The organism is Bhargavaea cecembensis (assembly GCF_000826125.2).
Lineage (GTDB): Bacteria > Bacillota > Bacilli > Bacillales_A > Planococcaceae > Bhargavaea > Bhargavaea cecembensis_B.
Map to the genome: position 1 here is coordinate 1 of NZ_LN651372.1, position 112,557 is coordinate 112,557.

Here is a 112,557-nt window from a genome sequence, read left to right on the forward strand (position 1 = left end):
CTCGACTTGCATGTATTAGGCACGCCGCCAGCGTTCGTCCTGAGCCAGGATCAAACTCTCCATAAGATCAGCGCGCGATCTGCTTCGCATGCCGTCGTCAGCTTCGCTCGTTCACATCCTCATGTACACGATGTACACTCCGGTGTTCACTCGCTCGCTTCCTCGGCCTGTTCGCATCTCGCACACTGACGAAGAGTATGAGTAAGCTCATACTTTGTTGCTGGCATATCTGCTTGATATGTCCGAATCATGTGTTCCGTTCACCCGACGGGGTCGGGATCCAAGAACGAATTTATCAGCGTTTTGCTGTTCAGTTTTCAAGGTTCAGTTTGTATCAATGGAGCGGGTGAAGGGAATCGAACCCTCATCATCAGCTTGGAAGGCTGAGGTTTTACCACTAAACTACACCCGCGTGAGTGGCGCGCCCGGCAGAAGTCGAATCCACAACCTTCTGATCCGTAGTCAGACGCTCTATCCAATTGAGCTACGGGCGCACATCTTATTAAGATAAATGGTGCGGTAGAGAGGACTTGAACCTCCACGGGATTTAACTCCCACTAGGCCCTCAACCTAGCGCGTCTGCCATTCCGCCACTACCGCGTATTAAAGTGAATCAGGTTTAAAGCTTTTCGTTCTCGCCTCAGCGACAAGATTCATTATACAACCTTGCTCGGTTAAAGTCAACCGCTTTTTTAACTTAATTTCAACCGCTTTTATAAAGTGGTGAGCCATGCAGGGCTCGAACCTGCGACCCTCTGATTAAAAGTCAGATGCTCTACCAACTGAGCTAATGGCTCGCAATCACTTTCCTCGCCTTCAACGGCTTCGGAAAATAAATGGCGGTCCCGACGGGAATCGAACCCGCGATCTCCTGCGTGACAGGCAGGCATGTTAACCGCTACACCACGGGACCTTTATATAAGCCGGGGAGTTCCGGACGACCGGCTGGCCGTCCGTCCCCTGTGATGACCCCTACGGGATTCGAACCCGTGTTACCGCCGTGAAAGGGCGGTGTCTTAACCGCTTGACCAAGGGGCCATATGAGATGGTGCGGTAGAGAGGACTTGAACCTCCACGGGATTTAACTCCCACTAGGCCCTCAACCTAGCGCGTCTGCCATTCCGCCACTACCGCGTGTTTTTGTCGTGTATCTCTTGTCGACTTGTCCTATTATAGGGGGTATCGCAAGACTCGTCAACACTTTCCGCGAAGTTTTTTTAAGAAAATCAAAAACCCTTGTGCCGCAACGGTTTCAGCCGCTCCGCACAAGGGTTTCCATACTGGTCTCAGCTTCTCTTCTCTACGATTTTGCCGTGGCATCTTCCGCAGCGGTAGCGGGACGTGTCCATGCGGATCTTCCGTGTGAACACCGCTCCGCAGTCGGTGCAGCGGTACTCGTGCCGGGTCTTCCGGCTTGCAGGTTCCCGGATCTGCGAGCAATGTCTCGGCGCACCGGTCGCTTCCAGCAGTTCGCGGAAGTCGCGGTCCCGGTGCCGGTAGCCTTTCCCTTCGAGGTGGAGGTGATAATGGCAAAGTTCGTGCTTGATGATGCCGATCACTTCATCAAGGCCATGCTTCCGGTAGGCCTCCGGATTGATCTCGATATCGTGGTCGCTCAGCCGGTAACGGCCTCCGGTCGTCCGGAGACGGGGATTGAAATAGACTTTGTGACGGAATGGCCGTCCGAACGACTCGGCCGAGATCTGCTCGGTGAGTTGCTGGAGTTCCCGGTCATCCACGCTCTCCGCTCTCCCTCTTGTCCATCGTAAGCGAAAGCCGCTTGGATGGCCGGTCGTATTCCTCGACTTGCACCTTCACGCGGTCACCCGGTTTCAGTGCCTTCGTGCTTCCCTTTGCCATTTTGGAATTATGCAAGAGGCCGGGACGCTCCGCACCGACATCGATGAACGCACCGAAATCACGGATATTCTCCACAGTCCCCTCCAGTTCCATGCCCGGCTTCAGGGCGGCGGTTGTCCGGGCGCGGCCTTCCCGTTCAAGCCGGCGCGCTTCCCCTTTGCGGGCTTTCTCTTCCTGATCTTTTTCGGACAGCATCGACAGGGAAATCCGTTCTTTTTTCGGATCGGCCTCTTCCACCCGCACGGTGACGATGTCTCCGGGAGCGACGACATCGAGCGGATGGCGGACGGCTTTCAGGCTGAGCCTGGATTTATGGACGAGCCCGTCCTGACCGACGCCGATATCGACGAACGCTCCGAAGTCGACGACATTCCGGACGGTCCCTTCCATTTTCATGCCGGGCTTCAGGTCCTTGATCGTCAGAACTTCCTTCCTTAGAAGCGGCTGGGGGAATTCATCCCTCGGGTCCCGGTTCGGCCGGATCAAGGTGCTGATGATGTCGCGGACGGTCACTTCTCCCGCTCCGGTCCGCACGGAAACTTCGTCCGGATCCAGCCGGCCGAGAAGATCCGCAGCCCTTTCCGTACCGAGTTCCTCCCTGGCGACGCCGGCCAATGCGAGGATCGACTCCGCCAGTTTGTAGCTCTCCGGGTGTACGCCGGTCATATCAAGCGGATTCTCCGCACCGGGCACCCGCAGGAATCCGACCGCCTGCTCATATGTCTTTGCGCCGAGGCGCGGGATCTTCTTCAGCTGGGTTCTCGAAGTGAAGCGGCCGAGTTCGTCCCTGGCCGCCACGATATTGTCCGCCACCGCCCTCGTCAGTCCGGATACGTGCTGCAGGAGGGAAGGCGATGCGGTATTCACATCAACGCCGACCCGGTTGACCGCCGTCTCAACCACGAAGTCGAGCTGACCGGCCAGATTTTTCTGCGACACGTCGTGCTGGTACTGGCCGACCCCGACTGATTTTGGATCGATCTTCACCAGTTCGGAAAGCGGATCCTGGAGGCGCCTTGCGATCGAGACGGCACTCCGCTGCTCGACCTGGAGGTCCGGGAACTCCCTCCTCGCCTCTTCGGAAGCGGAATAGACACTTGCCCCCGCCTCATTGACGATGACGTACGATGCGGGTGCGTCCGATTCCTTCAGGCAATCCGCGATGAACTGCTCCGTCTCCCGCGAAGCCGTGCCGTTGCCGATCGCAATGACCGCCACCGGATATTTCCGGAGCAGTTCAAGCACCTTTCGTTTTGCCGCCTCCCTTTCCTTCTGCGGCGGATGCGGATAGATGACGCCGAGTTCCAGCATGCGGCCCGCTTCATCGACGACCGCGAGCTTGCAGCCGGTCCGGTAGGCCGGATCGACGCCGAGGACCGTCTTCCCTCTCATCGGCGGCTGGAGGAGAAGGCGCTTCAGGTTCTCCGAGAAGATCCGGATCGCCTGCTCCTCGGCCTGTTCGGTGAGCTCTCCGCGGATCTCCCGTTCAAGCGACGGAAGCAGCAGCCGCTTCCATGCATCGGCCGCCGCTTCGCGGACAGGGCCGGCAAGCGGCGAGGATGGGCGGCGCACGTACTTCTGCTCAAGCGCCGTCACGACCGGCCCTTCCTCCGCCTTGACGGCGACTTTCAGAACGCCTTCCTTCTCCCCGCGGTTGGCGGCGAGCACCCTATGCGGCTTGATCGTCTTCAGCGGTTCCTCATAGTCGTAGTACATTTCGAAAACGCTTTTCGGATCCTCTGCGCCTTTCTTGATCGATGTGACGAACATGCCCGTCCTCCGGATCATCCGCCGGACGGTCTCCCGCACGCCGGCATCATCCGATATGCGCTCGGCGATGATGTCCTTGGCCCCGTCGAGCGCCGTCTGCACATCCGGCACGTCGCGCTCCGGATCCACAAAGAGCCCGGCCGCTTTTTCGGGGGATTGTCCCCCGCCTTCGAGAAGAAGATCCGCGAGCGGCTCGAGCCCTTTCTCCTTCGCGATGCCGGCACGGGTCTTGCGTTTTTTCTGGAACGGCCGGTAGAGATCCTCCACCCGCTGAAGAACGTCGGCGTTCCGGATCGCCTTTTCGAGTTCGGCGTCCAGCTTGCCCTGTTCCCCGATCAGCCGGATGACTTCCTCTTTCCGCTCGTCCAGCCCGACCAGATACCGGTGTGCGTCTTCCACCGCCTTGATCTGCACCTCATCAAGAGAGCCGGTCGCTTCTTTCCGGTACCGGGCGATGAACGGCACCGTCTTCCCTTCTGCGAGAAGAGAGATGACCGCCTTCGCCTGGGCGGTCCGCACGCCTGCCCGCTGCGCCGCGCGTGCGGCCAATTGATCCTGTTCCATCCGCCTCACCCTTTCAAACGTTCAATTCTCGACTTCACTTTAACATAAATTCAGACGGTCCCTTGCCCGAAAATAAAAAAATCGCCCCGTCATGGACGGAGCAGGCTGCCTGCAATATAGGTGGCATCATCACCGTGCTCGATCGTGTCGAGCACTTGTTTATATAGATCGTAAGGGCCTGCGCTCTTCTGCATGAACGCCTTCGGGCTCCGGATGTCGACGCCGTCCGAGTGAAGGATGAACAAGTCGCCGTGACCGTATTCGTATTCCTGCGTCCGGAGCTTCACCGGCCGCCCGGACAGATAGCCCATGACCGGCAGCGGATAGATCATCTTGCCGTCCGATTGCCGGTACAGGTAAAACCGGACATTCCCGACGCAACTGTACTGGATGGTCGAAGATTTGAAATCCGCCTTGATGATGGCCACGGCCGCCCCTCGTTTCTGGTGCATATGCATATTGCACCGGTTGAGCAGCTGGTCGATGGATTCATCGTGGTGGGCGGCCAGGATCTCCGGCACGATCGCCGCTGATTCCCTGGCGACCGGACCGTTGCCGAGCCCGTCTGCAATGGCGCACAGGAAGTAATCATCGTTGACGAAAGTATAATACATGTCTCCTGATTCGTGGTTGCCCTGCTTGGCCTCCTCGTAAATATAGGCCTCGACACGATCATCCTTTACGGTCATCAAGTCGTATCACCGCCTGCAGCCGCAATCGCTTCCTGGAGTTTCTTGATGGCTTTGCGCTGGAGACGCGAAACGTGCATCTGCGAAATGCCGAGCCGCTCCCCCGCTTCCTTCTGGCTTAACTGTTCGATATATGTATACTGGATGATCTGCTTTTCCCGCTCGGAAAGGACTTGCAGCGCATCTGCGACGATCATGCGCTGGTCCGTCATTTCATAGCCGTCATCCATGCCTCCGATAATATCGAACAGTGTGACCGTGCTGCCGTCCGAATCCGCTTCGAGCGAATGGTCCATCGACAGCGCCTGATAGCTTCGTCCCATTTCCATCGCTTCCAGTACATCATCTTCGCCGACTTCGAGATGGTCTGCGATCTCCTGGACTTTCGGGGAGCGTTGCAGTTCGTTCGTCAGTTCCTCGACCGCGGCCTTGATCTTCGGGCCCAGTTCCTTGATGCGACGGGGAACATGGACCGCCCATGTCTTGTCGCGGAGGAACCGTTTGATCTCTCCGATGATGGTCGGAACGGCGAACGCCTCGAACGAGCGGCCGTACTCGGGATCATAGCGCCGGATCGCGCCGAGAAGGCCGAGCATGCCGACCTGGACGATGTCTTCATGATAGGACTTCCCGTTTGAATATTTCCGGGCGAGCGACTGGACGAGCCGTTCATAATGGAGCACCAGATTCGTCTGGGCCTCGTCATCTCCGCTCTCCTGGTAAGCCTTGATCCAGTCAAGCACCTTTTCTTTTGAACCGGAATCAGGAGGAGACTGTTTCGACATCCTTTTCCACCTGCTCTCCGCCAAGATATTTGGTCATGAAGACGGTGACGCCTTCGTCGTGGTGGATTTTGATCTCGTCCATCAAGGTCTCGATCAGGTACAGGCCGAGTCCCCCTTCCCGGAGGAACGTGCCCTCTTCATGATCATGATAAGGACCGACGCTTTTCTTCGTCTCTTCAAAATTGAAGCTCTGCCCATGGTCGGCAACCATGATTTCGATCTTATCCCCATAGAGTGCACATCCAACGACGACCTCGCCCTCTTCCCCGTCCTTGTAGGCGTGCTGGACGGCATTCGTGATCGCCTCGCTCGAAGCGATCTTCATGTCTTCGATATCATCGTAAGTGAAGCCGAGCCGGCTTGCCAGGCCGGAGATCGTCAGGCGGGCAACCCCTACGTACTGGGGTTTCGCCGGGACCCGGAGCTCCACATAATCATACGGTTGCATCATCTGACCCACCTTCATTATCTTTCTGTGTTTCGATATCCATGACTTCGTTCAATCCCGTGATATCGAACAGCCGCTTCAGGCGCTGAGACAGGCCGGTGATCTTCACATGGCCGCCGTTTTCCTTCACCTGTTTGAAGAAGCCGACGAAAACGCCGAGCCCCGTGCTGTCCATATATTCCACGTCCGACAGATCGATCTCCGCACGGAGCCCCGCCTGGCCGGTATATTCCGCCAGTTTCTCGCGGAGTTCGGGTGCCGTGAATGCATCGATCTCTCCGACAACTTTAAAGTGCTGAACACTGTTCTCTTCGCGCAAATCGACTTGTAGATTCATTTCCACACCTCGTTGTAAGTAGTCTCTTTAAATAAATACATCGCAACATAAGAGATATACCCGCCTTTCGGCCCACTAAACATTGCGCTTATTTTTTCTTCAGGATCACCAGGGAAAAATCATCCTGGAGCCGGAAGCCCTGCATCCGGTCGAGCTCGGAAAAGACATGCTCGGCCATTTCCTGCGCGGGCTTGTCTTTCACACTGCCGATGAGATCGAGAATCGTCTCCTTTTCGACGAAGCCCTCGGGTGTCCGGGCTTCCGTCACACCGTCGGTCATGATGGCGATGAAATCGCCGTCTTCGATCCGGACGGACCCTTCCTCATATTCGGCATCCGCCGAAACGCCGAGGAGCAGCCCCTTCGCATCCAGCTCGAAGAAGGCATCCTCCGAAGCCCTATACAGCAGAGCCGGCTCGTGACCTGCGGATGCATATGAGAACAGTGACTGCTCCGCGTTGTAGTTGCCGTAGAACATCGTGACGAACATCGAATCATTGACGCTTTTTTCGACGATCCGGTTGATGACGGACAGGACGCCGGATGGCCCGTTGTCGCTCTGCTGCAGGCTGTCCATGCCGAATTTGACCATGGACATGCAAAGGGCTGCAGGAATGCCCTTGCCCATCACGTCTGCAACGGCCACGCCCGCCTCGTCCACTTCATTGCTGACAAAGTAGATATAGTCGCCGCTCATCGTCCGGGAAGGGACGGTGACGTAGCCGATGTCCAGCCCCTCGATCGACGGGATCTTCGTTTTCAGCAAGGTCTCCTGCACATTGGAGGCGAGTTCCATCTCCACCTGCATCTCTTCCTGCTTCTTGACGAGGCTCTGGTGTTCTTTCAGGGCGAGGCCATAGCGAATCATCATCTCGATCAGAAAATCAAACGAGTGCCATACTTTGGAAGGGAGACCTGGGAGCACTTCCTTCAATGCCGTCTTATGTATGCTGATGACTTCTTCGGGAGAGATGTCTTTTTCGATGAGTCCCCTGCTGAACGTTTCCCCGAGGTAGAGGTTCTGCTCGGATTGGTTCTCGATATATTGCCTCAAAATATCTTTGTACTCTCGCTCCATATCCCGGGGCATTTGACGTTACTCCTCCTATCTGAGCCACTTGACCGCAGTGATCGTCGTGCCTTTCTCTTTTTCCGTATCGATCCTGAAATCGTCCATCAGCCGCTTGACGCCGGGCATGCCCGCGCCGAGTCCCCCGGAAGTCGAGTAGCCGTCCTCCATGACTTTTCGGACATCCGGAATGCCGGGCCCGTCATCGGAAGCGATGATGGCGATTCCGAAAGTGCCTTTTTCATTGAGCCGTTCGATTTCGATTTTTCCTGTGCCTGCGTACAGATAAATATTCCTTGCCAATTCACTGATTGCCGTCGTGATGCGGGCCTGGTCGACGGTCCCGAAGCCGATTTTCTTCGCTTCGTTCCGGCCCAGCTGCCGCGCTGCGACAATGTCCCATTCTGTGTGGATATCCACTGAAGACCGGTAAGCCATCGTCAGGCCTCCAATTCTTGTTGAAGTTTGTCCATTCCGTTCTCAAGGTCAAGCGCCGTCATGACATTTTCAAGACGGATGCCGAGCTCGATGAGTGTAATGGCGACCGCCGGCTGAATGCCGGTGATGACGACTCTCGCGCCCATGAGTCCGGACATGCTGATAACGTCCCCGAGCACCTTTGCGATAAAAGAGTCGATAAAGTCGATCGGCGTCAGGTCGATGACGACCCCTTTTGCCGAAGTATCATGCATCTTTTTCAGCAGATCTTCCTGGAACTGGAGGGCGGTCTGATCATCGAGCTCCCACTGGATCGAAACGATCAGGACGTCATTCAGTTTGAGTATCGGTATCCGCATATTCATTACTCGTCCACCTCCACGATTTTTCTGTTCGTCAGTGCCAGGGCCTCCTGCATGCCGCGCTGAAGCGTGCTGGTCGTCGTGAATTCATTGAGATCGATGCCGAGTGCAACAATCGTCTGGGCGATTTCCGGCCGGATGCCGACAAGCATGCAGCGCGCCCCGACGAGCCGGACCGCATCCGCGGCCTGGATGATGTGATGGGCGACCATCGTGTCGACGACCGGAACGCCCGTGATGTCCAGCAGCACGACCTCGGACCGGTGCCGGACGACCCCTTCCAGCAGATTTTCCATGATGAGCTTCGCCCGTTCGGTGTCGATCGTGCCGACGAGCGGCATGACACTCACTTTGTCGACGACCGGAATGAGCGACGCCGACAGTTCCTGCAGGGCGATCTTCTGGAGGGAAATCGTCCGTTCCCAAGTGCTCGAATAGGCCTCGACAACCTCCTCCCGCAACGGGCGGATCCACCCGTTCAGGACCTCGAAATATTCGGCGACGTTGCCGTCATTGATGACCTCCGCTTCCCAAAGCATTTGGTATACGGTGTCAGAGAAGTTTTCGATCGCCTTCATGACGAGCGTGATCGACCAGCCGAGCCGGACGATCCGCTCGGAGAATTCATGCAGCTTCGTTTCGTATTTCTGCCCGTCCTCGGTCAGATTGGAGACGATGAGGCCTGCAAATTCACGGCTTGTCCGTTCGACCACTTCTTCCGGCATGATCTGGAAAAACCGGTCACCGTGATCGTCCTTCATCCGTTGTTTCCACCGTTCAATGATTTCGTCGAGATGTGTTTCGACAAACTCTGGCACTTTTCTCTGCATGGGCTCGAGAGCCTCCTTCTCTGATAATAAACAGTAAATAAAAAGTCTATTACTCCTATTGTATCGAAAAACAGATGGAAGCACACGCGATAAGTGCACTCTAAGGCGGAGCGGGCCGGTCAGCCCCGACAGGCATAAGTCCGGTGCGCAGCGAAGCCTGCTTCGCGGAGCGGCGGAACTTATGACCCCGAGGGGCTGGCCCGCGCAGCCGGATGACTCTAAGGCGGAGGGCGTCGGTCAGGGGCGACAAGCATAAGACGGGCTGCGGCGTGAAGCCCGCTTCTTATACTGTGCAGTCCCCGCTCAATTTATCAACTCCTTGCAGAATGAAGAAAATGCCGCCGGCTGAAAAGCCGGACGGCATCCTGTTTATGTATGCTCAAAGTTTCACCAGGCCGAGACTCACTTCCAGCGCCTGTTCCACCTGCGCCATCAGCTCGTCGTCCAAATGCGTGATTTTGTCGGTGAGGCGGGATTTGTCGATCGTCCGCACTTGCTCAAGCAAGATGACGGAATCCCGGTCAAAGCCGTGCTTCTCCGCATCGATCTCCACATGGGTCGGCAGTTTCGCCTTCTGTATCTGCGCCGTAATGGCTGCGATGATCACCGTCGGGCTGAACCGGTTGCCGATGTCGTTCTGAATGACCAGGACGGGCCTTGTGCCGCCCTGTTCAGAACCGACCACCGGTGACAAGTCTGCAAAGAATACGTCCCCGCGTTTTATGGCCAAAGTTTCATCCTCCGCTTACGAGTCGCTCCAATGTGTGCTCCGCTTCGTATTCCGCGTACAAACATTCGGTTGCAATGGAAAGATTGATATGCGACATCTCCACGTAGCCCTTCATCATGGCTTCCCGTATTAGATTTGATTGATCGTCTTCCGTGCGGCGGGTTGTCGAAAGATAAACAAACCCGTCGCTGTCCGCCTTGACTTCCGCGGCGGTCTCAGCAATCCCGCGGAGCATCTGCCCCGGAATCTTCACGATGACTTCCTCATGATCTCTATTTCTCACAGCAAACACCTCCGACGCAGCCGTCCCTTTGTATGTGTCCTGTCCATCATACCATCGGACAGGCACATTGAAAAGACACGAAGGGAACCATTTTGACAAAGTTCCCCCGAAAAGGACGGGACCGTGTCGGAATCTGTCGGAATGCCGTTGTTTGTTATCTTTCCCAATCGCGATCGCGATAAACCCTCGGAATCCGTTTTGACAGGGTGACGAGGACTTCATACGGAATCGTCCCGAGCCGGCGGGCCCATTCATCCGCCGTGATTTCCTCATGTCCCTGGCGGCCGATGAGCACGGCCGGCTCTCCCGGCTCCATCGCGCGGGGCAGCCGGACCATGCATTGGTCCATGCAGATCCGGCCGACGATCGGCACCCGCTCCCCGCCGATGAGAACGTCCTGCCCGCCGAGTCCGCGCAGCAGACCATCCGCATAGCCGATCGGGAGCGTCCCGATCCACTCGTCGTCGGTCGCCGTGTACGTCGCCCCGTAGCTGACCGTGTCGCCGCGGCGGATCTTTTTCACGTGGGTGAGCCGGCTCTCGAGCATGAGTGCCGGTTTCAGCGCGAACGGCATGTTGCGGCCGACATGTTCCGAAGCCGGAACCCCGTACATGGAAATGCCGAGCCGGACCGCATCGAACCGGCAATCCGGATGCATATAGGAAGCCGCGCTGTTCGCCGCGTGCACGAGGCGCGGCCGCTCCGGCAGCATTCCGACCATACCCGCGAACCTTTCCTTCTGCCGCATCTGAAGCCCGGTTTCCGCTTCGTCCGCAGCCGCAAAATGGGTGAACACCCCGTCCATGACGAAGCCCGCTTTCCGGGCGGTGCGCCATGCGCCGAGCAGCTCCTCCTGTGAGCGCACGCCGATCCGGCCCATGCCGGTATCGACTTTCAAGTGCACCTTGAGCGGCGCGGACAGATCTTGCCCAAGCCCGGCCGCCGCTTCCATCCAGCGCAACGAGTCCGCCGTCAGGATGATGTTCCGCTCCGCCGCCACTTTCACGAACGCAAGGGGGGCGGCGCCAAGAAGCAGGATCTCCGCTTCCAGGCCCGCCTCCCTCAGCTCCACCGCTTCTTCCGGCGTGGCGACCGCCAGCATCGTTGCACCTGCACCGAGCGCCGCCTCCGCCGTCCGGACAGCTCCGTGTCCGTAGCCGTCCGCCTTCACGACTGCAATCAGTTCCGTCTCCGGACCGATCCAGTCTTTCGTCTTCCGCACGTTATGCCGGACGGCCTCCAGGTCGATCACCGCCCGGGTCGGCCGTCCCCACTCCATTTGTTCCATGTGGCACCGCTCTCCTCCCGTTGTCGGTTCCATTATCCGCCTGCCGGGAGAATGGCGTCAATATGCGGTTCCTTATTTTTGCTCGGACTGGATGAGCGAAGTGGCGACTTCCACCATCTCCTCACGCGTCAGGCCGTTCGAAGCGAGGAAATACGAGACGCCGGCCTGTTCCCAGCTGACCGAGTTGTCGGTGATCGCGCCGATCGTGAACCCGAGATCTGCCGGATCGCCTTCGGCAAACACCGGCACGACCGTCTCGGCCGGAGCCGCCGCCTTTTCCTGGACGAGGATGAATTCCTTCTCGCCTCCGAACGTCAGATAAACGCGCTTGTCGTCTCCCTTGCCGACGACTTCCTCTTCAAGCAGGTCGACGCCTTCCCATTTGAGAACCGGATAGGATGTCCGGAATTCCTCTCCGTCCATTTCGGCGCCGGCCTCTTCATCTCCTTCTTCATCCGCGGATTCCTCGGTCGACGATTCTCCGTCTTTCTCTTCGCCGGATTCTTCGTCTTCCGCTTCTTCGCCGTCGTCATCCGCTGCGGCTGCGCCCGCATCCTTACCCGGCTTTTCTTTCGGCGGAGCCGCGTGCTTTTCCGCCGCATAGTCTGCCGCATCCCGCTCCGTGCCGAGCGATATTTTCTTGAAGCTGATCTTGATCTGCTCTTCCTTGTTTTCATCAAGCACCGATACTTTCACCGGCAGGAGCGACTTCTTGTCGATGTGGATGCGCTGGTACGGCAGCATCTTCCGGTGGTTGTTCCGTGTGGCCGTCTCAAACACATACTCCTTCTCTTCTTCCTTCATCGTCGCCTTTTTGTCGGCCCGGATATCTTCCGCAAGCGCGCCGATGAGATAAGCCTGGCTGTTCTTCTCCGGCCAGTCGCTCTGGAATTTGTACGTCTTGCCGACCGCCGGCGTGACGACAAACACTCCCTCTTTGTTGCGGAGGATCATCTGGGCCTCTTCCGATCCGTCCTGCGTGACGCTCACCCGGTAGTAGTCCGGCTTTGTGTGCCACACTTCCACGTCGTACAGACGCGGCTCCTGGCCTGTCCGGATTTCCATGACCGCCGTGAGTTCGTATCCTTTTGCATCCGTCCATTTGCCGCTCAGCTTTTTCATGACGTCTTCCTTCGACTGTGCGCCGCACGCCGATACGAGCAATGCGAGCACGATGAGCATCCCCGCCAATATCCGGCTCCGCAAATCCTTCACCCTTTCTCATTTCGCTCCTGTGGAACATCCTATGAGAAAAGGGTCCGGTTTATTCGGACAGGACCGGCGGCGGTGAGCACAGGATCACCTGCGCCGCCGCATAAGCTTTCGTATGGGTGATCGAGACGAAACCGTCCGCCGGCTCCCCTTTGAAATGAAGCACCGGCCGCCCCGCCGCATCCGGCAGAACCGAAATGTCGGTGAACGCGCACCTTGCGCCGATTCCCGTGCCGGCCGCCTTCGCGAACGCCTCCTTCGCCGAGAACCGCCCGGCGAGGAACTCCGTCCGCCTTTCTTCATTTAATGAATGATAGCGGTCCAGCTCCGGTTTCGTCAGGATCCGCTCCCGGAAACGGCCGCTCCGCCCGTCCAGCCGGCGGATGCGCTCCATTTCCACAATGTCCAGCCCGATTCCCGTGATCATCCGGTCTTCCTCCTTTCTGAGCCGCGCCAAACGCGGTATACTGGTTTTATATATTGAGGTGAAAAAATGTTTATCAGAAGAGAAAGCTTTTCCGAATACATCCGGTCCTACCCGGTCGTGTCCGCGCTGATCGCGATCAACCTGATCGTCTTCATCATCACGCTCATCCCCGGCATCGGCGATCTCGTCATGTATATGGGCATGGGCATCAACAGCCAGATCGCGGCCGGCGACTGGTGGCGCTTCATCACGCCGATGTTCCTGCACGCGGGCTTCATGCATGTGCTGTTCAACATGTTCGCCCTCTTCCTGTTCGGCCCGGAACTCGAGCGGCTTGCCGGAAAGGTCCGCTTCCTGAACCTGTTCTTCCTCGCCGGCCTGTTCGGCAACGTCGCGTCCTACTTCCTGCATGACGGATCCTACGCCTACGTCGGGGCGAGCGGCGCCATCTACGGCATCTTCGGCGCATTCGGCGCACTCGTCTATTATACGAAAAACGCCTTCCCGCAGCTGCGCGGGATCATCATGCCGATCATCATCATCTCCATCATCATGACGTTCCTGACGCCGAACATCAACATCACCGCCCACATCACCGGCCTCATCGTCGGCTTTATCGTGGGCCTCAGCTACTTCAACCCGAAACGCATCACCAGCTGGCGGAAAACCCGCCGCTGAATGAGACCGTCCCGCCGCTGCGGGACGGTTTTTTGCGGGGACGGGGGCGAGTGAGGAGAGTTTCGGGTTGAGTGAGGAGAGTTGGCGTCCGAGTGAGGAGAGTTTGGCCGCGAGTGAGGAGAGTCGGGTTCAAAGAGGGCAGCCGAATGCGAGTGACGCAAGTTGGCCTCCGAGTGACGCAAGTTCGGCCTCGAGTGACGCAAGTTTCCCGGCCCTGCTTACCCATCGATTGAATTCAGGATCCGCTTGATTGTCTCCAGATGCAGCGCTTCGTGATAAAGAGAAAATAACAGCGTTTCACACGCAGTCCGAAACGTGACGCCCATCCGATTGGTGAACGGCTCCGGCAACGATTCATCCAGCCTTCCCCTCCGGCTTTCCGGGATTTGCTCCGGCTGCCCGAGAAGGACCGCCCGGATTTCCTCCATGCCCGGAGGGTCGCCCGCCCAGCCGGCCGGACTCGTCCCGGCGGCAAAGCATTCCCTGAATGCAGCCGGAAGACCCGCGTCCTCCCCCATCACCTCATACACGAGCCGGCCCTGAATGAAAGCAATATGACCGAAGTTCCAGCGGATGCTGTTGTTGAAGCCGGGCGGCACCCGGTCCACCAGCGATCCCGGAACGGATTCCAGTTTCTTCAATGTCAGGCCGCGCACAGTCTCCATATGCCGGAATATCAAATCCTCCATCCCGATCCTGCCCCTTTCTCGTGACCAATAAAGGCCTCCCGGTCTCCCGGAAGGCCCGATTCCTGTTTTGTTTCTCCCCTGCAGCCGAAAATTCCTGCCCGATCAATAAGGCTGGATCCAGCCGAAGTCCTGCATGTACAGACATACGGAAAACAGGACGAGCACCGCCGTCAATAAAACCGGCGTCCGCATCACCCATGCCGATAGCCGTTTCCTGAACACGACGGCCAGTCCGCCGAGCAGGGCAAAGAGGATCAGCTCCGGGAACGCGAGGAACACCGTCACATCCCCCATCAGAACGAACACTTCCAGCAGGACGGCGTAACCGGCAAGCCGAAGTTGATCGGCGTGGAGCCGAATCCGCAGCAGCAACTCTCTCCATCCGCCTTTATTCATGGGCGGCTCCCCCGTTCTCCGGGACCGCTTCCCGGCCCTTCCGGTGTTGCGGGTCATACCAGTCCATCAGGCGCTCCGCATCCGCGCGGTCGATATGCCGGACAGGTGCGACCGAGGCACCCGTCCCCGACTTGAACGAAACATTCACGGTGGCGACGTCTTTCCGTTTCTGGAAAACGGTCTGGCGCTCTTCCATCGACTGAACCCGCCTGCGGAACACGTAGACGGTGTGAAGAACAAAATCGCGCCAGCGCACCGTCAGCTGCCTGCCGGAAATCGCCCAGCCGGCCGAACGGTGCTGCCACATTCCGAGCAGAATCGCGGCCGGCACGAGCAGGAGCGACAGCAGGCCGTACGGGAACAGGAACCAGGAGGCCAGGCCGATGACCGGGACCATCCAGAAGAAATCAATCCGGTAAAAATACGGCCGGGACCGCTCCGGCGTCTTGGCGAGCTCCGCATCGAGCTCAAGTTCAGGGAACAGTTCGCCGAGCAGCGCATGCACGCTCTCTTGCTTCACGAGCGGGAACAGGCTGATGACCGCACCGGATTCTTCCCCGCCGCCCGCGCTGTGCACTTTGACGGAGCGGTAGCCGAACAGTTTCTGGAATGGGTTCTCGCTCACCCGCACCGCCTGGATCCGCTTGAGCGGGACGGTCATGCGTTTTTTCTCGAGCAGCCCGCGGGAAATGAACAGATCGTCGCCGTCGAATGCGACCTGGAACCCGTAGAACGACAGGAATGTCCAGACGACCGAAATCACCCAGCCGACGAGCATTACCGCCAGCACAACGAGCGCAACGAGGAACACGCCGAACTTCACGAACGCGGCCAGCTCATCAAAGATCAGCTCATACGGCAGGATATCCGAGAACTGCGACAGCAACACCGCCATCCCGGAAAAGATCAGCCCGATCCGGCCCGAGATCGCGGACAGGAACACGATATCCCGGTTCCCCATCCGGAAGACGGTCCGCGCCGGCGCTTCTTCTTCAGCCGGAAGTTCCGGCATCGCGGCTCTCTCTTCCGTCCCGGCGGGGGCATCCCCGTCCGCCGGCATCCGTTTCATCCGTTTCGCTTCGGCGATTTCCAGGCTCACCCGGTCCGCTTCCGCCCGGGTGACCGCCGTCAGCTCCGCCTCCGCCTGGTCCTTCCCGGAACCGCCCGCCGTCTCGACCTTCACCTTTACGAGGCCGAACGGCCGGTGGAAAATGCCCTCGGTGTAATCCAGGCTCTGGATCCGCTCAAACGGAATGTACCGCTTCTTCTTTACAAACAAACCATGCTCGATCCGCAGTTCGCCGTCCTCGAACCAATAGACGAACCGCTTCCACTTGACCAGCCCCGCCACCGCGGTGAAGACGATGAACAGGCCGAAGATGAAAATCGAAATGTTATCGAGCCAGAAGTTCCCCGTTTTCTCGCGGCCGAGCCCGTTGGCGACAACAATGACGAGCAGCGGGAGGATCGCTTCCTTCAGCGTCTTCACGAGCTCGATGACGGCGGTGATCGGGTGCAGTCGGTGGCGCTCCTCAGACATCATCTTCCGCCACCCTCGCCAGCCCGGAAATCCGGTTCCTCAGATCATCGGCCTCCTCCATCTGGAGCGCCGGAATCTCATGGGTCGTCGCCGCCGTCGACACCGTGATCCCTGCAAGCCCGTACTTCCGCAGAATCGGCCCCTGGCTCGTATCCACATGCTGCACCCGCACCATCGGAACAAGTGTCCTCTTCACGATAAACAGGCCGTGCTGCAACTCAATCTCCGTCTCCCGCACCTCATAGCGCCAGCGCTGCCAGCGGATCTTCGGAAACAGCCCGATCAGCAAATATCCCATCAAGACCGGGACAGCTGCCGAAACGATATAAATCCAGACAGGCCCGTCAAATATGTATGCCAGCACACTCGCCGCTATCGCCGGAACGAGGACCATCAGCGTATAAAAGACCCCGTGGATCCTCCACACCGTCAGCCCCTTCCCGGAAATCCGGTTGGCCGGTTCTCTTCTCATCCCGCTCACCCCTTCTTCTCTCTTCCTATTGTATACGGAACGGGAGGGGAAGGGTTTCAAACTTGATACTTCAATTTCAGGAGCTATAGAACAGGTCTGCCCTTCATTCCAGCAGGCTGATCAGATCGGTCAGCCTGCGGATCTCATATGTCGGCTGAACTCCTGAATGGTTTTCCTTGGCGTCCGGATTGAACCAGCATGTGTCGATTCCATAATTGATCCCGCCCTGGATATCAGAAGTCAAAGAATCCCCCACCATCAGAACCTTTGTTTTATCTGTAATCTGCAGCTTGGAGAACGCATAATCGAAAATGCCCCTTTCAGGCTTTTGACATCCCGCCTCTTCGGAAGTGATGATCTGTTCAAATGTATTACAGAGGGGCGAACCCCCGATCCTCGACTTCTGCACATCATTGAAGCCGTTCGTAATGACGGCCATCCGGCAGCCGGCAAGATGCTCACATATCTCCACGGCCCCGTCGACAAGAGATATTTCCTTGCCCAAATACCCAAGATAACGGGCATTGAACAAGTCCGCCTCAATCTCCAGTTGTTGAGCAAGGAACAGCCTCCTGAATCTTTCCGCACCCAGTTCCGGCAATGAAGTAAGCCCCTGCTCGAGATCTCTCCACAGTTCTTTGCTGATCTCTTTGTATTGGTCTGCATAATCCGCAGCGCCCGTCGGCAAGCCAAATTCATCAAATGCCAGTTGCAGCGCACTTTTCTCCGACTTGCCGAAGTCAAACAGAGTATCATCCACATCAAATAAAATCATTTCGTATTTCATGGCTGCCTCCATTACACATATTCAAAAAACACACTCTCTCAGGCTACCATTGAGCAGCATGAAAAAGAACCCGGAACGCCTCTTTGGCATTCCGGGTTCTGCTCATTCATTTCTTATCGGTTGCGGGAACGGTTGCCGCTGCCGCTCGGGCGGCGTCCGTCGCGTCGGCGGTTGCTGTCGCGGTTGTAGCCGCCGCTGCGATTGCCGCCGCTGCGTCCTTTATAGTTGCCGCCCCGGCCGCCGCCGCGATTGCCGCCGCGGTACGGAAGCGGTTTTTCTTCAGTGATTTTCACCGGTGTGTCGTCCGGCTCGCGCGTCAGCGATTTGAGCGCTGCTGCGACGAGATCGACGGCTTCGTTGTCCTGCAGCATTTCTTCTGCGAGGATCCGGTAGTCGTTGAGTTCGTTCTTCTCGACGAGTTCTTTGAGATGAGCGACCGCAAGCTTCTGCTGGCCGGCGAGCGCTTCGTCCTCGGATGGCGGACGGAGCGGAGTCATCTGCTTTTTCGTCGTTTCTTCGACAATGCGGAGATACGGCATTTCACGCGGTGTCACGAATGTGACGGCGATGCCGCTCTTGCCGGCGCGTCCCGTCCGGCCGATGCGGTGGACGTAGCTTTCCGGATCTTGCGGAATGTCGAAGTTGTAGACGTGCGTGACACCGGAGATGTCGAGTCCGCGTGCAGCCACATCGGTGGCGACGAGGATGTCGATCTTGTTCTCCTTGAACTGGCGCAGGACGGACAGACGCTTTGCCTGTGTCAGGTCGCCGTGGATGCCTTCCGCGAGGTAGCCGCGGAGGTTCAGTGCCTGGGCGACTTCATCGACGCGGCGCTTCGTGCGGCCGAAGATGATGGCGAGCTCAGGACGCTGGACGTTCAGGAGGCGCGTCAGGATGTCGAATTTCTCGCGTTCCTGGGACTTGACGAAGTACTGATCGATGTTTTCAACGGTCATTTCCTTCGCTTTGATGCGCACTTCCTGCGGGTTTTTCATGTAGTTGTCCGCGATTCTCCGGATCGGTCCCGGCATCGTTGCGGAGAACAGGAGCGTCTGGCGCTCGGACGGCACGTTCTCGAGGATCGAGTTGATGTCTTCGATGAAGCCCATGTTCAGCATCTCATCCGCTTCGTCGAGGACGAGCGTATGGACGCCGCCGAGTTTCATCGTGCCGCGGTTGATGTGGTCGAGGATCCGGCCAGGCGTGCCGACGACGATCTGCGGGCGGCTGCGGAGGGCGCGGATCTGACGGCCGATTTCCTGTCCGCCGTAGACGGAGAGGATGCGGGCACGCTTGCCGTAGCCGATGCGGTAGATCTCTTCGGATACCTGGANTCGCGCGTCAGCGATTTGAGCGCTGCTGCGACGAGATCGACGGCTTCGTTGTCCTGCAGCATTTCTTCTGCGAGGATCCGGTAGTCGTTGAGTTCGTTCTTCTCGACGAGTTCTTTGAGATGAGCGACCGCAAGCTTCTGCTGGCCGGCGAGCGCTTCGTCCTCGGATGGCGGACGGAGCGGAGTCATCTGCTTTTTCGTCGTTTCTTCGACAATGCGGAGATACGGCATTTCACGCGGTGTCACGAATGTGACGGCGATGCCGCTCTTGCCGGCGCGTCCCGTCCGGCCGATGCGGTGGACGTAGCTTTCCGGATCTTGCGGAATGTCGAAGTTGTAGACGTGCGTGACACCGGAGATGTCGAGTCCGCGTGCAGCCACATCGGTGGCGACGAGGATGTCGATCTTGTTCTCCTTGAACTGGCGCAGGACGGACAGACGCTTTGCCTGTGTCAGGTCGCCGTGGATGCCTTCCGCGAGGTAGCCGCGGAGGTTCAGTGCCTGGGCGACTTCATCGACGCGGCGCTTCGTGCGGCCGAAGATGATGGCGAGCTCAGGACGCTGGACGTTCAGGAGGCGCGTCAGGATGTCGAATTTCTCGCGTTCCTGGGACTTGACGAAGTACTGATCGATGTTTTCAACGGTCATTTCCTTCGCTTTGATGCGCACTTCCTGCGGGTTTTTCATGTAGTTGTCCGCGATTCTCCGGATCGGTCCCGGCATCGTTGCGGAGAACAGGAGCGTCTGGCGCTCGGACGGCACGTTCTCGAGGATCGAGTTGATGTCTTCGATGAAGCCCATGTTCAGCATCTCATCCGCTTCGTCGAGGACGAGCGTATGGACGCCGCCGAGTTTCATCGTGCCGCGGTTGATGTGGTCGAGGATCCGGCCAGGCGTGCCGACGACGATCTGCGGGCGGCTGCGGAGGGCGCGGATCTGACGGCCGATTTCCTGTCCGCCGTAGACGGAGAGGATGCGGGCACGCTTGCCGTAGCCGATGCGGTAGATCTCTTCGGATACCTGGATGGCGAGTTCGCGTGTCGGCGCGATGATGAGGGCCTGGATGTCCGGATTGGAAGTGTCAATCTTCTCGATGATCGGCACGCCGAATGCGGTCGTCTTCCCTGTACCCGTCTGTGCCTGGCCGATGACGTCCTTGCCGGCCTGCGCGAGCGGAATCGTCTCTTCCTGGATCGGTGTTGCTTCTTCAAAGCCCATCCGCTCGAGTGAGAGCTGGGTTGTGTCGCTGATGTTCAGTTCGGAAAACTTTGTCAAATTAGGTCAATCTCCTTATCCTTCATGTGATGATTGGATCCATTTTCAAATGAAGTCCGGCATTCCTGAGCCGTGATCGGAGTTTTGTCTGTTGCGGCCCGCCGCTCCGGGGCGGGGCCGACACGAAAACGTCCGGTATCTGCCGGGCGGTCCGACCGGAGAGGAGCGCGCCCTTCAACCGAACCGTTTCAATGGGACCCCGCCTGCCCGCATCTCCGTTGAGACGGCCGGCCGGCGGGGTTTTTCAAAAAAAAGTACTCTTCATCAAACGCGAAGAGTTCCCGTCAAATGTATCCAACTCCAATGAGTATAGCACAGGAACGCCTTGCTTGCAATTATGCCGCGCGGACTAGGGTCCGCCGGCTTTGATCAATGATCGTTCAGCTGCCGGAGCACACGCTCGAGCGCCATGCCCCTGGAGCCTTTCAGGAGGATGAGCGGGGCATGCGGAAGCCGCCCGGCGAGCATCGACGTGATCGGGGCCAAATCGTCCCCGCTCCAGATGAGGCGGCCTTCTGCGAAACGTCCTTCGAGCTTCCGGTAGAGTCCTTCCATCCGCGGTCCGAACAGGCAGACGCCATCGAAGTCGGCAGGATCGAGCTCATCGGCGAGCCCTTCATGGGACTGCCGTTCAAGCGAGCCGAGTTCAAGCATGTCCCCGAGCACCACCCATTTCTCATCGCGCAGATGAGAGCCGCGCATAAAGTCGAGCGCGGCGCGGACCGATGCCGGGGCGGCGTTGTACGCGTCGTTGATGAACAGCGAGCCGGACGGGCCCTCCACCGTCTGCATGCGCATGCCGGTGAGCGATACGGATTGCAGCGAAGCCCGGATCTGGCCGACCTTCAGCCCCGCCTCCAGCCCGATCAAGATGGCGGTCAGCGCATTTTTCGCCTGGTGGGCGCCGAGGACGGGAATGCCGAACTCCCCTTCCACAAGTCCGGACGTCCGGAACCGGCTGCCCGATTCGGATGCCTCGACCGAATCAAGCCGAAGGGCGCATTCCGGCGACTTGCCGAACGGAACAGCGACGCCTGCGGGGAGGGTGGCGGCATGCGGCTTGAGAAGCGGTTCGTCTCCATCAAAGAACAGTTTGCCGCCCGCCTGCAGGCCGTCCGTAATTTCGGATTTCGCCTTTGCAATGCCTTCACGGGAGCCGAGGTCCTGCAGATGGGCTTCCCCGATGTTCGTGATGACGGCGAACTGCGGACGGGCGAGCTCCGACAGGAAAGAGATTTCCCCGAAGCCGCTCATCCCCATTTCAAGCACGGCGTACTCGGTGTCTTCCTCAAGCGACAGGATCGTCAGCGGCAGGCCGAGTTCGTTGTTGAAGTTCCCTTCCGTTTTGCGGACGTTGAAATACGGGGACAGGACGCCTGCGACCAGATCTTTCGTCGAGGTCTTGCCGTTTGAGCCTGTGATGCCGATGAACACGGCGTCCAGTTCTTCGCGGTAGCTGCGGGCCATCCTCTGGAGCGCCTGTTCCGGATCCTTTACAAATAAAACCGGACGGTCTTCCGGCGCGCCGGGTACGCCCTCCTGCCAGAGCGTGGCTGCGGCTCCTTTTTCAAAGGCCTGGCCGGCAAACCGGTGACCGTCCGCCTGTTCGCCCTTGAACGGGATGAACAGGTCTCCTTCATTCAATGTGCGCGTGTCGATCGAAGCGCCCGTGACGGTGATTTCTTCCCAGCCCGGCCGGGATTCGCTGCCGAGCCAGCGGGCGATTTGTTGAAGTGTCCGTTTCATGAAAGTCTTCCCTCAATTTCTGTCTGTATTCAGCGCCTGTTTTTCAGCGTGACGTTCAAGCGCCAGGCGGATCAGTTCTTCGATGAGTTCCGGATAGGTCATGCCGGAATGCTGCCAGAGGAGCGGGAACATGCTCGTCGGCGTGAAGCCCGGCATCGTGTTCACTTCGTTGATGAGCACTTCGCCTTCATTCGTCAGGAAGAAATCGGCCCGGACGAGTCCGGAGCAGTCAAGCACCTTGAATGCGGCCTTCGCGATGCGCTCCATCTCTTCCACCGCGGATTCGGGGACTTCCGCCGGGATTGTGAGCACCGTGTTGCCGTCCTTGTATTTGGATTCATAGTCGTAGAAATCCGACGCCGAGCTGATTTCGCCGGCGACGGAGCACTTCGGATCGTCATTGCCGAGAAGACCCAACTCGATTTCGCGGGCGTCGACGCCCTGTTCGATGATCACTTTCCGATCAAACCGGAGCGCTTCCTCGACGGCCCGGACGAGTGATTCGCGGTCCGTCGCCTTCGAGATGCCGACGCTCGATCCGAGATTGGCGGGCTTGACGAACACCGGCCAGGACAGACGGGCTTCCGCTTTGGCGAGGATGACATCACGGTCGCTCGCCCATTCGCTTCGGATGAAGTGAACGAACGGCACCTGCCCGAGGCCAGCGGAGGCAAAGAGCTGCTTCATGACCACTTTGTCCATGCCGGCGGCTGATGCAAGGACGCCATTGCCGACATAAGGGAGATCGAGCACTTCCAGCAGCCCCTGGACCGTCCCGTCTTCGCCGTTCGGTCCGTGGAGCAGCGGGATGACGACCGGCTTGAGGCCGGGCGTGCCCGCCGCGAGCGCCCCGATGCCGTCCGTGAGCCTCGCCGGAGCGGATGTCCCCGTCTCGCCGATGAGCAGTTCCGCAACGTTTTCAGCCGGGCCGGCAAGCAGCGGACCCGGACGCCATTCCCCTTCCGGCGTGATGAACACCGGCGTCACATCATATTTGGAAAAGTCGAGGGCATGCGTGACGGCGCGTGCCGTGGACAGCGAAACTTCATGCTCCGCAGACTTGCCCCCGTACAAAAGAAAGATCCGATTTTTCATATGGAAACCTCCGTATCTTGGATACTAACAGTGTAGCATGAGCGGGCCGGGCATGTGACAGGCCGGATAGATTTTTTGTGATGGGAAACGCATCCGGCAAGTGTCCGGGATGAACCGGATTGGACACATTCTTATTGATGAGGCTTCACCCGGCCGGACTCCGATCACACTCGATTGTCGAATCGAACGATTACCCGCCCGAATCGAACGATTGTCTGTTTGAATCGAACGATTACGCGTCCGAATCGAACGATTACCCGCTTGAATCGAACGATTCCCGGGCAGGTTCACCGATCTGCAACATTTTCCGGCAAAAAGCGTCTGATAGATTATGAGGGAAACCGGGCAATCCGGCTTCCCTTGCGGTATAATGGAGCGTATTGTCTTAATCTATTCCAAGAAACCTCAGGTGATATCCATGAAACTGAACAATCGGCCGTCGGACCGGTTTGACTGGACGCTTGCGTTCATCCTCCTGCTGTTCCTGATCGTCAGCGCAGTCGCGATCGCTTCGGCCCAGACGACCGGCCAATATAATCATAAGAACTTCGTCCCCTCCCAGATCCAGTGGTATGCCGTCGGCGCGGTGATCATCGCGGTCATGATGTACTTTGATCCCGACCAGTACAAGAAAGCGGCCTGGATCATTTACGGGGCCGGCGTTTTCTCCCTGTTCCTTCTGTATGTCCTGCCGGGCAGCATGGCACTCGTCGCTCCGCGGAACAATGCGAAGAGCTGGTTCCACCTGCCGATCGGCGACATCCAGCCGGCCGAATTCATGAAGACTTTCTACATCATCGGGGCGGCCCGGCTCATGACGCTTCACAATGAGAAATATCAGCTGCGGACGTTGAAGACGGACCTCATGCTCCTGCTGAAGCTGGGCGCCGTCATGGCTCTCCCGCTGTTCTTTATCTTCAAGCAGCCGGACCTCGGGACTTCCCTCGTNCGGACGCCATTCCCCTTCCGGCGTGATGAACACCGGCGTCACATCATATTTGGAAAAGTCGAGGGCATGCGTGACGGCGCGTGCCGTGGACAGCGAAACTTCATGCTCCGCAGACTTGCCCCCGTACAAAAGAAAGATCCGATTTTTCATATGGAAACCTCCGTATCTTGGATACTAACAGTGTAGCATGAGCGGGCCGGGCATGTGACAGGCCGGATAGATTTTTTGTGATGGGAAACGCATCCGGCAAGTGTCCGGGATGAACCGGATTGGACACATTCTTATTGATGAGGCTTCACCCGGCCGGACTCCGATCACACTCGATTGTCGAATCGAACGATTACCCGCCCGAATCGAACGATTGTCTGTTTGAATCGAACGATTACGCGTCCGAATCGAACGATTACCCGCTTGAATCGAACGATTCCCGGGCAGGTTCACCGATCTGCAACATTTTCCGGCAAAAAGCGTCTGATAGATTATGAGGGAAACCGGGCAATCCGGCTTCCCTTGCGGTATAATGGAGCGTATTGTCTTAATCTATTCCAAGAAACCTCAGGTGATATCCATGAAACTGAACAATCGGCCGTCGGACCGGTTTGACTGGACGCTTGCGTTCATCCTCCTGCTGTTCCTGATCGTCAGCGCAGTCGCGATCGCTTCGGCCCAGACGACCGGCCAATATAATCATAAGAACTTCGTCCCCTCCCAGATCCAGTGGTATGCCGTCGGCGCGGTGATCATCGCGGTCATGATGTACTTTGATCCCGACCAGTACAAGAAAGCGGCCTGGATCATTTACGGGGCCGGCGTTTTCTCCCTGTTCCTTCTGTATGTCCTGCCGGGCAGCATGGCACTCGTCGCTCCGCGGAACAATGCGAAGAGCTGGTTCCACCTGCCGATCGGCGACATCCAGCCGGCCGAATTCATGAAGACTTTCTACATCATCGGGGCGGCCCGGCTCATGACGCTTCACAATGAGAAATATCAGCTGCGGACGTTGAAGACGGACCTCATGCTCCTGCTGAAGCTGGGCGCCGTCATGGCTCTCCCGCTGTTCTTTATCTTCAAGCAGCCGGACCTCGGGACTTCCCTCGTCTTCCTCGCGATCACGGCAGCGCTCGTTCTCGTTTCAGGGATATCGTGGAAAATCCTTGCCCCCCTCTTTGCAGGGACTGCCGTCATCGGCGGTGTGGTGATCTGGATGGCGCTCTACATGCAGGAATTCCTCGTGAAGACCCTCGGGTTCCACCAGTATCAGTTTGCCCGGGTGTATTCATGGCTTGACCCATACGCCTATCCGACCGACGAGGGGCGGCACCTCATCACTTCATTGAATGCGATCGGCTCCGGCCAGATCAGCGGGAAGGGCTTCATGGGCCGCGAAGTGTACGTGCCGGAATCCCACACCGACTTTATCTTTTCCGTCATCGCGGAAGACTGGGGCTTCATCGGGGCAAGCGTCGTCATCTCGCTGTATTTCATTCTGATTTACCATCTGACGAAAACCACGCTCCAGCTGAAAGACCCGTTCAGCACGTACGTATGCGCGGGGATCATCGCCATGATCACCTTCCACGTCTTCCAGAACATCGGCATGACGATCCAGGTCCTGCCGATCACCGGGATTCCGCTCCCGCTCATCAGTTACGGAGGCAGTTCGATCATGGGCAACATGCTCGCCCTCGGCCTCGTCTTCAGCATGAAATTCCACCACCGCACCTACATGTTCAGCACAGACCAAGACGACTAGAAAAGCGAAGGGCGGCATGTAGCTCCGACAGGCACCGGTCATGCTGCGTCCTCCACAAAAGCAAAAAGCTCCCATCCTCAGAAGAGGGCGGGAGCTTTTTGATCAGGTTGTGCGGGGGTGGGGAACATTTGCGGGCGGGGCGAGCGCCTTCAGGAGCTCAAAGCGCGACTTGGTGATCGTGACGGGAATGCCGAGCGCGGTAATCCGCTCCGCGATCGTTTTGACGTCCTTTTCCTTGGCCATCCGTTCCACCTCTTCCTTCCTGTAGATTCCGACGCAGCTTCCGGGGGCAACGTTGCATGTCATGAATGATGCCGGACCTTATATATACACATCTTTATCATACCACCGGAAGCCGGGATCAAATCTTTCAATTTTGTTACAACTATTAGCCGTTTGTAAAGATTTTATTCACCCAAGCCGAAAAGTTTGAGCACATACCCCGCTGAGGTATACTTGATGTACAAAGGAGGTGGCGCCGTGACGACGGAACCGATTCAAGCCGACGGCCAAGCGGAAGTCTGCAGGAAGAGCCATCATCCGGCCGAAGTGAAGACCGGTCTCGTCCACCGCCTAAACCGGATCGAAGGCCAGATCCGGGGGATCCGGGGCATGGTGGAGCGGGATGTGTACTGCGATGATATCATCACCCAGCTCGCCGCCACCCAGTCTGCGCTGAACGGCGTAGCCAAGGTTCTGCTCGACGGCCATCTGAAGAGTTGCGTCAAAGACCGGCTGGCGGAAGGCGATGAAGCGGTCCTTGACGAGCTCTCCGTCACCATCCAGAAACTGATGCGAAAATAAGGAGGAATCCGAAATGTCCACAAATCTCGTCCTGCAAGTCGAAGGCATGTCCTGCAACCACTGCGTGAACGCGGTCGAAGGCGCCGTCAAAGAACTGAACGGGGCCGATACGGTGAAAGTGAATCTTGATCAAGGAACGGTCGAAGTGAAGTACAACGAGGATCTCGTGAGCGACCAGCAGATCAAGGACGCCATCGAGGAACAGGGGTACGACGTAAAAGGCTGAACCGGAAATTCACGGAGCCGCGGGAAACCGCGGCTTTTTTCTGTTCCGGGCCATTTCCGGGCGTCGGGACCCGTATGAAGGAACCTGCTCTCGCAGAGAGGTCCCCGCCGGAACACCAACAGACGGATCGTTCCGCCGGGTTCTCCGCCAACCGTTTGTCTCCCCTCCCCCCAGCAGGTAGAATGAAACCATCGAAAAGTTTTTGGAAAGCAGGTCTTCGCATTGAAAAAAGCCATCCTTCTGCTCCTCTCGGTTCAATTCCTCGTCTACCTCGGATTCGGGATCATCATTCCGGTGTTGCCGGAAGTGGTCGTCGCCCAGGGGTTTGACGAAATGCATGTCGGCGGGCTGCTGACAGTGTACGCGCTCGCCTCCTTCTTCACCGCGCCGCTCTGGGGTGCCTATTCCGACCGGACCGGACGGAAGAAACTGATCATGATCGGGCTTGCCGGATTCAGTTTGAGCTTCTTCCTTTTTGCCGCATTCACCGATTCCCTCCCGCTCATGTACATATCAAGGATCGTTGGCGGGCTGTTCTCCGGCGCCCTCTACACGGCGGTCACCGGATTCGTCGCCGATCTGACCACGGAGGAGAACCGCAACAAGTATATGGGATTCCTCGGAATGTCGATCGGCCTCGGCTTCATATTCGGGCCGGCGATCGGCGGGATCCTCGGCCACTATAGCCTGTCGCTTCCGTTCACCGCTTCGGGCTCGCTCGTCCTGCTTCTGCTCGTCTATGCGGCCCTCGTCCTGAAAGAGCCTGAACGGCACGGGGAAGCAAAGAAGCGGGCCATCATCCCGGAAGGCGCCGGCCAGCTCTGGGCCTACCGTGTCCGCTATCTGTTCCTGCTGTCGTTCATGGTGACGTTCCTGCTCGCCGGGATCGAGGCGACGTTCCAGCTATTCAACATGCACCAGATCGACATCACGCCGAAACAGATCGGCTATCTGTTCATGTTCAGCGGGTTTGTCGACGCGGCGATCCAGGGCGGCGTCGTCCGCCGGATCAAGAACGGCCAGGAGACGAAAGTCATCGCAGTCGCACAGATCATCACCGCTGCCGGACTGATCCTCATGCTCTTCACCGGAAGCCTGTTCTGGGCGGGCCTCTCGCTCTGTGTGTTCACGGCCGGGAACGCCCTCGCCCGGACGATCCTCGTGTCGCTCACGACGAAGGAATCCGGCGGCCGCTATGGCACCGCCGCCGGCATGAGCTACTCGATGGACAACGTCGGGCGGATCGCCGGACCGCTCCTGTTCACCTGGCTGTTCACCCGCATGCCGGACGGCGTCTACGGCATCTCGGCGGCACTCGCCGTCCTGTCGCTTCTCCTGCTCCTCCTTTTCCGGAACTCGGGCAAGTCGCTCCGCAGCACGGCTCCGGCCGGCCGCTGAGTCCCATACAGTCAGAAAAGCCCCTCCGGGAACGCGCCAGCGCGTCCAGAGAGGCTTTTTTCATTCACAGGATCCGGAACCGGTTGCGGCCGGATTTCTTCGCTTCGTACATGGCCTGGTCGGCCAATTTCAAAAGCTGTCCCGGTGTTTGCCTGTCCGGTGCGGCAAGCGCGATACCGAGACTCGTCGTAATCCGGATCTCCCAGCCGGGGACATGGAGCGGATCGGCGAGCGAGGCCAGGATCGTCCGCCCGAAAGCGGCCGCTTCCTCCGCATCCCGGCACTTATCGGTGAGGACAACGAATTCATCGCCGCCGAGTCTGGCGACAAGGCCGTCCTCGAGCGCGACGGCAATCCGTTCGCCGAATGCCCGGATCACTTCATCACCCGCCGCGTGTCCAAGATTATCATTGACCCGCTTGAAATCATCAATATCCATCAAAACGACGGCGAACGAGCTCCCCGTCAGTCTGTATTCGTCCAGGCGCTTTCCGAGCCTTTCAAGGAACAACCGCCTGTTCGGAAGCCCGGTGAGCGCGTCGTGATAGGCGAATTGCTGAAGCCGGTCCTCTTCCTCTTTCTGCCGGGTGACATCCCGGATGACAAGGACCATCTGGAGAAAACTTCCGTCCGATTCGTACACGGCGGACCCGGTGATTTCCGACCAGAGCCACCCGTCCTGCGCATGCAGCAGCCGGACGCGCGCCATGAATGCCTCCCGTTCCCGGATTGCCGATTCATAGACGTGGTTCAGTTCCGGAAAGTCTGCCGGATGGATATGGGTGTCCGCTTTTGTCTGCATCAACTGCTCAGGAGAGAATCCGAACATCATCAGACTTGAAGGAGAGACATACAGGAAGTGCCAATCCGCATCCATCAGGGTGATCACATCCCGGACGTTTTCCGCGATGATCCGGAATCTCCGTTCGCTCTCCACAAATTGCCCGACGAGCCGGTCCAGTTCCCGCATGTCCTTCAGATGGGCATAACAGCCGATTCTTCTGCCTGAGGTCATGACCGGCGTGAACTTCAGCAGACATCCGACCGGGCCTTCCCCGGTCCGAACATCGAGCCGGATGTCCCCGGATTCCACTCCCGCACGTCGGAATGCCTCCCTTGCCCGGTCCTCGTCTCCGGCGGCAACCAGCCGCGAGTAATGCATGCCGACGAGTTCCTCTTCCCGCTTGCCGATCAGCCGGACTGCAGCCGGATTGGCGGCAAGCACGAGACCTTCATCCGAAATGTCTAAAACTCCGTCGCTGTTGTTTTCATATAAGGCGCGGTATCTGGAGCCGCTCTCTTCCAGCCGGCTGCTCATCGCGGATTCCGAACGCATGGCCAATACTTTTTCGGTCACATCGCGGACCGTTGCGACAATATGGGTACAGGCTTCCCCTCCGATCAGCGGAGTGAGCCGGACTTCTGAAAAGCATTCTTGCCCAGAGGGCCCGGGATAACTGTCCTCGTAGACCGCCGGCACGCCGGACAGCGCGACTTCCCTGTAGCGGTCTTCCAGATCTTTCCCGCGCTCTTCCCCGACCACTTCACAAATCTCGCGTCCGATGATGTCTTCCCCCAGACCGAGTATGTTTCTCGCGGCCCGGTTGACGAACTCATATATGAAAGCCCCGGTACTCCCGACGGCCATGACAAACACCATTTCACCGATCCCATCCATCAGTACCCGTTCCGGCAGGCTGCCGTTTGCATTCCCCATGATGCGCCCCCTGTCCGTTCTGTACATACTTTCCATTTCTTTAAAGTATACCGGATTCGGGGGAATAAAAGAAACCGATCGGAAAGCCCTGCCAGGCCCCGACCGGTCCGCTTTGATCGATCAATGGATCCGTGACTTTCGCCTCACAGCCAGCGACGTGGCCTGAGTGTCTCCGGATCGGCCATGCGCGGCATCGGAACGCATATCCGCGCACGGAGTTCCGGGTGGGCCTTCCTGATCACGGACGGACGCGCCATGTAAAGGACCGTGATGATCAGCGCCAGGCCCGAAGCACCGAGAACCGCCTCCGCGGGCAGGAAGTCATACAAAAACCCGTACAGGACCGTGCCGAGCGGCATCAGGGCCATCGCCCCCGTTTCCAGGATGGCGAACACGCGGCCTTTGAAATCATCATCCACGTCCTTCTGCAGCATGACCTGAAGCGGCGTGTTGATGAGGATGATCGTGATCCCCGAGACGAACATCAAGGACGCATAGAAGATGAACATGAACGTGTACGGGAGGGTCGTCAGAAGCGGGACAGAGACCGCGGCCGTAATGATTCCGAGCAGCACGATCCCCCACTTGGACACGAACAGCGGATGCTTCACTTGTTTCCGGACGCTCAGGTAAAGCGACATGATCAGCATGCCGGCGGCAAATGCCCCTTCTGTGAGACCGAAATGTTCGGAAGCCATTTTCAGCTTTTCGATGAGGACGAACGAAAAGCCGACCTGAAATGCACCCATCAGGAAGTTGACCACGAGCGAGATCCAGATGATCGTCACGATGATCTGCCGGCCCTTCAGGTAGCGGAACCCCGATTTCATGCTTTGGATCAGCGGTTCCGGCTTCATTTCCTCCGCCGGCTCCCCGGTATCCGCCTTCCGGTTAAACAGCCGGAAGTTCATCGTCGATTCAAGAAGCAGCGCCACGGCGGAAGCGGCCATGTACACGATGAGGAACAGATTCATTGAAACAGTTCCGTATAGAATCCCGCCGACCGCCGGCGCCCCGATTGCGGCTGCGGAGACCGACATCTGATTCAGGGACATCGCCCGCTGGATGCGGTCTTCATCGACCAGGCCCGTCACCGCAGACGAGAAGGTGATGCCGGAGAAAGTGGAAGCAACCGCCAAAACCGCCGTCGTCGCGTAGATCGCCGGAAGCGACAGGCCGGCGGACAGGCTGATGGCCAGCAGTCCGCCAAGAGCCGTCACCGTGGCCGCCTGTGCCCCGATCACGATCGGTTTCCTCGGCCAGCGGTCCGCCGCGTACCCGGCGAACGGTGCGACGAGCGTCCTCGGCAGGATGCTGCAGATCAGATTTATCGCAAAATTGGCCGCCGAACCGGTCACCTGCAGAATATAAAAGCTGATGGCAAACGTATACACCTGAGAGCCGAATGCGAAGATGAGCTTGCTGGCCGTGAACGTCCAGAGATGCCATGTGGCCCGGCGGAGTTTCTGCGCGTGAGTCATGATCATACGCCCCTTGTTTAATTTGATTAAACATAGAATAACACGCTCCCTCTTCACAAGCAAGCGAAAGTTCAATATAATTAAACAAAGAGGAGGGATTTCATTGCCGACACTCGGAGAACGGATCCGGTTGCTCAGAAAAGAACGAAAGCTCACGCTGGATGCCCTGGCCGGGGACAGGATGTCAAAAGGGATGCTGTCCCTCATCGAAAACAATAAGGCCAAGCCGTCGATGGAGAGTCTTTCCTATATAGCGGAACGGCTCGGGGTCCCTTCTTCGGAATTGCTGGAGGAAGTGAGCGCCAATGAATTGCGCAATATCCTGGAACAGGCGGAAGAGCTGACCGGCGTCAGCATATTCAGCGACAAGCTCGACGAGTCCCGCCGGAAGCTTATGGAGCTCATCGCACCGTATGCAGAACGCCTCGGCACCGGCTACGAATCCGCCCGGCTGCTCGAACTGTACGGACGGGCCCTTCATGCGCTCGGAAAAAACGGATGGGAAGAACCGACCGCCAAGGCTGCCGAGATCTACGACCGCCTGAACATCACCGCACGCCGGGCCGCCATCGGCATATTCCGCGCCCAGACGCTGTTCACGCAGCATGAATACGCCGAAGCGCTCGCCGTCCTGCTGGAAGAGCGCAAAGCGATCGAATCCCGCGGAACGTTCATCGAGCCGATGACCCGCCTGGACTTTGATTATTTGGAAGCGGTCCTTTACTATGCGGTCGGCGGCCAGGAGGAAGCAGCCCGCGTCATGGACCGTGCACTCAAATTCTCCAGGGAGAAAGGCCTTTATTACCGGATGAGCGACTGGTACCGGCTGGCCGCCATCGATGCACTCATGTCGGGCAAGCCGGCGGACTATGCGCATTATATGAAAAAGCTCCGGCAGTATGCCGATTTTGCGGATGACGAGGAGACGACAGGCTTCATCAAGTTCCTGGCCGTCCATGAGCTGAACTCCTATGAAGGCCGTCCCGAAGCCGCGTTGTCGCTCCTTCAGGAAGAAGGGCTGTATGCGGAGGACGGTTCCGTCTTCCGGAACGCCATCCATTCGCCGTTCTTCGCGCTGGAGTCCGGAAAGGCGCTGTCGAGCCTCGGCCGGCATGAGGAAGCGGTGGAGCGGTTCGGCCAAATGGACGTCCGCTATGACCTCATCCACCACCCGATCGACCTGTCGCTGTTCCTCGAGGGCGACGCCTACCTGACCGAGTCGCTTTGGGCGCTCGGAAGGCACGAAGAGGCGGCGGAGATTATCCGCCGGGCATACGACCGGACCAAACCGCTGATCGACACTCCCTATAAGGACCGTGTCCGGCTCGCCTATGACCGGATCATCGGCGGGAAATGAAAAAGACTGCACCGGAGGCTCTTCTCGAGCTTCCGGTGACAGTCTATTTTTCGGGTTTGGGGGCGAGTCGGCGGCGAGTGAGCCGCTTTCTTCTCCGAGTGAGTCGCAATCCTCCGCGAGTAAGCCGCAATCTCTCGCGAGTGAGCCGCTTTTCCCTCCGAGTGAGCCGCTTTCAACGACAAGCAGGCTGCCCCGCGCTTCCCCGCTTTTAAGCGTCGATTGGCTGGGCTTCGAGCGACCCGTTGAAAACGTCGCGGTCGAGTTCCTTGTTGGCGCTGGCCGCTGTGACGCTGGCGGTCATGGAGCCGCTCACGTTGAGTGCGGTGCGGCCCATGTCGATCAGCGGTTCAACCGAGATGAGGACACCCGCGAGTGCGACCGGCAGGTTCATCGCGGACAGGACGAGAATGGCGGCAAATGTTGCGCCGCCTCCCACGCCGGCCACGCCGAACGAACTGATCGCCGTGATCAGGATGAGCGTCGCGATGAAGCCCGGCTCAAGCGGATTGATGCCGACCGAAGGGGCGATCATGACGGCGAGCATTGCCGGATACACACCCGCGCACCCGTTCTGGCCGATCGACAGGCCGAATGATCCGGCAAAGTTTGCGGTGGCATCCGGAATGCCGAGCCGGTCGGTCTGGGTTTTGATGTTGAGCGGCAACGCTCCCGCGCTCGAACGGGAGGTGAACGCAAACAGGAGCGTTTCGGCCGTCTTCTTTACGTAAGTGACCGGATTGAGGCCGTTCAGCGCCACGATGATGAGATGGACGGCAAACATCGCGATCAGCGCTACATAGGAAGCGAGGACGAATTTGCCAAGATTCACGATCGCCCCAAAATCGGACGTGGCGACCGTCCGCGCCATGATTGCCAGGATTCCGTACGGAGTCAGCCGGAGGATGAGCTTGACGACGCGCATGACGAGCGCATAAATTGCATCGATGCCCTTCTTGATCATCCCCGCCGTCTCCGGCTCCTTCCGGGCGATCCCGAGATAGGCGACGCCGAGGAACGCGGCGAAGATGACGACGCCGATCGTCGATGTCGGACGTGCGCCGGTCAGGTCCAGAAACGGGTTGGACGGGATCAGTTCTGTGATCTGTTGCGGAAGCGACCGGTCAGCGACGTCTGCCGACTGCTGCTCCATTGCCAGGCCGCGTTCCGTTTCCGCGGAGCCTTGGACGATATCAGACGCATCCAGGCCGAAGCCGGATGCCGAAATGATCCCGATTGCCGCCGCGATGGCGGTCGTGCCGATCAGGGTGCCGAGAATGAGCGCTGCTGTCTTCCCGAAATTCTTGCCCGTCGTCACTTTCGTGAACGCAGCCAGGATCGAGATGAAGACGAGCGGCATGACGATCATTTGAAGGAAGCGGACGTAGCCGGTTCCGATGATGTTGAACCATTCGACGGAGCGTCCGAGCGTTTCGGATTCCGCTCCGTAGAGAAGATGGAGCCCCACACCTAACGCGATGCCGAGCCCGAGACCGGCAAAGACCCGCTTCGAAAACGAGACATGCCGGCGCTGCATGTAAAAGAGGATGCCGACAAGCACGAGCAGCGCCGCGACATTGCCGAAGACCCACCAAGTATTCATTTATTCCAACCTCCATGAGTTTCTTTTTCATGCCGTCGATCTGTCCCAAAGGCATAAAGTGATTTTATATATTTAAAACATATAAGTCAAGTCGGTTTTATCCGTGCTTTCCCGGTTCGTCTTTTTCCCGGCCTTTCTGTATACTGTTGAATAAAGAGAAATGCGGCAAAGGGAGGGTACTTCGCCATGACTCAGGCCATCACGGTCCTCACAGCGGCCATTTTCATCCTGAACATCTTCCTCGCAGTGGCGCTCATTTTCCTCGAGCGCCGGGACGCGACTTCAACCTGGGCGTGGCTCATGGTCCTGTTCTTCATTCCGGTTTTCGGCTTCTTCATCTACCTCCTCTTCGGAAGACAACTGCGGAAAAGGCATATGTTCCGCTGGGAAGGCAGGAACCGGATCGGGATCGAAAAGCTCGTCGATTATCAGATCGAAGCCATCGAAGACGGCACGTTCGAGTTCAATCTTGACGATACGGCCCACTACCGGGATATGATTTATCTCCATCTGAGAAACAACCACGCACTCCTCACCCAGGACAATGATGTCGAAATCTTCAACGACGGGGTGGCGAAGTTCGAATCGCTCATCGCCGACATGGAACAGGCCAAGGACCATATCCATATCCAGTACTACATTTTCCGACTGGACGACCTCGGCAAGCGGATCTTCGATGTCCTCGTCAAGAAAGCCAAGCAGGGTCTGAAAGTCCGGGTGCTTTATGACGATATGGGATCCCGCGGCCTCCGGAAGCGCCATTTCAGGGAACTGATCGAAGCAGGCGGCGAGGTCGAGGCGTTCTTCCCGGCCATCCTGCCGCTCATCAATCCACGGATGAACTACCGGAACCACCGGAAGATCGCCATCATCGACGGCCGGATCGGCTATATCGGCGGCTTCAATGTCGGGGATGAGTACCTCGGGCTGAAAAAGAAATTCGGCTACTGGCGGGACACCCATCTGAGGATCGAGGGCAGTGCGCTCCATCCGCTTCAGACCCGCTTCATCCTTGACTGGAACCAGGCCTCTACCACCCATGACATCGAATATGCGGACCGCTATTTCCCGGCGATTCCGAGGAAGGGGGAGGTCGGCATCCAGATCGTCTCCAGCGGGCCGGACGCCGACTGGGAGCAGATCAAGGACGGGTATCTGAAGATGATCAACCTGGCGAAAAAGTACATTTACATCCAGACGCCTTATTTCATTCCCGACGCGAGCTTCCTTGATTCGCTCCGCATCGCCTGCCTCTCGGGGATCGATGTCCGGATTATGATCCCGAACAAGCCTGACCATATGTTCGTTTACTGGGCGACCTATTCCAATGTCGGAAGCCTTCTGAGGGCCGGGGCCAAAGTGTATATCTACGAGAACGGCTTTATCCATGCGAAGATGATCGTCGTCGATGATGAACTGTCGACCGTCGGCACGGCCAATATCGACGTCCGGAGCTTCAAGCTCAACTTCGAAGTGAATGCATTCATCTATGACCGGGAGGAATCCCATGAACTCGCCGAACTGTTCGAACAGGATATGCGCCTCTGCACGGAATTGACATCCGAGGCCTACCATAGCCGGTCCACCGGCATCCGTCTGAAAGAATCCCTTTCCCGCCTCGTCTCGCCTATTCTATGACGCGTGCCTGACGAGGGATGCAGCGGAGGAAAATAAAACACGACACCCGGACCAGGGTGGCGTGTTTTTTGGTGGTTGTTTTCAGGGCCGTCCAGCACTGTGACGAGTGAGCCGCAATCTTCTCCGAGCGCCGAGCCGCTCAGCCATATAGTTTGTCTCCGGTCTTATTTGTCCGGGTCTGCCGGGCCGGTTTTGCCGTCCGGCAGGAGCAGATACTCCTCAAGCGTCTCGCGTTTGGAGTGGATCTTGGCGGCAAGTTCTTTGCCGACGTACCGGTAGTGCCAGGATTCATGCATATAGCCGGTGATGTCTTCCTTTCCTTCCGGGTATCGGAGGATGAAGCCGAACCGGTGGGCGTTCGCGAGGAGCCATTTGCCGGCTTCCGTTTCGCCGAATGAATCCCGCGCCCAGTGCTGCTCCCGGTTCACTTCCCCGATATCGAAGGCGAGGCCGGTCTGGTGTTCGGAGTAGCCGGGCCGTGCACTGTACCGGTCCGCCTCCTCGACGCCGTCGCGGGCGACATACTGATCGTAAAGTTCCTGCTGGCGTTCGAACGGGCGGAATGTGCTGAATGCGGCGAGCTCAAACCCGTCGAGCCGGGCGGCGGCCGCCATCTCATCGAATGCTTCGCGGGCGGCCGGGTCCTCGCCCGGCGCAAAGTCCGCGGGAAGCGGATATTTTTTATTGGCGATGAGGACGCCGTCGAAATAGGTCGGCTCGGCCGGAAGTTCCCGGTTGTCGTCGTATTCCCCGATTCCTTCGAGCGGGTCCGGTTCCGGCAAGTCCTGATCCGGAGCATCCGTTCCGCCCCCCGCCTCCGCCGGGTCGTCCCCGTCGCCTTCAGCGGATGGGCCGCCCGATGCCGGAACCTTACCTCCGTCTGTACCGGACGGGGCTACGCTTTCCGTTCCTCCGAGCACACCCTTCAGCGATGCGGCGCTTTCTTTCAGATCCCAGTCATGGGCGCCCGTCCAGGCCGCCCCGCCCGCGAGCAGCAAGGCGATGACGACCGCGGCCGTAATCCCCGCCGTCTTTTTCCGTTTGTCTTTTCGTGCTTCGAATCTGCGCATTGCCTAGTGACCTTCTTTCCTCAATTTCCATTTCCTTATCGTACCACATCCGGCTCTCGTTCCGTATACTCTGCCGGTATGCTATTCTATTTTCATATGACAATTTAACAGCGGAGGATATTCCCCATGAATGCTCGTTGGCTTTCCATGAACTTTTTCGCTTATTTCTTTACGTGGGGCGTTTTTCTGCCGTACTGGACAGGCTGGCTCACTTCGGTGAAAGGCCTGACCGTCTTTGAAGCGAGTCTCGTGATGGGCGGAGGCATGTTCGCGCGGGCTTTCTCGACGCTCTTCCTCTTCCCCGCAGCCGCCCGGAGATTCCCGCTCATCACGCTGATGAAGGCGATGATCCTGCTGTCCCTCGTGATCGGTCTGTTCTACATTCCGGCCGATTCGTTTGCGGTCCTGTTTGCCGTGACGCTCGCGTTCAACATGGTGTACCCGAACCTGCTGCCGGCAATGGAATCGAGCGCTTCGGTGCTCATCCAGTCGGAACGGATCGACTACGGACGCAGCCGGGCGTTCGGCTCTCTCGGCTACACGGTCGCCCTGCTCATCATCGGCGGCCTCAACGCCCTCTGGGGGAACAGCGCCATCCTGTGGACGATGTTCGCCGGGCTCGCCCTCTTCTTTGCCATGCAGCATGCAGGTCCTCCGGAAGTTCTCAGGCAGCGGTCCGCCGACCCGGCGGGGGACGGCCGGGGATCGGCGTTCCGGCAGTTGGCCGTCATGCCCGGCTTCGTCACTGTCCTCGGCATTTCCATTCTGCTCCAGGGAGCCCACGCATCCTACTACAATTACGGATTCATCTACCTGGAAGACCTCGGCGTGGCGAGCTTTGCCATCGGCGTCATCCTGAACGTGGCCGTCCTCGTGGAAATCGTGTTCTTCGCGCGCGCCGACCGGCTGTTCGGGGGGATGAAGGCCTCCGATATGTTCCTGATCGCCGCCGTCGGATCCACAGTGCGCTGGGTGCTCATCTTCCTTGTGCCGACCGTCTGGATGTTCACCCTGACCCAGGTGCTGCATGCGGTTTCATTCGGCATCGCGCACTTCGCCTTTGTCCGGTACATATCCGAAAAACTCCCGCGCGGCCTGCTTGCGCCGGCACAGGGAATCTACGCTGCGCTGGCGATGAGCCTGAGCACCGCCTTCCTGACCCTGCTCGGCGGTGCGCTCTATGATCTCTCGCCGGGCTGGTCGTTCCTCGGCATGACGATCTGCACGGTCCCTGCGGCGTTCATCGTCCTCGCCACCCGCAGGCGGTTTGATTTCTGATCATGTTTGCCTGCCGCGGGTCAAGTTCTCGTGCCAAACACCGGACACTGACCGCGGAATCAATATAAAAAACGCGCCCGATCAACTTGGATCCGGCGCGTTTTGCTATTTCAGAGCCACATCATGATGAGCATGACGACGAACATGAGTCCGAAGAACCCGGCAAGCCGGTTCATCCACTGGGCCTCCCGGAACATGCCCCGGTCCCGGAAACCCGATGCCCGCGCATAATTTGTGAAGACAAACAGCAGCGACAAGGACAAGGCGGCTCCGTACATCGCCTGGCGGATGATGAATACGATCGTCAGGATGCTCGTGACGGCGATCAGGCCCCCGAGCACCCAGCGCTTCCCCTTCGACATCTCGGCCTCCCCCTTCCGATAAGTCCACCTAAAAAAATATGGCAAACGGCTGGATCCCGTTTGCCCTATGGTCCGGCCCCCACTAGCATGAAACCCGTCCGGTCACTCCACCGCTTTTTCCGGGTGCTGATAGTAGAACTTCCGGCCGATATATGTCTGGATCACGAGAAGAGCCCCGCTGACCGCCCAGTAAAGAGGCAGTGCCGACATCGCCGTGAAGGAGATGAACGTGATCATGATCGGCGACATGTAAATGAACATCTTCATCTGCTGCTGTTGCTGCTCCGGCATCGTCCAAAGCGAGACGCGGGCCTGGAACAGATAAACGGCTCCCGCCACAAACGCCATGATAATATCCGGCGAGCCGAGGTTGAACCAGAGGAACTGGTGCGCCTGGACATCCGCCGAGTAGCGGATCGAGAAGTAAAGACCCATGATGATCGGCATCTGGATGATGACGGGAAGACAGCCCATGTTAAGCGGATTGACTCCGTGCTTCTGGTAAAGCCCCATCATTTCCTGTTGCAGCTTCATCTGCTCGTCTTTGTCTTTGGCAGCCTTGATCTTCTTCTGAATCTCATCCATCTCCGGCTTGAGTGCATCCATCTTGATCTTCATTGCCTGCTGGTTTTTATAGTTCTTCAGCATGAGCGGCATGAGGACCAGCCGGATGATGACCGTGATGACGATGATGGCGAGCCCGTAGTTTCCGTTGAACGCTTCACCGAGCGACTCGAGCGCCCACTCCATCGGCCGGACGAACAGATTATAGAACGTCCCTTCCTGATTTTCGATACTCGAACAGCCGCCGAGGAGTGTGGCCGTCGCCACGAGGGTGATGATCAACCCTATGCGTTTATTCAATCAATTCACCTACATCTTTTTTCAAGCTATAGAGTAGTATACATCATCCGTCGGGCGCATTTCAACGAATGGAAAGCTCAATCGCTTTCCGCGGGAAGCGAAAAGGAGAAATACTCAATCTCCTTCTGTTCCCGGAACTGCTTCGGCGTTAATTCGGTATACTTCTTGAAGGTTCTCGTGAAGTAGCTTTGATTGCAGAAGCTGAACTGCTCGGCGACCGCCGAGATTTTCAAGTCCGTATTCCGCAGGAAGTATTGGGACTCCTCGATTTTCCGCATATTGATGTAGTCGATGAGCGTCAGGCCGGTATGTTCCCGGAAAATCCGGGACAGATGGCTCGTGCTGATATTGAAATGTCCGGCAAGCGAGGCGACGGTCAGATTGGATTCGATGGCAGCATCGATATATTCAATCACTTCGTTGACGACCGGATGGGCGAGTTCCGGCTTTTTGCGCCCCTGAAGGACGTGGATGAAAAACTCCACCATATCATTGCTCAGCTCTGAAATCTCGGAAGTCCCGAATTTCCGTTCCACAATCCTCATACAGGTGATGTTGAACGCCACCGTCCGCTCAACAGTGAATTTCGGCTTCAGGAGAATACGCGCAACCAATGCGGACAGGATGATGAAGTAATAGGAAACGTCCTGTACCGTCCGCTCTTCGCCGGCGATCTCCGAGATCATCTGGACGATCCTGCACAGCCTGTCCTTCGCCCCTTGCTTGTCGCCTTCCGCGATGCAAGTAAGGAGCTCCTTTTCCAGCCGGTAAAAGTCCTCGCTCCGGTCATACGCCCTCATCACTTCAAATTCATCAAGTAAAATCCTCGTCATATCCTGCAAACCCGAGTCCATGTTCCTGTCTCACCCGCTTTCTTTTCGTAGCACCGCCATAGGCTGCTTTACAGGGATGCCCAGATGGTGTCTCATTCCATTTACCGGTCTTCCTTTTCCGCCGGAGCCAGGATGGAAAGGTGTCCCGGCAGAACGGACACTTCAAGAGGCGTGACGCCGCATTCGTCGCCGTCAATATTGCAGACGAGTGACCGGGAAGAACTCACCGTCAGGCTGCGCGTCCGGAAAGTCTCGACCGCTCCTTCCTCCTGCAGCTTGCCGAGCAGAAGCGCGGCCGACATCCGGACAAGGTTCGGCAGGGCTGTGCTCTTGATGACGGTTACATGCAAGAGCCCGTCGTCCGTTTCGGCCCCCGGGTTCATCCGTTCAAACCCACCCGTTGAATTCGTGAGGGCAATCAGAAGAAGTGAAGCGTTCCCTGTCCATTTGCCGTGGTCGTGGACAAGCGTGATCTCGTTCCCTTCGGCGGAAAAGAGGGCCCTTGCGCCGTGGACGATGTAAGCAAGCGTTCCGAATGCCGATTTCTGTTCAACCGGAACAGCCGCCACGCCTTCCGCCAGGCTGCCGATTGCGATGATGTTCATAAAATAACGGCCCGCCGCCCGGCCGATATCGGTCGGATGCGGAACAAATTCCGGAAAAGCCCCGATCGCTTCTGCCGGATCGAGCGGAATCCGGAGCGCCCTCGCAAAGTCGTTCACCGTCCCGAGCGGGAAAAAGGTGAACAGCGGCCGTTGCGGAAGACCCGCAAGGCCATTGACCGCTTCATTGACCGTCCCGTCCCCGCCTGCGACGGCGACCAGGGCAGCTCCTCTGACGGCTGCCTCCCGGGCGAACCGTTCCGCATCCCCGCCCTTTTCCGTCAGCCGCGTCGTCACCTCGTAGCCCGCACGGACGATCGCCTCCTCGGCCGCTTCCCTGATATCCTCCGCCCGTTCCTTGCCGGAAGAAGGATTCAAGATAAAGACCGCCTGCCTCTCTTTCACGATCCGACCACTCCGTTTCCTCTTACTATCAGTCTATACCCAGAGATCGATCCGCTCCACCTTCCAGGCTCGGAATCGGGCGCAAAAAAACCGCCTATCCTGCGCCGGATAGGCGGCTGTCAGAAAAGGGATCAGATGTTCTCTGTGTTGATCCGGTTCTCTTCTGTGACGGTGTCCGTGTTTTCCTGCTTGTGCTCCTGGTCTTCGTCGGTCCCGCCGAGCTTCGCACTCTGCTCTCCTGCCGGTTCACCGGTCTCCTTCTTATGATAGAGGCCATCTTCGTCAGGCGCCAGCTTTCCGTTGTCCTGGACTTCCTGGTTATAGTAGTGGACGCTCGTCTGCGCGCCTTCGCTCACCATATCATTGTCCTGAAGATCATACGGATCCGAGAAACCTGCCTTCGTGTCTTCATCGCGGTTCAGCTTTTGGGATTCCATGAACGAGTCCACCTTCGTCTTCACATTGTTGAATGCGACCATTGCCTTGTCGCGGTTCTCTTTTTTGCTGAAATAGGCATAGGCGCCGGCAGCGAGTCCGGCCAGCAGCAGATTGCGGTTTTTATTCGCCATTTTCCATCATCCTCCATGTCTGGATCATTGATTCTCGTAATAATCGGTCATATTGGAGTATACCCGTTCCTCAGCCTTCGGAAACCATGAGCCGCATGTCGATATGCGGGACGCCTTCATCGTCGTACGGCTCTGAAATGGATCGGAAACCGCAGGACCGGTAAAACGGCTCGAGATGGTGCTGCGCCTGCAGCCGGACAGGGACATCTCCCCAGTGCTCGGTGATGAGTTCCTTTGCGCGTTCGACAAGTTTTCGCGCAAGGCCGTTCCCCCGGTATGCAGGACGGACGACCACCCGGCCGATCGAGGGCTCTTCGTATCTCTCTCCCGGCCCGGCGATGCGTGTATAAGCAACGATTTCTCCGCCGTCCGTGACGATCAGATGAAGGGAGCCCTGATCATGGCCGTCCACCTCGCCGTATGCGCAACTTTGCTCGACGACGAACACATCGGTCCGCAGCTTGAGCACTTCATACAGCTCATCCAGCGTCAGTTCATCAAATTTTTTCACTTTCCACTCCATGGAATCCCCCTCTTTCATTTCAATTTGATTACATTATTCCATAACATATAGTTGCAGGGCGATTTATTTGTTATGCTTGATGAAATAAATCAGAGGTGGGGGAAGCCATGATCCGTTTGATGACACCGAATGATATCGAAACTGTCCGGCAGATTGCAGAGATCAGCCGGCGCCGCGCGTATGAAGGAGTTCTGCCGGCCACAGCTCAGCAAATGTCGCTTGACCGGGACTACTCGGCTCCGATGTTGATGAAGCGGATGGAGAAGACGACGATGCTCATCGCGGAACATGAAGGCCGACCGGTCGGGTTTGCCAACTTCACCCGTGTCGACGAGGACGGGGACGCGGAACTGACCGCTTTCCACCTGCTCCCTCAATTTGAGGAATCCGATCTCGGCAGCCGGATGATCGAAGCCGGAGTTGCACGATTGGAGCACGGACTCCGCCTCTTCGCCTATGTGGAAGGACCGAATGAATCCGCCTGCGCGTTCTTTGAGTCCTGCGGCTTTGAGCTGCTGGAAGAGTTCGAGGAATTGTTTGAGGGGTATCCGACACTCACCACACAATATGTGCACTATCTGAAAACACCGGCGCTCGTCTGAGCAGCCGGTGTTTTTTGGTATTCTTTTTTGGAAATCAAAGCGGACGCATCGGCTCATTGAAATCATCATCCGCGGTGGTTGGCGGTGCCATCGGCGGTTTGCGGACGAGGCACATGATCCCGGCGATGTAGAGAAGGATGGACGTCGGCGACAGGATTCCCGCCAGGAAGCCGCCGATCAAAAGCAGGATGCCGGACAGTTTGGCATTTTTCTTCAGATTGATGATGGCCACGACGGTCAGGATCGTGCTGATGATGAGGGCGATGACGAAGAACCAGCCGAAGCCGACGAGCCAGTCGAGCACCGTGTACATGACATCGATGATTTCCTGGGCATCCGACTGGCTGATGGTCGGGTCGTTCCAGATTTCCGCTTCGAACTCTTCACGGAAGGCCGGATCGCCGGACAACATCTTCGTAAACCCGTTCATGATGATCGTTCCGATAATGGCGAGGACGTTGAAGACGATGCCGATGATGCCGAGTACCATCTCTCCCGTCCGTTTGATCAGTGGCGTGTAGGCCGTTTGGTCGTATTGCAAAATGAACACCTCTTTTTCTATTGGTCTACTTTCATCATACGGATGGCCGATCACAATGGTTTCAACGATTTTTCTCCGATCTTTTTCCGGCTGGAAGGTTTATGCAAACAATTCCACGGGTAATTTTAAACTATCACCCGATCAGATTGGAGCGAATGAAATGGAGAAAAAATTGATCTTCAACCAAGCAGATACGATGTACGCCATCGCCGGTTCAGGCGCGCTTACGGCAATCCTGCTTTTACTGACATTCTGAGGAGGACGACATGACGGACTTCGGCTCGCATGATACATAAAAAGCAATCCGCCCGCATTGAGGAACGGATTGCTTTTTTGGTGTCCGGATTCAGGCCTTGACGTCGTCGTAGTCCGGGTAGCGTTTGAACGCCGTGACCACATAGGAGCAGACCGCTTCCATCTTGTAGTTGTTTTCGCGTGCATATTCCGCGGCCCGGTCAAGCAGCTGCTTGGCCACCCCGCCGCCGCGAAGCGACGGATCGACGAACGTGTGGTCCATGACCATCACGTTCCCCATCATCGTCCAGGTGATTTCCGCGTCCTGCTTGCCGTCCGTTTCATGGACAAAGGCAAATGCGTCATTTCCGAGTTCCTTCAGTTCAAAATCCATACTGTCTGTTCCCCTTTCTGTGGTGGGCGGGTATGGCGCGGTTGGGGCGGGAGCGGCTTGGGGTTGTGATGCATACTCCGAAGCGGCGGTGCATACTCCGATTTTTTGGTCCATACTCCGAATTTGAAGTCCATACTCCGATTTCTCGGCCCATACTCCGAATTTAGGTCCCATACTCCGATTTTCCGAGCCATACTCCGAATTTGAAGTCCATACTCCGATTTTCCGAGCCATACTCCGAATTTGAAGTCCATACTCCGATTTTTCGGCCCATGCTCCGAATTTAGACCCCATACTCCGATTTTCCGGGCCATGCTCCGATTCGTCAGTCCATACTCCGATTTCCGATCCTTGCTTCGCCCACAGACACCTTGCCCAATTACCTGCACCGGCGTGAAGATTCCTTTATTTTCAGTCTATCTTTTCAAAAGGCTCTTTGCAAACGAGACGGGCTGGCCTTAAACTGAAGGTATCCGACGTTTCGGACGGAAAAAGAAAGGAAGAAGCCGCATGTCGCTCATTACGTGGACGCAGGTTTTTCTGATCATCCTGTTTTCGCTGTTCGCTTACCTCATCCTCAAAAAGAAGATGTATTTCCTGATATCCGGTTTTGCCACAAGGGCGGAGGAAGAGCAGGAGGCGCTGATCCGCAACGGTCATCCCCAGTTCGCCGGGCGGATGTTCGCCGTACTGGCCGCCGGGATGGCGGTCCTCCAGCTGCTCGCCTTCACCGGGTTCTCCTATACGTTCGAACTCCAGATCGGCTTCATGTTCCTCGTCCTTTTCGGCGGCATGATTTTGCAGGCGAAAAAAGATATCCCGGCCAAGCGGAGGCGGGCGCTCATCACGTCCTCCGCCATCACGGCCGTCGTCCTCGTCGGCGTCGGCATCCTCCTGTTTTTCGGAATGCGCCAGCCGGATGTGACATTCGGCGATGATTCCGTGGACATTTCGGGAATGTACGGCAGGGAGATCAGTTACCGGGACATCCGGTCCGCTGAGCTTCTCGACCATATGCCTGAAATCACCTATAAAGAAAATGGCTTCGAATTTTCTTCCTCCGCAAAAGGATGGTTCCGCACCGAAGATTACGGGGCGGCCCTGCTGTTCGTTGACTTGAGGAAGACGCCTGTGCTGCTCGTTGAGACGACCGACGGCCCCGTCTTCCTGACCGGCAGGACGCCGGAGGAAGTAAAGGGATGGCAACAGGGGATCGAACAAAAAACGGATGCGCCGGCACAGTAGCCGGGCATCCGTTTTGGTTTAGCCGAACAACGAACTGATTTTGTCGATGAGCTTGTTGAAGAAGTCCTTGACGCTCTGCCAGAATCCTTCGTCATTCACCTTTTCCTTGATCTTGTCGCCGTATTTATCGTTCAGCTCCTGTCCGAATTTGCTGAGCTTGTCGGACCATTTGCTGAAGTCGATGTCGAGCTGGCGGATGCGGTCCATCAGATCGACCAGCAGCTGCCGGTCTTCCGGGCTCAGTTCGACCTGCAGTTTGTCGAGCTGCTCTTTCACGATGCGCTCCACGTCTTCGCGGGAAGCCGGCTTCTGTTCGGCGATCTGCTGTTTGAGGTCCGTGAGCAGCTCATTCACTTTCTTCTCGTCGACCCCGGAGTTTTCCGTCAGGTCGGTCGCGACGGACAGCTCATCATTCGCCACGTCCGTCCTGTCTGTGTCCAGCGTGCCGCCGCTCGCTTCATACGCTTTGTAAATCCCGGCAAGCGCCGAGTGCCCGGTCACCGGTTTCGGAGCGGCGACATCCACGTTCGCGTCCTCGATTCCCGCTGTCAGCATCGCGTTGGCGTACATGTCGGATGTGACCTGCGTGATGTTTTCCGGCGTCACGATCTGGATGACGAGGCCTTTCCCCGCGTCGGTCACGGTAATTTTGGCGGATGAATACATGCGCGCACGCGGGTTGCTGTTCTTGATATATTTTCCGAGGTCTTCGCCGGAAACGGTGATTTCCTCCACTTCCGCTTCATCTTCCACATCCAGGCTCACTTTGACGCTCGCCTTTTCCGCGTCGGACAGGTTCGCCCCGTAGACGACGATCGGCACGCCGAGCCGTTCGTCGACCGGCGGCGCAGCCGAGGCGGCGGGTGCCAGAACGAATGAAATCGCCATGGCCAGCGCGGCCGGCAATGCCCATCCGGATATTATTTTCTTCATATTCATTCCCCTTTCAATTGCAGATGCCCTACCCATATGAACGGGCAGGGCACAGGAAAAGTTTCACTTTTTAATCACAGCCGGTCTTATTCCCGGCTTTCCTTCAAGTAAGTCCAGCCGTCTTCCTGGATGATCCGGCGCTCTTTGAACAGCTTGCCGAGCGCGCGCTTGAAGGCGGCCTTGCTCATGCCGAACATCTCCTCGATCTCGTCGGGCGTCGATTTGTCGCCGAACGGCATCTTGCCGCCCGCGCCGTTCAGATAGCGCAGGACCGTCTCCGCATCATCGCCGATCCGCTCTTCTTTTCTGGGAAGGAGGGAGCCGTTCAGCGAGCCGTCGTCCCGGACGCCGATGATCCGGACGTCAAGCTCCTGGCCGAGCCGAGGCTCGAATTTCATCTCGGTGTGATGGACGAAGACTCGGTATTTCTCGGGCTCCGACAGCATGAACGCCCCGACCGGCAGAAGGCGGTACGGCCGGGCCTTCAGGTTTTTATTGAAAATGGAAGCCGGCGCGTCGACAAATTCATCCATGATCCGCTCCTCGGTGACGAGCCGGCCAAACAGGTTTCCGCCCTTGTCGGTCCGGAGTGTCATGTAAAGGCGGTCACCCGGCTTGGGCCACAGCCCCCGGATCTTCGGCATATCCGCCGGGTTGACGATCACCTCGACGGAAGAGCCGATGTCGGTCCGGATCCCGTCGCGTCCGTCCGTGTCGATCACTTCCGCCCAGCCGTACGATCCGACTTCCATGCGCGGCAGAAGAGAAGTGGCGGTCAGGTTCCCTCGCCTGTCCGGATGCAGGAACACCCTCACCGCGTCCCCTTCCCCAAGTCCCTCGGGCGCCTCCGAGTCGTTCATGTGGATCTCCTCTTCACCGCATGCCAGCACCCACCGGGATCCTTCCCGGCGCTGTGCGATCGCTTCGACGATCCGGCCCGATTCCGCCTGTTCCATCATCATCTCTCCTTTTCTCCTCCCGCTTCTCCCGCGGGATGGTCGCCGGCCATCCGGGTGAGCACGTCCGGATGTTCCTCCAGCGCCCTCACCAGTTCGGTGATCCGGTCAATGGCATTCCAGCTCAGGTGGTGCTCAATCCCCTCGACATCATGGTAGACGAATCTCTCATCCACGCCGATGATCCTCAGGAACCGTTCGAGCAGTTCGTGGCGGTGGACCAGCTTCCTTCCGAACGCCTCGCCCTTTTCCGTTAATATTAACCCTTTGTATCGTTCGTAAACTAAATAGCCTTCCCTGTCGAGCTTCCTTGCCATCTTCGTCACCGACGAGGGCAGGACCTCCAGCGCCTCGGCAACGTCGGACACCCGGGCCTCCCCGCTCCCGCCCGACTTCAGCCAAATCTGTTCGATGTAGTCTTCCATACTCGGCGTCGCCATGCCATCAGCCCTTTCCAAAGCCTGTCCGTCCATTATAGCACGAGGGCCCCTGCGGTTTAAGGCGGGGATGTGAAGGGTATTTTATAGGCAAGACACCAATCGGCAGATCCAACGGAAAGCAGGTGAATTTCAACATGAAGTTTCTTTGGTGGATTATCCTGGCCCTCATCGCTTTTTGGGTGCTCGGTCTCGTTTTCAAGGTGGCAGGCGGTCTGATCCATATCCTGCTCGTCATCGCCGGCATTCTATTTATCATTTCGCTCTTCACCGGAAGGAAATCAGTTTAAATAAAGGGATGCCGCATACCCGCGGCATCCCTTTTTCATTTCACTTGTGCATACACGCAGGTGTCCCGGACGCCGTTCCCTGTAACGGAGAGGGCGTCATGCCGGAGGATCCCTTCCAGTTCGAAGCCGAGGCGTTCCGGGATGGCGCGGCTTTTCTCGTTGAGCGCATCACAGCGGATCTCCACCCGGCGGGCGCCGAGCGTCTCGAATGCAAACCCGGTGATCCGGGCGACGGCTTCCGTGACGTACCCCTGCCCGGCGAAGCGGCTGTCGATCCAGTAGCCGATCTCAAACTTCGGCACGTCCCAGTCGATCCGGTGAAGACCGGAAGACCCGACGAAAGCGCCGTCCTCCAGCCGATACAGATGCAGCCGGAGATCGCTGCGGGTAATGAAATCCGCGACCGCCTGCCGGAGGCTTTCCTCCGTCGCCGCGAGGGTCGGCTGCTCTTTTGCGAACGGGAGCCATTCCTTCAGCTCCGCATGCGAGCGGGTGAGCGCATCGCATAGATCCGGCGCATCTTCAAGGCGCGGGGCGCGGATTAGAAGGCGCTCCGAGCGGAATTCATCAGGAAAGGCGGGCGGTCCGGACTCCGCGGGCGCTTCTCCCCCTTCCGAACCCCGGTCGTCCCATTCGACGGGGGTCGTCGTCCCGCTCAGGAAGTCCTCCCGCGTCATGCCGTACGTGACGGCGTCATAGTATGACTCCTCTTTCGGCGAATACCAGGCTTTCCGGAGGTGGGCCTCCTTCACGAAGCCGGCCCGCTCGAATGTTTTCCGCATCGGCGCATTGTCCTGCCGGGTATGGCCTTCAAGGCGGATCTTCTTGTCGGGCATGCTGAAGACGAAGTCGCAGATGAGCCGGAGCGCCCTCCGGCCGTAGCCGTGCCCCCGTGCCCGGTCCGCGATCCTCAGATCGAACATCGGAATTTCGTCCTGCATGTCATACAGCTTGACGATCCCGACCTTCTCCCCCTCGTCCGTCTCCACCCAGAACGTCTTCACTTCATCGGATTCGTACCCGCCCTCGCCGATCGCCTTCTCGATCATTTCCCGCGCCGGATGCGGGATGCCGTGGTACGGCCAGGTGTTTTCCGTCATGAAGTGGATGAGTTCTTCCTGTTCCTGCATCGTCCATTCCGTCAGTTTCATCCGAAGTCCCCCCGCCGTGCGCTACTCCCGGATCCTGATCAGCCGGAGGGAGTTCAGCACGACGATCAGCGTCGCCCCCATATCCGCGAAGATCGCGATCCAGAGCGTGAGCCACCCCGGGATGAGGAGGAGCAGCGCAGCAATTTTCAGTCCTAATGCAAACATAATGTTTTCTTTGATGATGCGCAATGTTTTTCGACTGAGGCCGATCGTATACGGCAACTTTTCCAGATCGTCCGCCATGAGCGCAATATCCGCCGTCTCAAGCGCCGCATCCGTGCCGGCCCCGCCCATGGCGATGCCGACGGATGCCGCGGCGAGCGCGGGGGCGTCGTTGATCCCGTCCCCGACCATCGCGGCCGAGCCGTGCGAATCACGGAATTCTTTTACCGCCGCAAGTTTCTCGTCCGGCATGAGGCCTGCGCGGACGTCTGTGATTCCGATTCTTCCGGCGATCGCTTCCGCGGTTTTCCGGTGGTCTCCGGTGAGCATGACGATCCGGCTGACGCCCGCTGATTTCAGCTTGGCGATGATGCCGGCCGCTTCCGGGCGCTCGGCATCGGCTGCGGCGATGAGACCTGAGAACCGGCCGCCGGCAGTGGCGGCCATGACCGTCTTCCCTTCACCGAGCAGGCGGTCCGCATCCCGCCGGGCCGCTTCCGGAACTTCCGACATCGAGGAGATCCAGGCGATGCTTCCGACGGAGACCCGTTCTCCGTCCACCGTGCCGACTGCGCCCTTTCCGGTGACGGAATGAAAATCGGCCGCTTCGGGAATTGCCGTGCCGAGGCGGCGGGCCCGGTCCGTGATGGCGGACGCGAGCGGATGCTGGGACAGCGACTCGACCGCCGCAGCGCGGCCGAGCAGCCAGTCCGGCTCCACTCCTTCAGCCGCCCGGACATCGGTCACTGCCGGGATGCCGTTCGTCAGCGTTCCCGTCTTGTCGAACGCGACCGCGCGCACCCGGCCGAGTTCCTCGAGATGGACGCCGCCTTTGATCAGGACCCCGTTCCGCGCGGCGTTGCCGATTGCCGTCACGATGGCCACCGGCGTCGAAATGACAAGCGCGCACGGGCAGCCGACGACGAGGACGGCGAGGCCCTGGTAAATCCATGTATGCCAGTCGGCACCGAACAGCGGCGGCAGGACTCCGACGAGAAGCGCGACAAGCATGATCGCCGGCGTGTACCATTTTGCGAACCGGTCGACGAACTTCTGGGAAGGGGCCTTTTCCGCCTGCGCCTCCTCGACGAGATGGATGATCTTCGCGATCGTCGTATCTTCCGAGCGCTTTGTCACCCGCACCTTCAGGGCGCCCTCCCCGTTCAGCGTCCCGGCAAACACTTCATCACCGTCCGCCTTGGCCGCCGGGATCGATTCGCCCGTAATGGCCGCTTCACTGACGGACGACCGGCCTTCGGCGACGATGCCGTCCATCGCAATCTTCCCGCCCGGACGCACGAGCATGATGTCGCCGATCCGGATGTCCTCCGTCGCCACTTCTTCCGGATTTCCGTCCCGCATGATATCGGCCACGGGCGGAGCGAGGTCCATGAGGCCCCGGATCGATTGGCGCGCCTTATCCATCGAGTATGCCTCAAGCGCTTCGGATATCGCGAACAGGAACACGACGACCGCCGCTTCCCGCCATTCGCCGATAATCGCGGCGCCGATGACGGCGATGGTCATGAGCGTCTTGATGTCGNCGAACGCGACCGCGCGCACCCGGCCGAGTTCCTCGAGATGGACGCCGCCTTTGATCAGGACCCCGTTCCGCGCGGCGTTGCCGATTGCCGTCACGATGGCCACCGGCGTCGAAATGACAAGCGCGCACGGGCAGCCGACGACGAGGACGGCGAGGCCCTGGTAAATCCATGTATGCCAGTCGGCACCGAACAGCGGCGGCAGGACTCCGACGAGAAGCGCGACAAGCATGATCGCCGGCGTGTACCATTTTGCGAACCGGTCGACGAACTTCTGGGAAGGGGCCTTTTCCGCCTGCGCCTCCTCGACGAGATGGATGATCTTCGCGATCGTCGTATCTTCCGAGCGCTTTGTCACCCGCACCTTCAGGGCGCCCTCCCCGTTCAGCGTCCCGGCAAACACTTCATCACCGTCCGCCTTGGCCGCCGGGATCGATTCGCCCGTAATGGCCGCTTCACTGACGGACGACCGGCCTTCGGCGACGATGCCGTCCATCGCAATCTTCCCGCCCGGACGCACGAGCATGATGTCGCCGATCCGGATGTCCTCCGTCGCCACTTCTTCCGGATTTCCGTCCCGCATGATATCGGCCACGGGCGGAGCGAGGTCCATGAGGCCCCGGATCGATTGGCGCGCCTTATCCATCGAGTATGCCTCAAGCGCTTCGGATATCGCGAACAGGAACACGACGACCGCCGCTTCCCGCCATTCGCCGATAATCGCGGCGCCGATGACGGCGATGGTCATGAGCGTCTTGATGTCGAACTCGAGCCGGAAGAGGTTCGAGATGCCCGTCCGGAAGATGCCCGCCCCGCCGATCAGGATGGACAGGGCATACAGCAGGACCGTCAACGGACGCTCGTCTCCGGCAATGTAGGACGCCGTGAGCCCCGCCGCCAGGAACAGAAGCGATACCGCGGAGACAGCCGTCTCCCTTCTGCGGAAGAGCGGAGTTTTTTTCGTCTCCGGGCGCCGGCCTGCCGGCACGATCTTGATGCCGTCGAAGGCGCCGGCCGCTTCAAGCTCCTCGATGGTGGCGTCGCCTGTGACCGACAGTTTGGAAGCGCCGAAATTCACCTGTGCGCCGCTCACCCGTTCAATGGACCGGACGTTTTTCTCGAACTTCATCGCACAGTTGGCGCAGCTCAGGTTTTCAAGCCGGTACTCCTTCTTTGCCTCAGCCGCCATTTCCTTCATCCTCCTCCGCGTGCTCTTGCGCAATTTTCACCAGGTCCCGCACGTGGTCGTCCTTCAGCGAATAGCAGACGAGCTTCCCCTCCCGCTCCGAAGAGGCGAGTCCGTGCTGCTTCAGATAACGGAGATGATGGGAAGCCGTCGCCGTCGAGGACCCGATGATCGCCGATACATCACACACGCAGAGCTTGCCGCCGAGCATGAGCGAATAGGCGATCTTCAGTCGTGTTTCGTCTGCGAGCGCCTTGAAGATCGCGGCCATCCCGCGGAGTTCCGGAAGCCGGCCCCGGACGGCCTGCACCTCATCTTCATGGACAATCGTCACATCGCATGTATCTTTCATCCTGTCATTCCCCTTTATTCAAACGGATGTTTGATTGTTGTTGGTTCCATTGTATGCATTGGCGCCGCAGGAAGCAAGGTCATTCAAACGGGTATTTGATTTTATCGAAAACTTTTGTTCGGGAAGGTTTTTCGGTGGCCGGAGGGGAATAGAAAAGAGAGAAGAAGAGAAGAAGCGGGCCTATTCCGGCGCATACCGGGCAGTCGGCCTGCCCCGCCGGAAACCGAAGGAGTGACATACCGATGTATAAAAAAATCCTCGTTGCCGTTGACGGATCCGACCATTCCAAGCGTGCCGCCGAGCACGTTGCCTCACTCGCCGCATCGACCGGCGCCTCAGCCGACATGCTGTACATCCTCGACTACGACCAATCCCGGCCGAAGGAATTTGAAAATGTTCCGAAAGAAGAACTTGAAGGCAAAATCACCGACCGCCTGGACCATATCTTTGAAGTGTTCCGGAACGAGGGCATCGGACCCGGCCTCAAGATCCAGTACGGGGAACCCGGCCCGACCATCGTGAAATTCTGCAACGCCGAAGACTATGACCTCGTCGTCGTCGGCAGCCGCGGCCTGAATGCCTTCCAGGAGATGGTGCTGGGCAGCGTCAGCCACAAAGTCGCCAAGCGCGTCGAATGCCCCGTGCTCCTCGTCAAATGACCAAACGCCCGTCCCGGCGCGGATGGGCGTTTTGAATGCAACGGATTTCTTCCCGGGGAGAGGGGTCGGCTGGTTCTATCTATTCATCGTGCGGTTCTATCTATTCATCGCCCGGTTCTATCTATTCATCGCCCGGTTCTATCTATTCATCGCCGCTTACGATCTATTCGTACATATCCAGGAGGAGAGCCACCATGAAAAAAGGAACACTCAATGCCATCACCGACATCGAAGGAGTTGCAATCGGACACGTCACTCTCGACGGCCCTGCCGGCGGGGGCGACTACCACTGCACCGGCGTCACCGCCATCCTGCCTCACAGCGGCAATCTGTTCGAGGAAAAGGTGCCGGCGGCTTCATTCGTCCTGAACGGGTTCGGCAAGACGGCGGGGCTCATCCAGGTGGCCGAGCTCGGCGTCATCGAGTCGCCGATCATGCTGACGAACACGTTCAGTGTCGGTGCCGTGCTGGAAGGGACGCTTCAATACATGCTGGAGGAGAATCCGGCGATCGGCGACTCCGCAAGTTCTCTGAACGTCGTCGTCGGCGAATGCAACGACTCTTATCTGAACTCGATGCGCAACATGGCAGTCCGGCCCGAACACGCCATCGAAGCGATCCAAGCTGCGGCCGGCGGCACTTTCGCACAGGGGGCAACCGGCGCAGGCAAAGGGATGATCTGCTACGGGGCGAAAGGCGGGATCGGCAGCGCTTCCCGGCTCGTCGAGGCGCAGGGCCGGACGTTCACCGCCGGTGCGCTCGTGCTGACAAATTTCGGCCGAGGCCACGAGTGCTTATTCCCCGGCTGGGTCGTCCCCGAAGAGCCGGCACCGGAAACCCCGGTTGTAGGTGACAAAGACGACCGTGAAAAGCGTCCGGACGGCTCCGTCATCATCGTCGTCGCCACCGACGCCCCGCTCGACAGCCGTCAGCTCGGGCGGCTCGCCAAGCGGGCGGCGATCGGCCTCGGCCGGACCGGGACGCATATCCACAACGGCAGCGGCGACATCATCATCGCGTTCTCCACCGGCTTCACCGTCCCGCACGGCGGCGGGGAGATGACCGTCACCCGGGAAGTTCTGAAAGACGACCACCCGGTCATGAACGACCTGTTCCAAGCCGTGATCGAATCAACCGAAGAAGCGATCCTCCAGTCGCTCCTCCACGCGGAGACGACGTTCGGCCGGAAAGGGCGCATCGTGAAGAAAGCCGTTTTCGAATCCGTTCCCGTAAAATAAAGAAGCAAGGGCAGGCCCTCCGTCCGGAAGGTCTGCCCTTGCTTTCGTTTCGCTCGGTCCTGCTTTAGTTTCGGAGGCTCCTGCTTTAGTTTCGGAGGTCCCAGCTTTAGTTTCGAGGGCTCCTGCTTTAGTTTCGGGAGCCCCTGTTTTAGTTTCATGCCCGGCCGTCACTCAAGGCTTGAGCTTCAGCACCTCCCCTTCCGATTTCCCGTCGATCCGCGTCTCGTGATAGTCGCCGTTCACCCAGTCCGGGGCCTGGTCGTGGAACCATTTTGATTTCATGTGGCCGCTCTGGCCCGGGCCGACGAGGTGCCAGGATTTTGAGAGGTCGGACAGATCGGCGACGAACCGCCAGGAGGCGCCGTGGTCGGCGGAGCCGTCGTCTTTGAATCCGGCGGCCTGGACGGTGACGCCTGAGCCGCTCGTCGGCGTGCGCGGCGGGCTCAAGTACTTCTCGAAGATCGGCGAGGCACTGCCGAGCGGATGCGGGAAGACGAGCTGGTGGAAGTCGCCCCATCGCCAGCCGTCCGCATCTTTTCCGAATTCATCGGAAATGTCCGCGACCGCCTTCTCGAAAGCGTCTGTCACCCACCGGTCGACGCCGCCGTATTCCGTCACCCAGGCGCCCGGTTCGCCGGCGTATGCCTGGCGCATCATTTCATCGGTGATATGGTTCTTGCCCGGCATGAGGGCATACACATCTTCCGGCATCGCCTGCCAGAACATCGTCTGCGGCAGCTGGCGCATCCATTTGTGGAAGATGAGCGGGGCGCTGAGGTCCTTGTCGTCTTCCTGATTCCACTCCTCAAGCAGCTTCACCGCTTTTCCGTACTCCTCGTCGGCCCCTGTAGCCCGCAGGGAGCCAAGCATATCATCCAGGAACTCGCGGGCGTACAGGTTCTTCACATCCATCTGGAGCGCCATCATGTCTTCCGGCGTGAAGGAATCGCCTTCCTGCAAAACTTCGGCGATCCGCTCGTACCGGTACGGCTGCGCCCAGAAATCGGTGATATGGTAAGGATATTCCTCGCCGATGACCCGATTGTTCGCGGTCGCGATGAACCCTTCCTCCGGGTTGACGGTCCTTGGAAGCTCGTCGTACGGGATGAATCCTTCCCAGCCGTACTCGGATGAATCGCCCGGGACCGGAAGCTGGCCGTCGCCTTTTTTGCGGATCGGGATGTTGCCGTTCGCCTTGTAGGCGATCGTCCCGTCGGTGGAAGCGAAGACGAAGTTCTGGGCCGGCGCATTGAAGTTCTCGAGCGCCGTTTCGAACTCGTCCCAGTCGCCGGCCTTGTTCATCTTGAGGATCGCCTCGAGCTCGCGTGTCGGCTCAAGCGCCGTCCATTGCATCGACAGCACGTCCCCGCCCGTACCGGTGCTCTCCAGCATGACGTCCGAGATGACCGGACCGTGGCGGGTCGTGACGACTTCAAAGTCCACCGTCTCCCCGTCTTTCACTTTGATCGGCTCGTCGCGGACGGCCGCCCGCTCCCACTTGCCGTCAAAGCGGAATTCGGCCGGGTTATCCGGGTTCGGCGTCTCGATATACAGATCCTGCACATCCGGACCGACGTTCGTCACGCCCCAGGCCACGTCTTCGTTGTGGCCGAGGATGATGCCCGGGATGCCGCCGAAGATGACGCCCGTGACGTTCTGTTCGGGCGACTCCAGATTCATTTCGTACCAGATCGACGGCGTCGTCAGGCCGAGGTGCGGGTCATCCGCAAGCAGCGGCTTGCCCGATGCCGTCTTGTCGCCCGCGACGACCCAGTTGTTGCTTCCGTTGTGTTCCGGAGGGATGAGCGACGCATCAAACGCCCCTGCGATCGCCACCGGATTCGCCCGGTTCGCCTCGATGACCGACGGCGCGTCTTCCGGATAATGGATGAACAGTTCTTTCATCTTATTGCCATTGTACTCATTCACCGCCCAGTGACGGAATGCAAGCGCGGGCCAGTGCCCGCCGAGATCGTACGCCATGTATTTCCCGATCGTCAATGAATCGAGCGGCGTCCACTCCTCCGGCTCATAGCCGAGCAGCCGGAACTCGTAAGGCAGCTTCCCCTCTTCCTTCGCCTGGTCGATGAACGCGTTCACGCCTTCCGCAAACCATCCGAGCACCTGGCGGGCGTCTTCCCCGTAGCCGGACTCCGAATCGGCCGCGGCCTGCCTGAGGCTAAACGTGCGGAACAGCTTGTCCGTCGGCACGGCCGCCTCTCCCACGACTTCCGCCAGCCGGCCGGACGCCTGCCTGCGCGCCAAGTCCATCTGGAACAGGCGGTCCTGCGCCTGGACAAACCCCTGCGCCCTGTACAGATCCGCATCAGACTCCGCCCGGATATGCGGAACGCCTTTTTCATCACGGACCACTGTCACTTCCCCTTCAAGCACCGGCACGGCCATCTCCCCTGACGTCACCGGCTTCGACTTCGATATGTAAGCGTTTACGAAAACCAGCGCGACAATCGCCAGCACTGCGACCGTCCCGACAATCCCCAGAACGACCTTCAGCCATTTCGGCCATCTTCTCATCTGCCATCCCCCCTGCTATGAATGATTCGCCATTCATTCAAGAACTCCTTTATAGCCGTCCTCCGGATGAGTGTCCATTTCGGCGGGCCGGGTGTTGACTTCCGGAAGACGAATGTCAACTTTCCACCTGCGAATGTCAACTTCCAGATCAGGACCGCAATTGCGGCGGACCGGCGGCGCCCGGTTCCTGAAAACGTTGCGTATCTTTGCTGAAACATTGTTTATCTTTGCTGAAACGTTGCGTATCTTTCCTTAAACGTTGCGTATCCAAGCTGAAACGCCCCCGCCGCCCGCCGCTACTCGCACAACCGGCCACCCTCTTCCCACAATAAAGCCGCCCATCTTACTCGGGCGGCCTGCGTTCATTTTCTTCATTGCGTTGTTGGATGGCTTCGGCCAGTTCGTCCTTTTTCGAAATATCCGCCAGTCGCACGCCGGACCGGTGGGCGGCCCGGATGATGACGTGGCCGGCGACCGGAGCGGTGAGGAAGACGAAGATGATCCCGAGGAGGAGCCGGACGCTGATGAACCGTTCCAGCGCCCAGAAATACAGGAACCCGCCGAGGAGCGTCAGCAAAACTGCGAGCGTGGAGCTTTTCGTGGCGGCGTGCGACCGGGTGTACACGTCCGGCAGCCGGATGAGGCCGATTGCGCTCACGAGGCTCATGAGTCCGCCGGTCACCATGAGGATGGCGGCGGCGTATTCAACGATTGTGTCGGCGTTCAACGATGACCCCCCTCTCGATATACTTCGAGAAGGCGATCGTGCCGATGAAGCTCAGAATCCCGAGGATCAGGATCACTTCCATGAACGCCTTCGTCTGAAGCAGACAGGAGACGACCGCGATCGAGGCGAGCAGGTTGACGCCGATCATGTCGAGCGCGATGACGCGGTCCGGCCTGGACGGTCCCCGGATGATCCGGTAGACCGCGATGAGAATCGTGAAGCTGAAAAGGATCAAAGCAATCAGCATGAGCGTATCGACCATCAGCGCGTCACCTCCATGATCGCTTTTTCAAAGTTTTTAAGCTGGCTGATCAGGGCTTCCTTGGAGTTCTCGATGTCCATCGCATGGATGTAGAGGCCCTGGCCGTCTTCGGTCACTTCCATGACGACCGAACCCGGCGTGAGCGTGACGAGGAGTGACAGGGTCGTCACTTCCCCGTCGCTCTCGAGCACCGTGTCGTACCGGAAGATGCCCGGGCGGATCGTGAGCTTCGGGCTCAGGATCTGGCCGATGACCGACCAGCTTGATTTCACGAGTTCGCGGTTGAAGATGAGGACGAGCTTGACGATCGCAAACAGCCGCCTCAAGTAAAACTGCGTGCCGAAGAACCGGTGCATGAAGAAGACGATGAAGATCCCGACGATGAATCCGGCGGCGAACGTCGTCACCCGGAACTCGTCTTCATCCAGAAGGAGCATCCAGAGGAACGCGATGAACAAGTTCAGGAGGAACTGGGCCGCCGTGGCGCCCGTGCCCCCGTTTTTCCTGAATCTATCCACCCGACTGCACCTCCCCGAGCACGGCTTCTATGTAGATCTCCGGATTTGCCATCACATGTGCGGCGTCCGCGACGAACGGGGCGAGCGCCTGTGCGCCGATGCCGATGCCGAGCGTGAGGGCGCCGAGCAAGGTAAGCGGGATGAGCTTCGACCGGCGGAGCGGCCGCTGCTCTTCGCGCGTGATCGTCGTCTCGCCCCAGAAGCAGTTCATGAAGATCCGCAGCAGCGAATACAGGACGAACAGACTGGAGAGGAAGCCGGCGAAGAGCAGCCAATAGTTCCCGCCCTCGACTGCGCCGAGGCCGGTGTACACCTTGCCGATAAAGCCGCTGAACGGCGGGATGCCGGCGAGCGACACCATCGTGATGAAGAACAGCCAGCCGAGAAGCGGATAGTTCCGGATGAGCCCGCTCATCCGGTCGATCCTCGATTCCCGGGTGAGGACGACCATCGCGCCGACCACGAGGAACAGGAGCGCCTTGATGACCATGTCGTGGATGAGGTACCAGACGGACCCTTGGAATGCATGTTCATTGAAGACGGCGAGCCCGAGCATCATGAAACCGACCGCGATGACGACGTTGTAGGATGCAATCACCCGGATGTCCTTATAGGCGATCGCCCCGAAGCTTCCGCCCGCAAGCGTCAGCACCGCCATCGTGCCGATGATGCCGTGCGTGATCGCGGCGTCATGGTAGAAGATGAGCGTGAACGTCCGGAACATCGCATACACGCCGACTTTCGTCAGGAGCGCGCCGAACAGGGCAGCGACCGGACCGGGCGGGACGCTGTAGGAGCCCGGCAGCCAGAAGTACAGGAGCAGCCCCGCCTTCAAGGCGAAGACGATGAGGAAGATCACCGCGATCGCGCTGAGGAGCGGCCCCTGCCCCGCCTCTGCGACACGGACCGAAATATGGGCCATGTTGAGCGTGCCGACCGACCCGTACAGGAAGGCGAGCGCAACGAGGAAGAACCACGAAGCGACAACGTTGATGGCCACATAGACCATCGACTCCGCCAGCCGGACCTTGCTGCCGCCGAGCGTAACGAGCACATACGAGGCGAGCAGCATCACTTCAAAGCAGACGAACAGGTTGAACAGGTCCCCCGTCAGGAACGACCCGTTCACACCAGCCACGAGGAAGAACGAGAATGGATAGAAGAACATGTTCTCATGCCGGCGTTCGGTCGCCGTGAAGGCATAGAAGAGGATGAGGCCGGAAACGACCGAAGTCGTCAGGACGAGCAGCGCGGAAAATGAATCCCCGACGAACAAGATCCCGAACGGCGGCTTCCATCCCCCGAAGTCGAGCCGGATGATTCCTTCATCCCGGATGAGCAGGAGGATGCGCACGCTGATCGCGGTGAGCGACAGGATCGAGAGCGTGGCGACGATTTTTTGCGCCTTGACGGACGGACGCAGGAAGAACAGCACGAATCCGGTGAGCAGCGGGACGACCATCGGCAGGACGAGGATGTTATTCACGGCGCGCCCTCCGGATCTGGTCCAGGTCATCGGTGCCTGTTTCCTGATAAGTGCGGTAGGCGAGCACGAGAAGAAATGCCGTCGTCGCAAAGCTGATGACGATCGCCGTCAGGATGAGCGCCTGGGGCAGTGCATCGACATACGGGCCGGCCGATTCCCCGAGCAGCGGGACATGTCCGTCCGCCGCGCCGCCCATCGTGATGAGCAGCAGGTGGACCGCATGGGAAAGCACCGCCGTCCCGAGGATCATCCGGATCATGTTCCGGGACAGCAGCAGATAGACCGCCACAGTCACGAGGACGCCTGTCAATATGATCATGTGAAGTTCCATCTGCTACACATCCTTACTGATACTGAGAATGATGGTTTCGACGGTCCCGATGACGGTGAGCGCAACGCCCGCCTCGAAGATCGTCACGGTCGCAAGCTCCGTCACACCGAAGATCGGCAAGTCGAAATAGCCGAATGCCTGGGAAAGGAACGGCTTGCCGAGAACCGCCGCCCCGGTTCCGGACAGGACGGCGAGCATCGCCCCGAATGCTGCGACTTTCTTGAAATCGAGCGGCACGCCCTGATGAACCGTCTCGATGTCGTAGACGACATACAGGAGAACGAGCGCCGACGAGAGGACCAGGCCGCCGATGAACCCGCCGCCCGGATTGTTGTGGCCGGACAGGAACAATTCGACGCCGAACGTCAGGATGATGAAGACGACGATCCTGGAGACCGTCCGGAGGATCACATCATTTCCCTTCAATGTCCCCGCCCCCTTTCCTCGGCCTCAGCACGATGAGCGTGTAGACGCCGATCCCGGCAATGAACAGCACGACGACTTCGAGCATCGTATCAAACGCCCGGAAGTCCCCGAGGATCGCGTTCACGATATTGCCGCCTCCGGCAAGCGTATAGGAATCCTCAAAGTAGCCGGATATCGTTTCGAAGATGTCATAGCCCCGGACTGTCAGCGCAAACCCGGTGACGAGCGCACCGGCGCCGAGTGCGATGATCGCATTGAAGATTTTCTTCCTTGCCGGTGCCCGCTCCGGCTTCCACTCGGGCAGGAAGCGGAAGCAGAGCAGAAACAGCACGGTCGTCACCGTCTCGATGACCGTCTGGGTGAGCGCGAGGTCCGGCGCCCGGAAGTAGATAAAGAAGATGGCGATCGAGTAACCGAGCACTCCGTTGAGCAAAGTCGCCGTGATCCGTGACTTCACGAACGGCATGGCGATCGCTGCGAACGACATGATGAGGACGAAGGCAACCTCATAGACGGCGACCGGCCCCATCCGGAAATCGGGCTTGAACGCCCCCGTCAGGAACAGGCCGCTGCCCGCCGCAACGAGAAAGAACACGTAGATATAAACGAAATAATCCCGCAGGCGGCCGGTCATGTACCTGTTTGTCAGCAGCGTCGAGCCGCCTTCCGCGACACCGAGGATGCGACGGTACACGATGTCCAGATTCCACCTGAACGGTGCCACCCGGTAAATGACGCGCCAGTGACGCAGCGTGATGAACAGGATCGCCCCCGCCGCAATGACTCCAAGCGACATGAGAAGCGGCGTGTTGATCCCGTGCCAGGCGGCGATTTCCGGCACGAGGCCGGACTCTCCGGCAAGCGTCGGAAACACCGCCGGCATGGCGGGACCGATCACATATTTTCCGGCAAGATTCGGAAAGAAGAAGATGCCGACGACGAAGATCCCCAGAATAACCGGCGGCAGCAGCATGCCTTTCGGCGCTTCATGCGGCACACGGTCCACCTTCTCCGGCTGGCGCGGCCCGAGAAACGTCCGGTAGACGATGATCGTGCAATAGACGAACGTGAAGACACTCGCCACCCAGCCGATCACCGGGAACAGGACCGACACATCGGCCCCCGCAAACGGATTGCCCGAACCGATATCGACCGCGGATTCAAAGAACATCTCCTTGCCGAGGAAGCCGTTGAACGGCGGCAGGCCGGCCATCGAGAAACTGCCGATCACCGCCAGTGTGAACGTCACCGGCATGAGCGTCATCAGCCCGCCGAGCCGCCGGATGTCCCGGGTCCCGAGCTCATGGTCGACGATGCCGACGACCATGAACAGGAGCCCCTTGAACGTCGAGTGGTTGACCATATAAAACAGCGCGGCAAACCCGGCCTGCGCGAACAAGACCTTCCCGGCATCCGTCCCTGCGGAAAGCGCGGCCGAACCGAAGCCGAGCAGGCTCATGATGAGGCCGAGCTGGCTGATCGTCGAATAAGCCAGCAGCGCCTTCAGGTCGTTCTGCTTCACCGCATTGAACGAACCCCAGAGAAGCGTGACGGTTCCGACGATGCTGACCGTCCAGAACCATGTGTCCGTGCCGCCGAAGACGGGCGTGAACCGGGCGATGAGATAAATGCCCGCCTTCACCATCGTGGCGGAGTGGAGGTACGCGCTGACCGGCGTCGGCGCCTCCATCGCGTCCGGCAGCCAGATGTGGAACGGGAACTGGGCCGATTTTGTAAAGGCTCCAAGAAGCACGAGCACGAGCGCCGGGATGAACAGGGCCTCCCCGGACAATTCCGGTCGGAGCGCGATAATCTCCCGGATGCTGAACGTGCCGGTCATCGCGTAGAGCATCAGGAACCCGGCGAGCATCGCGATCCCGCCGAACACGGTGATGAGCATCGATTTCCGCGCCCCGTAGCGGGATCCTTTCCGGTGGTACCAGAACGCGATCAGCAGAAACGAGGAAATGCTCGTCAGCTCCCAGAACGCGTAAAGGACCATGAGGTTGTCCGAGAAGACGACCCCGAGCATCGACCCCATGAACATCAGAAGGTACGTGTAAAAATGGCCGAGCGACTCGCGTTCGGACAGATAATAGATGGAGTAAAGGACGACGAGCGCACCGACCCCGGTGATGAGGAGACCGAAGATCATGCTGAGCCCGTCGATGCGGAGCGACAGGTCGATCCCCGCCTCCGGGATCCACGGAACGGTGACATCCGCGGTTCTGCCGGAGGCGATCCGCGGCAAGATCCGCAAAAGCCCGGCGAACAGGACAAGCGGAACCGCCGCGACGAACCAGCCGATATGCCGGTTCGGGACAAGCCGGTACAGCAGCGGAATGACCGCCGCCACGGCAAAAGGAAAGATAATTCCGAGAATGACAAGCATAGAGACCCTCCAATGGTAGGCATGGCCATAAGTGCAGTGGCAAGGGAGACCTTGACGGACCGGCCGGCAGGGCGCATAATATGGGCGACAGGCCGGACTCCCGGACCCGAAGAATCCTGAGACCGGCATATGTACAAAAAGGGAGACCCTGTCCGCGACATGCGGGACGCCTGCCGTGCCGGTATTTCCCCAATCATCAATTATACAGGAAACAAGGCGCTCCTGCTAACATGCCCGCCCGGCATATTGCCTTCGCAGGGGCGATGTCTTATAATGTCTTGGTTCTCCGGGTGTTTGGCCCGTGACCACGCGATTATGAACAAGAGGTGAAATCCGCCATGATGAAAAAACCGGGGATGGACGAGCGCATCCTTGTATGTGTCTATTACGGACCGAACGGCGAGCGGCTCATCCGCCGGGGACACCAGATGGCCAGCATGCTGGACTGCCCGTATTATATCCTGACGGTCGATCCGCTGCCGTTCGATGAATTCGACGCCGACAAATCCGCCTACGTGGAAAGCTGGCAGGAGCTGGCCGATGAACTCGGTGCGGAAGCCTTCTTCCTCCGCGACGACGAAAAGCGCCCGTCCGCCAAAGTCATCAAGGAAGTGGCCTACGAACATAACATCACCCAAATCATCGTCGGACAGACTGCCCAGAGCCGCTGGGAGGAGATCACGAAAGGATCATTCATCAACGTCCTCCTCCGTGAAATCCCCTTTGCCGACCTTCACGTCGTCTCCGTCGCCCGGACCGTCAAATCCGAAGAGGAAGGCATGTACGAAAAAGGCGTCCGCGCCTACCTCGTCAAGGAAAAGGACGGCTACCGCGTCAGCTTCACGATGTCGAAAGGCTGCGAATTCGAAGGCATCTTCTTCAAAGAGATCGGCACCGACTTCAACAACGGCATCTTCAAGTTCATGCACGACCACAAGATGTGCCAGGTCCACGTCCACGACGACCAAATCGAAGAGACGGGGACCGTCGAACGGATCGCCGAAGAAAAACACGTCCAATAATTCAAAGCCGCAGATTTTGGGGAGTCCATTCCCCTTGGATCTGCGGCTTTTTTATGAGCCGGGCCGGGGCAGGTTCTCTCAAAAACGGATTTCCTGAGGAGCGTTATCTTTATCCGGTAAAGCGTTATCTTTATCGCCGGAAGCGTTATCTTTATGCGGTAAAACGTTATCTTTATCGCCGGGAGCGTTATCTTTATCCGAATATGGACACGAAAAAAGGATCAGAGGCCGCAGCCCCCGATCCGATCCTTTCCTTATCCTTCTTCCCCCACGATTTTCACTTCCAGCTCCAAATCGACGCCGAAGTTCTTTTTCACTTCCGCCTTCACCATTTCGATCGTCCGGATATAGTCGGTCGCGGTGGCGCCGTTTTTATTGACGATGAAGCCGGCGTGCTTCGTAGAAACTTCCGCGCCGCCGTAGCCTTTGCCCTGCATTCCGGAATCTTGGATCAGCTTTCCGGCGAAATAGCCCGGAGGCCGCTTGAACACGCTGCCCGCGGACGGATATTCGAGCGGCTGCTTGGATTCCCTCTGATGGGTGAGGTCCGCGACTTTCGCGTCGATTTCCTCCTGGGCGCCTTCCTCGAGTTCGAATTCGGCGGACAGGACATAATAGCCGTTCCGCGCAATGATGCTCGTCCGGTACCCGAGGTCCAAGTCGTCTTTTGACAGCACGAGACGCTCGCCTTCCCTTGTCAGGACCGTACACCGGAGGATGATGTCCTTGATCTCTCCGCCGTAGGCACCGGCGTTCATCACCATTGCGCCCCCGACCGATCCCGGGATCCCGCAGGCAAACTCAAAGCCCGCAAGCCCGGCGGCCGCAGCCGCGCGGGAGACCGCGATGATATCCGCTCCGCTTTCGGCGTACACATGGCCCCCGTCGACCCGGATGTCATCGAGGTTCCCCAGATTCAGGACAATCCCCCTCACGCCGCCGTCCCGGACAACCATATTGGATCCGTTCCCGAGCAAGAGAAGCGGGATTTCGTTCCGGTATGCGAACCGGACGACTTCCTGCGTCTCCGCCTCCGTCCGGGGTGTGACGAACAGGTCGGCGCAGCCGCCCATCTTCGTTGCCGTGTGGAGCGACAGCGGCTCATCCACCTTGACGTCCTCTTCCCGCAGCATCGTTTTCAACTTATCGGCCCATTGCCGTTTATTCATGGAAATGCAGTCCTTTCATTGCCGGTCAGCGATGATCCGGACGGACTTCCCGCCTCAGGACGCATCGCTTTTCTTTAATCAGTTTCAAGTCCTTCACAAGTATATAGTATGCTTCGTGGCCGGCAATTTGACAAGTTCCACCGGGGCCTGTTTCCGGGAGTGACGGTGACGATGAAAAAGCCGCACGGCCGGGATTGCCCCAAGCCGTGCGGCGTTCGTCATTATTTCTCTTCGGAAGCCGCTTTTTCAAGTGCGGACCGGAACAGTTCGTCCGGCTGGGCGCCGGATATGGCATATTTCCGGTTCAGGACGAAGAACGGAACGCCCTGTACGCCGAGCGCGGCGGCTTCGCCGATATCTCCTTTGACATCGGCGCCGTAGCGGTTTGACTCAAGGACATCCAGCGCACTTTGCCGGTCGAGGCCCGTCTCTTCAGCGATGTCGGCGAGCACTTCTTTTCGGCCGATTTCCCGGCCTTCGATGAAGTAGCCGCGGAGCAGGTTCTCAGTGATCTCCGCCCCCTTGCCGGATTCCTCCGCCCACTTGGCGAGGCGATGCGCATTGAATGTATTGCCGGGCCGCATCGCGTCGAAATTATAGTCGAGGCCGACTTCTTTTGCGGCCGCCGCGATGTTCGCATTCGAGGCTTTTGCCTCCTCGAGCGAGATGCCGTACTTGGCCGCCACTGCCGAGGCCATCGTGTGCTCGGATGTTTCGGGAGAGTTCGGGTCCAGCTGGAAGCTCTTGTAGACCACTTCAGCGCTGTCCTTCAGACCGGTTTCAATCAGGGCTTTCTCAAGTTTCCGTTTACCGATGTAGCAAAATGGGCAAACATAATCAGACCAGACTTCGATTTTCATGTGCATCCCTCTTTCTTCTTTTTACCATTGTAGGGACATCGGCGGCCGCCGGACAACTAATTAGCCCACGCCGTCTGTTTTTGAGGACTTATTCACCGAAATGGAGGATGTCAAATTGACTCAATCGCTATGGCTCGACACCGGATATCCGCGAGACAAGTTCCCCCAGGCCCATGGCCGCATCCGCTGTGACGTCTGCATCGTCGGCGGAGGGCTGAGCGGCATCGCCGCCGCCGAACAGCTAGCCGCGGCCGGCAAGGATGTCGTCCTCGTCGAACGCGACCGCATCCTTGCCGGCACGACCGGAAACTCCACCGGGAAACTGACGGCCCAGCACGGCTACGTCTATTCCGATCTGCTCAAGCAATTCGGCAAGGACGGCGCGCGGACTTATTACGAGGCGAATGAAGAAGCCGTCCGCCGCGGAAGGGACATCGCCGGCGAGGGCGAGGCGAGGCCGTCCGATTCATACATCTTCTCGCAGACCCGGCACGGCACGGAGAAACTGAGACGGGAATGGGATGCTTACCGGGAGATCGGCATCCAGGGCTCGTTCGGCAAAGAGACCGAGCTGCCGTTCCCTGTCCAGGCCTCGCTCTCGATGGTCGACGAGCTCCAGATCCATCCGTTCCGTTTCGGCCAGCGGCTCGCCCGGATGGCAGCGGATCACGGGGCGCGGATCTATGAGATGACCGCCGTCCGGACGATGGACTTCAAGAAACGGACCGTCTCCTTGTCGACCGGCGGGATGGTCGAATTCAAAGAGCTCGTCCTCGCGACCCACTATCCGATCAGGGGATTCCGCGGCCTGAACATCATCAAGCTGGCCGTCAACCGCTCTTACATCTCCGTCGCTCCGACCGACCGCGAACTGAAGGACCAGTATATCTCTGTCGATTCCCCTCAGCGGTCGATCCGGACGGCGAATATCGACGGGAAGATCTATATGATGCTAGCGGGAAGCAACCATACGGCCGGCATGAAAAAGGAAACGGACGAAGAGTACGGACGGCTGGCGGAAGACTTGGAGAACCTGTTCCACTTGAAAGGCATCACACACAGCTGGTCGGCGCAGGATCCCCAGACGCCGGATCTCGTGCCGTATGTCGGCCAGATCTCCGACAGTCTGCCGCATGTGTATATCGCGACCGGTTTCCGCAAATGGGGGCTCTCCAACTCCCTGGCCGGCTCCAAAATCCTCCGCGACCTGATCACAGGGCGTGAAAATGCGGCGACCAAGCTGTATGACCCGGGACGCACCGGCTTCGGCGCCCTTCTCCTGCAGGGGCTGAAGATCAACGGGCTCGTCGCCGGCGAGCTGGCGACCGGCTACACCGTCCGCCTCGACTCTCCGACTTGCACGCATATGGGGTGCAAGACCCGGTGGAATGAAGGCGACCGGACATGGGATTGCCCGTGCCACGGCTCCCGTTTCCGCGAAGACGGATCGGTGCTGGAAGGCCCGGCCACAAAACCGCTGGATTTAAGCTGAATGAGTTCTGACGACAGGCGCGGGGTCCCCCTCCGCCTGTTTTTTGCATGCGGATTATCCGTGGAACCGCATGCCCCCTTCTGTTAGAGTGGGAGAAAAGGGGGCGGATCGGATGATTTTAAAAAGAGTGAGCATGGCGGGGCCGTTGCCGGACATCGGACGCTTTCCGTTCAGCCTGCCTGTTATCCAAGAGTTCCGGGAGTTCACTTTCCGTGCCCCGGTCACCATCATCGCCGGCGACAATGGAACCGGCAAGACGACACTGCTCGAAGGGATCGCGGCGGCAGCGGACAGCATCCTGATCAGCCGGCTGCCGATGGAAGGGAACCCGTCGCTCGCCCACGCGCAAGAATTGGCAGACCGGCTGTCCCTTTCCTGGTCGGTGAAGACGAGGAACGGATTTTTCTTCCGTGCCATGGATTTCATCACCTATACGATCGAAGTCGCCCGGATGCGGGAAGACGCGCGGGCCGCGGTGGAAGAGATTCAAGAGCGCAGCCCCGGCAGTCTTGAGGTCATGCCCCATGCCCGGACGTACGCGGAACTCCGCAACCTTTACGGGGACGGACTGGACAGGCGGTCACACGGCGAAAGTTTCCTGGACCTGTTCGGGGCGCGCTTCCGGCCCGGCGGCTTCTATATCCTCGATGAGCCCGAAGCTCCGCTGTCTCCGTCCAACCAGCTCGCGCTCCTTGCGATGCTGCATGACATGGTCGGCCAAGGCGCCCAGTTCCTCATCTCCACCCACTCCCCGATCCTCATGGCTTATCCGGGTGCGGATCTGTACGAGATCCGCGGCGGACGGCTTGAGCCGGCTGCATTCGGCGAAATTGAACACGTCCGGCTGACAAAAGATTTTCTCGACAGCCCGGAACGATACTTGCGGCATCTGTTCGAATAAACGAAAACCGGTCCCCCGCATGCAGGGAGCCGGTTTATTTTCATTTTCCCGTGTCCATGAAGTTGCTGCCGGAGATTTCATTCACCCGCTGGACGACGACGAATGCTTCGGGGTCGACGTTTCGGATGACGGTCCGGAGCTGGGCCATTTCCAAGCGGTCGACGACGGTGTAGATCACTTTCTTCGAATCGTTCGTGAAGGCGCCCTCCCCGTTGAGGAACGTGACCCCCCGGCCGACGGCTTCGAAAAAGCCATGGGCGAGTTCGTCCGCCCTTTCTGAAATGATCATGACGGACAGGGATTCATCGAGTCCCTCGACGACCATGTCGATCACCTTGGAGGCGATGAAATACGTGATCATTGAATAGAACGTCGTCTCCCACGTAAAGACGAGCAGCCCGGCGAGCGTGAAGATGAAGACGTTCATGATCATGACGATCTGGCCGACTGAAATCGGCCGCCGCTTGCTGATCAGGATGGCGAGGATTTCCGTGCCGTCGAGCGCCCCGCCCGTCCGGATGACGAGGCCGACCCCGACGCCGAGCACGACCGCCCCGATGATGGTCGAAAGGAACAGATCCTCGGTGACGACGGGGAATTGCTCAAAGAACTTCGTCGCGATGGAGAGGACCAGGATCCCGTAAAGCGCCTCGACCGTGAACTTGAGGCCCAGCCGCTTGTACCCGAGGAACAGGAACGGGACATTCAGCAGGACAATGAAGATACTGAGGGAAACCGGCGTCATCTCCGAGAGGATGATCGACAGGCCGATGACCCCGCCGTCGAGTATGGCGTTCGGCACGAGGAACAGCTGCAGGCCGATCGCCGCGATGACCGCTCCGATCGTGATCATGATGAACTGGGCGACCGGCGAATCCGCCACCCGTTTGTTTTTGTCCATATCCCTCCCCCTTCCGTTTATCCGATGCCTTCATTATTCCAAACCTGCCGCTCCGGGCGCAAGCAAGGCGGCCGAAACGGCAGGCGGGTGAATGTCAAGTTAGAGAGGGCGAGTGTCAACTCGCCCTCTCTCCACCTAACCAGCGCTTTCCATGAGTGCCTCGCCCATTCCCGCGGCGCCTGCCAACTTCTTTACTCAGAGGGAGACACAATCGTGAAACGTTGTGTATCTTTGCTGAAACGTTGTGTATCTTCGTTGAAGCGTTGCGGATCTATATTATATCGACCAATACGTTAAATAAAAAACAATCCCCGGGCACGCAGTCCGGAGATTGTCATGATTTTATTCAGCGAGGGCTTCTGTCAGCACCGGAACGATCTGCTTTTTCCGGGAGACGACGCCTTTCAGCTTGGTGACGTTGTTCTCAAGCGGAGCGTGGAAGGCACCGCTCGCGGCTTCGGCTTCGCTTCCGAGAATGAGGACCGTCGAGTCGTTCTCGAGGATGTCCGTGATCGCCAGCATATAGAGGGACAGCTCCCGCTCCGCAATCACGCGGTAAAGCAGGTCTTCCAGCTCTTCCTTGCGGCTGAGCACGTCGTCCACGTCGACCGTGTTCACCTGGGCGATGACGAACTTCTTGCCGCCGACCTCGAACTCTTTCGCATCCATGTTGATGAGGTCATCGAGGGTTTTCTTGCTCAGATCGGCGCCCGCCTTCAGCATGGCGAGGCCGTATTCTTCCGCATCCACACCGGCGATCGCCGCAAGCTCGTCCGCCGCTTTCCGGTCTTCTTCCGTGAACGTCGGCGACTTGAACAGCAGCGAGTCGGAGATGATCGCCGACAGCATGAGGCCCGCGATATCTTTCGGGATCTCGACACCGTTCTCCTTGTAGAGTTTGTTCAGGATCGTCGCCGTGCAGCCGACCGGCTCCGCCCGGTAATAAAGCGGATCGGCCGTTTCGAAGTTCGCGATCCGGTGATGGTCCACCACTTCGATGACGCGGACATCTTCAATGTCGTCCGCGCTCTGCTGGCGCTCATTGTGATCGACGAGGATGACCTGCCCGGCCTCAGCCGCCACTTTTTCCACGAAGCGCGGCGCCTCAAAACCGAATTTTTCGAGTGCGTACGCCGTTTCATCACTGACTTCTCCGAGACGGACCGCCTCTGCGTCCATGCCGAGTTCTTTCTTCAGATACGCATAGGCGATCGCCGCCGTGATGGAGTCCGTGTCAGGGTTTTTATGTCCGAAAACAAGTGTTTTTGTCATTGCAACCATTCCTCCTGCCCGTCTTGTTTCAAATTTTCCCTACCTAGTTTATCATAATCCGCCAGTCGACAATAAGGCGGCGAGGTCATCTTTGTTGATGAGGAAATCGGCGAGCGTGTATTCGTCGAGAACGGCGAGATACGCGAGGAGGGCGCGGTTCAATGCACCCCGCAGGCCGCAGATCGGGCTCAGGATGCACTGGTTCGCCGTTGAACTGAAGCATTCGACGATATTGAAGTCATCTTCCGTCTGGCGGACGACCGCCCCGATATTGATCTCCTCCGGCGGGACGGCGAGTTTCACCCCGCCGCCGCGTCCGCGTATGGTTTCGACGTACCCCATCTTCCCAAGCTCATGCGTCACTTTCATCAGGTGGTTTTTCGATATGCCGTACGCATCCGAAATCCCCTGGATCGTCGACAGCTCTCCCGGTCCTTTTGTCCCGAGATACATGAGGACGCGCAGGGAATAGTCGGTATACATCGTGAGTCTCATGTATGGTCACTCGCCTTTCTATCCATATTATAAGCGCTGTGCCCCAATCCATAAAGAAAAGCGCCGCAGCCGAAAATTTGTCTTTTCTTTGAATGGCATGTGACTGAATTTCGACAGCCGCTTAAACATGTATTTTATATATTGCTTTAAAAACAAGACCGCAGTATTCTTGAGTCAAGAACAAAACACACAGACGAAAGGTGAGAGTGCAATGCTTTCCCAACAAACAATCGATATCGTAAAATCCACAGTTCCTGTCCTGGAGCAGCACGGCAAAACGATTACGACCGTCTTCTATAAAAACATGTTTGAAGCTCATCCGGAGCTCCTGAATATCTTCAACCACGCGAACCAGTCCCGCGGACGCCAGCAGACGGCCCTGTCCAACACCGTCCTCGCAGCCGCCAAATACATCGACAACCTGGAAGCCATCGTGCCGGTCGTCGTCCAGATCGGCGAAAAGCACCGCGGCCTCAACGTGCGTCCTGAACACTACCCGATCGTCGGTTACCACCTCCTCGGCGCCATCAAGGAAGTGCTCGGCGACGCCGCCACTCCTGAGATCATCGGTGCATGGGGCGAAGCATACGAAGCCATCGCCGACGCGTTCATCGGCGTAGAGAAGAAAATGTATGAAGAAGCAGCCAACCAGGAAAACGGCTGGGACGGATTCAAGGACTTCGTCGTGGCGAAAAAAGTGGAAGAAAGCGACGTCATCACTTCCTTCTACCTGAAGCCGGCTGACGGCAAAGGCGTTCCTTCGTATATTCCTGGCCAGTACCTCACGATCCGTGTATCGATCCCCGGCGAAAAGTACACGATGATCCGCCAGTACAGCCTGTCCCGCGCACCTCAAGAAGACATGTTCCGCATTTCCGTGAAGCGTGAAGACGAGTGCAATCCTGAAGGCAAAGTGTCCACTTACCTGCACCGCCAAGTGAACGAAGGCGATAAGATCGAAGTAAGCGCACCGGCAGGCGTGTTCTACCTGGATACTGAAGGGACAACTCCGGTCACACTCATCTCCGGAGGCGTCGGCCTCACACCGATGATGTCGATGTTCGACCACATCACGAACAACCAGCCTGAACGCGCAGTATCGTTCATCCACTCTGCCCGCAACCCGCAGCTCCAGGCATTTGACGGCGACCTCCGTGAAATGGCGGCCGGTCGCGAGAACGTATCGTACTCAGTCCGCTACTCCGACACGGACGGGTTCCTCGACCGCGACTTCCTCGCAAGCCGCGTCCTCGACGGCAGCGATGTCTACGTCTGCGGCCCGGCACCGTTCATGAACGCCATGATCCGCGAACTGCGTGCCCTCGGCGTCTCGCTCGACAACATCCACTTCGAATTCTTCGGCCCTGCGGCTGAACTCGAAGCCGTCACCGCTTAATCGAATGAACGGCAAAACCCCCGACCGGGAAACCGGATCGGGGGTTTTTTAGATGAATGGGCCAGTCCGGACAGCGCCGGAGACGTCTCCGATTACACTCGAGGCCCTCCGGATTACACTCAGGCGGCCTCCGATTACACCCGAAGCTTCCCGTCCCGGATCACACTCACCATTCCAGCCACAAATAAAGCCCCGTCAGCGTCACAAACAGCACAGGGATCGTCAGCACCACTCCGACTTTGAAATAATAGCCCCAAGAAATCTTCACGCCCTTCAGCGACAGCACATGGAGCCAGAGGAGTGTGGCAAGCGAGCCGATCGGGGTCATTTTCGGGCCGAGGTCGGAACCGATGACGTTCGCGTAGATCAGGGCTTCACGCACCCGCTCCGGCACGTCCGCGTCCTGGATGGCGAGCGCGTCGATCATGACGGTCGGCATGTTGTTCATGACCGAAGACAGAATCGCCGCGATGAAACCCATGCCGACGGTCGCGGCGTACAGGCCGTGGCCCGCCGTCCATTCGATGAGCGAGGCGAGGACGTCGGTGAGGCCCGCGTTGCGGAGTCCGTACACGACGACGTACATGCCGACCGAGAAGAAGACGATCGCCCAAGGGGCCCCTTTGATGACCGCCCTTCCGTCAACCGCCCGGCTCGGCGCGGAAATCGCCAGGAAGATCAGAGCGACCGCGCCGGCGATGAAGGAGACCGGAATGCCGAATGCCTCGCTCAGGAAATATCCGGCGAGAAGAACCGAGATGACCGCCCACGACAGACGGAACAGCTTCAGGTCTCTGATCGCCGTCCGGGGCTCCGCAAGCTTTGAGGCGTCGAATGTCTTTGGAATGCTGCGCCCGAAATACAAATACAGAACAAGCATGCTCGCAGCCAGGCTGAACAAGTTCGGCACGACCATCCGCACTGCATACTCCGTGAACCCGATGCCGAAAAAGTCCGCCGAGACGATGTTCACGAGGTTCGAGATGACGAGCGGGAGCGACGTCGTATCCGCAATGAAGCCCGACGCCATGATGAACGGCAGGATGAGTTTGTCCTTGAAGTCGAGTGCGCGCATCATGGCGAGCACGATCGGCGTGATGATGAGCGCCGCCCCGTCATTTGCGAACAGCGCCGCGACGATCGCACCGAGGAGCGTGACGAGCAGGAACATCCGGACGCCGCTCCCTTTCGCAAACCGCGCCATATGCAGCGCCGCCCATTCAAAGAACCCGATTTCGTCGAGTATGAGTGAGATCAGGATCAGCGCAACGAACGTGAGCGTCGCGTTCCAGACGATGCCCGTCACGTCCCATACGTCCTGCAGGCTGACCACTCCGGCAAGAAGTGCGATGGCCGCTCCGGCAACCGCCGACCAGCCGATCGACAGCCCCCTCGGCTGCCAGATGACGAACACGAGAGTAACGAGGAAAATGAGTGCCGCGAGCCAGGCCGTCATGCGTCACAGCAACCTTTCATCCCGTCCTTCTCCAGGCCGGCGACCGTGCGCTCCGGAGCCGGCAGCCGGGAAATTAGGTCCACGAGGACGCCGTGGAGCGGATGCGTTTCTTCCAGCGACCAGAACGTCCACCGCCCCTTCTTTTCGCCTGTGACCATCCCTGCCTCTTTGAGCCGCTTGAGATGCTGGCTCACCGCCGGCTGCGTCAGGCCGACGAGCGGCGTCAGATCGCAGATGCAGACCGGACCTCCCGCGATCTGCTGCAGGATTCTGAGCCGGGTCCCGTCCCCTGCCGCCTTCATGAATAATTCAAGTTCCGCAAGTTCCACCGGAATCCCTCCAAAATAAAAGAATACCGGTTGATTATATTAGCGGCGTCTTATATAAGTCAATGCTTATCTCCGGCAGTCGAAGAAATACCGGAAGCCATCGAATTTCCGCACGCAAAAAGCGCACCCACCAGGATGCGCTTTTCATTTTACCCTTATTTCCCTTCGAGCAGTTTCACCGACTCGCGGTTGAACGCCGGGATGTCATCCGGCTGGCGGCTCGTGACGAGCTGATCCTGGCAGACGACGACTTCCTGGTCCGCGTAGTCCGCGCCGGCATAAATCATATCCTGCTTGATCGATTTATAGCCCGTCGCATTGCGCCCTTCCAGCGCCTTGGCCGTGATGAGCAGCTGCGGGCCGTGGCAGATGGCGAACACGGGCTTCTTCGCGTCCATGAATTCTTTTGCAAATTCCACGAAGCGCTCGTCCGCACGAAGCTGGTCCGGGGAGAAGCCGCCCGGGATGAAGAGGGCGTCGAAATCCTTGGCGCTGACGTCATCGATCCCTTTGTCGATCGTCACCGTCGCTTCGCCCTGCTTGCCCTTCACTTGCTTGCCCGCTTCTTTTTCGATCGTGACCACTTCATGGCCGGCATCCTTGAACGCCTTTTCCGGATCCGTATACTCCACGTCCTCGAACAGGTTCGTAATTACCGTTGCAATCTTAGCCAATCCGATCACTCCTTAAAAATGTCTACCTTCGTTTTATTCCCTTTCGACATTCTTCCAAACATCAGCGATACTTCGAGACGAACGGATTGCCCGCTTCATAGAAACGCCACGGGTAGCCGACCGCCTCGCCGGTGTTCTGGATGCCGACACGGGGGCCCGTTTCCATCTCCCCGCCGAGACCGGGTCCCGGCGCGATGAACAGCGGCTCCTCGTACCAGCGGCTGCCGTAGTATTTCATCGTCACGCCGAGCGCCTTCGACAGCTTGCCCGGCCCGTTCGTCAAGTCGGGGATGCGATGCTGCTCCCCGCGGCGCTGCTGCATGAGCGCAAGCCCGTCCACCGGCTCGGCGCCCCGGAGGAGGACCGCATGGGGCGTCCCTTCAGGCCCGGCGACGACATTCATGAGCGTGTGGGTGTGCATCTGATACGTATAGACGAGGCCGGGCGCTCCGAACATGATCTCAGTCCGCTTCGTCCGGCGATTATTGAAACTGTGGGCGGCCCGGTCTTCCGGCCCGTGATACGCCTCCGTCTCAACGATCCGCGCCGCCGTCAAGCCTTCAGGCGTGGCATGGACGATATACTGGCCGAGCAGCGCCGGTGCCAGTTCCAGAACCGGCTGCCGGAAAAACCCGGGGTCGATCGGCTCGTACATGGTCATCCCTCCAAAATCCATACTTTCTTCCATTCATTGTCGCCCCGATCTGTTGTATACTCAAGGAAAACGCGCACAGGGGGAAGCAGCAAGTGAAACAGCTCACAGAAGAAATCCTTGCATTCAATGAAGCGCGCGGTTGGTCCCGCGGCAACCGGGACGCCCGCAGCCTTTCCATATCCATATCGCTCGAAGCGGCCGAACTGCTGGAGCATTTCCAGTGGAGGTCCGGGGAAGAGGCGCTCAGGCAAGACCGCGAGGCCATCGAAGACGAGGCGGCGGACGTGTTCATCTATCTTCTTCAGTTCGCCGACGTGCTCGGCATCGACCTGGAAGAGGCGGCCCGGCGGAAAATGGCGAAAAACGCATTGAAATACCCGGCACCCGAACGGGAGGACGTCCGATGAGACGAATCAGATGGATCGTCATCATCGCAATCGCCGGCGCACTGCTCCTCCTGTTCAGGCCGGACGGACGCGGCGGCCGCGCAGCCGCCGACGTCCAGAAAATCGAATCGGTCGACCCGTTCCTGAATCCCGGACAGCCGGTCGCAGACTATCTTGTCTACCGGGCGCTTTCCGCAGGCGAAGCCCGGATGGCCGTCACCGGCAGCTCCGTCACGCGAGGCACCGGAGCCACCGCGCAGGCGAACACATGGCGGGGCCTCACCGAGCAGCACCTCCGCCTCGCCTACCCCGCACTGAAGGGGCTGAAGATCGAAAACTTCGGGCATTCCGGCTACACGTCCGTCCGGCTGCTCGAAGACGAAGTGACCGCTCCGATCCTTGCATCGGAGCCGGACGTCCTGCTCATCGAGACATCCGTCATCAACAACCATAATAAGAATGTACCACTCGAGGAGACCTACCAATCACTCGAAAAGCTGCATGCGCTCTATTCAGCCGAACTGCCGGAAACGCGGATTGCCTTCCTGTCGCCGAACCCGTGCACGGACAATCAATTCGGACCGCCCGTCAACGCACTCGGCCTCCGCTTCACCGATTATGTATACGGCACGGAGGCCTTCATCAAGGAACAGGGCTGGGACTATGTAAACGTGCATGACGAAATGCTCGCCGAAATGGACAGCCGCGCCATCGCACTGCCGGACACCCTGAAAGACGGCATCCACCCGAACGACCTCGGCTACTCAATCTGGGCAGATGTTCTTTGGCCGCATCTGACGACCCGCTGATCCCGTCGCGGACCTTAAGAGGAGGGGTTTGAATGGATTTGAACGAACTGAGGCAAGACCTGGCCCTGCGGAATAAAAACGGCCTGCCGTTTCTGCTGTCGGCCATGACTGTCTGGATACTGATCACCGCGCTGTTCACTCTGTCTCTCGAACTCCGGATCCAGAACATCGGAATGCTCATGCTCACGGGAATCATGTTCCCGCTCTCGGTCGGACTGTCAACACTGCTGAAGACCGATTGGAAGTCGGAAGGAAATCCCCTCGCCGGACTCGGGCTCATCCTGAACATCGCCCAGTTCATGTACTTCCCGCTCGTTTTCTGGGCATTCGGCGTGCACCCGGAGGCGATGCTCCTCGTCTTCGCCGTCATCACGGGAGCCCATCTTTTCCCGTACGGCTGGATCTACAGGACGAAGGCGTATTACATCCTCGCGCCGGTCATGGCCGTCGCGGCCACCGCTATCGGATGGGGGGCCAACCCGTCCGGCCAGTGGCTGATCCCGCTCACGATGGTGTTTCTGCTCGCTGTTCTGAACGTCCTGCTCGTGCTGGACTACAAAGCCAAAACCGGACTTTCATCGCCCCAAAACAGAGCCGCCTGACGGAAACACACAAAAATCATGCTCGGCACCCGCAACGGGTGCTTTTTTGATTGCCTGCAACAGGAAAGCTTGAATTCCGCGGTTCGCGCCGTCAAACGGTTTCGCTCACTTATGCCTGCTCAATACTTTTTTCGGAATGTGACAATAATCATCCGGAAACTTATCCAGGCGGTCTTGATGTTCTTCTGCGCTTCTCACGTAGTTTGCCAGCGGCAATACTTCGACGGCGATCCGGTCACGATCCGGCCTTTCATCAAGAAACGCCCTCGCTTCCTTCAAGTGTTCGGGCATCTCGCTATAAACTCCGGTCCTGTACTTCGGACCGACATCCTCTCCCTGTCTGTTCACACTGTAGGGATCGATAATTTCAAACAGGTAGCCCATCAGGTCGTTGACCGTCACCACCGACGGATTAAATCTCGTTTTAACACATTCGGCGTATCCGTCGTACTCCCCTTCGAGCGTACAACCGGTTCCATTGGCCCTTCCTGCTTCTGTGAACTCGACTCCCGGCAACGTTTTGATAAAAGCCTGTACGCCCCATAAACAGCCGCCTGCGATATAAACAGTTTCCATTTCGACTCGCTTTTTCATTCAGCCTTTCCCTCCTTGATCTCCAATGATCCTATAAGCCGCAAGCGCCCGCTCTCCCGTTTCGGCAAAGCTTGCGCCGGCCCCCCAGTCGAACCTCAGGAAAGCGCCCTCCCCGCCGCCGGATCCGATGAAACGGACTTTCGTCTTTCCTTCGAAGTCGTCGGCGACGAGTGTGAGCGTCGCCCGGCTGTTCGTGCGCATAAAGTATTTCTCCATCGTCAGCACGACCATCTTCCGTTCGCCGCAGTCCCGTTCGTAGCGGTCCACAAGCCGTCCGCTGAGAGAAACGGATATGGCTTCCATCGCGAGATCCGCCGCTCTTGCCGGGTCCACTTTCACATAGAAATTCCGGATGTCCATCCAGCCATCCCTCCCCTTTTCCTTCTATACGGCTCCCGGCTGCTTCGGTTCCGTTCTATTTTTCAGAATCCACTTCACAACCCCCAAAAAGCATTTACAATGAAAGAGAGACTGTCTCTTTTCAAAGGGGTTGATTCGTTGAAAAAAGGATACCTGCTTGTCTTGCTGCTTGTCCTCTCGCTGGCCGCCTGTTCACCGGGCCATCCGGAAAAGGCCGAGTATGACGGCAAGCCATTAAAGATTGCATTTGCCGGCGAAAAACCGGAATACACAAACGAAAGAGTCACATTCGAAGAGATCCCGCTCGACGGAATTGCCGACAAAGCCGATGACTTGTCCGCCGATTATGATGCGCTGTTCGTCATGCCGGATGTTTTAGAAGAACTTTCCACCGACGAATACACCTCGTTCTTCCGCAGCCTGTCCATTCCTTCGGCGTTCGTGGATGCCGACAAAGGACATTTGCCGTTCATCACGGAAGGGGTCTCCTATCAAACCGGTTTCGACTTGGACAACGGCTCGCATTCGACGGTTTATCTGAACACGGACGGGCCCGAAAACCGGGAAGACGCCTGGTATTTTTATTTGGAAGATGAGAACGGTCACGATAAATCTTTGGAAGAAGTTTATACTGAGATCCTCCAGAGGGTCGAGGAGCTCTAACCGCGCTGCGCGAAAAGGCGCCTGTCTCACGCAAGAGACCGGGCGCCTTTTCCATTGGGGGCATCCTATCCTTTTTTCATTACCTGCTCGCCCTTCGTGTCGTATTCATCCAGCAACACGAACCCGAGCTTCTCGTAAAGATGGATAGCTGCTTCATTGTCCGGAAAAACGCTCAGATAAATCGGCTGTTCCCCGTACTCGTCCAGTACCTTCTCCATCAGCCTCTCCATGAAGCGCCGGCCGTACCCGCGGCGCTGGGCCTTTCATCGATGAGCAGACGGTCGATCCAAAGATTCCCGCCGCCTTTTCCGTCGCCTAGCCAGCCGTACATCGCAAATCCTACCGGCTGTCCGTCGGCGTACAGACCGACAGGCCGGTATTCCGTCCAAATCCGGGCTTCTTCCAGACATTGTTCAGGCGTCTCAATGAAATCCCTTTGATCTTCCCCCACCTTGAGACGGATGATCTCCGCCTCATTTTCTTTTGACACCTTTCTGATTTCCAATTTCATGCGTCCCAGTCCTCTCTGATTTCCATTATAGAGAGGGGCGCCATTCCGGCCAAATCAAAACCCCTCTCCCGCCATTGCAGGAAAGGGGTTGCCATCATGTCATTCCAGTTCCATCTGCTTCGTCTCCGTTCCGAGGAAGACGACCGCCGCCACGCCGATCAAGATCGCCCCGCAGAAAATTGCGAAGATCGGGCCCAGGCCGACGCCCGCACCGACGAGCGAGCCGACGAGGAGCGGGCCGAAGATGCCGCCGATCCGGCCGACCGCAGCGGCCGTGCCGGTCCCCGTTCCGCGGATGACGGTCGGGTACTGTTCAGGCGAGTAGGCGTACAGGGCGCCCCACGCCCCCAGATTGAAGAAGCTGAGGAACGCGCCTGCCGTGAGCAGGATCCACGTCTCATCGGCACTGCCGAAGACGAGCGCGCTCACCGCCGTGCCGATCAGGAAAACGCTCAGCACGAACTTCCTGCCGATCCTTTCGATGAACCAGGCGGCCGTGAAGTAGCCCGGCAGCTGGGCGAGCGTCATGAGGAGCACGTAGCCGAAGCTGTGGATGAGGTCAAAGCCTTTCATGACCATGACGCTCGGAAGCCAGAGGAACATGCCGTAGTAGGAGAAGACGACCGTGAACCAGACGATCCAGAGCATCACGGTCGGCTTGCGGTAACCGGCCGACCAAAGGGCCGCCACGTTCTGGCCGACCGTGCCCGTTTTCTCTTTTTTCGCCGTGAATTCGGGGGAGTCCGGCAAATGGAGCCGGAGGTAGATTGCATAGAACGCCGGCATGGCCGTCAGCACAAGCGCAATCCGCCAGCCGTATTCCGGAATCACGAAATAGGAGATCAGCGCGGCGATGAGCCAGCCGGCCGCCCAGAAGCTTTCCAGCAGGACGACCGTGCGGCCGCGCTCTTTTGCATCCACACTTTCGGAGACGAGCGTCGAGGCGACCGGCAGCTCTCCGCCGAGTCCCGCTCCGACGATGAACCGAAGCACGAGGAATGCGGCTAATCCTGTTGTGGCGGCGGAAAGTCCGCTCGCCACCGAGAACAGGACGAGTGTCATGATGAATACATTTTTACGGCCGATCCGGTCGGCGAGCAATCCGAATGCAAACGCGCCGACCGCCATGCCGACCGAGTTGATGCTGCCGATCCAGCCCATCTGCCCGGGTGTCAGTGCCCAGTCGGCGGCAAGCGCCGCAATGACGAACGACAGAATGCCGACGTCCATCGCGTCGAACATCCAGGCGAGCCCCGCCGTGCCGAGCAGTTTATTCTTGGAAATGGCGGATTCCGTCTTCCGCCGTGCTGTTGCTGTGGTTGCCAATTCATTCACCTGTCTTTACAGTTTTAGTAGTCATTCGACCTCCCTAACTATACAACTTCCCAGACAGGTTGACAACATGTGTCAAGACACGAGAACCAGGCTCACTGCCATGACCGCCATGCCGGCGATCAAACCGTAGATCGATAGGTGGGCTTCGTCGAACTTCTGGGCGGCGGGCAACAGTTCATCCAACGAAATGAACACCATAATGCCGGCGACCGCCGCGAAGATCACCCCGAACATGACGCCGTTCAGGAACGGCATGAGGATCAGGAATGCGATGACGGCCCCCGCCGGTTCGGCGAGCCCCGACAGGAAACTCAGCTTGAACGCCTGCATCCGGTTGCCGGTCGCATAATAAATCGGAACAGCGACCGCAATGCCCTCAGGGATATTATGGATGGCGACGGCAATGGCGATGGCCACGCCGAGCGCCGGATCTTGCAGGGCGGACGTGAACGTGGCAATCCCCTCGGGGAAGTTATGGATCGCAATGGCAAGCGCCGTGAACATGCCCATTTTCCTCAACTTGGCGTATTCGTCGTTCGTCGGCCCGGCACCGACGTCTTCGACTCCTCTCACTTCATGCGGATTTCCCGCCGACGGGATGAAGTGGTCGATCAGCGCGATGAGAAGCATGCCGCCGAAGAACCCGGCGATCGTTGCCCAATACCCCGGCCTCATCCCGAGCTCTGCCGTCAGTTCGACCTTCGCTTTGACGAATATTTCAACGAGCGAGACGTAAATCATCACTCCCGCCGAAAACCCGAGCGCCGCGGAAAGGAACTTCGTATTCGTTCTGGACGTAAAAAAAGCGAGCAGGCTGCCGATGCCCGTCGCAAGCCCCGCCAGTACTGTGAGACCGAGTGCCAGACCTACGTTTCCGTCCATTCATCCAACCACTTTCCTGTTTTGTTTAAGAACAGTATATTCACTGAGTTTCCCTCAAGCAACTTCATTCCAAAAAAAATTCGGCCCCTGCCGCCGTCTGTGTTGAAACGGCGATCCGGGGACCGGGCTCATTCCGGCTTCGCCAGCCGGCCTGCCAAATACTTCTCTTCAAACACTTCGAGCGAGAGCGGTTTGTCATAATAATAGCCCTGGACAAGGGGGCACCCTGCGGCAATGAGAAACCGGAGCTGCTCGTCCGTCTCGACGCCCTCTCCGATCACATCAAGACCGAGACCCTCGGCGAGCGTAATGATGGAAAGAAGGATCGCTTCGGACTTGTCCGAACGGCCGATGAGATTGATGAAGAACCGGTCGATTTTGATTTTATCGACCGGAAAGTTGGTCAGGTAAGACAAGCCCGAAAACCCGGTGCCGAAGTCATCGATCGAGACGGTCATCCCTGCATCCTGGCATTTCCTCAAGTTCGAGAGGATCAGATTGGATGTCAGCAGTTCGCTTTCCTCCGTAATCTCGACTTCCAGCTTGTCCGGGGAGATGCCATACATCTCCAGGTCATGGACCGTATTGGCATAGAATTCCTTGTCCTCAAGCAAGTGCGGCGTGACATTCACGGCAATTTTGGGGATGTCGCCGTATTCCCGCAGCCACCTTTCCGCCTCGCTTAGAATCAGCTCGAGCAGATGGCCGGTCAGGCGATGGATGGCACCGCTGTCCTCCGCCACCGGGATGAATTCAAACGGCGAAATCGGACCGAGGACGGGGTGCTCCCACCGGGACAGCACTTCGATGCCGGCCAGCCGGCCGTCGGAGCCGTCGATCTGAGGCTGCACCACGCAATAAAACCCTTTTTCCCTGAACTCTCCGGAAAACAGGTCATCTTCGATGATGCGGCGGCGTTCCAGCTTCGCCCTCATCTCGTCATGGTATATCGAGAAGCAGTTCCCCCTCTGCAGCTTCGATTCGAACATTGCGGTGTCCGCGGTGCTGAGCAGCTTGCCCACCGTTTCCCCGTCTTCCGGATGGCGGCTGATCCCGATGCTTGCCGTTGTGCTGAAGTTGAACGTGGCACTGAGTTTGACCGGATAGCTGATCGACTTCAGAATATCCTTTGCCCATCTGTCCAGATCCCCGGTCTCCGTGCGGTCTGACAGGAACATGAACTCGTCGCCGGCGGTCCGGACAATCACGTCTTCCGGGCCGGCAATCTCTTTCAGCCGCTTGGAGATCTCGAATATATAGCGGTCACCCGTGTCGTGCCCGTACAGATCGTTCAACTGCCTGAAACCGTCGATGTCGAGGAGGATGACGGAAAATCGGTTGCCCTCCGTGATCATGGCTTCGGTCAGTTCCAATGCCGCACGGCGGTTCGGAAGGCCGGTCAGGTCATCCCGGTAGGCCATGTACTCCAGCTGGCTTTCAACGCTTTTGTATTGGCTGATGTCGCTGAAATAGACGGCGAGCCGGTCTTTTCCGACAGGCTGGGCCGTCACGCCGAACCAGGTGTTGAGCGGTTTATAGTAAATCTCTGTCTGGAGCCGCTCGCCGCTTTCAAGCGCCTGCCCGTAGGCGGACCGGAGACCGGCATCCACCGCCTCGGGGAACTCATCCCAGGCGCTGCATCCGATCAGATCCTCCCCTTGCCTCCCGAGTATTTCATAGGCCCTTTCATTCAGGTAAATGAAGGTCCAATCATTCTCCAGCATGTAAAATCCGTCCGACATATGTTCCAGCAGATAGTAGGCATCAGAAGCACTGAATGGCCCGCTGTTGTTTCCACTTTGCGGGCAGGACGATGATGGCCGCTTCTTTTCATCCGAGTTGTGCGTCATGCCGGCCCGCCTCCTTTTTACTGTCTATTGTTACTGCCGGTCAAAACCGGTTCCGCCGAACTGCCGGAGGGCCTCTCCGATCGCCTGCCAGTCCTGCTTCACCGCTTCCCGGAGCTTCGGGTTATAAAAAACGGAGGCCGGATGAAACGTCGGAATGATCGTCCTCGGGCTTTCCGTCAGGCTGTATTTTTTATCGGACAGATCGGCCAGGTGCTGGATCGGCGCCTGCAAAAGCTGTCCGTGCACGTCACCGACCTTGACGCTTTTTCCGAGCAGGCGCTGCAGGCCGATGTTCCCGAGGGTGACAATGATCTTCGGCCGGACGTTCGCCAGCTCATCGTCGAGCAGCGGGGCGTGCGCAAGGATTTCTCTCGCATTCGGCGTCCGGTTGTATTTCCGCTCGGTCATCGTGCCGTCGCGCTCTCTTTTCGTGCCCCACCTGTACGGGCGGCTCCGGACGGCGCTCGTGATGTACACGTCGTCCCGGGTGAGACCGATCGAATCAAGCGATGCCATCAGTTCGCGGCCCGCCCGTCCGATGAACGGAATTCCGTCGACGAGCTCAAATTCGCCCGGAGCCTCGCCGATCAGCATCAGCTCCGGCTCCCGCAGCCCCTGCCCGTAGACAAATCCTTCCACCGGCGCATCGCCCATCCGCTCCTGGCCAAGACGGACAAGTTCCTCATCGATCCGATATTTCATATGACCACAACCTTCTTGCCTGTTGCCTTCTCTATACCACTACGGGGCCGTCCTCTAACAGCAACCGCCCCGAAAAATGATTCTCAATTTTGTCCGCGTCGTCTCTCCGCCCTGCCGAACAGGAACAGCAGCAGGAAGAGCCAGGCCGCGGCGAGGAGCCATCCGCCCAGTACATCCGTCGCAAAGTGTCTTCCGAGTGCGATCCTTGACGCTCCGACCAGCACGATCAGGACACCGGCCGAAATCCAGACCGCCAGCCGCATCGCTTGCGACCGGATCGACTTCGCCAGGAGCACGGCGATCGTCGCAAGATAAAGGAAGCTCATCTGAGAATGGCCCGACGGAAAGCTGAAGCTCGTCAGCTGATCGGCGATATCCGGCCGCTGCCGTCCGAAGATCTGTTTCAGCCCCTGGTTGAGGACCGTGCCGCCTCCGAGAGAAAGGACGAGGAAAACGAGGCCCGTCCAGTTCCTTTTGAGGAAGATAATCAGCGCCGCCACGAACACGACGACCGCAATGAATCTCACGTCCCCGAACATCGTAAACCATCCGAGCACCCGGTTTCCTTCCAGCAGATCCGCCATGCCGTTATCAAGCGCAATGGCGGGATTCGTGTACAAAGCGGAGGCGAGTCCGGCGGAGAGGACGACGGTGACGGCCGAAACGACGGCCATCCACCAATTTCTGTCCATGGTGTCCACCTCCGTTATCGATTATTCTTGCTCCATTGTATCATGTCCAAGACTTGCCAACATCCGGCAGCGTCGGTTTGGTCATTATTTCCTATAACCAAGAACAAGAAGGGTGTGTTGATTGGCCTGATCCCTCTTTTTAAGAACATGGGCGCTAAGCGCCAGGAGCCTGATTTTGCATCTGCGTCCCTGGATCATTAACGTCTCAGCTATATAAGTTTAGGATAAGTTTTCAAGTCATTGTTGATTTCTGTTGCAGGCGGACGCTTTCCGCGGGCACGGCTTCAGTCGGCGCCAATACGGAGTTTGGCGCCTGCGTCCAAAAGCGAAGCGTTGGACAGCACATGCGGGGTCTTCAGCTCGCGCTGTTCCCGCAGGAGTCGCCGCCTTCCACTCCAATCACCACATACAATGCACAATATTTATTTCAACATATATAGCTAATTAACACTTCACGATTGGGTCCTTTATCATTTCCTCAGCAACAAAAAAACACCGGCAGGCCCTTTGGGGACCCGCCGGCATTTCATCTCTTCCAATCAAAGGCTGTCTTCGATTTCCGTGATCATTTCTTTCATGGACTGGAGTCCGCCTCCGGCAAGGTACCAGACTTCACCGTTCAGGTAGACAATCTTATCATTCTTATAGGCGTTCGTCTTTTGAACGAGTTCATTCTCAAGGGAGGTCTTGACGCTTGAATCTTCGCCGATGGCAGCATCCCGGTCGATGACATACAGAATGTCCGGGTTCGTGTCGAGGATGTACTCGAACGTGATGTTCTGGCCGTGTGTCGATGCTTCGATCTTTTCATCAGCCGGCTTCACGCCGAACACGTCATGGATGAGGCCGAAGCGGGAGGCTGGGCCGTACGCGCTGACCTTGCCCTCTGTTCCGAGAACGATCAGGCCTTTTTCATCCATGTTGGACGTCTTTTCCTGAATACCGGCAACGCGTTCGTCGATGTCCGCAAGCTCTTGCTTCATTTCATCTTCTTTGTCGAAGATCTTGGCAACCGTGTTCATGTTCTCTTTGAACGAGTTGAGGTAATCGGCTGTATCAAGCGGGATGTAGACTGTCGGTGCGATTTCCGCAAACTGGTCATACAGGTCCGCCTGGCGGCCGGAGATGAAGATGACATCCGGCTTGAGCGCATGGATGGCTTCGAAGTCCGGCTCTTTCAGGCTGCCGACATTCGTATACTCATCGGATGCGTACTTCTCGAGATAAGAAGGGATATTCGCCTGCGGGACACCCTTCACGTCCACGCCGAGTTCGTCAAGTGTATCGAGGATGCCGAAGTCGAACACGACGACGTTTTCAGGGTTTTTCTTGACGGGCGCTTCGCCGAGCTCATGCTTGATGGTGATCGTTTCGGTTTCTTCCGCTTTGTTGTCACCGGACGCATTGCCGCTGTCCGTCTCCTTGCTGCCGGCATCTTTATTGCCGCAGGCGCCAAGGACGAGGATAAACGCCATGAGGATGGCAAAAATCGAAAACTTTTTCATCAGATTGACCTCTCTTGTCTTGTGGAATGTGATCAGGAGTTGAAGTAGACGCAGATCCGGCAGTTGCTCATCTGCTTGATCGGAATGTCCATGTCGTAGATTTCTTTCAGCGAATCCGAGTTGATGATGTCTTCGGTCGGCCCGTCTTTCACGACCCGCCCGTTTTTCAGCGCGACGATGCGGTCCGAATAAACCGATGCAAAGTTGATGTCGTGCAGGACAATGACGACCGTCTTGCCGAGCTCATCGACGAGCCTGCGAAGGATCTTCATGATCTGGACGGAGTGCTTCATGTCAAGGTTGTTGAGCGGCTCATCGAGCAGGATGTACTCCGTATCCTGCGCAATGACCATGGAAATGAATGCACGCTGGCGCTGGCCGCCCGACAGCTCATCAAGGAAACTGTGCTGGATGTCGTCCAGGGCCATATAGTCGATCGCCTGGTCGATGATGCGCAGATCCTCTGCATTCAGCCGTCCCTTCGAGTGAGGGAACCGGCCGAACGACACAAGTTCGCGCACCGTCAAGCGGACGTTCATGAAGTTGGATTGCTTCAGGATGGAAACGCGCTTCGAGAACTCATCGGATTTCATCTTGCGGACATCATCCTTGTCGACGAGCACTTCACCTGTATCCGCATCAAGCAGCCGGCTGACCATCGAGAGGAGCGTGGACTTCCCCGCTCCGTTCGGCCCGATGAACGAGGTGATCTTGCCGCGCTGGATATTGACAGAGACTTTTTCGACGACGGCTTTCTTGCCATAAAACTTGGACAGTTCACGGACTTGGATCATGCGGATCGACTCTCCTTAAGTAGTAGATAGATGAAGTACACGCCGCCGACGAAGTTGATGATGACGCTCAGCGTCGTCGAGAACGTGAAGACGCGTTCCACGATCCACTGGCCGCCGATCAGCATGAGCAGGCTCATGCCGACCGCGCCGGTGATCAGGATGGAGTGCTTGAAGGATCTGAGGAACTGGTAACTCAAGTTGGCCACGATCAGGCCGAAGAACGTAATCGGCCCGACGAGCGCAGTGGAGACCGCGATCAGCACAGATGACAGGACGAGCGTCTGCTTGACGAGCCGGTCATACGGGACGCCGAGGTTGACGGCGATGTCCCGGCCGAGCGAAATGACGTCCATATAGCGGAGCTGGCGCCACCCGATCGCGATGCAGACGGCTACGACCGCCGCCGACAGCCAGACGAGGTCCGAGTTGACGTTATTGAAGCTTGCGAACATCCGGTCCTGCACCCGGAGGAACTCATTCGGATCGATGAGCACTTGCAGGAAAGTCGATATGCTTCCGAAGAAAGTACCGACGATAATCCCGACGAGCAACAGGAAGTAGACCGGACGCTGCCCTTTTTTGAATAGAAACTGATAAAGCAGCAGGGCGAAGATGATCATCACGGCCACCGACAGGACGAAGTTCACCTGTTTGTTGACGACCGTCACGTGGGTCGAGCCCAGGAAGAAGATGATCACCGTCTGGAGAAGCAGATAAAGCGAATCCAGCCCCATGATGCTCGGCGTCAGGATGCGGTTCTGCGTGATCGTCTGGAAGACGACCGTCGCATAGGCGATGGCGACGCCCGTGATGGCCATGGCTGCGACCTTCACGCCCCTTCTCGGGAGGGCGTAGTCGAAGCTGCCGTTCAGGCCGTGGAACAGATACAGCCCGGCGAATATGGCGGCCGCCGCATAAAGGATGATCAGCTTGTAGGAGTCACGCATAGGCTTTCCCCCTGAACAGCAGGTAGAGGAAAATCCCGCTGCCGATGACCCCGACCATCAGGCTGATCGAGATTTCATATGGATAGATGAGCACACGTCCGAGAATGTCGCAGAGGAGCAGGAAAATCGCCCCGAGAAGCGCCGTGTGCGGCAATGTCTTCTGTAAATGGTCCCCTTTCATGATGGAGACGATGTTCGGGATGATGAGGCCAAGGAACGGAATCATGCCGACCGTGAGGACGACCGTCGTCGTGATCAACGCAACGAGGATCAGCCCAAAGTTGAGCACCCAGCGGTAGTTGAGTCCGAGGTTCTTCGAGAAGTCTTCTCCCATGCCCGCGACCGTGAACCGGTTGGCGTACAGGTAGGCGATGATCAGGACCGGGATGCTGATGTACAGCAGCTCGTAGCGTCCTTTCATGATCATCGAGAAATCCCCCTGCAGCCAGGCCGACATGTTTTGGATGACATTCGCCCGGTAGGCAAAGAATGTCGTCAGCGAGGAGAGGATATTCCCGAACATGAGACCGACGAGCGGGATGAAAATCGCGTCCTTGAACTTGATGCGCTCGAGGATCTGCATGAACAGCAGCGTGCCGGCAAGTGCGAATGCAAACGCGATGGCCATCTTCTCGAGGGTCGTCGCATTCGCGAAAAGCAGCATCGAGACGAGGATCCCCAGCCGCGTCGCATCAAGCGTCCCGGCTGTCGTCGGCGATACAAACTTATTGCGGCTCAGCTGCTGCATGATCAGTCCGGTAATGCTCATCCCTGCTCCTGCGAGCAAGATGGCGATGAGCCTCGGAAGCCGGCTGATCAGGAATATTTCCATTTCTTCGGATCCTGGATTCAGGAGATCCGCTGGTGTGATGCTGCTCGCCCCGACGAACAAAGAAAGGAACGACAGGACGAGGAGCCCGGCGAGCAAGTAACGTTTCTTCATGGCTATCCCCGATGCATAACTATTTGAAAGGCGATTGAGAATGTTCCGTTGAAAATGATTATCAACGCCCTTCGCAATGCCTATTATAGCACGGGCGCAAGTGATGTCAAAGGATAATTGAAAATGATTATCAGTGAGAGCGGCGTTTGATGAGATTGTCATGGAAATGTGCGAGGATTTGGGAAATGTAGGGGCTTTGGGGGGCTTTGGGGGGATGTGCGTGGGGACTTAGAGGGACGTTTTTCGGCCGGGGATTTTCGAAGGCGCATGGCGGGGATTCAGAGGCGCGCGGACCGTTTCTGGAGGCGTGTTCTTTGCCACGGATTTTTCGAAGGCGCACTATGCGTTTTCGGAGGCGCGATCGTCGTCCGTCAGGCGCGCCCTGGCCCTCCCCCGGACCGACTCTTCATATTTATGCCCTTCTCCGGCCTGCACATTCTCCCGCAATCCGGACAAGGAAAAACCCGCGGCATCACGGCCGCGGGTGCACAGGTCTTATTGCTGGAGATCAACGGCGACGGCATCGATATCCGGGACATGACGATGCAGTCGCTCCGCGCCCAGATCGGCATCGTCCAGCAGGATGTCTTCCTGTTCACCGGAACGATTTTCGAAAACATCGCCTACGGAAAGCTCGGAGCCACCGAGGAAGAAGTGTATGAAGCGGCGCGCAAGGCCCACCTGGAAGAGTTCATCGCTGATCTGCAGGACGGCTATGCAACCGAAATCGGCGAACGCGGACTGAAGCTGTCCGGCGGCCAGAAGCAACGGCTCGCCATCGCCCGCATGTTCCTCAAGAACCCTCCGATTTTGATCTTGGACGAAGCGACTTCCGCACTCGACACCGAAACCGAGCGCATCATCCAGCAGTCGCTCGCCGAACTGTCAGAAGATCGGACGACGCTCGTCATCGCCCACCGGCTCGCGACCATCCGCGACGCCGACCGTGTCCTCGTCGTCACGAAAGACGGCATCGCCGAAGACGGAACGTATGATGAACTCGTTCGAAAAGGCGGCCTGTTCGCCCGGCTGCATAATATCCAGTTCCAGGAAGTGTGATCAGTGACCCCGTTCCTTTTGAGGAATGGGGCTTTTTTGATGAGGCTCGGGGATGACTCCCGCCGGGTATGGACACATCGATAAATTTGCAGTACGATAAGTCGGTTGAATAAATCCATTTTTTCGGAGGTCCTGAAAGTGAACGACCCTGCAACAAGCCCGTCTTCTTCAAAACGGACGGTATTATATGTGGCCTTATTCCTGCTCGTCGCGGTGGCCGGCCTCGCCTATGTGAAGTGGATGCCCTATTACGGCAAGAGCCTCACGGCCGCGACCACTCATTCCATCGGTGACTCGATCCTCGGCGACCCGGCGGATTCCGGCTTCTCCTGGGCCGGCACTTGGTCATATGTCATCTCATACTTCAACGCCGTCTGGAAGGCCGCCATACTCGGGATCCTGCTCGGCTCGCTCGTCCAGGTGCTCATTCCGTCGAACTGGCTGATGCGCGTTCTTGGCAAAACATCATTTGGCAGCACAGCGATCGGCGGGCTGTCCTCGCTGCCGGGAATGATGTGCACATGCTGTGCAGCACCGGTCGCAGCCGGCCTTCGCAAAAAGAATGTCTCGGTCGGCGCCGCGCTCGCATTCTGGCTCGGGAACCCTGTGCTTAATCCGGCAGTCCTCATTTTCATGACATTCGTCCTGTCCTGGAAGTTCACGCTTCTGCGCGTCGGCTTCGGACTCCTGCTCGTCTTCGGGGTCAGCTATCTTGCCAACCGGTTCGCGCCGAATGCGGTGCCCGCCGAAGTGGACCGGGTCGTGGAGAAAGCCGAGGAAGACGACGGCGGACCATTCTTCGCCCGTTGGATGAAGAGCCTCGGGACGATGGCACTTTATGTCCTGCCGACCTACTTCCTCTCCGTCCTGGTCATCGCACTCGTCCGGCCGTGGCTGTTCCCGCTCGTCGCAGACGTTTCGCCGAATACTGTCCTGATGATCGTGCTTTTCGCGATCGGCGGCATGCTGTTCGTCATTCCGACAGCCGCCGAAATCCCGATCATCCAGACGTTCATGTCAGCAGGACTCGGCGCCGGCCCGGCCGGTGCACTGCTCCTCACGCTTCCCGCCATCAGCCTGCCGTCGCTGCTGCTCGTCGCCCGCTCCTTCCCGCGCAAAGTCCTGTGGTTCACCGCAGGCTCGGTTGTATTGCTCGGGATTGCGAGCGGTCTGACCGGACTATTGGTGCTATAGTTGAAACCCCCTGTCCCTTTTTAGCGGGCGGGGGGTTTTTGACTTTAGGAAGGGCCCGCTTCGCTTATTGGGCAAATGGGAGAGTGTCAACTTTGTTATGGCGAGTGTCAATCTTTTTATGTCGAGTGCTAATTTTAATCGGGTGAATGGCAACTTTGCGAGTGTAAGTGTCAACTTCGGCAAAGAGTGGAGTGTGCTTCAATTGGTGAGCCGCCTGTGGAGGAACGTTTGGCTCAATGTATTGTAAACCTGCTCTCCATATTTCAAATCCCTCTCCCATATTGTAAATCTACTCTCCATATTTCAATTTCCCCTCTCATATTGTAATTCTGCCCTCCATGTTTTAAATTCCCTCTCCATATTGTAAATCCACTCTCCATGTTTCAAATCCCTCTCCCATATTGTAAATCTACTCTCCATATTTCAATTTCCCCTCTCCATATTGTAAATCCACTCTCCATATTTCAAATCCCTCTGCCATATTGTAAATCTGCTCTCCATGTTTTAAATTCTCTCTCCATATTGTAAATCCACTCTCCATGTTTCAAATCCCTCTCCCATATTGTAAATCTACTCTCCATATTTCAATTTCCCCTCTCCATATTGTAAATCTGCTTTCCATATTTCAAATCCCTCTGCCATATTGTAAACCTGCTCTCCATATTTCAAATCCCTCTCCCATATTATAAATCTACTCTCCATATTTCAATTTCCCCTCCCATATTGTAAATCTACTCTCCATATTTTAAATTCCCTCTCCATATTATAATTCCGCTCTCTATGTTTCAATTTCCCCTCCCATATTGTAAATCCACTCTCCATATTTCAAATCCCTCTGCCATATTGTAAATCCACTCTCCATATTTCAAATCCTGCCGCCCTATTGTAATTTCCACGCTCCCCTTGCACCCCCAACTCCTCAATCAAAAAACCGGAAGCCCGCGATGACTGCGGGCTTCCGGTTTGTTCTTATTAAAATGCGGCGGTTTCCATGTAGTTCGGCTGCAGTTCGCCGCTTTCGATTTCTTCGACGAAGTGGCAGGCGGCTTCGTGGCCTTCTTTCATGCTGTCGTGGCGGTAGAGTTCCGGCACGTCGGTGCGGCATTTTTCCTGGGCGAACGGGCACCGGGTGTGGAACCGGCAGCCGGTCGGCGGGTCGATCGGAGACGGGACATCGCCGCGGAGGACGATGTGGTTCCGTTCACGGTCGGGATCCGGCACGGGAATGGCCGACAGGAGTGCCTTCGTGTATGGGTGTTTCGGGCTGTCGAAGATCGAGTGCTTGTCGCCGATCTCCATGATTTTCCCGAGATACATGACGATGACGCGGTCCGAGATGTGCCGGACGACGCCGAGGTCATGGGAGATGAACAGATAGGTCAAGTTGTATTCTTTCTGCAGTTCGGCGAGCAGGTTCAGCACCTGCGCCTGGATCGATACGTCAAGCGCCGAGACGGCCTCGTCGCAGATGATGAGCTTCGGGTCCACGGAAAGGGCGCGGGCAATGCCGATCCGCTGTCGCTGGCCGCCGGAAAATTCATGGGGATAGCGGTCCGCCTGCGCGGCATTCAGCCCGACCGTTTCGAGCAGCTCGATGATCCGTTTTCGGCGGTCCTTTCTCGGGAGCACTTTCTGGATTTCCATCGCTTCATTCAGAACGTCCGAGACGGTCTGGCGAGGGTTGATCGACGCGTACGGGTCCTGGAAGATGATCTGCAGGTCCTTCCGGTGCTTCCGCATGTCGCCTTTCGATAAGGTTGTCAGGTCTTCCCCTTCAAAGAACACCTTTCCTTCGGTCGGTTCCTCAAGCCGCAGGATGGCGCGTCCGGTCGTCGACTTGCCGCAGCCGGATTCGCCGACGATGGAGACGGTTTCGCCTTCATGTACGGTGAAGCTGATGTCATCGACCGCTTTGACGTGGTTGACCGTCCGGCCGAGGAAGCCGCCCTTGATCGGGAAATACTGTTTCAGCCCGTCAACGACGAGCAATTCTTTCTTCGCCAAAGACGTCCACCTCCTTTTCTCCCGGCCATTTTTCATCGTAGATCCAGCAGCGGACCTGGTTGCCCTCGCCGTCGTCGAACAGCTCCGGCATGACGGCGCGGCACAGATCGGTCGCGGCCGGGCAACGCGGATGGAACCGGCAGCCGACCGGCATGTTCAGCGGCGTCGGGACCGTGCCGTCGATCGGAATCAGTTTCTCCTGATCCTCGTCCGGGCGCGGCAATGATTTCAGCAGCCCGATCGTGTACGGGTGCTTCGGCTCGCGGAACAAAGTCCGGACGTCGCTGTATTCGACGACCTGTCCCGCGTACATGACGGCGACATAGTCGCACGTCTCGGCAACGACGCCGAGATCGTGCGTGATGAGGACGACGGACATGCCCATGCGCTTCTGGAGATCCCGGATCAGCCCGAGGATCTGCGCCTGGATCGTCACGTCGAGTGCGGTCGTCGGTTCGTCCGCGATGAGGATTTCCGGATTGCAGGCGAGCGCCATCGCGATCATGACCCGCTGGCGCATGCCGCCGGACAGCTCATACGGATACTGTTTCACCCGTTTTTCGGGCGACGGGATGCCGACGAGCTTCAGCAGGTCGACAGACTTGGCCATCGCCGCCTTTTTCCCCATGTCCTGGTGCTCGATCAGCGTTTCGGAGATCTGCTGGCCGACGGTGAACACCGGGTTGAGCGAAGTCATCGGCTCCTGGAAGATCATCGAGATCTTATTGCCCCGGAGGCTCCGCATTTTCTTTTCCGTATAGGTGAGCAGGTTGTCGCCCTTGAACCGCACTTCCCCGCCGACGACCTTGCCGTTCGAGGCGAGCAGGCGGAGGATCGACAGCGAGGTGATGCTCTTGCCCGAGCCGGACTCGCCGACGATGCCGATTGTCTTTCCTTTCGGGACGGAGAAGCTGACGCCGTCAACGGCCTTCACTTCCCCCTCATCCGTAAAGAAGGAGGTGCGCAGGTCGCGCACGTCCAGGATGGTTTCTTCCATGTTGCTTCCCCCTTGGGCCCATTGGCCGGTTCTGAATCAGCCGAGGTCGATCCGCTTGTTGAGCAATTTATATGAGATATCCACGATCAGGTTGACGAAGACGAACAGGACGGCGATCACGAGGACCGCTCCCTGGACGATCGGGAAGTCCCGGGTGTTGATCGCCTGGACGGTGAGCCGCCCCATGCCGTTGATGGCGAAGATCGTCTCGGTGAGGACCGCCCCGCCGAGGAATCCGCCGAATTCGAGCCCGACGACGGTGACGACCGGGATGAGCGCATTTTTCAGCGCATGCCGGTACGTGACGATCCGGTCGGAAAGGCCCTTTGCCCGCGCCGTCCGGATATAATCCTGGCCGATGACTTCAAGCATCGAGGAACGGGTCATGCGGGCGATGATCGCCGCACCCCCGGTCCCGAGCGTGATGACCGGCAGGACGACCTGACGCCAGCTGTCACCCCAGCCGGAAGGCCTCAGTTTCGCCCATTCCGGCAGCCAGTCCCCGCCGATCGCAAACCAGTCGATGAGCAGGAGCCCGAGCCAGAAGTTCGGCATCGAGAGGCCGAACAGGGCGACGACCATGATTGCCGTATCGGTGAATGTGTAATGGCGGACCGCCGAGATGATCCCTGCCATCAGGCCGATGAAGACGGCAAGGATCGTGGCATAGGCGGCAAGTTCCACCGTCACCCAGAAGCGCGTCTTGATCTCATCGACGACCGGGCGGCCGCTGCGGACCGAATTCCCGAGGTCGCCCTGAACGACGCCGCTCATATAGTTAAGGTACTGCTTGTGGATCGGGTCGTTCAGTCCGAGTCGCTCCCGGATCTGCTCGACCGTCTTCTCCGGTGCTCCTTCCCCCGCGATGATCTGCGCCGGGTCTCCCGGGATGAGGTGCATCAGGGAGAAGACGAGAATGGACACGCCGATGAGAACCGGGATCGTCTGCAAAAGACGCCGGATGATATATTTGGTCATTCTGTTTCCCCCTCAGTCAATTGTTCATTTTCGGATCGAGTGCATCGCGGAGTCCGTCGCCGAAGATGTTGAAGGCGAGAACGACGATGACGATCATGATCCCCGGGATGAGCACCATATGCGGCGCGTCATGCATGTAAGTCCGGCCGGCTGACAGCATCGCGCCCCATTCCGGTGCCGGCGGCTGTGCGCCGAGACCGAGGAATGACAGGCCGCTCGCCGTCAGGACGGCAGTCGCAATCCGCAGCGTCGCCTGCACGATGATCGGCGATGTGACGTTCGGCAGGATATGCTTGAAGATGATCCGGACGTCAGACGCACCGAGTGCTTTCATGGCGTCTATGTATTCGAGCTTCCGGACCGACAGGGCGGACCCCCGCACAATCCGGGCGAATGCCGGCACGGAGAAGATCCCGATCGCGATGATCATGTTCGTCAGGCTTCCGCCGAGGACACTCACGATCGCGAGGGCGAGAAGGATGCCCGGGAATGCGAGCAGGATGTCCATGATCCGCATGATGATCGTATCGACCCAGCCGCCGTAGTAGCCGGCGACGATGCCGAAAATGACGCCGACCACGCCGCCGATCGCCACGGACACGAATCCGACGATGAGCGTCAGCTTCGTCCCGTGGATGATGCGCGTGAACATATCCCGTCCGTAGTTGTCCGTTCCGAACCAGTGATCCGCGGACGGCGGCTGGTTCTTGTTTGTAATATCAGTTGCGTTTGGATCCACGGTCGTCAGCATCGGACCGAAAATCGCCAGCAGGATGAAGAATACGACGATTCCCCCGCCGATGACGGCCGATTTGTTTTTCCTCAGCCGCCTCCAGATCCCCTTGTACATCTCAAGGCGGGGATTATATTGCCTTTTTGGCCGTGCGGCTTCCGCTGCTTGCTGCGGCATGCTACTATCCCTCTTTCCCCCTGGGGCGGAGGCATTTGCCCAGCCCCGTTTATCAGATACTTAATCGTTACTATAACATGAACAATCTAAATTCTGAATGCGTTTTTGCAATTCAATTTTCGAAGGAAGGAATAATGCCCATCTTTGACTCTCATTTGCAGGTTTGCGCGTTCATTAAATGAAACTGCTATTGTGTTCCATGCCGGTCTATGGTATATTTTTTCTGAATATTGCGGTCGGTTTTCGCCGTAATAGTCAAAACAAATAGTAGGGGGAGACTGCATGAAGAACAAACGCAGTACGCTGCTGCTGTTCATCCTGATGCTTGTCGTGTCCATGTTCCTCGCGGCATGCGCCGGCGGAGGCAGCGACAATAACGCCTCGGACAGCGGAGACAAAAACAAGGATGACGACAAGACTACAGAAGAAGGCACTACGGATGAAGGTGCAGAAGGCGGAGACCTCGTCCTCGCGGTTCTGTCCGACGCATCCTCGCTTGACCCGCACGGATCCAACGATGTTCCGTCCTCCGTCGTACAGGATAATATTTTCGAAACACTCGTAACACGCAACGATGACAATGAGATCGAGCCAGGCCTCGCAACCGAATGGAATGCGATCGATGACACGACTTGGGAGTTCAAGCTCCAAGAAGGCGTCAAGTTCCATGACGGCGAAGACTTCAATGCCGAAGCCGTCAAGAAGAGCTTCGAGCGCGTACTCGATGAAAAAGTCGCTTCGCCGCGCTACTTCCTCTTCGAAATGGTCAACAGCGTCGATGTCATCGACGACTATACGGTCCAGTTCAAGACCGACTATCCGTTTGCCCCGCTGCTTGCCCACCTTTCCCACAACGGCGGCAGCATCATCAGCCCGAAATCGATCGATGAAGATTATGCGGCGATGGAAGACGGCAAAGAGCCGGGCTCCGTCATTTCCGAGCATCCGGTCGGCACCGGCTTCTTCAAGTTCGACAGCTGGAGCCCGGGTTCGGAAATCAAGCTCGTGAAAAACGACGACTATTGGAACGGAACGGCAAAAGTCGATTCCGTCGCCTTCAAGGTTGTCCCTGAAAGCGCAACGCGTGTAGCCGAACTCGAAACCGGCAACGCGCACATCATCGATCCGGTCCAGCCGAACGAAGTCGCGCGCATCAACGACTCCGGCAACGCAACGGTGGACCAGACACCGTCTTCCAGCCTCTCGTATATCGGCTTCAACACAGAGAAGGCACCATTTGACGACGTCCGCGTCCGTCAGGCCATCTCCATGGTCGTCAACAAGGACGAGATGATCGAAGGCGTTTACGAAGGATTCGGCGTTCCGGCCAAGGGCCCGCTCGCTCCCGGCATCTTCGGCTATGACGAAGATCTGAAAGCGATCGAGCAAAATCCGGAAGAAGCCAAGAAGCTCCTTGAAGAAGCAGGCTACGGCGACGGCTTCTCGACAACTATCTGGACAAACGACAACCCGCAGCGCGTTGATATGGCTGTCCTTCTCCAGCAAAAGCTGAAGGACCTGAACATCGACGTCAAGATCGAGCAGATGGAATTCGGCACGTACCTCGAAAAGACGGCTGCCGGCGAGCATGACATGTTCATCCTCGGCTGGTCCAACCCGACGGGAGATGCAGACTATGGTCTCTATGCCCTCTTCCACTCGTCCCAGAAAGGCGACCCGGGCAACCGCTCGTTCTATGACAACGCCGAAGTCGACAAACTGCTCGATGAAGGCCGCAAAGAAACGGATCCTGATGCACGCGTAGACATCTATGCGAAGGCACAGGAACAGATCGTCGATGATGCTCCGATGATCTTCATCCATCACCAAGAGTACCTTGTCGGCGTCAGCGACAAGGTCAAAGGATTCAGCATCGACCAGGCTGGTATCTACCAGCTCAAAGACGTCACACTTTCCGAGTAATGAATGATGAAACCGGCTCCCGCTTTTTTTGGCGGGGGCCGGTTTTTTGGATGTTCGGGGGGGAATCGGGTGAGTGTCATCGCAAGCCGGTCGAGTGTTATCGCAAGCCGATCGAGTGTCATCGCATATGGCATGGGTGTCATCGCAAGCCGCGTGAGTGTCACCGGAACATCCGAGGACAATCGGCCGTCCTGATAGAAGACGCATCCGGGACCGGATCGGCGGCTATAAGGAGTATCTCCGTCTCCCTTTTTCAGGTTCCCCGTGCTATAATTCCATACAACCGGCAGCCGTTCATGTGCTGCCATCACAGGAGGCCAATCCCTTTGCAATCCAATAACCCGATTTTAAAAAATGAAGAGTTCGACCGTTCCGCGTACGCCGGTGAACGGATGTCCGTCGCCGGCACCGTCAATAAGACGACGCTGTCCCTCTTGCTGTTGTTCGCTTCCGCCGCGTATGTCTGGTTCAAGTCGTTCGCGGGCGATCCCGTCTTCGGTCTCATGATCGGCGGGGCGATCGGCGCCCTCGTGCTCGTATTCGTGACGATGTTCTTCCAGGCGGCCGCTCCGGTCACCGTCCCGCTCTATGCCATCCTCGAAGGGCTGTTCGTCGGCGGGATCTCCGCCATGTACCAGAACCTCTTCGACGGCATCGTCATGCAGGCGGTCCTCCTGACGATCGGCGTCATGGCGGTCATGCTCGTCCTTTACCGGACCGGCATCCTCAAGGCGACGCCGGCTTTCCGCAAGGGTGTCATCGTGGCGACACTGGCCATTCTCGTCGTGTATGTCATCGATATCCTGCTCCGATTGTTCGGCATGGCGATGCCGTTCCTCCATGACGCCGGACCGGTCGGCATCATTATCAGCCTGGTGATCGTCGGAGTGGCGGCGCTGAACTTCATCATCGACTTTGACTCGATCGAGCACAGCGTCCGGATCGGCGCCCCGAAAAGTATGGAATGGATCGGCGCGCTCGGACTCATGACGACGCTCGTCTGGCTTTACCTGGAGATGCTCCGCCTTCTCTCCAAGTTCAACCGCGACTGAGGGTTTTCCCGGCCGGTTCTGCCTACGCAGAACCGGTCTTTTCATTTTTTCCGGCGGATCTATCGCTTGTTTCCGTCTAACTTCCCATCTTTTCAGAAAACTATTGCCGGCCTTCGACAAACGTGATATATTTTCTGAATATTACGCGGTGGTAAATGGCGTGATGACAAAGGGGGAAATTCACATGAAGCAGAAAACCGGTTTGTTGCTGGCCCTGCTGCTCGTTCTGTCCGCGTTCCTCGCGGCCTGTGCGGGCGGCGGTTCGGCGGATGAGGGAACAAAAGAGGACGGAACTGCGCCGGCGGCCGACGGGGAAGGCGGAGATCTTGTGCTCGCCGTCCTGTCGGATGCCTCCTCGCTCGATCCGCACGGCTCCAACGACGTGCCGTCCAACAACATCCACGCCAATATTTACGATACGCTCGTCAGGCTCACGCCGGACAGCGAGATTGAGCCGAGCCTCGCGAAGGAGTGGGAGCAGGTTGACGACACAACCTGGGAGTTCAAGCTTCAGGAAGGCGTCAAATTCCACGACGGGGAAGATTTCAATGCGGAGGCCGTGAAGAAAAGCCTCGACCGCGTACGCGACCCGGAAGTCGGCTCTCCGCGTTTCTATCTGTATGAAATGATCAACAGCGTGGAAGCCGTCGACGACTATACCGTCCGGATCAAGACGGACTATCCGTTCGCCCCGCTCCTGTCGCATCTCGCGCATGACGGCGGCAGCATGATCAGCCCGAAATCGATCGATGCGGATTATGCCGCCATGAAGGAAGGCAAGGAACCGGGGTCGGTCATTTCCGCAGACCCGGTCGGCACCGGCTATTTCAAGTTCGAAAGCTGGGACCCGGGTTCGGAAATCAAGCTCGTGAAAAACGAAGACTACTGGAACGGCGCACCGAAAGCCGACTCCGTCACATTCAAAGTCGTCCCGGAAAGCGCCACGCGCGTCGCGGAACTGGAAACCGGCAACGCCCACATCATCGATCCGGTTCAGCCGAACGAAGTGGCGCAGATCAATGACTCCGGCAGCGCAGAGGTGAATCAGGAACTGTCCCGAAGCCTCAGCTATCTCGGCTTCAACACACAGAAAGCGCCATTTGATGATGTCCGCGTCCGCCAGGCGATCTCCCTGATGGTCGACAATGACGAGATCGTCGAGGGTATCTACGACGGATTCGGCATCCCGGCGGAAGGCCCGCTGGCTCCGGGATCGTTCGGCTACGATGAGAACATCAAGGGCATCGAGCATAACCCGGAAAAAGCGAAAAAGCTCCTTGAGGAAGCAGGCTACGGGGACGGCTTCAAAGCCGAAATCTGGACGAACGACAACCCGCAGCGCGTCGACATCGCCGTCCTGCTGCAACAGAAGCTGAAAGACCTGAATATCGACATCAGCATCCAGCAGATGGAGTTCGGGGCCTATCTCAAGCAGACGGCGGCAGGCGATCATGACATGTTCATCCTCGGCTGGTCGAACTCGACTGGAGACGCGGACAACGGACTCTACTCCCTGTTCCACTCGTCCCAGCATGGGGATGCGGGCAACCGTTCCTTCTATGACAACCCCGAAGTGGACAAACTGCTGGACGACGGACGCAAGGAGACCGATCCGGATGCCCGGTTCGCCATTTACGAAAAGATCCAGAAGACCTTGATCGAAGATGCCCCGATGGTCTATATCCATCACCAGGAGTACCTCACGGGCGTCGCCGGCAATGTCGAAGGCTTTACGATCGATCCGAGCGGCATCTATCAGCTCAAAGACGTTACAATCACGCAATGACAACAAAAGCCTGCCGGGAAACCATCAATCGGTTTCCGGCAGGCTTTTTCATTCGTTCACTGTCCGTCTTGGTCCCATTTCACGACCGGGCGCTGGTCGCTGTGAAGATGATTGTTGATGAAGTCGTCGCTCAGCGGCAGATGCTCTTTGAGCAGCTTCGGCGGTGTCTGCGACATCCAGCGGCTAAGGGAAATTTCCTCGAAGCGGTCGCTCCTGAACATCTCGAGGAATTTCAGCGTGGTGTCGCCGGTGTTCTGGATATAATGCCCCATCGCAAATGGCACGTATCCCGCGTCGCCTTCCCGGTAGTCATAGGTTCTCGCTTTTCCGGTCGCGGCGAACACCGTCATCCGGCCCTGGCCTTCAAGATAAAACTGCCACTCGGCTTGGTTCGGATGCCAGTGCATTTCGCGTATCCCGCCGGGTTCGACTTCAACGAGCGCCGCGGCGACCGTCTTGGACTGCTTGAAGTTGCTGGAGTCGGCAATACGGGCAGTGCCGCCTTTTGTCTTCACCGGCTCCACGTCATACAGGCTGAACGTGAACGGCGACTGGACTCCGCGGTTCGCGTCTTCCGGCAGTTCCTGGATGATCGGTCCCGGCACTTCGCCCTGGAACATATAAAGCTCTCCGTCCAGGAAGTTGTCGAATGTCTCTTCCGGGACACCGAAATTCGCGGCAAGCACGTCTTTCGGCGTATGGGCGAACCAGTCGGCAATCGAGAATGTGCTGTTTTCGGAGAAATAGCCGTCATCAAAAACAAGAATGAATTCCGCCCCGTGCTCAAGACCCTTGATGGAGTGCGGGATGCCCGGCGGGAAGTACCAGAGGCCGCCTTCCTCGACGTCATCCACGAAAATCTGCCCTTCCTGGTCAATCGCCGTCACCCGGGCGGACCCTTTGATCATGAATGCCCATTCCGCCTCTTTATGCCAGTGAAGCTCCCGGACCCCGCCCGGTTCCAGGTGCATGTTCACGCCGGCAATCGTATCCGACGCCGGCATTTCCCTGGCTGTCACTTCCCGCGACCAGCCGCCTTCCTGGATGCGCATATGGCTCAGTTCATAAGGGAACTTGAGGCTCGGCATCGTCCCATGGTCCGTCTCCGGCGAGACGATCGTGTCCGGGTTCTGGCGGTCAAGCTCCGGATTCCTTGCCCCCCCAGATGTCGCCTCCCTTGTTCCCTCTCCTCGGCTGCGGCAATTCTTCATTTTGAATTATGCGTGTTTTTTTATCCATTTAACTTTCCCCTCTCCTTCATGGTTGAACGGCTCTGCACCTGTCCGGAAAGCAAGAAATATGTTCCAAAACAGATGTACACATTCCACTTCTACCCGTTCCAGAAAGTAAAACACATCGAATCTCCTGCTCTCCCGGTAATCTGCCTGGTCACGCCCGGAAAGCATAGGACCAATATAATGGGGTATTGGCATACTGCGTCCATATTTAGACAATCAGGACTGGGAGAAGGGAGGTGGACAGATGGGAGAAAAATCCGATTACCGCAAAAGGACATTGAGCACACTGACTATCTTCGCCACGTTTCTGATGGGATTCATTGACGCTTACACCTACATGAAGCATGACGGGGTGTTCGTCAGCGCACAGACAGGCAACATCATTGTGTTCAGCGCCAAGCTGTTTTCCGGAGCCTGGCACGAAGCGGCGAAGCATATCACCGTCTTTGCCGGGTTCGCGGCAGGCGCGTTCGTCGGAGAGGCGACCATCGAAAAAGCGGAAGGGGATTCATTGAGAAGATACCGGGTATTCCTGATTTCCCAAGGCGCGCTCTTGCTTCTCCTGGCCTCTTTTCAAGATTCGATCGGAAACCCGGTCATGGTGTTTGCACTCGGGCTGCTCGCAGGCTATGAGCTGTCGATCTTCCGGAAAGTCGGAAATACGACCATCAACAATGGAATCATGACGGGGAATACGAAAAACATGATGAACAAGCTGTACCGGGCCATCGCCGACCGCGACCGGGAAGCGCGTCGGGATTTCTTCAATCTGCTCGCCGGTCTGGTCACTTTCATTTTCGGCGTCGGTGCCGGCGCCCTTGTCGTGGGTTTGGATGCCACGCTGATCCTCTGGTTTGCGTTCCTGTTCAATATCCTGCTCTTCGCCTGGCTGATCGTCGCCGGACGGAAAGAGAAAGCGTGATCGGCGAAAAAATGCCCTCTCCACAGAAAGCGGAGAGGGCATTTCTTATTGGACAAATTCGGAAAACCGGTTCCGGTCCGCTTCTCTCATATCCACTTCCATGAGCGTTCCGTCCTCGGTATACTCGGTTTCCCGGACGTCGGCATGTTCGTTCACCCAGGACACGATGTCCCCGCGGTCGAACGGGACGAGAAGCCGGCAGCGGACATAATCGCCGAACACTTTCGAGGCGATCAGACGGGTGAGCACATGGATGTCCTCCTCGTCTTTTGCGGACATCCAGATGCTGCTGTCCTGGACCCTCGGATGTTCCAGGCCGGCGAGGTCCGACTTGTTATAGACGAACAGTTCCGGGATGCCTTCGATGCCGATGTCGGAGAGGGTCTCTTCCGTGACTTCCATCATATACCGGTACTCCGGATGGGAAACGTCGACGACCTGCAGGAGCAGGTCCGCATCCGCCGCCTCCTCAAGCGTCGAGCGGAATGCCTTGACGAGGTGATGGGGCAGCCGGCCGACGAATCCGACCGTGTCGGTCAGCAGAAATTCCCGGTTGTCCTCCAGGTGGATGTTGCGGACAGACGTATCCAGCGTCGCGAACAGCATGTCCTTCTCCAGCACTTGCCGGCCTCCTTCTTCTCCGAGTCCCGACAGCATCCCATTCATGATCGTCGACTTTCCGGCGTTCGTGTAGCCGACGAGCGAGACGACCGGCACTTCCCGCTTCACCCGGCGTTTCCGCTGCGTTTCCCGGTGGACCTTGACGGATTCCAGTTCTCTTCGCAGGCGGGCGATCTGATCCTCGATTTTCCGCCGGTCGAGTTCAAGCTTCGTCTCCCCCGGCCCCCGGGTCGCGACTCCGCCGCCCGTTGATCCGGCCTGCCGGCTGAGCGAGGCGCGCAGACCGACGAGACGCGGCAGCATATATTGGAGCTGCGCCAGTTCGACCTGCATCTGCGCCTCTTTCGTCTTTGCCCGCCGGGCGAAAATATCCAAAATCAGCATCGTCCGGTCGATCACTTTCGTTTCAAGCTCCGTCTCCAGGTTTCTGATCTGGGACGGTGACAGTTCATCATTGAAAATGACGATATTCGAACCCGTCTCGTCATGGAAAGCCTTGATCTCCTTCACTTTGCCCGAGCCGATGTAATGCGAAGGATTCACCCGGTCAAGTCCCTGCGTGACCGCTCCGGACACTTCGACCCCGCATGCTTCCGCGAGGCTGGCCAACTCTTCCATCGAATAGTCAAACTGCTCGTCCCGGTCCAGTTCCACGCCGACGAGTACTGCACGTTCCTGCATTTCTTCCATATAGGCGTCCCTCCGTTCCTACCTTCAGTATACCCTGAAACCACGCGGTTCAGCTCTCCGGCTCCCGGATGAGTGTCACATCCGCCAGCCGCTCCGGCCCCGTCCCGCCCCGGACAAAGACGAGATCGACACCGTTCTCCAGCCTGATCCGGTCCGCTTCCGGCGCCTCGAGTCCGAGCACTTCCGACCAGCGGACAGCAGACCGGACCGGATCCTTCACCTGGAATGTGCATTCCGTGATTTGGAAGGCCCGGTTCTCTTCCGGCATTGTCCCCGAACCGATCAGGCCGGCCAGCCGTTCCCCGTCCGGCATCCCCCAGTCGATGAAGAACGGAAACGGCAGCGACTCTCCCGGATCCTGGTCGATGAACAGCATCTGCCATTCCAGCAGTTCGCCCGAGGCGGTCCGCCTGGAGGCATCCAGCACGCCCGATGTCCGGAAGCCGTGCTCTTTCAGCTGTTCCTCAAACCGGTGCAAATCCCCCGGTCTCAGGCAGACCGTTCCCCACCCCGGCCCCTGCCGGAGGTCATGGAGCAACAGGCGGGTGAGCGGATGCTCCGAACGTCCTGCGATTTCCGGTTTTTCCACGGACAGCGCTTCCAGGTAACCGTTTCCCGCATAAAACAAAGCGTTTTGCGTGCCCCATGCCTCATGGCTTCCGCCGGGAGCGGCAGTCATCCCCTGCCTCGCCCAGCGCTCTGCCTCTTCCTCCGGCGTCCGGTCACTGAAATAAACGGCGTGATCAAATTTCATATGGATCTTCCCCTTTCCCTGAACTCTTCCAATCTGGCCCTAAAGTCGCATCTTCCTTGCAAATACCCGTTTTGCCCTTGAAAGCGCTGTCTAACTTCGGTACCCTCGGGTATACACCATTATGACGGTAATTCTGTAAATATCAAAAGGAGAGTGGCATGGTCAAGTCTTCGTGGAAAAATCCCGTATTCGTAGTTTCTTCGTTGTTTATTTTGGCGCTGGTGATCATCGGAGCTGTGTTTCCCAACCAATTTGCGGCGGGCGCTTCGGTCATCTATGACTTTACAATCGACAAATTCAGCTGGTTCTATCTGCTGACCGTATTTCTCATCATCGTGTTCCTGTTCGGCCTGGCCGTCAGCAAGTACGGAAGCATCCGGCTCGGCGGTGAAGAAGAAAGACCGGAGTTTTCCTTCTTCTCCTGGATTGCGATGCTGTTCTCGGCCGGTTTCGGCGCGGGCCTCGTCTTCTGGGGAGTTGCCGAACCGATGAGCCATATTTTCAACCCGCCCTTCCGTGATCTCGAACCGATGACCACGGAAACCGCCCGCGTGGCGATGGGTTATTCGTTCTTCCACTGGGGAATCAGCCAATGGTCGATGTTCGCCCTGACCGGCCTCGTCATCGCCTTCCTGCAGTTCAGGAAGAAAAAGAACGGACTCGTTTCGACCGCGCTGGAGCCGGTCGTCGGTTCGGCGAAGCCGGTGAAGACGACTATCGACATCCTTTCCGTCATTGCGACGATCATGGGGATGGCCACTTCGATCGGCCTCGGGGTGTTGCAGATGAACGGCGGGCTCAATTCCGTATGGGGCATTCCGAATGAGCCGTATGTGCAGCTGATCATCATCGGAATCATGATGGTCGCTTATCTGCTGTCTTCGACGACCGGCCTGAACCGCGGCATCCGCTATTTGAGCAACCTGAACCTCGGCCTTGCTCTCGGACTTCTCTTATTCACCTTTTTCGCCGGGCCGACGGTCTTCATCATGGAGACATTCATTGTCGCACTTGGTGACTATATCACCCATTTCGTGGAATACAGCCTGAGACTCGAGCCGTACTCAGGCCGGGAATGGGTCCAGGACTGGACTGTCTTCTACTGGGCGTGGGTCATCGCCTGGTCTCCGTTCATCGGGGCCTTCGTCGCCCGCGTCTCCCGGGGCCGCACGATCCGGGAATTCATCGTCGGCGTGCTCATCATCCCGCCGATCATCGCCCTGTTCTGGGTGGCGACCTTCGGCGGAACCGCCATGTGGAACGACTTGAATGAGGGAACGCATATCGCCGAGATGGTCAACGACGATGTGACGACCGCCCTGTTCACGACATTCGACCAGACGCTCCCTCTTCCAGGGTTACTGTCGGTGCTGGCGATTCTGCTCATCTTTACATTCATCGTCACATCCGCGGATTCGGCGACCTATATTCTGGCGAGCATGACGTCCGGCGGCACGCTCAATCCGAAGATGCCCGCCAAGCTCATCTGGGGCGTGCTCATGGGTGCCATTGCAGGGGTGCTGCTGTTCACCGGAGGCATCAACGGGCTGGAAACCGCGTCGCTCGCTTCCGCCCTCCCGTTCGGCATCATTCTGCTCCTGCTGATCTGGTCGATGATCATCCTACTCAGGCGGGAGCCCGCACCAATCCGCAAACATGATATCCGGCGCTTCCAGCGGCTGGAGGCGGAGTCCAAGAAAGAGAAAATCAACCGATAAGAAATTACCGCACACGAAAAGAGGTTCCGGAGATGATCCGGAACCTCTTTTCCATTGTCTGCTCAGCGGCGTTCCCGCGCGAGCGTCTGGAGCGTCTCATCGAATTCACTCTGAATTTCCGGGTTCGGCCGGTAAGTCATCAGGCTGACGAGAATCGCCACGATCATGTTAAGGACGAACGCCGGGACGATTTCATACAAGTTATCTTTCAGGACATCGACGTTCCCCAAAATCATGACGGTGACTGCGCCGACGATCATCCCCGCGAGCGCCCCCTGCGAAGTGAGCTTGCGCCAGTAAAGCGACAGCAGGATGATCGGGCCGAACGCGCCGCCGAAACCGGCCCACGCGAACGACACGAGCCCGAGGATCGTATCGTTCTGCTGCCAGGACAGGACGAACGCGATGATCGCGACTGCCAGCACGGCGAGTCTGCCGTACAGCACGTACGTCTTGTCCGGCGCATCGGATTTGATGACCGCTTTATACAAGTCTTCAATCAATGCCGAAGAAGTGACGATAAGCTGGGACGAAATCGTACTCATGACCGCAGCGAGCACGGCCGCCAGCATGATTCCCGCAATGAACGGGTGGAAGATGATCTGACCGAGCTCGATGAAGACGGCTTCCGGGTCCGTCAGCTTCAGCCCCGGGTTCTGATGGAAGTAAGCCACACCGACGAGTGCCGTCAAGGTCGCCCCGATCAGGCTGAGCAGCATCCAGCCGATCCCGATCCGCCGGGCGGATTTCGTTTCCTTGACCGAGCTGATCGCCATGAAACGGACAATGATATGAGGCTGTCCGAAGTACCCGAGACCCCAGGCGATCGAGGAGATCAGACCCGCGGCGGTCGTGCCGGCGAAAAGGCTCAAGTGAGTCGGATCCACTTCTTTGATGGACGCAATCGTCTCGGAAGGGCCGCCCGTAATGAACACACCGACAATCGGAACGAGAATGAGCGCCAGGAACATGATGAGGCCCTGCACGAAATCCGTGTAGCTGACGGCGAGGAATCCGCCGAACAGCGTGTAGGCGAGCACGACCACCGAGACAACGATGAGGCCCGTGTGATATTCAAGACCGAACGAGCTCTCGAAGAACACGCCGCCTGCGACCATTCCAGAAGAGACGTAGAATGTAAAGAAGATGAGAATGATGGCACCGCAGGCGATCCGCAGCAGCGGCGAAGGATCTTTCAGCCGGCTCTGCAGATAACTCGGAATCGTGATCGAATCACTCGAAACATGCGTGTAGACGCGAAGTCGCGGCGCCACGAACAGCCAGTTCAAATACGCACCGAGCGTCAGGCCGATTCCGATCCAGGCCTCCCCCATCCCGGTTAGATAAATCGCGCCCGGAAATCCCATGAGGAGCCAGCCGGACATGTCGGCCGCCCCTGCGCTGAGCGCGGTGACCGCAGGTCCGAGCGACCGTCCGCCGAGCATGTAGTCGGTCAGATTGGACGTGCGGCGATAGGCATACCAGCCGATGAACAGCATCGCTGCCATGTAGATTAAGATTGCAATGAGCTTGAATGTAGATTCAGACATGTTGGTTCCCCTCCCTTTGTGCCTATCGTACCATAAGAGATAATGTCGAAGATTCATTATTTCTGATTTGTCAGTTGCAATTTACTCCGAAAAACCGGCTGGAAATGTCGATTGGCAACGGAATATTTCCCGGGAAATCGACCGGGAAAGACAAATGAGCGATCCGTGGCGGGGCATGGGATACGGCCGGGCGGGACCGAGCGGATGGCCTGAGAGAATGTACGGGCAGGCGACGGTGCGGCCGCAGTCGGCGGACAGGTTTATTCCCGGCCTGCAGGGGAACTCCTGTTAATAAAAGGAGGGACCCGAATGCCTTGGGATGAACACGACTATCCGGCTTCAATGAAAAATATGGATGAGAAAGTCCGGAGCAAAGCGATCGAGATTGCCAACGCACTCGTCCGGGAAGGATACTCCGACGACCACGCCATTCCGATTGCGATGGATCAGGCGAGGGATTATGTGGAAGGAGACTCCGGCGACCGGCCTGTTTTTGAAGTGAAAGAGAACGGCGAAGACTGGATTCTCCAAAAATCGGACTCCGACAAAGAGATCTATAAGGAGAAAACGAAAAAGGATTTGCTCGACAAAGCGAAGGATTACGTCAATGAGAAGGATGGCATCCTGAAGATCTACAAGGGGAACGGAGATCTGGAAGACACCTTGTACGAGGGATGACGATCGGATTTCCCGTTCCGATTGATCCGCTGAACAGAAAGAAACCGTCCGGACCGGACGGTTTCTTTCTCTTTTTACACTTCTGCGCGCTGCTCGGACATCTCCCGCAGCTTGAATTTCTGGATTTTCCCCGATGCGGTCATCGGGTACTCTTCGGTGAATTCGATGTAGCGCGGGATCTTGTGGTAGGAGATCTTCCCCTTGCAGAATTCACGGATGGATTCTTCCGTTTCATTCGCGCCGTTCTTCAGGATGATCCACGCCATCAGCTCTTCCCCGTATTTCGGATCCGGCACACCGACGACCTGGACATCGCTCACGGACGGATGGGTGTAGAGGAATTCCTCGATCTCGCGCGGGTAGATGTTTTCCCCGCCCCGGATGACCATGTCCTTGATGCGGCCGGTGATGTCGAGGTAGCCGTCCCCGTCCATGACGGCAATGTCGCCCGTATGGAGCCAGCCGTCCGCATCGATTGCGTTGCGTGTCGCTTCTTCATTGTTGTAATAGCCCTTCATGACATGGTAGCCGCGGGTGCATAGCTCGCCCGGCTCGCCCTGCGGCACTTCTTTGCCGGTCGCCGGATCCACGACCTTCACTTCCACGTAAGGATGCGGCTTGCCGACGGTCGATGTGCGCTTTTCGATCGGGTCGTCCGTCCGCGTCTGCGTGATGACCGGCGAGGATTCGGTCTGCCCGTAGCAGATCGTAATTTCATCGGCGCCCATGTCATGGATGACTTTCTTCATGACTTCGATCGGGCAAGTGGACCCCGCCATGATGCCCGTCCGGAGCGAGGATGTATCGAAGTTCTTGAACTCCGGGTGCTCGAGCTCCGCAATGAACATCGTCGGCACGCCGTTGAGCGCCGTGCACTTCTCGTCCTGGACGGCCTGCAGCACGGTGAGCGGTTTGAACTGCTCGACGATGACGCTTGTCGAAGCGTGCGTGACGGCCGTCAGCGTGCTGAGCACGCAGCCGAAGCAGTGGAAAAACGGCACCGGAATGCAGAGCCGGTCCTTCTCGGTGAGCTTCATGAAGTCGCCGATGAGTTGAGCGTTGTTGACGACGTTATTGTGCGTCAGCATGACGCCCTTCGGAAAGCCGGTCGTGCCGGACGTGTACTGGATGTTGATCACATCATCCGGGTCGAGTGAGGAGAACCGCTCTTCGAGTGCGGCGTCCGATACACCGTCGGCCATCGCTTCCAGTTCCGACCACTTGTACATCCCCGGCTCGTCCCGCTCCGTCATGAGGATGATCCGCTTCAGCTTCGGAAGCCCTTCGCAGCGGATCTCTCCCTTCTCTGATTCGGCAGATTCGGGGCATACGGCACGGACGATGTCGATATAGCTTGTCCCCTTGAAGCTCTCATCGAGGATGAGTGTCGTCGCGTCGGATTGCCGGAGGAGATACTCCAGCTCCGCCGACTGGTAGTTCGTGTTCACCGTGACGAGCACGGCCCCCATCTTGCCTGTCGCGAACTGGCTCAGGAACCATTCCCGCTTGTTGTCGGACCAGATGGCGACATGTTCCCCCTTCTCGATCCCCATGCCGATGAACGCCTTCGCCAGCCGGTCGGTCTCCTCATCGAACTCACCGTACGTCTTCCGGATTCCATGTTCCGGATATACATAGGCCTCGACGTCCGGGAACTGCTGTGCCTTTTCCCGGACGACCTGCCCGACTGTCTGATTCAAAAGTGCCATCCGCCAATCCCCCTTTGAAATCGTTTTCAGTTTAACTTTAACATATTTTTCAGACGGTTTCGAAAGGAATTTGAAAGGCCGCCCGCAACCGGACGGCCTTTTCTTATTTGGAACTGACTTGATCGCGATAGGAAGCGACCGGATGTGCGCGGCCGCGTTCGTCCATGTAGACGAGGTGGCTGCGGTTGAACTTGGTCGGCGAGTCGAGCCCGGCCGCCGCGGCCATCCGGAACAGCCCTTCGCGCATCGTGAGGATGTAGTTGGTCACCCGGTATTTCTTCTCATCCACGACGAGCGCCTTCTGCAGGCTTTCATCGGTCGTCGCGACGCCGGCCGGGCACTCATTCGTGTGGCAGCGGAGAGCCATGATGCAGCCGACGGAAATCATGAAGCCGCGGGCGATCTGGACGAGGTCCGCCCCGAGCGCCAGGGCGACGGCCGCTTTGTCCGGCGTCGTGATCTTGCCTGAGGCGATGATCTTCACCCGGTCGCGCACGCCGTGTTCGCGGAGCGAATCGTCGAGAATCGTGAGCGCCGTCTTGATCGGCAGGCCAAGGCTGTCCGCCATGTCCCGGTAAGTCGCGCCGGACCCGCCTTCGGACCCATCGACGGTGATGAAGTCAGGGCCTTTTCCGGTCTTCTCCATCCAGGATGCCAGCTCGTCCGCCTCGCTTTTGCTGCCGATGACAACCTTGATGCCGACCGGCTTGCCGCCGGCTTCGCGGATCCGGCCGATAAAGTCGAACATCGACGGATAGTCGCTGAATTGATTGAACCGGTTCGGGCTGTTGATCGTGGTGTACGGCTGGACGGTCCGGATTTGGGCGATCTCCTCGGTCACTTTCGCGCCTTCCACGTGGCCGCCGCGCATTTTCGCGCCTTGTGCGAGTTTCAGCTCGAACGCCCGCACGTTAGGAATGGCCGCTTTTTCACGGACTTTTTCAATGTCGAACTCGCCGTCTTCGGTCCGGAAGCCGAACAGCCCGGAACCGATCTGGGCAATGATCTCCGGCCCGCCGGACAGATGGTGATCGGACAAACCACCCTCTCCTGTGTTCATCCATGCACCTTTCGCCATGCCGATCCCCTTTGACAGCGCGGTGATGGCGTTTTTTCCGAGCGCCCCGTAGCTCATCCCCGACTGGCCGAGCAGGCTGCGCGCCTTGAACGGCTGTTCGCAGTCCGGCCCGATGACGACCGCCTCATCAGGCGGCAGCAGCCACGAAAGTGCCGGGATCTCTTCCATATGCTCCTTCCGGGTGAACAGGCCCTCGTCATCGATCACGTAGTGGCGGGTGTTGACGAGTTCCGTGTTATCGACCCGCATTTCTTCGTTCTGTTTTGTGAACATCGCGTTCTTGATGTAATAGCCCGGCTCTTCAAAATCGCGCTTGGAGCCGAAGCCGATCAGGTTGCTCTTGTACTTCCCCGGAAGCACCATGGCCAG

General features: G+C 58.0%; 110 protein-coding genes, 7 tRNA genes, 1 rRNA gene and 5 pseudogenes (1 of these 123 only partly in view). 30 read left to right on the forward strand and 93 right to left on the reverse strand.

The annotated features are described in order from the left end of the window. The 23 genes from BN1189_RS02645 to acpS form a co-directional block, all read right to left on the reverse strand. Positions 1 to 66, reverse strand: a 16S ribosomal RNA gene (locus BN1189_RS02645); the annotation flags it as partial. Between the two features lie 272 nt (positions 67 to 338). Continuing rightward, positions 339 to 412: transfer RNA gene (locus tag BN1189_RS02650), tRNA-Gly, on the reverse strand. 5 nt (positions 413 to 417) lie between these two features. Then, positions 418 to 494: transfer RNA gene (locus tag BN1189_RS02655), tRNA-Arg, on the reverse strand. 18 nt (positions 495 to 512) lie between these two features. Then, positions 513 to 600, reverse strand: a tRNA-Leu gene (locus BN1189_RS02660). 121 nt (positions 601 to 721) lie between these two features. After that, positions 722 to 797, reverse strand: a tRNA-Lys gene (locus BN1189_RS02665). A 40-nt stretch (positions 798 to 837) separates the two neighbouring features. After that, positions 838 to 913: transfer RNA gene (locus tag BN1189_RS02670), tRNA-Asp, on the reverse strand. Positions 914 to 966: 53 nt separating this feature from the next. Beyond that, positions 967 to 1,038: transfer RNA gene (locus tag BN1189_RS02675), tRNA-Glu, on the reverse strand. A gap of 8 nt (positions 1,039 to 1,046) precedes the next feature. Further along, positions 1,047 to 1,134: transfer RNA gene (locus tag BN1189_RS02680), tRNA-Leu, on the reverse strand. A 152-nt stretch (positions 1,135 to 1,286) separates the two neighbouring features. Then, positions 1,287 to 1,739: a SprT family protein gene (locus tag BN1189_RS02685; protein ID WP_040225197.1), complete on the reverse strand. Its 453-nt coding sequence runs from the start codon at positions 1,737 to 1,739 to the stop codon at positions 1,287 to 1,289. Then, complete coding sequence (locus BN1189_RS02690; RefSeq protein WP_040225199.1) at positions 1,732 to 4,194, reverse strand: S1 RNA-binding domain-containing protein; 2,463 nt, start codon at positions 4,192 to 4,194, stop codon at positions 1,732 to 1,734. The genes BN1189_RS02685 and BN1189_RS02690 overlap by 8 nt, the downstream gene beginning before the upstream one ends. An 89-nt stretch (positions 4,195 to 4,283) precedes the next feature. Beyond that, entirely contained in the window at positions 4,284 to 4,883 is a 600-nt protein-coding gene (locus tag BN1189_RS02695; protein ID WP_040225201.1) for a PP2C family serine/threonine-protein phosphatase, read from the reverse strand. Beyond that, the gene (sigB, locus tag BN1189_RS02700; protein ID WP_040225203.1) at positions 4,883 to 5,668 is read right to left on the reverse strand and encodes an RNA polymerase sigma factor SigB; all 786 of its coding nucleotides are present in this window, start codon (positions 5,666 to 5,668) and stop codon (positions 4,883 to 4,885) included. Before sigB ends, BN1189_RS02695 begins: the two co-directional genes overlap by 1 nt. Further along, on the reverse strand, positions 5,646 to 6,116 hold the full coding sequence (rsbW, locus tag BN1189_RS02705; protein ID WP_040225438.1) for an anti-sigma B factor RsbW: 471 nt from the start codon (positions 6,114 to 6,116) through the stop codon (positions 5,646 to 5,648). The genes sigB and rsbW overlap by 23 nt, the downstream gene beginning before the upstream one ends. After that, entirely contained in the window at positions 6,103 to 6,453 is a 351-nt protein-coding gene (locus tag BN1189_RS02710; protein ID WP_040225205.1) for an STAS domain-containing protein, read from the reverse strand. The genes rsbW and BN1189_RS02710 overlap by 14 nt, the downstream gene beginning before the upstream one ends. Before the next feature lie 88 nt (positions 6,454 to 6,541). Continuing rightward, on the reverse strand, positions 6,542 to 7,543 hold the full coding sequence (locus tag BN1189_RS02715; protein ID WP_040225207.1) for a PP2C family protein-serine/threonine phosphatase: 1,002 nt from the start codon (positions 7,541 to 7,543) through the stop codon (positions 6,542 to 6,544). 15 nt (positions 7,544 to 7,558) lie between these two features. Next, complete coding sequence (locus BN1189_RS02720) at positions 7,559 to 7,960, reverse strand: anti-sigma regulatory factor (protein WP_040225209.1); 402 nt, start codon at positions 7,958 to 7,960, stop codon at positions 7,559 to 7,561. 2 nt (positions 7,961 to 7,962) lie between these two features. After that, on the reverse strand, positions 7,963 to 8,325 hold the full coding sequence (locus BN1189_RS02725; RefSeq protein WP_040225212.1) for an STAS domain-containing protein: 363 nt from the start codon (positions 8,323 to 8,325) through the stop codon (positions 7,963 to 7,965). Beyond that, positions 8,325 to 9,152 carry an RsbT co-antagonist protein RsbRA gene (locus BN1189_RS02730; RefSeq protein ID WP_040225214.1) on the reverse strand — a complete coding sequence of 276 codons (828 nt, stop codon included), beginning with the start codon at positions 9,150 to 9,152 and terminating at the stop codon, positions 8,325 to 8,327. Before BN1189_RS02730 ends, BN1189_RS02725 begins: the two co-directional genes overlap by 1 nt. Positions 9,153 to 9,531: 379 nt before the next feature. Further along, positions 9,532 to 9,882, reverse strand: coding sequence for a type II toxin-antitoxin system PemK/MazF family toxin (locus tag BN1189_RS02735; protein ID WP_040225216.1), 351 nt, complete (start codon positions 9,880 to 9,882; stop codon positions 9,532 to 9,534). Positions 9,883 to 9,886: 4 nt separating this feature from the next. Beyond that, entirely contained in the window at positions 9,887 to 10,165 is a 279-nt protein-coding gene (locus BN1189_RS02740; protein WP_179860893.1) for a transcriptional regulator, read from the reverse strand. Between the two features lie 154 nt (positions 10,166 to 10,319). Next, a complete protein-coding gene (gene alr, locus BN1189_RS02745) occupies positions 10,320 to 11,453 on the reverse strand; it encodes an alanine racemase (protein ID WP_040225218.1) in 1,134 nt (377 codons plus the stop codon). Between the two features lie 72 nt (positions 11,454 to 11,525). Then, complete coding sequence (locus tag BN1189_RS02750) at positions 11,526 to 12,659, reverse strand: LolA family protein (RefSeq protein WP_040225219.1); 1,134 nt, start codon at positions 12,657 to 12,659, stop codon at positions 11,526 to 11,528. Positions 12,660 to 12,717: 58 nt separating this feature from the next. Next, the gene (acpS, locus tag BN1189_RS02755; protein ID WP_040225221.1) at positions 12,718 to 13,092 is read right to left on the reverse strand and encodes a holo-ACP synthase; all 375 of its coding nucleotides are present in this window, start codon (positions 13,090 to 13,092) and stop codon (positions 12,718 to 12,720) included. 66 nt (positions 13,093 to 13,158) lie between these two features. On the opposite strand from acpS, the gene BN1189_RS02760 reads away from it, so the two are divergent. Continuing rightward, a complete protein-coding gene (locus BN1189_RS02760; RefSeq protein ID WP_040225222.1) occupies positions 13,159 to 13,770 on the forward strand; it encodes a rhomboid family intramembrane serine protease in 612 nt (203 codons plus the stop codon). A gap of 218 nt (positions 13,771 to 13,988) precedes the next feature. Here the strand turns inward: BN1189_RS02760 and BN1189_RS02765 are convergent, their stop codons facing one another. The 9 genes and pseudogenes from BN1189_RS02765 to BN1189_RS02805 form a co-directional block, all read right to left on the reverse strand. Beyond that, complete coding sequence (locus BN1189_RS02765) at positions 13,989 to 14,459, reverse strand: DinB family protein (protein WP_040225223.1); 471 nt, start codon at positions 14,457 to 14,459, stop codon at positions 13,989 to 13,991. A gap of 102 nt (positions 14,460 to 14,561) precedes the next feature. Further along, entirely contained in the window at positions 14,562 to 14,855 is a 294-nt protein-coding gene (locus tag BN1189_RS02770; RefSeq protein ID WP_040225225.1) for a hypothetical protein, read from the reverse strand. Further along, complete coding sequence (locus tag BN1189_RS02775) at positions 14,848 to 16,398, reverse strand: PH domain-containing protein (RefSeq protein ID WP_052455592.1); 1,551 nt, start codon at positions 16,396 to 16,398, stop codon at positions 14,848 to 14,850. Before BN1189_RS02775 ends, BN1189_RS02770 begins: the two co-directional genes overlap by 8 nt. Then, positions 16,388 to 16,867 (reverse strand): PH domain-containing protein, encoded by a 480-nt coding sequence (locus BN1189_RS02780; protein WP_040225226.1) that lies wholly within the window; start codon positions 16,865 to 16,867, stop codon positions 16,388 to 16,390. Before BN1189_RS02780 ends, BN1189_RS02775 begins: the two co-directional genes overlap by 11 nt. A 103-nt stretch (positions 16,868 to 16,970) precedes the next feature. Next, the gene (locus BN1189_RS02785; protein WP_040225227.1) at positions 16,971 to 17,654 is read right to left on the reverse strand and encodes a YjjG family noncanonical pyrimidine nucleotidase; all 684 of its coding nucleotides are present in this window, start codon (positions 17,652 to 17,654) and stop codon (positions 16,971 to 16,973) included. A 113-nt stretch (positions 17,655 to 17,767) separates the two neighbouring features. Then, a pseudogene (locus BN1189_RS02790) lies at positions 17,768 to 18,925 on the reverse strand (DEAD/DEAH box helicase); the annotation flags it as partial. Next, entirely contained in the window at positions 18,817 to 20,262 is a 1,446-nt protein-coding gene (locus tag BN1189_RS02795; protein WP_257125361.1) for a DEAD/DEAH box helicase, read from the reverse strand. The pseudogene BN1189_RS02790 and the gene BN1189_RS02795, both read right to left, overlap by 109 nt. A gap of 369 nt (positions 20,263 to 20,631) precedes the next feature. After that, on the reverse strand, positions 20,632 to 22,008 hold the full coding sequence (locus BN1189_RS02800) for a UDP-N-acetylmuramoyl-tripeptide--D-alanyl-D-alanine ligase (protein WP_040225228.1): 1,377 nt from the start codon (positions 22,006 to 22,008) through the stop codon (positions 20,632 to 20,634). 12 nt (positions 22,009 to 22,020) lie between these two features. After that, positions 22,021 to 23,103 carry a D-alanine--D-alanine ligase gene (locus BN1189_RS02805; RefSeq protein WP_040225229.1) on the reverse strand — a complete coding sequence of 361 codons (1,083 nt, stop codon included), beginning with the start codon at positions 23,101 to 23,103 and terminating at the stop codon, positions 22,021 to 22,023. A gap of 418 nt (positions 23,104 to 23,521) precedes the next feature. Here BN1189_RS02805 and BN1189_RS15770 point away from each other — a divergent pair. Then, positions 23,522 to 23,992 (forward strand): annotated as a pseudogene (locus BN1189_RS15770) (FtsW/RodA/SpoVE family cell cycle protein); the annotation flags it as partial. Between the two features lie 39 nt (positions 23,993 to 24,031). Here BN1189_RS15770 and ddl read toward each other — a convergent pair. After that, positions 24,032 to 24,202 (reverse strand): annotated as a pseudogene (gene ddl / locus BN1189_RS15775) (D-alanine--D-alanine ligase); the annotation flags it as partial. Positions 24,203 to 24,620: 418 nt separating this feature from the next. On the opposite strand from ddl, the gene BN1189_RS02815 reads away from it, so the two are divergent. After that, entirely contained in the window at positions 24,621 to 25,805 is a 1,185-nt protein-coding gene (locus tag BN1189_RS02815) for an FtsW/RodA/SpoVE family cell cycle protein (protein ID WP_040225230.1), read from the forward strand. Between the two features lie 102 nt (positions 25,806 to 25,907). Here the strand turns inward: BN1189_RS02815 and BN1189_RS15950 are convergent, their stop codons facing one another. Beyond that, a complete protein-coding gene (locus BN1189_RS15950; RefSeq protein WP_179860894.1) occupies positions 25,908 to 26,048 on the reverse strand; it encodes an Lmo0850 family protein in 141 nt (46 codons plus the stop codon). A 216-nt stretch (positions 26,049 to 26,264) separates the two neighbouring features. On the opposite strand from BN1189_RS15950, the gene BN1189_RS02820 reads away from it, so the two are divergent. The 3 genes from BN1189_RS02820 (at position 26,265) to BN1189_RS02830 (ending at position 28,233) form a co-directional block, all read left to right on the forward strand. Continuing rightward, positions 26,265 to 26,609: a metal-sensitive transcriptional regulator gene (locus BN1189_RS02820; RefSeq protein WP_082194107.1), complete on the forward strand. Its 345-nt coding sequence runs from the start codon at positions 26,265 to 26,267 to the stop codon at positions 26,607 to 26,609. A 13-nt stretch (positions 26,610 to 26,622) separates the two neighbouring features. Beyond that, positions 26,623 to 26,835: a copper chaperone CopZ gene (gene copZ / locus BN1189_RS02825; RefSeq protein ID WP_040225232.1), complete on the forward strand. Its 213-nt coding sequence runs from the start codon at positions 26,623 to 26,625 to the stop codon at positions 26,833 to 26,835. A 222-nt stretch (positions 26,836 to 27,057) separates the two neighbouring features. After that, entirely contained in the window at positions 27,058 to 28,233 is a 1,176-nt protein-coding gene (locus BN1189_RS02830; protein WP_040225234.1) for an MFS transporter, read from the forward strand. A gap of 64 nt (positions 28,234 to 28,297) precedes the next feature. Here BN1189_RS02830 and BN1189_RS02835 read toward each other — a convergent pair whose 3' ends face one another. Further along, the gene (locus tag BN1189_RS02835; protein ID WP_052455594.1) at positions 28,298 to 29,950 is read right to left on the reverse strand and encodes a sensor domain-containing protein; all 1,653 of its coding nucleotides are present in this window, start codon (positions 29,948 to 29,950) and stop codon (positions 28,298 to 28,300) included. 143 nt (positions 29,951 to 30,093) lie between these two features. After that, a complete protein-coding gene (locus tag BN1189_RS02840; RefSeq protein ID WP_040225454.1) occupies positions 30,094 to 31,431 on the reverse strand; it encodes an MFS transporter in 1,338 nt (445 codons plus the stop codon). A gap of 103 nt (positions 31,432 to 31,534) precedes the next feature. Between BN1189_RS02840 and BN1189_RS02845 the strand changes: the two genes are divergently transcribed. After that, positions 31,535 to 32,788, forward strand: a complete 1,254-nt coding sequence (locus BN1189_RS02845; RefSeq protein WP_040225237.1) for a helix-turn-helix domain-containing protein — start codon at positions 31,535 to 31,537, stop codon at positions 32,786 to 32,788. A 208-nt stretch (positions 32,789 to 32,996) separates the two neighbouring features. Here BN1189_RS02845 and BN1189_RS02850 read toward each other — a convergent pair whose 3' ends face one another. Next, positions 32,997 to 34,388 carry an L-cystine transporter gene (locus BN1189_RS02850; RefSeq protein WP_040225238.1) on the reverse strand — a complete coding sequence of 464 codons (1,392 nt, stop codon included), beginning with the start codon at positions 34,386 to 34,388 and terminating at the stop codon, positions 32,997 to 32,999. 186 nt (positions 34,389 to 34,574) lie between these two features. Between BN1189_RS02850 and cls the strand changes: the two genes are divergently transcribed. Beyond that, the gene (gene cls, locus BN1189_RS02855; protein WP_040225241.1) at positions 34,575 to 36,026 is read left to right on the forward strand and encodes a cardiolipin synthase; all 1,452 of its coding nucleotides are present in this window, start codon (positions 34,575 to 34,577) and stop codon (positions 36,024 to 36,026) included. Positions 36,027 to 36,190: 164 nt separating this feature from the next. Here the strand turns inward: cls and BN1189_RS02860 are convergent, their stop codons facing one another. Continuing rightward, positions 36,191 to 37,096 (reverse strand): M15 family metallopeptidase, encoded by a 906-nt coding sequence (locus tag BN1189_RS02860; protein ID WP_052455595.1) that lies wholly within the window; start codon positions 37,094 to 37,096, stop codon positions 36,191 to 36,193. A 126-nt stretch (positions 37,097 to 37,222) separates the two neighbouring features. On the opposite strand from BN1189_RS02860, the gene BN1189_RS02865 reads away from it, so the two are divergent. After that, positions 37,223 to 38,374 carry an MFS transporter gene (locus tag BN1189_RS02865; protein ID WP_040225244.1) on the forward strand — a complete coding sequence of 384 codons (1,152 nt, stop codon included), beginning with the start codon at positions 37,223 to 37,225 and terminating at the stop codon, positions 38,372 to 38,374. 110 nt (positions 38,375 to 38,484) lie between these two features. On the opposite strand, the gene BN1189_RS02870 is transcribed toward BN1189_RS02865, so the two are convergent. From BN1189_RS02870 to BN1189_RS02895, 6 genes are all read right to left on the reverse strand, one after another. Further along, positions 38,485 to 38,736, reverse strand: a complete 252-nt coding sequence (locus BN1189_RS02870) for a hypothetical protein (RefSeq protein WP_040225246.1) — start codon at positions 38,734 to 38,736, stop codon at positions 38,485 to 38,487. 102 nt (positions 38,737 to 38,838) lie between these two features. Next, entirely contained in the window at positions 38,839 to 39,600 is a 762-nt protein-coding gene (yidC, locus tag BN1189_RS02875) for a membrane protein insertase YidC (RefSeq protein ID WP_040225248.1), read from the reverse strand. 77 nt (positions 39,601 to 39,677) lie between these two features. Next, positions 39,678 to 40,433 (reverse strand): helix-turn-helix transcriptional regulator, encoded by a 756-nt coding sequence (locus BN1189_RS02880; RefSeq protein WP_179860895.1) that lies wholly within the window; start codon positions 40,431 to 40,433, stop codon positions 39,678 to 39,680. Between the two features lie 101 nt (positions 40,434 to 40,534). After that, the gene (locus BN1189_RS02885; protein ID WP_040225252.1) at positions 40,535 to 41,440 is read right to left on the reverse strand and encodes a diacylglycerol/lipid kinase family protein; all 906 of its coding nucleotides are present in this window, start codon (positions 41,438 to 41,440) and stop codon (positions 40,535 to 40,537) included. A 131-nt stretch (positions 41,441 to 41,571) separates the two neighbouring features. After that, positions 41,572 to 42,009: a hypothetical protein gene (locus tag BN1189_RS02890; RefSeq protein ID WP_040225254.1), complete on the reverse strand. Its 438-nt coding sequence runs from the start codon at positions 42,007 to 42,009 to the stop codon at positions 41,572 to 41,574. A 70-nt stretch (positions 42,010 to 42,079) separates the two neighbouring features. Beyond that, on the reverse strand, positions 42,080 to 42,532 hold the full coding sequence (locus BN1189_RS02895; protein WP_040225256.1) for a GNAT family N-acetyltransferase: 453 nt from the start codon (positions 42,530 to 42,532) through the stop codon (positions 42,080 to 42,082). A gap of 107 nt (positions 42,533 to 42,639) precedes the next feature. On the opposite strand from BN1189_RS02895, the gene BN1189_RS02900 reads away from it, so the two are divergent. Then, on the forward strand, positions 42,640 to 43,134 hold the full coding sequence (locus BN1189_RS02900; protein WP_040225258.1) for a GNAT family N-acetyltransferase: 495 nt from the start codon (positions 42,640 to 42,642) through the stop codon (positions 43,132 to 43,134). 34 nt (positions 43,135 to 43,168) lie between these two features. Here the strand turns inward: BN1189_RS02900 and BN1189_RS02905 are convergent, their stop codons facing one another. Beyond that, positions 43,169 to 43,675: a DUF4064 domain-containing protein gene (locus BN1189_RS02905; protein WP_052455596.1), complete on the reverse strand. Its 507-nt coding sequence runs from the start codon at positions 43,673 to 43,675 to the stop codon at positions 43,169 to 43,171. Between the two features lie 346 nt (positions 43,676 to 44,021). Further along, positions 44,022 to 44,303, reverse strand: a complete 282-nt coding sequence (locus tag BN1189_RS02915; RefSeq protein WP_040225262.1) for a GNAT family N-acetyltransferase — start codon at positions 44,301 to 44,303, stop codon at positions 44,022 to 44,024. Between the two features lie 510 nt (positions 44,304 to 44,813). Between BN1189_RS02915 and BN1189_RS02920 the strand changes: the two genes are divergently transcribed. Beyond that, positions 44,814 to 45,548, forward strand: coding sequence for a DUF3784 domain-containing protein (locus BN1189_RS02920; RefSeq protein ID WP_052455597.1), 735 nt, complete (start codon positions 44,814 to 44,816; stop codon positions 45,546 to 45,548). Between the two features lie 18 nt (positions 45,549 to 45,566). Here the strand turns inward: BN1189_RS02920 and BN1189_RS02925 are convergent, their stop codons facing one another. From BN1189_RS02925 to mntR, 3 genes are all read right to left on the reverse strand, one after another. Then, positions 45,567 to 46,481, reverse strand: coding sequence for a DUF1002 domain-containing protein (locus BN1189_RS02925; RefSeq protein WP_040225264.1), 915 nt, complete (start codon positions 46,479 to 46,481; stop codon positions 45,567 to 45,569). A gap of 86 nt (positions 46,482 to 46,567) precedes the next feature. After that, positions 46,568 to 47,437, reverse strand: coding sequence for a CvfB family protein (locus BN1189_RS02930; protein ID WP_179860896.1), 870 nt, complete (start codon positions 47,435 to 47,437; stop codon positions 46,568 to 46,570). A gap of 2 nt (positions 47,438 to 47,439) precedes the next feature. Next, entirely contained in the window at positions 47,440 to 47,877 is a 438-nt protein-coding gene (gene mntR, locus BN1189_RS02935) for a transcriptional regulator MntR (RefSeq protein ID WP_040225267.1), read from the reverse strand. A 134-nt stretch (positions 47,878 to 48,011) separates the two neighbouring features. Between mntR and BN1189_RS15780 the strand changes: the two genes are divergently transcribed. After that, entirely contained in the window at positions 48,012 to 48,164 is a 153-nt protein-coding gene (locus BN1189_RS15780) for a lmo0937 family membrane protein (protein ID WP_143242234.1), read from the forward strand. Positions 48,165 to 48,199: 35 nt separating this feature from the next. On the opposite strand, the gene BN1189_RS02940 is transcribed toward BN1189_RS15780, so the two are convergent. From BN1189_RS02940 to BN1189_RS02950, 4 genes and pseudogenes are all read right to left on the reverse strand, one after another. Further along, positions 48,200 to 49,315 (reverse strand): GNAT family N-acetyltransferase, encoded by a 1,116-nt coding sequence (locus tag BN1189_RS02940; RefSeq protein WP_040225270.1) that lies wholly within the window; start codon positions 49,313 to 49,315, stop codon positions 48,200 to 48,202. Positions 49,316 to 49,336: 21 nt separating this feature from the next. Next, a complete protein-coding gene (locus BN1189_RS02945) occupies positions 49,337 to 51,766 on the reverse strand; it encodes a heavy metal translocating P-type ATPase (RefSeq protein ID WP_257125380.1) in 2,430 nt (809 codons plus the stop codon). A 327-nt stretch (positions 51,767 to 52,093) separates the two neighbouring features. Further along, positions 52,094 to 52,216, reverse strand: a pseudogene (locus tag BN1189_RS16720) (hypothetical protein); the annotation flags it as partial. Further along, complete coding sequence (locus tag BN1189_RS02950; RefSeq protein WP_040225272.1) at positions 52,197 to 52,556, reverse strand: ArsR/SmtB family transcription factor; 360 nt, start codon at positions 52,554 to 52,556, stop codon at positions 52,197 to 52,199. The gene BN1189_RS02950 and the pseudogene BN1189_RS16720, both read right to left, overlap by 20 nt. A 242-nt stretch (positions 52,557 to 52,798) precedes the next feature. Here BN1189_RS02950 and BN1189_RS02960 point away from each other — a divergent pair, with 242 nt between their 5' ends. Both BN1189_RS02960 and BN1189_RS02965 read left to right on the forward strand, forming a co-directional pair. Continuing rightward, the gene (locus BN1189_RS02960) at positions 52,799 to 53,215 is read left to right on the forward strand and encodes a universal stress protein (RefSeq protein ID WP_040225275.1); all 417 of its coding nucleotides are present in this window, start codon (positions 52,799 to 52,801) and stop codon (positions 53,213 to 53,215) included. A gap of 194 nt (positions 53,216 to 53,409) precedes the next feature. Then, positions 53,410 to 54,453 (forward strand): DmpA family aminopeptidase, encoded by a 1,044-nt coding sequence (locus BN1189_RS02965; RefSeq protein WP_040225277.1) that lies wholly within the window; start codon positions 53,410 to 53,412, stop codon positions 54,451 to 54,453. 171 nt (positions 54,454 to 54,624) lie between these two features. Here the strand turns inward: BN1189_RS02965 and BN1189_RS02970 are convergent, their stop codons facing one another. From BN1189_RS02970 to BN1189_RS03005, 8 genes are all read right to left on the reverse strand, one after another. Continuing rightward, a complete protein-coding gene (locus BN1189_RS02970; protein ID WP_040225279.1) occupies positions 54,625 to 56,988 on the reverse strand; it encodes a penicillin acylase family protein in 2,364 nt (787 codons plus the stop codon). A 343-nt stretch (positions 56,989 to 57,331) separates the two neighbouring features. Then, complete coding sequence (locus BN1189_RS02975) at positions 57,332 to 57,715, reverse strand: Na+/H+ antiporter subunit G (protein WP_040225280.1); 384 nt, start codon at positions 57,713 to 57,715, stop codon at positions 57,332 to 57,334. After that, positions 57,693 to 57,977: a Na(+)/H(+) antiporter subunit F1 gene (locus BN1189_RS02980; RefSeq protein WP_040225281.1), complete on the reverse strand. Its 285-nt coding sequence runs from the start codon at positions 57,975 to 57,977 to the stop codon at positions 57,693 to 57,695. Before BN1189_RS02980 ends, BN1189_RS02975 begins: the two co-directional genes overlap by 23 nt. After that, the gene (locus BN1189_RS02985; RefSeq protein WP_082194110.1) at positions 57,977 to 58,495 is read right to left on the reverse strand and encodes a Na+/H+ antiporter subunit E; all 519 of its coding nucleotides are present in this window, start codon (positions 58,493 to 58,495) and stop codon (positions 57,977 to 57,979) included. The genes BN1189_RS02980 and BN1189_RS02985 overlap by 1 nt, the downstream gene beginning before the upstream one ends. Continuing rightward, positions 58,488 to 59,981 carry a Na+/H+ antiporter subunit D gene (locus BN1189_RS02990; RefSeq protein ID WP_040225282.1) on the reverse strand — a complete coding sequence of 498 codons (1,494 nt, stop codon included), beginning with the start codon at positions 59,979 to 59,981 and terminating at the stop codon, positions 58,488 to 58,490. Before BN1189_RS02990 ends, BN1189_RS02985 begins: the two co-directional genes overlap by 8 nt. Beyond that, the gene (locus BN1189_RS02995; RefSeq protein WP_040225283.1) at positions 59,974 to 60,312 is read right to left on the reverse strand and encodes a Na(+)/H(+) antiporter subunit C; all 339 of its coding nucleotides are present in this window, start codon (positions 60,310 to 60,312) and stop codon (positions 59,974 to 59,976) included. The genes BN1189_RS02990 and BN1189_RS02995 overlap by 8 nt, the downstream gene beginning before the upstream one ends. Positions 60,313 to 60,315: 3 nt before the next feature. Next, positions 60,316 to 60,738, reverse strand: coding sequence for a Na(+)/H(+) antiporter subunit B (locus BN1189_RS03000; protein ID WP_040225286.1), 423 nt, complete (start codon positions 60,736 to 60,738; stop codon positions 60,316 to 60,318). Continuing rightward, the gene (locus BN1189_RS03005) at positions 60,725 to 63,130 is read right to left on the reverse strand and encodes a Na+/H+ antiporter subunit A (RefSeq protein ID WP_040225287.1); all 2,406 of its coding nucleotides are present in this window, start codon (positions 63,128 to 63,130) and stop codon (positions 60,725 to 60,727) included. Before BN1189_RS03005 ends, BN1189_RS03000 begins: the two co-directional genes overlap by 14 nt. A gap of 338 nt (positions 63,131 to 63,468) precedes the next feature. Between BN1189_RS03005 and BN1189_RS03010 the strand changes: the two genes are divergently transcribed. Next, positions 63,469 to 64,152 carry a histidine kinase gene (locus BN1189_RS03010; RefSeq protein ID WP_373604609.1) on the forward strand — a complete coding sequence of 228 codons (684 nt, stop codon included), beginning with the start codon at positions 63,469 to 63,471 and terminating at the stop codon, positions 64,150 to 64,152. Between the two features lie 254 nt (positions 64,153 to 64,406). Here the strand turns inward: BN1189_RS03010 and murB are convergent, their stop codons facing one another. Further along, positions 64,407 to 65,321, reverse strand: coding sequence for a UDP-N-acetylmuramate dehydrogenase (murB, locus tag BN1189_RS03015; protein ID WP_040225288.1), 915 nt, complete (start codon positions 65,319 to 65,321; stop codon positions 64,407 to 64,409). A 221-nt stretch (positions 65,322 to 65,542) separates the two neighbouring features. Beyond that, a complete protein-coding gene (locus BN1189_RS03020; protein WP_040225290.1) occupies positions 65,543 to 66,181 on the reverse strand; it encodes a DsbA family oxidoreductase in 639 nt (212 codons plus the stop codon). A gap of 115 nt (positions 66,182 to 66,296) precedes the next feature. Between BN1189_RS03020 and BN1189_RS03025 the strand changes: the two genes are divergently transcribed. Both BN1189_RS03025 and BN1189_RS03030 read left to right on the forward strand, forming a co-directional pair. Then, positions 66,297 to 67,673: an FAD-dependent oxidoreductase gene (locus BN1189_RS03025; RefSeq protein ID WP_040225292.1), complete on the forward strand. Its 1,377-nt coding sequence runs from the start codon at positions 66,297 to 66,299 to the stop codon at positions 67,671 to 67,673. Positions 67,674 to 67,785: 112 nt separating this feature from the next. Next, positions 67,786 to 68,574 carry an AAA family ATPase gene (locus BN1189_RS03030; RefSeq protein ID WP_040225293.1) on the forward strand — a complete coding sequence of 263 codons (789 nt, stop codon included), beginning with the start codon at positions 67,786 to 67,788 and terminating at the stop codon, positions 68,572 to 68,574. A gap of 40 nt (positions 68,575 to 68,614) precedes the next feature. On the opposite strand, the gene BN1189_RS03035 is transcribed toward BN1189_RS03030, so the two are convergent. The 3 genes from BN1189_RS03035 to BN1189_RS03045 form a co-directional block, all read right to left on the reverse strand. After that, positions 68,615 to 69,475 (reverse strand): YitT family protein, encoded by an 861-nt coding sequence (locus BN1189_RS03035; protein ID WP_040225295.1) that lies wholly within the window; start codon positions 69,473 to 69,475, stop codon positions 68,615 to 68,617. Positions 69,476 to 69,817: 342 nt separating this feature from the next. After that, positions 69,818 to 70,747: a manganese-dependent inorganic pyrophosphatase gene (locus BN1189_RS03040; protein WP_040225298.1), complete on the reverse strand. Its 930-nt coding sequence runs from the start codon at positions 70,745 to 70,747 to the stop codon at positions 69,818 to 69,820. A 51-nt stretch (positions 70,748 to 70,798) separates the two neighbouring features. Further along, entirely contained in the window at positions 70,799 to 71,242 is a 444-nt protein-coding gene (locus tag BN1189_RS03045) for an RrF2 family transcriptional regulator (RefSeq protein ID WP_040225301.1), read from the reverse strand. 211 nt (positions 71,243 to 71,453) lie between these two features. Between BN1189_RS03045 and hmpA the strand changes: the two genes are divergently transcribed. Continuing rightward, positions 71,454 to 72,638, forward strand: a complete 1,185-nt coding sequence (gene hmpA / locus BN1189_RS03050) for an NO-inducible flavohemoprotein (RefSeq protein WP_040225304.1) — start codon at positions 71,454 to 71,456, stop codon at positions 72,636 to 72,638. 166 nt (positions 72,639 to 72,804) lie between these two features. Here hmpA and BN1189_RS03055 read toward each other — a convergent pair whose 3' ends face one another. The 4 genes from BN1189_RS03055 to BN1189_RS03070 form a co-directional block, all read right to left on the reverse strand. Then, a complete protein-coding gene (locus BN1189_RS03055) occupies positions 72,805 to 74,094 on the reverse strand; it encodes an arsenic transporter (RefSeq protein WP_040225307.1) in 1,290 nt (429 codons plus the stop codon). Further along, positions 74,091 to 74,423 carry an ArsR/SmtB family transcription factor gene (locus BN1189_RS03060; protein ID WP_040225310.1) on the reverse strand — a complete coding sequence of 111 codons (333 nt, stop codon included), beginning with the start codon at positions 74,421 to 74,423 and terminating at the stop codon, positions 74,091 to 74,093. Before BN1189_RS03060 ends, BN1189_RS03055 begins: the two co-directional genes overlap by 4 nt. 155 nt (positions 74,424 to 74,578) lie before the next feature. Then, positions 74,579 to 75,097: a type 1 glutamine amidotransferase domain-containing protein gene (locus BN1189_RS03065; protein WP_040225312.1), complete on the reverse strand. Its 519-nt coding sequence runs from the start codon at positions 75,095 to 75,097 to the stop codon at positions 74,579 to 74,581. 61 nt (positions 75,098 to 75,158) lie between these two features. Then, entirely contained in the window at positions 75,159 to 75,752 is a 594-nt protein-coding gene (locus BN1189_RS03070) for a DNA-3-methyladenine glycosylase (protein ID WP_040225316.1), read from the reverse strand. Positions 75,753 to 75,844: 92 nt separating this feature from the next. On the opposite strand from BN1189_RS03070, the gene BN1189_RS03075 reads away from it, so the two are divergent. From BN1189_RS03075 to BN1189_RS03085, 3 genes are read left to right on the forward strand one after another with little or no spacing between them, the layout of a single operon-like run. After that, the gene (locus BN1189_RS03075; protein WP_040225319.1) at positions 75,845 to 76,159 is read left to right on the forward strand and encodes a nucleotide pyrophosphohydrolase; all 315 of its coding nucleotides are present in this window, start codon (positions 75,845 to 75,847) and stop codon (positions 76,157 to 76,159) included. Beyond that, on the forward strand, positions 76,156 to 76,947 hold the full coding sequence (locus BN1189_RS03080) for an SGNH/GDSL hydrolase family protein (protein WP_040225321.1): 792 nt from the start codon (positions 76,156 to 76,158) through the stop codon (positions 76,945 to 76,947). Before BN1189_RS03075 ends, BN1189_RS03080 begins: the two co-directional genes overlap by 4 nt. A gap of 32 nt (positions 76,948 to 76,979) precedes the next feature. Beyond that, positions 76,980 to 77,549, forward strand: a complete 570-nt coding sequence (locus BN1189_RS03085) for a DUF7010 family protein (RefSeq protein WP_040225324.1) — start codon at positions 76,980 to 76,982, stop codon at positions 77,547 to 77,549. A gap of 105 nt (positions 77,550 to 77,654) precedes the next feature. On the opposite strand, the gene BN1189_RS03090 is transcribed toward BN1189_RS03085, so the two are convergent. Together BN1189_RS03090 and BN1189_RS03095 are read right to left on the reverse strand one after the other, a co-directional pair. Further along, entirely contained in the window at positions 77,655 to 78,125 is a 471-nt protein-coding gene (locus tag BN1189_RS03090) for a peptide-methionine (S)-S-oxide reductase (protein WP_040225466.1), read from the reverse strand. Positions 78,126 to 78,143: 18 nt separating this feature from the next. After that, positions 78,144 to 78,503 carry a DUF6054 family protein gene (locus BN1189_RS03095; RefSeq protein ID WP_040225327.1) on the reverse strand — a complete coding sequence of 120 codons (360 nt, stop codon included), beginning with the start codon at positions 78,501 to 78,503 and terminating at the stop codon, positions 78,144 to 78,146. 138 nt (positions 78,504 to 78,641) lie between these two features. Here BN1189_RS03095 and BN1189_RS03100 point away from each other — a divergent pair, with 138 nt between their 5' ends. Further along, entirely contained in the window at positions 78,642 to 79,166 is a 525-nt protein-coding gene (locus BN1189_RS03100) for a hypothetical protein (RefSeq protein WP_040225468.1), read from the forward strand. Between the two features lie 65 nt (positions 79,167 to 79,231). On the opposite strand, the gene BN1189_RS03105 is transcribed toward BN1189_RS03100, so the two are convergent. The 11 genes from BN1189_RS03105 to BN1189_RS03155 all read right to left on the reverse strand — a co-directional run bounded on the left by BN1189_RS03105 (position 79,232) and on the right by BN1189_RS03155 (position 89,327). Further along, a complete protein-coding gene (locus BN1189_RS03105; RefSeq protein ID WP_257125362.1) occupies positions 79,232 to 79,384 on the reverse strand; it encodes a GNAT family N-acetyltransferase in 153 nt (50 codons plus the stop codon). Continuing rightward, positions 79,384 to 79,677 (reverse strand): hypothetical protein, encoded by a 294-nt coding sequence (locus BN1189_RS03110; RefSeq protein WP_082194112.1) that lies wholly within the window; start codon positions 79,675 to 79,677, stop codon positions 79,384 to 79,386. Before BN1189_RS03110 ends, BN1189_RS03105 begins: the two co-directional genes overlap by 1 nt. A 99-nt stretch (positions 79,678 to 79,776) precedes the next feature. Continuing rightward, positions 79,777 to 80,919, reverse strand: a complete 1,143-nt coding sequence (locus BN1189_RS03115; protein WP_082194119.1) for an MFS transporter — start codon at positions 80,917 to 80,919, stop codon at positions 79,777 to 79,779. Between the two features lie 165 nt (positions 80,920 to 81,084). Next, complete coding sequence (gene zupT, locus BN1189_RS03120) at positions 81,085 to 81,894, reverse strand: zinc transporter ZupT (RefSeq protein WP_040225329.1); 810 nt, start codon at positions 81,892 to 81,894, stop codon at positions 81,085 to 81,087. Positions 81,895 to 82,022: 128 nt separating this feature from the next. Further along, positions 82,023 to 83,744: a putative bifunctional diguanylate cyclase/phosphodiesterase gene (locus BN1189_RS03125; RefSeq protein ID WP_052455600.1), complete on the reverse strand. Its 1,722-nt coding sequence runs from the start codon at positions 83,742 to 83,744 to the stop codon at positions 82,023 to 82,025. Positions 83,745 to 83,774: 30 nt separating this feature from the next. Then, the gene (locus BN1189_RS03130) at positions 83,775 to 84,446 is read right to left on the reverse strand and encodes a uracil-DNA glycosylase (protein ID WP_040225330.1); all 672 of its coding nucleotides are present in this window, start codon (positions 84,444 to 84,446) and stop codon (positions 83,775 to 83,777) included. An 83-nt stretch (positions 84,447 to 84,529) separates the two neighbouring features. Next, entirely contained in the window at positions 84,530 to 85,138 is a 609-nt protein-coding gene (locus BN1189_RS03135; protein WP_052455601.1) for a phosphatase PAP2 family protein, read from the reverse strand. 539 nt (positions 85,139 to 85,677) lie between these two features. Next, a complete protein-coding gene (locus BN1189_RS03140) occupies positions 85,678 to 86,643 on the reverse strand; it encodes a siderophore ABC transporter substrate-binding protein (RefSeq protein WP_040225333.1) in 966 nt (321 codons plus the stop codon). Positions 86,644 to 86,675: 32 nt separating this feature from the next. After that, a complete protein-coding gene (locus BN1189_RS03145; protein WP_040225335.1) occupies positions 86,676 to 87,437 on the reverse strand; it encodes an iron ABC transporter ATP-binding protein in 762 nt (253 codons plus the stop codon). After that, a complete protein-coding gene (locus tag BN1189_RS03150; protein WP_040225337.1) occupies positions 87,434 to 88,384 on the reverse strand; it encodes an iron chelate uptake ABC transporter family permease subunit in 951 nt (316 codons plus the stop codon). The genes BN1189_RS03145 and BN1189_RS03150 overlap by 4 nt, the downstream gene beginning before the upstream one ends. Beyond that, positions 88,377 to 89,327: an ABC transporter permease gene (locus BN1189_RS03155; protein ID WP_040225339.1), complete on the reverse strand. Its 951-nt coding sequence runs from the start codon at positions 89,325 to 89,327 to the stop codon at positions 88,377 to 88,379. Before BN1189_RS03155 ends, BN1189_RS03150 begins: the two co-directional genes overlap by 8 nt. Positions 89,328 to 89,774: 447 nt before the next feature. On the opposite strand from BN1189_RS03155, the pseudogene BN1189_RS03160 reads away from it, so the two are divergent. Beyond that, positions 89,775 to 90,386: pseudogene (locus tag BN1189_RS03160) on the forward strand (ABC transporter ATP-binding protein); the annotation flags it as partial. 132 nt (positions 90,387 to 90,518) lie between these two features. Next, positions 90,519 to 91,580, forward strand: a complete 1,062-nt coding sequence (locus tag BN1189_RS03165) for a permease (protein WP_052455609.1) — start codon at positions 90,519 to 90,521, stop codon at positions 91,578 to 91,580. Positions 91,581 to 92,552: 972 nt separating this feature from the next. Here BN1189_RS03165 and BN1189_RS03170 read toward each other — a convergent pair. Genes BN1189_RS03170 through nikC form a run of 4 tightly spaced genes read right to left on the reverse strand, consistent with a single transcriptional unit; the run spans position 92,553 to position 96,469 of the window. Further along, positions 92,553 to 93,584, reverse strand: a complete 1,032-nt coding sequence (locus BN1189_RS03170; RefSeq protein WP_040225345.1) for an ABC transporter ATP-binding protein — start codon at positions 93,582 to 93,584, stop codon at positions 92,553 to 92,555. Next, entirely contained in the window at positions 93,556 to 94,581 is a 1,026-nt protein-coding gene (locus BN1189_RS03175) for an ABC transporter ATP-binding protein (protein ID WP_040225348.1), read from the reverse strand. Before BN1189_RS03175 ends, BN1189_RS03170 begins: the two co-directional genes overlap by 29 nt. Positions 94,582 to 94,617: 36 nt before the next feature. Then, positions 94,618 to 95,559, reverse strand: a complete 942-nt coding sequence (locus BN1189_RS03180) for an ABC transporter permease (protein ID WP_040225350.1) — start codon at positions 95,557 to 95,559, stop codon at positions 94,618 to 94,620. Positions 95,560 to 95,575: 16 nt separating this feature from the next. Then, positions 95,576 to 96,469, reverse strand: coding sequence for a nickel transporter permease (gene nikC / locus BN1189_RS03185; protein WP_040225352.1), 894 nt, complete (start codon positions 96,467 to 96,469; stop codon positions 95,576 to 95,578). 282 nt (positions 96,470 to 96,751) lie between these two features. Between nikC and BN1189_RS03190 the strand changes: the two genes are divergently transcribed. From BN1189_RS03190 to BN1189_RS03200, 3 genes are all read left to right on the forward strand, one after another. Continuing rightward, positions 96,752 to 98,392, forward strand: a complete 1,641-nt coding sequence (locus BN1189_RS03190; protein WP_040225354.1) for a glutathione ABC transporter substrate-binding protein — start codon at positions 96,752 to 96,754, stop codon at positions 98,390 to 98,392. A gap of 326 nt (positions 98,393 to 98,718) precedes the next feature. After that, positions 98,719 to 99,444: a Bax inhibitor-1/YccA family protein gene (locus BN1189_RS03195; RefSeq protein WP_306610685.1), complete on the forward strand. Its 726-nt coding sequence runs from the start codon at positions 98,719 to 98,721 to the stop codon at positions 99,442 to 99,444. Positions 99,445 to 99,628: 184 nt separating this feature from the next. Further along, entirely contained in the window at positions 99,629 to 101,230 is a 1,602-nt protein-coding gene (locus BN1189_RS03200; RefSeq protein WP_040225357.1) for a glutathione ABC transporter substrate-binding protein, read from the forward strand. A gap of 56 nt (positions 101,231 to 101,286) precedes the next feature. Here the strand turns inward: BN1189_RS03200 and BN1189_RS03205 are convergent, their stop codons facing one another. After that, complete coding sequence (locus BN1189_RS03205; protein ID WP_082194113.1) at positions 101,287 to 102,441, reverse strand: cupin domain-containing protein; 1,155 nt, start codon at positions 102,439 to 102,441, stop codon at positions 101,287 to 101,289. Positions 102,442 to 102,712: 271 nt separating this feature from the next. Here BN1189_RS03205 and BN1189_RS03210 point away from each other — a divergent pair, with 271 nt between their 5' ends. Then, complete coding sequence (locus tag BN1189_RS03210; protein ID WP_040225359.1) at positions 102,713 to 103,390, forward strand: YoaK family protein; 678 nt, start codon at positions 102,713 to 102,715, stop codon at positions 103,388 to 103,390. A gap of 45 nt (positions 103,391 to 103,435) precedes the next feature. Here BN1189_RS03210 and hflX read toward each other — a convergent pair whose 3' ends face one another. Together hflX and BN1189_RS03220 are read right to left on the reverse strand one after the other, a co-directional pair. Then, a complete protein-coding gene (gene hflX, locus BN1189_RS03215; RefSeq protein ID WP_040225361.1) occupies positions 103,436 to 104,701 on the reverse strand; it encodes a GTPase HflX in 1,266 nt (421 codons plus the stop codon). Positions 104,702 to 104,750: 49 nt separating this feature from the next. Next, the gene (locus BN1189_RS03220) at positions 104,751 to 105,455 is read right to left on the reverse strand and encodes a VOC family protein (RefSeq protein WP_040225364.1); all 705 of its coding nucleotides are present in this window, start codon (positions 105,453 to 105,455) and stop codon (positions 104,751 to 104,753) included. Between the two features lie 158 nt (positions 105,456 to 105,613). Between BN1189_RS03220 and BN1189_RS03225 the strand changes: the two genes are divergently transcribed. Then, positions 105,614 to 107,173 carry a BCCT family transporter gene (locus BN1189_RS03225; RefSeq protein WP_040225367.1) on the forward strand — a complete coding sequence of 520 codons (1,560 nt, stop codon included), beginning with the start codon at positions 105,614 to 105,616 and terminating at the stop codon, positions 107,171 to 107,173. 62 nt (positions 107,174 to 107,235) lie between these two features. On the opposite strand, the gene putP is transcribed toward BN1189_RS03225, so the two are convergent. Next, the gene (gene putP / locus BN1189_RS03230; protein ID WP_040225369.1) at positions 107,236 to 108,723 is read right to left on the reverse strand and encodes a sodium/proline symporter PutP; all 1,488 of its coding nucleotides are present in this window, start codon (positions 108,721 to 108,723) and stop codon (positions 107,236 to 107,238) included. Between the two features lie 309 nt (positions 108,724 to 109,032). Here putP and BN1189_RS03235 point away from each other — a divergent pair, with 309 nt between their 5' ends. After that, positions 109,033 to 109,401 (forward strand): hypothetical protein, encoded by a 369-nt coding sequence (locus tag BN1189_RS03235; RefSeq protein WP_040225371.1) that lies wholly within the window; start codon positions 109,033 to 109,035, stop codon positions 109,399 to 109,401. Positions 109,402 to 109,475: 74 nt separating this feature from the next. Here BN1189_RS03235 and BN1189_RS03240 read toward each other — a convergent pair whose 3' ends face one another. Then, on the reverse strand, positions 109,476 to 111,131 hold the full coding sequence (locus BN1189_RS03240; protein ID WP_257125381.1) for an AMP-binding protein: 1,656 nt from the start codon (positions 111,129 to 111,131) through the stop codon (positions 109,476 to 109,478). A gap of 82 nt (positions 111,132 to 111,213) precedes the next feature. Then, positions 111,214 to 112,557: the 3' portion of an FMN-binding glutamate synthase family protein gene (locus BN1189_RS03245; protein WP_098049682.1), read on the reverse strand. The gene runs 210 nt beyond the window's last position; 1,344 of the gene's 1,554 nt are visible here — the last part of the coding sequence; its start codon lies beyond the right edge, outside the window — the gene reads right to left on this strand; it ends in the stop codon at positions 111,214 to 111,216.

Excerpts from the sequence above, each read along its gene's own strand:
- murB (WP_040225288.1), bottom strand. The coding sequence starts at position 65,321 with ATGAATAAACGGCAATGGGCCGATAAGTTGAAAACGATGCTGCGGGAA.
- BN1189_RS03125 (WP_052455600.1), bottom strand. The coding sequence starts at position 83,744 with ATGACGCACAACTCGGATGAAAAGAAGCGGCCATCATCGTCCTGCCCG.
- BN1189_RS02805 (WP_040225229.1), bottom strand. The coding sequence starts at position 23,103 with ATGAAAAATCGGATCTTTCTTTTGTACGGGGGCAAGTCTGCGGAGCAT.
- mntR (WP_040225267.1), bottom strand. The coding sequence starts at position 47,877 with ATGGCGACGCCGAGTATGGAAGACTACATCGAACAGATTTGGCTGAAG.
- cls (WP_040225241.1), top strand. The coding sequence starts at position 34,575 with ATGACTCAGGCCATCACGGTCCTCACAGCGGCCATTTTCATCCTGAAC.
- BN1189_RS03105 (WP_257125362.1), bottom strand. The coding sequence starts at position 79,384 with ATGGAGAAGGTACTGGACGAGTACGGGGAACAGCCGATTTATCTGAGC.
- BN1189_RS03135 (WP_052455601.1), bottom strand. The coding sequence starts at position 85,138 with ATGGACAGAAATTGGTGGATGGCCGTCGTTTCGGCCGTCACCGTCGTC.
- BN1189_RS02890 (WP_040225254.1), bottom strand. The coding sequence starts at position 42,009 with ATGGCGAATAAAAACCGCAATCTGCTGCTGGCCGGACTCGCTGCCGGC.
- BN1189_RS03235 (WP_040225371.1), top strand. The coding sequence starts at position 109,033 with ATGCCTTGGGATGAACACGACTATCCGGCTTCAATGAAAAATATGGAT.
- rsbW (WP_040225438.1), bottom strand. The coding sequence starts at position 6,116 with ATGCAACCGTATGATTATGTGGAGCTCCGGGTCCCGGCGAAACCCCAG.
- BN1189_RS03205 (WP_082194113.1), bottom strand. The coding sequence starts at position 102,441 with ATGAAGAATTGCCGCAGCCGAGGAGAGGGAACAAGGGAGGCGACATCT.
- BN1189_RS03190 (WP_040225354.1), top strand. The coding sequence starts at position 96,752 with ATGAAGAACAAACGCAGTACGCTGCTGCTGTTCATCCTGATGCTTGTC.
- nikC (WP_040225352.1), bottom strand. The coding sequence starts at position 96,469 with ATGCCGCAGCAAGCAGCGGAAGCCGCACGGCCAAAAAGGCAATATAAT.
- BN1189_RS02730 (WP_040225214.1), bottom strand. The coding sequence starts at position 9,152 with ATGCAGAGAAAAGTGCCAGAGTTTGTCGAAACACATCTCGACGAAATC.
- BN1189_RS15950 (WP_179860894.1), bottom strand. The coding sequence starts at position 26,048 with ATGGCCAAGGAAAAGGACGTCAAAACGATCGCGGAGCGGATTACCGCG.
- BN1189_RS03035 (WP_040225295.1), bottom strand. The coding sequence starts at position 69,475 with ATGGACAAAAACAAACGGGTGGCGGATTCGCCGGTCGCCCAGTTCATC.
- BN1189_RS02870 (WP_040225246.1), bottom strand. The coding sequence starts at position 38,736 with ATGTCGAAGGGGAAGCGCTGGGTGCTCGGGGGCCTGATCGCCGTCACG.
- BN1189_RS03180 (WP_040225350.1), bottom strand. The coding sequence starts at position 95,559 with ATGACCAAATATATCATCCGGCGTCTTTTGCAGACGATCCCGGTTCTC.
- BN1189_RS02925 (WP_040225264.1), bottom strand. The coding sequence starts at position 46,481 with ATGAAGAAAATAATATCCGGATGGGCATTGCCGGCCGCGCTGGCCATG.
- BN1189_RS03210 (WP_040225359.1), top strand. The coding sequence starts at position 102,713 with ATGGGAGAAAAATCCGATTACCGCAAAAGGACATTGAGCACACTGACT.
- BN1189_RS03080 (WP_040225321.1), top strand. The coding sequence starts at position 76,156 with ATGAGACGAATCAGATGGATCGTCATCATCGCAATCGCCGGCGCACTG.
- BN1189_RS03005 (WP_040225287.1), bottom strand. The coding sequence starts at position 63,130 with ATGCTTGTCATTCTCGGAATTATCTTTCCTTTTGCCGTGGCGGCGGTC.
- BN1189_RS03130 (WP_040225330.1), bottom strand. The coding sequence starts at position 84,446 with ATGAAATATCGGATCGATGAGGAACTTGTCCGTCTTGGCCAGGAGCGG.
- BN1189_RS03140 (WP_040225333.1), bottom strand. The coding sequence starts at position 86,643 with ATGAAAAAGTTTTCGATTTTTGCCATCCTCATGGCGTTTATCCTCGTC.
- BN1189_RS03115 (WP_082194119.1), bottom strand. The coding sequence starts at position 80,919 with ATGTTCGACGCGATGGACGTCGGCATTCTGTCGTTCGTCATTGCGGCG.
- BN1189_RS03145 (WP_040225335.1), bottom strand. The coding sequence starts at position 87,437 with ATGATCCAAGTCCGTGAACTGTCCAAGTTTTATGGCAAGAAAGCCGTC.
- copZ (WP_040225232.1), top strand. The coding sequence starts at position 26,623 with ATGTCCACAAATCTCGTCCTGCAAGTCGAAGGCATGTCCTGCAACCAC.
- BN1189_RS03090 (WP_040225466.1), bottom strand. The coding sequence starts at position 78,125 with ATGGAAACTGTTTATATCGCAGGCGGCTGTTTATGGGGCGTACAGGCT.
- BN1189_RS02775 (WP_052455592.1), bottom strand. The coding sequence starts at position 16,398 with ATGATGTCTGAGGAGCGCCACCGACTGCACCCGATCACCGCCGTCATC.
- BN1189_RS02860 (WP_052455595.1), bottom strand. The coding sequence starts at position 37,096 with ATGCGCAGATTCGAAGCACGAAAAGACAAACGGAAAAAGACGGCGGGG.
- BN1189_RS02820 (WP_082194107.1), top strand. The coding sequence starts at position 26,265 with ATGTACAAAGGAGGTGGCGCCGTGACGACGGAACCGATTCAAGCCGAC.
- BN1189_RS02690 (WP_040225199.1), bottom strand. The coding sequence starts at position 4,194 with ATGGAACAGGATCAATTGGCCGCACGCGCGGCGCAGCGGGCAGGCGTG.
- BN1189_RS03085 (WP_040225324.1), top strand. The coding sequence starts at position 76,980 with ATGGATTTGAACGAACTGAGGCAAGACCTGGCCCTGCGGAATAAAAAC.
- BN1189_RS15780 (WP_143242234.1), top strand. The coding sequence starts at position 48,012 with ATGAAGTTTCTTTGGTGGATTATCCTGGCCCTCATCGCTTTTTGGGTG.
- BN1189_RS02715 (WP_040225207.1), bottom strand. The coding sequence starts at position 7,543 with ATGCCCCGGGATATGGAGCGAGAGTACAAAGATATTTTGAGGCAATAT.
- BN1189_RS02780 (WP_040225226.1), bottom strand. The coding sequence starts at position 16,867 with ATGAGAAGAGAACCGGCCAACCGGATTTCCGGGAAGGGGCTGACGGTG.
- BN1189_RS03010 (WP_373604609.1), top strand. The coding sequence starts at position 63,469 with ATGATGAAAAAACCGGGGATGGACGAGCGCATCCTTGTATGTGTCTAT.
- BN1189_RS03175 (WP_040225348.1), bottom strand. The coding sequence starts at position 94,581 with ATGGAAGAAACCATCCTGGACGTGCGCGACCTGCGCACCTCCTTCTTT.
- BN1189_RS02900 (WP_040225258.1), top strand. The coding sequence starts at position 42,640 with ATGATCCGTTTGATGACACCGAATGATATCGAAACTGTCCGGCAGATT.
- BN1189_RS02815 (WP_040225230.1), top strand. The coding sequence starts at position 24,621 with ATGAAACTGAACAATCGGCCGTCGGACCGGTTTGACTGGACGCTTGCG.
- BN1189_RS02710 (WP_040225205.1), bottom strand. The coding sequence starts at position 6,453 with ATGAATCTACAAGTCGATTTGCGCGAAGAGAACAGTGTTCAGCACTTT.
- BN1189_RS02865 (WP_040225244.1), top strand. The coding sequence starts at position 37,223 with ATGAATGCTCGTTGGCTTTCCATGAACTTTTTCGCTTATTTCTTTACG.
- BN1189_RS02725 (WP_040225212.1), bottom strand. The coding sequence starts at position 8,325 with ATGAATATGCGGATACCGATACTCAAACTGAATGACGTCCTGATCGTT.
- BN1189_RS02915 (WP_040225262.1), bottom strand. The coding sequence starts at position 44,303 with ATGGATTTTGAACTGAAGGAACTCGGAAATGACGCATTTGCCTTTGTC.
- BN1189_RS02920 (WP_052455597.1), top strand. The coding sequence starts at position 44,814 with ATGTCGCTCATTACGTGGACGCAGGTTTTTCTGATCATCCTGTTTTCG.
- acpS (WP_040225221.1), bottom strand. The coding sequence starts at position 13,092 with ATGATCACGGGAATCGGGCTGGACATTGTGGAAATGGAGCGCATCCGC.
- BN1189_RS02760 (WP_040225222.1), top strand. The coding sequence starts at position 13,159 with ATGTTTATCAGAAGAGAAAGCTTTTCCGAATACATCCGGTCCTACCCG.
- BN1189_RS02965 (WP_040225277.1), top strand. The coding sequence starts at position 53,410 with ATGAAAAAAGGAACACTCAATGCCATCACCGACATCGAAGGAGTTGCA.
- hmpA (WP_040225304.1), top strand. The coding sequence starts at position 71,454 with ATGCTTTCCCAACAAACAATCGATATCGTAAAATCCACAGTTCCTGTC.
- BN1189_RS02695 (WP_040225201.1), bottom strand. The coding sequence starts at position 4,883 with ATGACCGTAAAGGATGATCGTGTCGAGGCCTATATTTACGAGGAGGCC.
- BN1189_RS02895 (WP_040225256.1), bottom strand. The coding sequence starts at position 42,532 with ATGGAGTGGAAAGTGAAAAAATTTGATGAACTGACGCTGGATGAGCTG.
- hflX (WP_040225361.1), bottom strand. The coding sequence starts at position 104,701 with ATGGAAGAAATGCAGGAACGTGCAGTACTCGTCGGCGTGGAACTGGAC.
- BN1189_RS02785 (WP_040225227.1), bottom strand. The coding sequence starts at position 17,654 with ATGAAATACGAAATGATTTTATTTGATGTGGATGATACTCTGTTTGAC.
- BN1189_RS02800 (WP_040225228.1), bottom strand. The coding sequence starts at position 22,008 with ATGAAACGGACACTTCAACAAATCGCCCGCTGGCTCGGCAGCGAATCC.
- BN1189_RS03045 (WP_040225301.1), bottom strand. The coding sequence starts at position 71,242 with ATGAGACTCACGATGTATACCGACTATTCCCTGCGCGTCCTCATGTAT.
- BN1189_RS02960 (WP_040225275.1), top strand. The coding sequence starts at position 52,799 with ATGTATAAAAAAATCCTCGTTGCCGTTGACGGATCCGACCATTCCAAG.
- BN1189_RS03220 (WP_040225364.1), bottom strand. The coding sequence starts at position 105,455 with ATGAAATTTGATCACGCCGTTTATTTCAGTGACCGGACGCCGGAGGAA.
- BN1189_RS02765 (WP_040225223.1), bottom strand. The coding sequence starts at position 14,459 with ATGGAGGATTTGATATTCCGGCATATGGAGACTGTGCGCGGCCTGACA.
- BN1189_RS03225 (WP_040225367.1), top strand. The coding sequence starts at position 105,614 with ATGGTCAAGTCTTCGTGGAAAAATCCCGTATTCGTAGTTTCTTCGTTG.
- BN1189_RS03200 (WP_040225357.1), top strand. The coding sequence starts at position 99,629 with ATGAAGCAGAAAACCGGTTTGTTGCTGGCCCTGCTGCTCGTTCTGTCC.
- BN1189_RS03155 (WP_040225339.1), bottom strand. The coding sequence starts at position 89,327 with ATGAAGAAACGTTACTTGCTCGCCGGGCTCCTCGTCCTGTCGTTCCTT.
- putP (WP_040225369.1), bottom strand. The coding sequence starts at position 108,723 with ATGTCTGAATCTACATTCAAGCTCATTGCAATCTTAATCTACATGGCA.
- BN1189_RS02835 (WP_052455594.1), bottom strand. The coding sequence starts at position 29,950 with ATGGGGAATGCAAACGGCAGCCTGCCGGAACGGGTACTGATGGATGGG.
- alr (WP_040225218.1), bottom strand. The coding sequence starts at position 11,453 with ATGGAACAAATGGAGTGGGGACGGCCGACCCGGGCGGTGATCGACCTG.
- BN1189_RS02720 (WP_040225209.1), bottom strand. The coding sequence starts at position 7,960 with ATGGCTTACCGGTCTTCAGTGGATATCCACACAGAATGGGACATTGTC.
- BN1189_RS03070 (WP_040225316.1), bottom strand. The coding sequence starts at position 75,752 with ATGTACGAGCCGATCGACCCCGGGTTTTTCCGGCAGCCGGTTCTGGAA.
- zupT (WP_040225329.1), bottom strand. The coding sequence starts at position 81,894 with ATGGACGGAAACGTAGGTCTGGCACTCGGTCTCACAGTACTGGCGGGG.
- BN1189_RS03030 (WP_040225293.1), top strand. The coding sequence starts at position 67,786 with ATGATTTTAAAAAGAGTGAGCATGGCGGGGCCGTTGCCGGACATCGGA.
- BN1189_RS03150 (WP_040225337.1), bottom strand. The coding sequence starts at position 88,384 with ATGCGTGACTCCTACAAGCTGATCATCCTTTATGCGGCGGCCGCCATA.
- BN1189_RS02840 (WP_040225454.1), bottom strand. The coding sequence starts at position 31,431 with ATGACTCACGCGCAGAAACTCCGCCGGGCCACATGGCATCTCTGGACG.
- BN1189_RS03020 (WP_040225290.1), bottom strand. The coding sequence starts at position 66,181 with ATGAAAATCGAAGTCTGGTCTGATTATGTTTGCCCATTTTGCTACATC.
- BN1189_RS03095 (WP_040225327.1), bottom strand. The coding sequence starts at position 78,503 with ATGGACATCCGGAATTTCTATGTGAAAGTGGACCCGGCAAGAGCGGCG.
- BN1189_RS02940 (WP_040225270.1), bottom strand. The coding sequence starts at position 49,315 with ATGAAACTGACGGAATGGACGATGCAGGAACAGGAAGAACTCATCCAC.
- BN1189_RS02850 (WP_040225238.1), bottom strand. The coding sequence starts at position 34,388 with ATGAATACTTGGTGGGTCTTCGGCAATGTCGCGGCGCTGCTCGTGCTT.
- BN1189_RS02970 (WP_040225279.1), bottom strand. The coding sequence starts at position 56,988 with ATGAGAAGATGGCCGAAATGGCTGAAGGTCGTTCTGGGGATTGTCGGG.
- BN1189_RS02980 (WP_040225281.1), bottom strand. The coding sequence starts at position 57,977 with ATGGTCGATACGCTCATGCTGATTGCTTTGATCCTTTTCAGCTTCACG.
- BN1189_RS03040 (WP_040225298.1), bottom strand. The coding sequence starts at position 70,747 with ATGACAAAAACACTTGTTTTCGGACATAAAAACCCTGACACGGACTCC.
- BN1189_RS03110 (WP_082194112.1), bottom strand. The coding sequence starts at position 79,677 with ATGAAATTGGAAATCAGAAAGGTGTCAAAAGAAAATGAGGCGGAGATC.
- BN1189_RS02770 (WP_040225225.1), bottom strand. The coding sequence starts at position 14,855 with ATGAATAAAGGCGGATGGAGAGAGTTGCTGCTGCGGATTCGGCTCCAC.
- sigB (WP_040225203.1), bottom strand. The coding sequence starts at position 5,668 with ATGTCGAAACAGTCTCCTCCTGATTCCGGTTCAAAAGAAAAGGTGCTT.
- BN1189_RS03055 (WP_040225307.1), bottom strand. The coding sequence starts at position 74,094 with ATGACGGCCTGGCTCGCGGCACTCATTTTCCTCGTTACTCTCGTGTTC.
- BN1189_RS02880 (WP_179860895.1), bottom strand. The coding sequence starts at position 40,433 with ATGACGAGGATTTTACTTGATGAATTTGAAGTGATGAGGGCGTATGAC.
- BN1189_RS02930 (WP_179860896.1), bottom strand. The coding sequence starts at position 47,437 with ATGGAACAGGCGGAATCGGGCCGGATCGTCGAAGCGATCGCACAGCGC.
- BN1189_RS02995 (WP_040225283.1), bottom strand. The coding sequence starts at position 60,312 with ATGGAACTTCACATGATCATATTGACAGGCGTCCTCGTGACTGTGGCG.
- BN1189_RS02950 (WP_040225272.1), bottom strand. The coding sequence starts at position 52,556 with ATGAAAGATACATGCGATGTGACGATTGTCCATGAAGATGAGGTGCAG.